This is a genomic window from Marinobacter confluentis (genome assembly GCF_004785685.1).
GTDB classification, from domain to species: domain Bacteria; phylum Pseudomonadota; class Gammaproteobacteria; order Pseudomonadales; family Oleiphilaceae; genus Marinobacter; species Marinobacter confluentis.
In genome coordinates, this window is the sequence record NZ_SRPF01000001.1 from 855,952 (window position 1) to 971,294 (window position 115,343).

The 115,343-nt window shown below is 56.6% G+C and carries 100 protein-coding genes and 5 tRNA genes (2 of these 105 only partly in view); 38 read left to right on the forward strand and 67 right to left on the reverse strand.

The features are described from left to right. On the forward strand, positions 1-362 hold the 3' portion of the coding sequence (locus E5Q11_RS04005) for a Spy/CpxP family protein refolding chaperone (protein ID WP_135802083.1). The gene continues 178 nt to the left of window position 1, outside the view; 362 of the gene's 540 nt are visible here — the last part of the coding sequence; the start codon falls outside the window, past its left edge; it ends in the stop codon at positions 360-362. A 62-nt stretch (positions 363-424) separates the two neighbouring features. On the opposite strand, the gene E5Q11_RS04010 is transcribed toward E5Q11_RS04005, so the two are convergent. From E5Q11_RS04010 to E5Q11_RS04030, 6 genes are all read right to left on the reverse strand, one after another. Beyond that, entirely contained in the window at positions 425-832 is a 408-nt protein-coding gene (locus tag E5Q11_RS04010; RefSeq protein ID WP_135802084.1) for an ACT domain-containing protein, read from the reverse strand. Positions 833-954: 122 nt separating this feature from the next. Beyond that, positions 955-3,504, reverse strand: a complete 2,550-nt coding sequence (locus E5Q11_RS04015; RefSeq protein WP_135802085.1) for an EAL domain-containing protein — start codon at positions 3,502-3,504, stop codon at positions 955-957. Between the two features lie 20 nt (positions 3,505-3,524). Beyond that, a complete protein-coding gene (locus tag E5Q11_RS04020) occupies positions 3,525-4,853 on the reverse strand; it encodes a PilZ domain-containing protein (RefSeq protein WP_135802086.1) in 1,329 nt (442 codons plus the stop codon). A 94-nt stretch (positions 4,854-4,947) separates the two neighbouring features. Beyond that, complete coding sequence (locus E5Q11_RS04025) at positions 4,948-6,873, reverse strand: methyl-accepting chemotaxis protein (RefSeq protein WP_135802087.1); 1,926 nt, start codon at positions 6,871-6,873, stop codon at positions 4,948-4,950. Between the two features lie 119 nt (positions 6,874-6,992). Then, entirely contained in the window at positions 6,993-7,112 is a 120-nt protein-coding gene (locus E5Q11_RS17930) for a nitronate monooxygenase (RefSeq protein WP_225314947.1), read from the reverse strand. 4 nt (positions 7,113-7,116) lie between these two features. Beyond that, positions 7,117-7,626 (reverse strand): NAD(P)H-dependent flavin oxidoreductase, encoded by a 510-nt coding sequence (locus E5Q11_RS04030; RefSeq protein WP_135802088.1) that lies wholly within the window; start codon positions 7,624-7,626, stop codon positions 7,117-7,119. Between the two features lie 96 nt (positions 7,627-7,722). Between E5Q11_RS04030 and E5Q11_RS04035 the strand changes: the two genes are divergently transcribed. After that, the gene (locus E5Q11_RS04035; protein WP_135802089.1) at positions 7,723-8,106 is read left to right on the forward strand and encodes a hypothetical protein; all 384 of its coding nucleotides are present in this window, start codon (positions 7,723-7,725) and stop codon (positions 8,104-8,106) included. A gap of 67 nt (positions 8,107-8,173) precedes the next feature. Here E5Q11_RS04035 and E5Q11_RS04040 read toward each other — a convergent pair whose 3' ends face one another. The 3 genes from E5Q11_RS04040 to E5Q11_RS04050 form a co-directional block, all read right to left on the reverse strand. Continuing rightward, complete coding sequence (locus E5Q11_RS04040; protein WP_135802090.1) at positions 8,174-9,637, reverse strand: malate:quinone oxidoreductase; 1,464 nt, start codon at positions 9,635-9,637, stop codon at positions 8,174-8,176. Positions 9,638-9,705: 68 nt separating this feature from the next. Further along, complete coding sequence (locus E5Q11_RS04045) at positions 9,706-11,271, reverse strand: DUF4139 domain-containing protein (RefSeq protein ID WP_135802091.1); 1,566 nt, start codon at positions 11,269-11,271, stop codon at positions 9,706-9,708. Between the two features lie 25 nt (positions 11,272-11,296). Then, positions 11,297-12,406 (reverse strand): ABC transporter substrate-binding protein, encoded by a 1,110-nt coding sequence (locus E5Q11_RS04050; RefSeq protein ID WP_168215603.1) that lies wholly within the window; start codon positions 12,404-12,406, stop codon positions 11,297-11,299. Between the two features lie 250 nt (positions 12,407-12,656). Between E5Q11_RS04050 and E5Q11_RS04055 the strand changes: the two genes are divergently transcribed. After that, positions 12,657-13,574 (forward strand): peptidoglycan-binding domain-containing protein, encoded by a 918-nt coding sequence (locus E5Q11_RS04055; RefSeq protein ID WP_168215604.1) that lies wholly within the window; start codon positions 12,657-12,659, stop codon positions 13,572-13,574. A gap of 23 nt (positions 13,575-13,597) precedes the next feature. Here E5Q11_RS04055 and E5Q11_RS17755 read toward each other — a convergent pair whose 3' ends face one another. After that, positions 13,598-13,753 carry a hypothetical protein gene (locus E5Q11_RS17755; RefSeq protein WP_168215605.1) on the reverse strand — a complete coding sequence of 52 codons (156 nt, stop codon included), beginning with the start codon at positions 13,751-13,753 and terminating at the stop codon, positions 13,598-13,600. A gap of 260 nt (positions 13,754-14,013) precedes the next feature. Between E5Q11_RS17755 and E5Q11_RS04060 the strand changes: the two genes are divergently transcribed. Beyond that, positions 14,014-14,982, forward strand: a complete 969-nt coding sequence (locus E5Q11_RS04060) for a beta-ketoacyl-ACP synthase III (RefSeq protein WP_135802094.1) — start codon at positions 14,014-14,016, stop codon at positions 14,980-14,982. Between the two features lie 3 nt (positions 14,983-14,985). Here E5Q11_RS04060 and E5Q11_RS04065 read toward each other — a convergent pair whose 3' ends face one another. Beyond that, positions 14,986-17,442 carry a YbcC family protein gene (locus E5Q11_RS04065; RefSeq protein ID WP_135802095.1) on the reverse strand — a complete coding sequence of 819 codons (2,457 nt, stop codon included), beginning with the start codon at positions 17,440-17,442 and terminating at the stop codon, positions 14,986-14,988. After that, entirely contained in the window at positions 17,439-19,058 is a 1,620-nt protein-coding gene (locus E5Q11_RS04070) for an NADH-quinone oxidoreductase subunit L (RefSeq protein ID WP_135802096.1), read from the reverse strand. Before E5Q11_RS04070 ends, E5Q11_RS04065 begins: the two co-directional genes overlap by 4 nt. A 118-nt stretch (positions 19,059-19,176) precedes the next feature. On the opposite strand from E5Q11_RS04070, the gene E5Q11_RS04075 reads away from it, so the two are divergent. The 3 genes from E5Q11_RS04075 to E5Q11_RS04085 all read left to right on the forward strand — a co-directional run bounded on the left by E5Q11_RS04075 (position 19,177) and on the right by E5Q11_RS04085 (position 22,676). Beyond that, the gene (locus E5Q11_RS04075) at positions 19,177-20,088 is read left to right on the forward strand and encodes a LysR family transcriptional regulator (protein ID WP_135802097.1); all 912 of its coding nucleotides are present in this window, start codon (positions 19,177-19,179) and stop codon (positions 20,086-20,088) included. Positions 20,089-20,169: 81 nt separating this feature from the next. Then, entirely contained in the window at positions 20,170-21,657 is a 1,488-nt protein-coding gene (locus tag E5Q11_RS04080) for a flavin-containing monooxygenase (protein ID WP_135802098.1), read from the forward strand. A gap of 5 nt (positions 21,658-21,662) precedes the next feature. Beyond that, positions 21,663-22,676, forward strand: a complete 1,014-nt coding sequence (locus E5Q11_RS04085; protein WP_135802099.1) for a bile acid:sodium symporter family protein — start codon at positions 21,663-21,665, stop codon at positions 22,674-22,676. On the opposite strand, the gene E5Q11_RS04090 is transcribed toward E5Q11_RS04085, so the two are convergent. Beyond that, positions 22,641-23,312, reverse strand: coding sequence for a J domain-containing protein (locus tag E5Q11_RS04090; RefSeq protein ID WP_135802100.1), 672 nt, complete (start codon positions 23,310-23,312; stop codon positions 22,641-22,643). The genes E5Q11_RS04085 and E5Q11_RS04090 overlap by 36 nt on opposite strands. Before the next feature lie 217 nt (positions 23,313-23,529). On the opposite strand from E5Q11_RS04090, the gene E5Q11_RS04095 reads away from it, so the two are divergent. The 3 genes from E5Q11_RS04095 to E5Q11_RS04105 are packed head-to-tail and all read left to right on the forward strand — an operon-like array spanning position 23,530 to position 28,617. After that, entirely contained in the window at positions 23,530-25,647 is a 2,118-nt protein-coding gene (locus E5Q11_RS04095; RefSeq protein WP_225314946.1) for a TonB-dependent receptor plug domain-containing protein, read from the forward strand. Between the two features lie 35 nt (positions 25,648-25,682). Beyond that, positions 25,683-26,681 (forward strand): ABC transporter substrate-binding protein, encoded by a 999-nt coding sequence (locus E5Q11_RS04100; RefSeq protein WP_135802102.1) that lies wholly within the window; start codon positions 25,683-25,685, stop codon positions 26,679-26,681. After that, on the forward strand, positions 26,674-28,617 hold the full coding sequence (locus E5Q11_RS04105; RefSeq protein WP_135802103.1) for an ATP-binding protein: 1,944 nt from the start codon (positions 26,674-26,676) through the stop codon (positions 28,615-28,617). The genes E5Q11_RS04100 and E5Q11_RS04105 overlap by 8 nt, the downstream gene beginning before the upstream one ends. A gap of 26 nt (positions 28,618-28,643) precedes the next feature. On the opposite strand, the gene gorA is transcribed toward E5Q11_RS04105, so the two are convergent. The 11 genes from gorA to gspE all read right to left on the reverse strand — a co-directional run bounded on the left by gorA (position 28,644) and on the right by gspE (position 38,431). Further along, positions 28,644-30,008 (reverse strand): glutathione-disulfide reductase, encoded by a 1,365-nt coding sequence (gene gorA / locus E5Q11_RS04110; protein ID WP_135802104.1) that lies wholly within the window; start codon positions 30,006-30,008, stop codon positions 28,644-28,646. A gap of 8 nt (positions 30,009-30,016) precedes the next feature. Further along, a complete protein-coding gene (locus E5Q11_RS04115; protein WP_135802105.1) occupies positions 30,017-30,688 on the reverse strand; it encodes a GNAT family N-acetyltransferase in 672 nt (223 codons plus the stop codon). Positions 30,689-30,705: 17 nt separating this feature from the next. Further along, complete coding sequence (gene gspM, locus E5Q11_RS04120; protein WP_135802106.1) at positions 30,706-31,236, reverse strand: type II secretion system protein GspM; 531 nt, start codon at positions 31,234-31,236, stop codon at positions 30,706-30,708. Positions 31,237-31,238: 2 nt separating this feature from the next. Further along, positions 31,239-32,543, reverse strand: coding sequence for a type II secretion system protein GspL (gene gspL, locus E5Q11_RS04125; protein WP_135802107.1), 1,305 nt, complete (start codon positions 32,541-32,543; stop codon positions 31,239-31,241). Positions 32,544-32,564: 21 nt separating this feature from the next. Continuing rightward, on the reverse strand, positions 32,565-33,644 hold the full coding sequence (gene gspK / locus E5Q11_RS04130; protein ID WP_168215606.1) for a type II secretion system minor pseudopilin GspK: 1,080 nt from the start codon (positions 33,642-33,644) through the stop codon (positions 32,565-32,567). Next, positions 33,592-34,320, reverse strand: a complete 729-nt coding sequence (gene gspJ / locus E5Q11_RS04135; protein ID WP_135802108.1) for a type II secretion system minor pseudopilin GspJ — start codon at positions 34,318-34,320, stop codon at positions 33,592-33,594. The genes gspK and gspJ overlap by 53 nt, the downstream gene beginning before the upstream one ends. Then, positions 34,320-34,694, reverse strand: coding sequence for a type II secretion system minor pseudopilin GspI (gene gspI, locus E5Q11_RS04140; RefSeq protein ID WP_135802109.1), 375 nt, complete (start codon positions 34,692-34,694; stop codon positions 34,320-34,322). Before gspI ends, gspJ begins: the two co-directional genes overlap by 1 nt. Then, positions 34,691-35,239, reverse strand: a complete 549-nt coding sequence (gspH, locus tag E5Q11_RS04145; protein WP_135802431.1) for a type II secretion system minor pseudopilin GspH — start codon at positions 35,237-35,239, stop codon at positions 34,691-34,693. Before gspH ends, gspI begins: the two co-directional genes overlap by 4 nt. A 9-nt stretch (positions 35,240-35,248) precedes the next feature. Next, on the reverse strand, positions 35,249-35,686 hold the full coding sequence (gspG, locus tag E5Q11_RS04150) for a type II secretion system major pseudopilin GspG (RefSeq protein ID WP_135802110.1): 438 nt from the start codon (positions 35,684-35,686) through the stop codon (positions 35,249-35,251). A 77-nt stretch (positions 35,687-35,763) separates the two neighbouring features. Beyond that, on the reverse strand, positions 35,764-36,975 hold the full coding sequence (gene gspF, locus E5Q11_RS04155; RefSeq protein ID WP_135802111.1) for a type II secretion system inner membrane protein GspF: 1,212 nt from the start codon (positions 36,973-36,975) through the stop codon (positions 35,764-35,766). 4 nt (positions 36,976-36,979) lie between these two features. Then, positions 36,980-38,431, reverse strand: a complete 1,452-nt coding sequence (gene gspE / locus E5Q11_RS04160; protein WP_404802770.1) for a type II secretion system ATPase GspE — start codon at positions 38,429-38,431, stop codon at positions 36,980-36,982. A gap of 210 nt (positions 38,432-38,641) precedes the next feature. On the opposite strand from gspE, the gene E5Q11_RS04165 reads away from it, so the two are divergent. From E5Q11_RS04165 to E5Q11_RS04185, 5 genes are all read left to right on the forward strand, one after another. Further along, positions 38,642-39,304: a type II secretion system protein N gene (locus tag E5Q11_RS04165; RefSeq protein ID WP_135802113.1), complete on the forward strand. Its 663-nt coding sequence runs from the start codon at positions 38,642-38,644 to the stop codon at positions 39,302-39,304. 13 nt (positions 39,305-39,317) lie between these two features. Further along, complete coding sequence (locus E5Q11_RS04170) at positions 39,318-40,160, forward strand: cytochrome c oxidase assembly protein (protein ID WP_135802114.1); 843 nt, start codon at positions 39,318-39,320, stop codon at positions 40,158-40,160. Then, positions 40,160-40,777 (forward strand): SCO family protein, encoded by a 618-nt coding sequence (locus E5Q11_RS04175; RefSeq protein WP_135802115.1) that lies wholly within the window; start codon positions 40,160-40,162, stop codon positions 40,775-40,777. The genes E5Q11_RS04170 and E5Q11_RS04175 overlap by 1 nt, the downstream gene beginning before the upstream one ends. Positions 40,778-40,906: 129 nt before the next feature. Beyond that, positions 40,907-41,602 carry a recombinase family protein gene (locus E5Q11_RS04180; protein ID WP_135802116.1) on the forward strand — a complete coding sequence of 232 codons (696 nt, stop codon included), beginning with the start codon at positions 40,907-40,909 and terminating at the stop codon, positions 41,600-41,602. 13 nt (positions 41,603-41,615) lie between these two features. Continuing rightward, positions 41,616-43,385, forward strand: coding sequence for a putative bifunctional diguanylate cyclase/phosphodiesterase (locus tag E5Q11_RS04185; protein ID WP_135802117.1), 1,770 nt, complete (start codon positions 41,616-41,618; stop codon positions 43,383-43,385). A 217-nt stretch (positions 43,386-43,602) separates the two neighbouring features. On the opposite strand, the gene E5Q11_RS04190 is transcribed toward E5Q11_RS04185, so the two are convergent. After that, a tRNA-Cys gene (locus tag E5Q11_RS04190) sits at positions 43,603-43,676 on the reverse strand. 75 nt (positions 43,677-43,751) lie between these two features. Next, positions 43,752-43,827: transfer RNA gene (locus E5Q11_RS04195), tRNA-Gly, on the reverse strand. Positions 43,828-43,912: 85 nt separating this feature from the next. Here E5Q11_RS04195 and E5Q11_RS04200 point away from each other — a divergent pair. Genes E5Q11_RS04200 through E5Q11_RS04215 form a run of 4 tightly spaced genes read left to right on the forward strand, consistent with a single transcriptional unit; the run spans position 43,913 to position 47,401 of the window. Continuing rightward, on the forward strand, positions 43,913-45,037 hold the full coding sequence (locus E5Q11_RS04200; RefSeq protein ID WP_135802118.1) for an ABC transporter permease: 1,125 nt from the start codon (positions 43,913-43,915) through the stop codon (positions 45,035-45,037). Further along, a complete protein-coding gene (locus E5Q11_RS04205) occupies positions 45,031-45,834 on the forward strand; it encodes an ABC transporter ATP-binding protein (RefSeq protein WP_135802119.1) in 804 nt (267 codons plus the stop codon). Before E5Q11_RS04200 ends, E5Q11_RS04205 begins: the two co-directional genes overlap by 7 nt. A 2-nt stretch (positions 45,835-45,836) precedes the next feature. Next, positions 45,837-46,775: an MlaD family protein gene (locus E5Q11_RS04210; protein WP_135802120.1), complete on the forward strand. Its 939-nt coding sequence runs from the start codon at positions 45,837-45,839 to the stop codon at positions 46,773-46,775. Further along, positions 46,772-47,401 (forward strand): ABC-type transport auxiliary lipoprotein family protein, encoded by a 630-nt coding sequence (locus E5Q11_RS04215; RefSeq protein ID WP_135802121.1) that lies wholly within the window; start codon positions 46,772-46,774, stop codon positions 47,399-47,401. The genes E5Q11_RS04210 and E5Q11_RS04215 overlap by 4 nt, the downstream gene beginning before the upstream one ends. A gap of 15 nt (positions 47,402-47,416) precedes the next feature. Here E5Q11_RS04215 and pgsA read toward each other — a convergent pair whose 3' ends face one another. The 4 genes from pgsA to E5Q11_RS04235 all read right to left on the reverse strand — a co-directional run bounded on the left by pgsA (position 47,417) and on the right by E5Q11_RS04235 (position 50,854). Next, a complete protein-coding gene (gene pgsA, locus E5Q11_RS04220) occupies positions 47,417-47,965 on the reverse strand; it encodes a CDP-diacylglycerol--glycerol-3-phosphate 3-phosphatidyltransferase (protein ID WP_135802122.1) in 549 nt (182 codons plus the stop codon). 7 nt (positions 47,966-47,972) lie between these two features. Then, positions 47,973-49,856, reverse strand: coding sequence for an excinuclease ABC subunit UvrC (gene uvrC / locus E5Q11_RS04225; RefSeq protein ID WP_135802123.1), 1,884 nt, complete (start codon positions 49,854-49,856; stop codon positions 47,973-47,975). Continuing rightward, positions 49,840-50,502: a UvrY/SirA/GacA family response regulator transcription factor gene (gene uvrY, locus E5Q11_RS04230; RefSeq protein ID WP_135802124.1), complete on the reverse strand. Its 663-nt coding sequence runs from the start codon at positions 50,500-50,502 to the stop codon at positions 49,840-49,842. Before uvrY ends, uvrC begins: the two co-directional genes overlap by 17 nt. Positions 50,503-50,602: 100 nt before the next feature. Further along, positions 50,603-50,854 carry a YheU family protein gene (locus tag E5Q11_RS04235; RefSeq protein ID WP_135802125.1) on the reverse strand — a complete coding sequence of 84 codons (252 nt, stop codon included), beginning with the start codon at positions 50,852-50,854 and terminating at the stop codon, positions 50,603-50,605. A 59-nt stretch (positions 50,855-50,913) separates the two neighbouring features. Between E5Q11_RS04235 and E5Q11_RS04240 the strand changes: the two genes are divergently transcribed. Beyond that, the gene (locus E5Q11_RS04240; RefSeq protein ID WP_135802126.1) at positions 50,914-51,861 is read left to right on the forward strand and encodes an AEC family transporter; all 948 of its coding nucleotides are present in this window, start codon (positions 50,914-50,916) and stop codon (positions 51,859-51,861) included. Between the two features lie 12 nt (positions 51,862-51,873). Here E5Q11_RS04240 and E5Q11_RS04245 read toward each other — a convergent pair whose 3' ends face one another. Together E5Q11_RS04245 and E5Q11_RS04250 are read right to left on the reverse strand one after the other, a co-directional pair. Beyond that, the gene (locus tag E5Q11_RS04245) at positions 51,874-52,464 is read right to left on the reverse strand and encodes a GNAT family N-acetyltransferase (RefSeq protein WP_135802127.1); all 591 of its coding nucleotides are present in this window, start codon (positions 52,462-52,464) and stop codon (positions 51,874-51,876) included. Between the two features lie 148 nt (positions 52,465-52,612). Beyond that, positions 52,613-52,703: transfer RNA gene (locus E5Q11_RS04250), tRNA-Ser, on the reverse strand. A gap of 179 nt (positions 52,704-52,882) precedes the next feature. Here E5Q11_RS04250 and E5Q11_RS04255 point away from each other — a divergent pair. Beyond that, positions 52,883-53,533: a cupin domain-containing protein gene (locus E5Q11_RS04255; RefSeq protein WP_135802128.1), complete on the forward strand. Its 651-nt coding sequence runs from the start codon at positions 52,883-52,885 to the stop codon at positions 53,531-53,533. 16 nt (positions 53,534-53,549) lie between these two features. Here E5Q11_RS04255 and E5Q11_RS04260 read toward each other — a convergent pair whose 3' ends face one another. From E5Q11_RS04260 to E5Q11_RS04270, 3 genes are read right to left on the reverse strand one after another with little or no spacing between them, the layout of a single operon-like run. After that, entirely contained in the window at positions 53,550-54,095 is a 546-nt protein-coding gene (locus E5Q11_RS04260) for a lipocalin family protein (RefSeq protein ID WP_135802129.1), read from the reverse strand. Between the two features lie 3 nt (positions 54,096-54,098). After that, positions 54,099-54,926 carry a CheR family methyltransferase gene (locus tag E5Q11_RS04265; protein ID WP_135802130.1) on the reverse strand — a complete coding sequence of 276 codons (828 nt, stop codon included), beginning with the start codon at positions 54,924-54,926 and terminating at the stop codon, positions 54,099-54,101. Between the two features lie 40 nt (positions 54,927-54,966). Further along, entirely contained in the window at positions 54,967-55,899 is a 933-nt protein-coding gene (locus tag E5Q11_RS04270; protein WP_135802131.1) for a chemotaxis protein CheV, read from the reverse strand. Positions 55,900-56,081: 182 nt separating this feature from the next. Here E5Q11_RS04270 and flgA point away from each other — a divergent pair, with 182 nt between their 5' ends. The 3 genes from flgA (at position 56,082) to E5Q11_RS04285 (ending at position 57,770) form a co-directional block, all read left to right on the forward strand. After that, entirely contained in the window at positions 56,082-56,783 is a 702-nt protein-coding gene (gene flgA / locus E5Q11_RS04275; protein WP_135802132.1) for a flagellar basal body P-ring formation chaperone FlgA, read from the forward strand. A gap of 182 nt (positions 56,784-56,965) precedes the next feature. Continuing rightward, complete coding sequence (gene flgM / locus E5Q11_RS04280) at positions 56,966-57,292, forward strand: flagellar biosynthesis anti-sigma factor FlgM (RefSeq protein WP_135802133.1); 327 nt, start codon at positions 56,966-56,968, stop codon at positions 57,290-57,292. 7 nt (positions 57,293-57,299) lie between these two features. Further along, the gene (locus E5Q11_RS04285) at positions 57,300-57,770 is read left to right on the forward strand and encodes a flagella synthesis protein FlgN (protein WP_135802134.1); all 471 of its coding nucleotides are present in this window, start codon (positions 57,300-57,302) and stop codon (positions 57,768-57,770) included. A 14-nt stretch (positions 57,771-57,784) separates the two neighbouring features. On the opposite strand, the gene E5Q11_RS04290 is transcribed toward E5Q11_RS04285, so the two are convergent. After that, positions 57,785-58,516, reverse strand: a complete 732-nt coding sequence (locus E5Q11_RS04290) for a pilus assembly protein PilB (protein ID WP_135802135.1) — start codon at positions 58,514-58,516, stop codon at positions 57,785-57,787. Positions 58,517-58,686: 170 nt separating this feature from the next. On the opposite strand from E5Q11_RS04290, the gene E5Q11_RS04295 reads away from it, so the two are divergent. From E5Q11_RS04295 to E5Q11_RS04305, 3 genes are all read left to right on the forward strand, one after another. Continuing rightward, positions 58,687-59,274, forward strand: coding sequence for a peptidylprolyl isomerase (locus E5Q11_RS04295; RefSeq protein WP_135802136.1), 588 nt, complete (start codon positions 58,687-58,689; stop codon positions 59,272-59,274). A 23-nt stretch (positions 59,275-59,297) separates the two neighbouring features. Beyond that, on the forward strand, positions 59,298-60,743 hold the full coding sequence (gene mnmC / locus E5Q11_RS04300; protein ID WP_168215607.1) for an FAD-dependent 5-carboxymethylaminomethyl-2-thiouridine(34) oxidoreductase MnmC: 1,446 nt from the start codon (positions 59,298-59,300) through the stop codon (positions 60,741-60,743). An 80-nt stretch (positions 60,744-60,823) separates the two neighbouring features. Beyond that, entirely contained in the window at positions 60,824-61,456 is a 633-nt protein-coding gene (locus E5Q11_RS04305; RefSeq protein WP_135802138.1) for a CBS domain-containing protein, read from the forward strand. On the opposite strand, the gene E5Q11_RS04310 is transcribed toward E5Q11_RS04305, so the two are convergent. From E5Q11_RS04310 to E5Q11_RS04330, 5 genes are all read right to left on the reverse strand, one after another. Further along, positions 61,457-64,288: a hypothetical protein gene (locus E5Q11_RS04310; protein WP_135802139.1), complete on the reverse strand. Its 2,832-nt coding sequence runs from the start codon at positions 64,286-64,288 to the stop codon at positions 61,457-61,459. It lies immediately after the preceding gene. Positions 64,289-64,421: 133 nt separating this feature from the next. Beyond that, complete coding sequence (gene ligA, locus E5Q11_RS04315) at positions 64,422-66,455, reverse strand: NAD-dependent DNA ligase LigA (RefSeq protein WP_135802140.1); 2,034 nt, start codon at positions 66,453-66,455, stop codon at positions 64,422-64,424. Then, on the reverse strand, positions 66,452-67,519 hold the full coding sequence (gene zipA, locus E5Q11_RS04320; protein ID WP_135802141.1) for a cell division protein ZipA: 1,068 nt from the start codon (positions 67,517-67,519) through the stop codon (positions 66,452-66,454). Before zipA ends, ligA begins: the two co-directional genes overlap by 4 nt. A gap of 120 nt (positions 67,520-67,639) precedes the next feature. After that, positions 67,640-71,137 (reverse strand): chromosome segregation protein SMC, encoded by a 3,498-nt coding sequence (smc, locus tag E5Q11_RS04325; RefSeq protein ID WP_135802142.1) that lies wholly within the window; start codon positions 71,135-71,137, stop codon positions 67,640-67,642. Position 71,138: 1 nt separating this feature from the next. After that, positions 71,139-71,822 carry a GntR family transcriptional regulator gene (locus E5Q11_RS04330; RefSeq protein WP_135802143.1) on the reverse strand — a complete coding sequence of 228 codons (684 nt, stop codon included), beginning with the start codon at positions 71,820-71,822 and terminating at the stop codon, positions 71,139-71,141. 271 nt (positions 71,823-72,093) lie between these two features. Between E5Q11_RS04330 and E5Q11_RS04335 the strand changes: the two genes are divergently transcribed. After that, the gene (locus E5Q11_RS04335; RefSeq protein WP_135802144.1) at positions 72,094-73,026 is read left to right on the forward strand and encodes a GGDEF domain-containing protein; all 933 of its coding nucleotides are present in this window, start codon (positions 72,094-72,096) and stop codon (positions 73,024-73,026) included. Between the two features lie 8 nt (positions 73,027-73,034). Here E5Q11_RS04335 and rluB read toward each other — a convergent pair whose 3' ends face one another. From rluB to sdhC, 13 genes are all read right to left on the reverse strand, one after another. Next, positions 73,035-74,000, reverse strand: coding sequence for a 23S rRNA pseudouridine(2605) synthase RluB (gene rluB / locus E5Q11_RS04340; RefSeq protein ID WP_135802145.1), 966 nt, complete (start codon positions 73,998-74,000; stop codon positions 73,035-73,037). Between the two features lie 39 nt (positions 74,001-74,039). Beyond that, the gene (gene scpB, locus E5Q11_RS04345; protein WP_135802146.1) at positions 74,040-74,702 is read right to left on the reverse strand and encodes an SMC-Scp complex subunit ScpB; all 663 of its coding nucleotides are present in this window, start codon (positions 74,700-74,702) and stop codon (positions 74,040-74,042) included. 34 nt (positions 74,703-74,736) lie between these two features. Next, entirely contained in the window at positions 74,737-75,573 is an 837-nt protein-coding gene (locus tag E5Q11_RS04350) for a segregation and condensation protein A (RefSeq protein ID WP_135802147.1), read from the reverse strand. A 16-nt stretch (positions 75,574-75,589) separates the two neighbouring features. Next, positions 75,590-76,804: a tryptophan--tRNA ligase gene (locus tag E5Q11_RS04355; protein WP_191964448.1), complete on the reverse strand. Its 1,215-nt coding sequence runs from the start codon at positions 76,802-76,804 to the stop codon at positions 75,590-75,592. Between the two features lie 142 nt (positions 76,805-76,946). After that, complete coding sequence (sucD, locus tag E5Q11_RS04360; protein ID WP_135802148.1) at positions 76,947-77,819, reverse strand: succinate--CoA ligase subunit alpha; 873 nt, start codon at positions 77,817-77,819, stop codon at positions 76,947-76,949. Beyond that, the gene (sucC, locus tag E5Q11_RS04365) at positions 77,819-78,985 is read right to left on the reverse strand and encodes an ADP-forming succinate--CoA ligase subunit beta (protein WP_135802149.1); all 1,167 of its coding nucleotides are present in this window, start codon (positions 78,983-78,985) and stop codon (positions 77,819-77,821) included. Before sucC ends, sucD begins: the two co-directional genes overlap by 1 nt. A 75-nt stretch (positions 78,986-79,060) precedes the next feature. Further along, on the reverse strand, positions 79,061-80,503 hold the full coding sequence (gene lpdA / locus E5Q11_RS04370) for a dihydrolipoyl dehydrogenase (RefSeq protein WP_135802150.1): 1,443 nt from the start codon (positions 80,501-80,503) through the stop codon (positions 79,061-79,063). A gap of 35 nt (positions 80,504-80,538) precedes the next feature. Then, positions 80,539-81,795 (reverse strand): 2-oxoglutarate dehydrogenase complex dihydrolipoyllysine-residue succinyltransferase, encoded by a 1,257-nt coding sequence (gene odhB, locus E5Q11_RS04375; protein ID WP_135802151.1) that lies wholly within the window; start codon positions 81,793-81,795, stop codon positions 80,539-80,541. Positions 81,796-81,820: 25 nt separating this feature from the next. Next, a complete protein-coding gene (locus tag E5Q11_RS04380) occupies positions 81,821-84,658 on the reverse strand; it encodes a 2-oxoglutarate dehydrogenase E1 component (protein ID WP_135802152.1) in 2,838 nt (945 codons plus the stop codon). A gap of 307 nt (positions 84,659-84,965) precedes the next feature. Next, positions 84,966-85,670, reverse strand: coding sequence for a succinate dehydrogenase iron-sulfur subunit (locus E5Q11_RS04385; protein WP_135802153.1), 705 nt, complete (start codon positions 85,668-85,670; stop codon positions 84,966-84,968). A 14-nt stretch (positions 85,671-85,684) separates the two neighbouring features. Next, a complete protein-coding gene (gene sdhA, locus E5Q11_RS04390) occupies positions 85,685-87,457 on the reverse strand; it encodes a succinate dehydrogenase flavoprotein subunit (RefSeq protein WP_135802154.1) in 1,773 nt (590 codons plus the stop codon). A 3-nt stretch (positions 87,458-87,460) separates the two neighbouring features. Beyond that, positions 87,461-87,805: a succinate dehydrogenase, hydrophobic membrane anchor protein gene (gene sdhD, locus E5Q11_RS04395; RefSeq protein WP_135802155.1), complete on the reverse strand. Its 345-nt coding sequence runs from the start codon at positions 87,803-87,805 to the stop codon at positions 87,461-87,463. After that, positions 87,799-88,173, reverse strand: coding sequence for a succinate dehydrogenase, cytochrome b556 subunit (sdhC, locus tag E5Q11_RS04400; RefSeq protein WP_135802156.1), 375 nt, complete (start codon positions 88,171-88,173; stop codon positions 87,799-87,801). Before sdhC ends, sdhD begins: the two co-directional genes overlap by 7 nt. A gap of 422 nt (positions 88,174-88,595) precedes the next feature. Between sdhC and gltA the strand changes: the two genes are divergently transcribed. Together gltA and E5Q11_RS04410 are read left to right on the forward strand one after the other, a co-directional pair. Continuing rightward, positions 88,596-89,870 (forward strand): citrate synthase, encoded by a 1,275-nt coding sequence (gltA, locus tag E5Q11_RS04405; protein WP_135802157.1) that lies wholly within the window; start codon positions 88,596-88,598, stop codon positions 89,868-89,870. A gap of 112 nt (positions 89,871-89,982) precedes the next feature. After that, complete coding sequence (locus E5Q11_RS04410) at positions 89,983-90,855, forward strand: NAD(P)-dependent oxidoreductase (protein ID WP_135802158.1); 873 nt, start codon at positions 89,983-89,985, stop codon at positions 90,853-90,855. Positions 90,856-90,892: 37 nt separating this feature from the next. Here E5Q11_RS04410 and topA read toward each other — a convergent pair whose 3' ends face one another. The 3 genes from topA to fadB all read right to left on the reverse strand — a co-directional run bounded on the left by topA (position 90,893) and on the right by fadB (position 97,160). After that, positions 90,893-93,544 carry a type I DNA topoisomerase gene (topA, locus tag E5Q11_RS04415; RefSeq protein WP_135802159.1) on the reverse strand — a complete coding sequence of 884 codons (2,652 nt, stop codon included), beginning with the start codon at positions 93,542-93,544 and terminating at the stop codon, positions 90,893-90,895. Between the two features lie 259 nt (positions 93,545-93,803). Further along, complete coding sequence (gene fadA / locus E5Q11_RS04420; protein ID WP_135802160.1) at positions 93,804-94,979, reverse strand: acetyl-CoA C-acyltransferase FadA; 1,176 nt, start codon at positions 94,977-94,979, stop codon at positions 93,804-93,806. Between the two features lie 33 nt (positions 94,980-95,012). After that, entirely contained in the window at positions 95,013-97,160 is a 2,148-nt protein-coding gene (fadB, locus tag E5Q11_RS04425; protein WP_135802161.1) for a fatty acid oxidation complex subunit alpha FadB, read from the reverse strand. 434 nt (positions 97,161-97,594) lie between these two features. Here fadB and E5Q11_RS04430 point away from each other — a divergent pair, with 434 nt between their 5' ends. Then, positions 97,595-98,416: a hypothetical protein gene (locus E5Q11_RS04430; RefSeq protein ID WP_135802162.1), complete on the forward strand. Its 822-nt coding sequence runs from the start codon at positions 97,595-97,597 to the stop codon at positions 98,414-98,416. A 113-nt stretch (positions 98,417-98,529) separates the two neighbouring features. After that, positions 98,530-98,964, forward strand: a complete 435-nt coding sequence (locus E5Q11_RS04435; RefSeq protein WP_135802163.1) for a universal stress protein — start codon at positions 98,530-98,532, stop codon at positions 98,962-98,964. Between the two features lie 24 nt (positions 98,965-98,988). On the opposite strand, the gene E5Q11_RS04440 is transcribed toward E5Q11_RS04435, so the two are convergent. The 5 genes from E5Q11_RS04440 to E5Q11_RS04460 all read right to left on the reverse strand — a co-directional run bounded on the left by E5Q11_RS04440 (position 98,989) and on the right by E5Q11_RS04460 (position 103,184). Continuing rightward, positions 98,989-99,663, reverse strand: coding sequence for a DUF6901 family protein (locus tag E5Q11_RS04440; RefSeq protein WP_135802164.1), 675 nt, complete (start codon positions 99,661-99,663; stop codon positions 98,989-98,991). Next, positions 99,660-101,567: an ATP-binding cassette domain-containing protein gene (locus tag E5Q11_RS04445; RefSeq protein ID WP_135802165.1), complete on the reverse strand. Its 1,908-nt coding sequence runs from the start codon at positions 101,565-101,567 to the stop codon at positions 99,660-99,662. Before E5Q11_RS04445 ends, E5Q11_RS04440 begins: the two co-directional genes overlap by 4 nt. 16 nt (positions 101,568-101,583) lie before the next feature. Then, positions 101,584-102,369 carry an MOSC domain-containing protein gene (locus tag E5Q11_RS04450; protein WP_135802166.1) on the reverse strand — a complete coding sequence of 262 codons (786 nt, stop codon included), beginning with the start codon at positions 102,367-102,369 and terminating at the stop codon, positions 101,584-101,586. An 86-nt stretch (positions 102,370-102,455) separates the two neighbouring features. Beyond that, a tRNA-Gly gene (locus E5Q11_RS04455) sits at positions 102,456-102,531 on the reverse strand. A gap of 50 nt (positions 102,532-102,581) precedes the next feature. Continuing rightward, positions 102,582-103,184, reverse strand: a complete 603-nt coding sequence (locus E5Q11_RS04460; protein ID WP_135802167.1) for a DUF924 family protein — start codon at positions 103,182-103,184, stop codon at positions 102,582-102,584. 43 nt (positions 103,185-103,227) lie between these two features. Here E5Q11_RS04460 and E5Q11_RS04465 point away from each other — a divergent pair, with 43 nt between their 5' ends. The 6 genes from E5Q11_RS04465 to pta all read left to right on the forward strand — a co-directional run bounded on the left by E5Q11_RS04465 (position 103,228) and on the right by pta (position 110,699). Beyond that, positions 103,228-103,602 carry a sirohydrochlorin chelatase gene (locus E5Q11_RS04465; RefSeq protein WP_135802168.1) on the forward strand — a complete coding sequence of 125 codons (375 nt, stop codon included), beginning with the start codon at positions 103,228-103,230 and terminating at the stop codon, positions 103,600-103,602. 38 nt (positions 103,603-103,640) lie between these two features. Further along, the gene (locus tag E5Q11_RS04470; protein WP_135802169.1) at positions 103,641-104,546 is read left to right on the forward strand and encodes a TIGR01777 family oxidoreductase; all 906 of its coding nucleotides are present in this window, start codon (positions 103,641-103,643) and stop codon (positions 104,544-104,546) included. Between the two features lie 97 nt (positions 104,547-104,643). Further along, positions 104,644-104,719, forward strand: a tRNA-Glu gene (locus E5Q11_RS04475). A 158-nt stretch (positions 104,720-104,877) separates the two neighbouring features. Next, on the forward strand, positions 104,878-107,289 hold the full coding sequence (locus tag E5Q11_RS04480) for a bifunctional diguanylate cyclase/phosphodiesterase (RefSeq protein WP_135802170.1): 2,412 nt from the start codon (positions 104,878-104,880) through the stop codon (positions 107,287-107,289). Positions 107,290-107,316: 27 nt separating this feature from the next. Then, positions 107,317-108,504, forward strand: a complete 1,188-nt coding sequence (locus E5Q11_RS04485; RefSeq protein WP_135802171.1) for an acetate/propionate family kinase — start codon at positions 107,317-107,319, stop codon at positions 108,502-108,504. 35 nt (positions 108,505-108,539) lie between these two features. Next, positions 108,540-110,699, forward strand: coding sequence for a phosphate acetyltransferase (gene pta, locus E5Q11_RS04490; RefSeq protein ID WP_135802172.1), 2,160 nt, complete (start codon positions 108,540-108,542; stop codon positions 110,697-110,699). Here the strand turns inward: pta and der are convergent. From der to ispG, 5 genes are all read right to left on the reverse strand, one after another. After that, entirely contained in the window at positions 110,689-112,110 is a 1,422-nt protein-coding gene (der, locus tag E5Q11_RS04495; protein WP_135802173.1) for a ribosome biogenesis GTPase Der, read from the reverse strand. The two genes, pta and der, sit on opposite strands and share 11 nt — an antisense overlap. After that, a complete protein-coding gene (gene bamB, locus E5Q11_RS04500; RefSeq protein WP_135802174.1) occupies positions 112,107-113,264 on the reverse strand; it encodes an outer membrane protein assembly factor BamB in 1,158 nt (385 codons plus the stop codon). The genes der and bamB overlap by 4 nt, the downstream gene beginning before the upstream one ends. 26 nt (positions 113,265-113,290) lie before the next feature. Next, positions 113,291-113,947, reverse strand: a complete 657-nt coding sequence (locus E5Q11_RS04505; protein ID WP_135802175.1) for a YfgM family protein — start codon at positions 113,945-113,947, stop codon at positions 113,291-113,293. 67 nt (positions 113,948-114,014) lie between these two features. Beyond that, positions 114,015-115,292 (reverse strand): histidine--tRNA ligase, encoded by a 1,278-nt coding sequence (hisS, locus tag E5Q11_RS04510; RefSeq protein WP_135802176.1) that lies wholly within the window; start codon positions 115,290-115,292, stop codon positions 114,015-114,017. A gap of 39 nt (positions 115,293-115,331) precedes the next feature. After that, positions 115,332-115,343, reverse strand: the final stretch of a protein-coding gene (ispG, locus tag E5Q11_RS04515) for a flavodoxin-dependent (E)-4-hydroxy-3-methylbut-2-enyl-diphosphate synthase (RefSeq protein WP_135802177.1). Its footprint extends 1,107 nt past the window's final position; only the last 12 of its 1,119 coding nucleotides appear in the window; its start codon lies beyond the right edge, outside the window — the gene reads right to left on this strand; it ends in the stop codon at positions 115,332-115,334.

Below are 115,343 nucleotides of genomic sequence, written 5' to 3' on the forward strand. Positions count from 1 at the left end.
AGGGCCATCATTCCGGTCATCATGGCATGGGCGGCAAGGGAACCATGCATCAGAGGGTCATGATCGAGCTCGATCTGGATGAAAGCCAGCTTGAAGACATTGCCGCGATTCAGAAAGAGCTTCGTTCGGAGCTTACCGAGCTGAAGGCTGAGCGTTACGAGCAATCACTCAAATTACAGGAACTCTATGCCGCCGAGGAACTTGATGCGGGGGACATTACCGAACAGCAGCAGAGGGTTTTTGATGCCATCAAGGAAATCACTGAATTACAGGTTGAAGCCCAACAGGACATGCGGGATCTGTTAACCGATGACCAGAGAAGTAAGTTACTGCGTTCCGGTGACTGGATGATGCCGAATTAAAGAGACCGGGGCAGCTTTCACTGCGTTTAGTGGCTGCCCCTTTTTTCGAGCGCTCTGCATTTTTATTCCGGATGCTTCGCCAGCTCTTTCAGCGCCTCCATGGCCTCGTCAATCCGGTCGCTGGGAACAAACATGTGATCGTGATAAAACCCCGCAATGACGTTCGTGGTAATACCCCGCTCTGCCAACAGGCTCGTTACCACAGAGGTAAGCCCCAGCGCCTCGAGGCTTGAATGCCCTTCCAGGGTGATTCGCCGGAACACTCTGTAGTAATCAAGGCCCTCGGATTTAGCCTGCTCCAGGGGAATGACCAGGGTCAGGCCCTCCAGCTCGGCAATGCTGACAATGGGCTTCAGCTTTTCCAGTTCACCGTACTTTGCGTGCGCCACGGTGCAGTAGACATAGGTTGTTGGGTCAACCTTTGGGGAAAGTTGCTTGATCAGATCCTGGAGGAACTGCGTTCGGTTCATCTCTTTCTCTCCTTTGGCCAGTTTCCTGAGTATATCGGGTTACTGAGAGCTCTGCCCGACACAAGTCCCCGGCCGGAAAGTGTCAGTTTGAGAATGGATGACGGGGCTTGGATACCGAGTGATTATCGGCTCAGCGCCCATTCACAGAATTCGCCAATCGGCATGGGCCTGGCGAAATGATAGCCCTGAACTCGATGGCAGCCCAGTTTATGCAGCATTTCCAGTGTTTCGGCGTCCTCAACCCCTTCAGCTACGGTTTCCAGATTCAGGGTCTTGGCCAGTTTGAGGGTGTTTTCAACGATAGACAGATTATGTTTGCTGGTGCACATCTGGCTGACAAAGCAGCGGTCGATTTTTAGCTCGTTGATGGGGAGTCGGCTCAGATACGCCAGTGATGAATACCCGGTTCCAAAGTCGTCCAGAGCCACCTTACAGCCGGCATCCGCAATCAGCAGCAAAGAGCCGACCACGGCGTCTATGTTGTGCATCATGGAGGTTTCGGTCACCTCAAAAATCAGGCGGTCCATGGGCATCGCGTTCTGTTTGGCATCGGCCAGCACATGGGACGTAAAGCTGCTGTTGGTCAGGTTCTGCACCGACAGGTTGATGCTGCAGGTGATGTTCAGGTTTTTTTCCTGCAGGGTCTTGATGGTCTTCCAGGCCTGGCGGATAACAAAGCGGGATAGCAAATCCATCAGCCCACCGTTTTCGGCAATTTCAACGATCTCTCCGGCAGGAACCGACCCGAACCGAGCGCTGTTCCAGCGGATCAGAACTTCCACCCCGACAAGTGTCTGCCCGGTGCCGTTCATCTGTGGCTGCAGGTAAAGTTCCAGCTCCTCTGCTTCGATGGCCTGCGGCAAAGCGCCCATCAATGCCAGTCGGCGGCGGGCAAAGGCTGAAATCTCCTCGCTGTAGACCTGCACCGTCACTTTGTCCCTGGCGCTGCTATCCCTCGCGGCGGACGCATTCTGGAAAAGCACTTCGGCGGTGTCGCCATGCTCCGGATAGATCGCCACACCACAATGGAGATTCATGAACAGCGGCAGGCGGATGGAGTTAACCGTGACATCGTGATTGCCCACCACCTGTTCGATAAAAGGTTCCAGCCTTCCGTCCCACTCTTCGAGATCCATCATGAATGCGATAGAGCCGAAGTCGGGGATGGCCAGATAGGACGGCCCCTTGGTTTCCAGGCAAATGATTGAGTCGGGGCCTGCCAGCGCGTGATTGAAGTTGTTCACGAGCTGGCGAAACATCTCCTCTGCCAGGTTGTAGCCCATGCTGGACGCAATCTCCTTGACCTGCGGGTAATGAACCAGAACCAGTGCCACCCGGCCATCCTGCTGGGTGGTCTCCTTCAGACGATGGTTAAGGAGCGAGGTATTCGGCATTCGGGTCACCGAATCGTGCATGGCCTGTTCCAGGGATTTCAGATGCAGTTCCCTGACCTGCCGTTCGGCATCCTGCTGAAGCTGCAGCGCCGAGATCTTGTGTGCCCGCTCCTCCTTGATGCGGTGGGCCAGGGCAAAGGAAAGCAGCAGCACCTCGGCGGCGGAGCCCACGGCAAGGGCATTGTTGGTGATGGCGTTAACCGGCAGAAAGCCGAATACGTTGAGAAGATATACCGACGCCCCCAGGGCAAACGCTGTCCAGGCAAGCACGAAGTAACGGGCGATGGCGATACCTGCCAGCAAGCCCCCTGCACCTGCGGCTATCAACAGCGTGACTACCAGTATGCCCAGTAATCCGGCCAGCTGCGCGCCGCTGAACGGGTCAAACAGGGTATAGACGATTAGCGCCGTCGCAAGGCCTGCGGCCAGCTTCATACTTCGGTTCAGGCGAGGCGAAAATCCGGGCCACCGCAAGAACTCACGGGCAAACAGCAGCGCCCACAGCGACAGAAAACCGGTGCCAATCGGCAGTGCGTAAAGAGTCAGAGTTGGCGACTGCGGCCAGATGAAGGTGTTGCCCACCCCCGAAATGCTGAGCATGGCAAAGCTCAGTGAGGCCAGGTAAAGAACATAGTAACCATAGGCCCCGTCACGAATAGACAGAAACAGGAACAGGTTGTAGATGATCAGAGCAGAAAGCAGCCCAAAATAAGCGCCCCAGGAAAGACTCTGCGTTATGTAGCGATCAAGGAGATGGTCTTCACGCCAGAGTTCAACCGGAACCTGCAGCGAAGTGGACGAATCTGCCCGAAGCAGAAGGTCCAGGTTGCCAGTAAGCCCTCTTGGGATGGGCAGGCTGATAGAGTAGCCGTTCGAATGCCTGCGGCTCTGGCGAACCTGTTCACTTGTGACCCGATGAACAGACGGCAGGCCACCGTCACGCAGAATATGCAGTTCGGCCTCTTCCAGTAACGGATAAGGCACCACGACATACCATTGCTCGCTGCTGGTTTCCGGGATCTGTACTGACGTTCTTACCCAGACGGGCGAATCTGTGAAGCCAAGGTTCAACACACGCCCGGACTTATCGAGCCACTCCCCTTTCGCCACAACACCCGCCAGTGTCATCTGGCCCGTGGGATCCAGGGTGTAGGTCAACTCGTCATTCAGGGAATAATGCTCGCTTTCACCCTGTATGACCACATTCGCTGAAAGCGCTGGAGAGAAGACCATGGCAAACGCCAGGATCAGCAAAACCATCCAATTCTTTTCCGTCATTATTCATTCCTGTCTTCCCCTCACTCGGCCAGGGGCTTGATCAGTCGGCCAGCAAATCCCATCTCCTTTGCCTGTGAACAGAACGAGAGAAATTCACCACCCTCAAGGTCCGGGCGCCGAAGCAGGACCAGCGCCTCCACCAGGCAGCCCGGGATGTCACGCCGGTTCCAGGAGGGCATCCGTGGAAACATTACGAAATCCGAGTGGGAAAGTACCACTTTCTCCACGGTTATCCCTTTTTCCAGCAACTTCTCGCGTGCATGCAGGCTGATGCAAGGGTGGGTGTCGTCGGCGATCATGGCGCCAGCGGGCATGTGCTGAAACAGATCCAGCACCAGATCACCCTGGGACATCAGGCCGATGTATAGCTTGCGGTCATGGAGCCGGGCCACGTTTGATGTGCGCAGAACAGCGCCCTGCTCGGTTCTGACCTCCTCGTCTTTTTCATAGCGGGGGTCAAAGGCAACTACGGTTTCGTAGAGGCCGGTCAGGTCCTCACAAACCGCGTTGCCGATCCGCCCTGCACCACCGAGAACCACAATGCTGGATTCCTCGGAATACTCCGCACGGGCCTTCATCTGCTGGGCAATATCCCGAATCATGTATCGGGTGCCAAGGCTGCCCTCGACCAGCGGGTCGGCAATCTCTATGCCGGCCTTCTTGGCAAAGGTAGGCAGGCGGCCTACCAGCGCAAAGCGTTTCGCCTGAGGGAAATCAAGTTGTAATTGGCTGATGTAGGTCCGAACCTTGTCAGAATTCGCCTGCAGTTCCTGCTCAGGCGTTTGTGACGCCACCAACAGACCCCGGGCATTCTGGTTCCGGATGAAGCCCAGTATCAGATTCGCTGGCATATGCTTCGCCATTTTCGGCGACCAGTAGGTGTCGGTATCCCTTCGATTGCCGTAAACCGCAAACACAAAATCCGGATTAACAAGCTTCAGGATAAGTGATCGCAGGAGGGTATTCGCGGCCAGTACCGCAAACCGGCGGCTGTCGCGCCAGAGCCTGCGTTTACTGCCAACCATAAAACGCTGCCAGGCGGGTGCCAGATCGTAAAGCGCCCGAAGTTCGTCACCGGAAAAACGCTTTCCGTCGAACTGTAAGCCGATGTGGCTTTTGCCCAGATGCGTTATCTGGGCCGCCAGTGGAGGCTGATCGGTGCCTTTGAATGAAACATCAATGGTTTCGCCGGGCGGGATATACAGCCGGCCGGGTCGCTTCAGCCGAAGACCGCAAGCGGACATATTCAGTGTACTGGTTTCAATCGTTGCATCTGCATAACTGAGGTTGACGGGAATTCGTATCCCGGAGCGGCGATTGCGGCGCCGCTCCTTTTGCATCCTGGTCATCGGCCAAACATCCTGTGGCTGTCGTCTGTTGTTTCTGAAAGGAAATCCAGATCCCAATGTAGACGATTCGGTACGTCAATTGTGTGACCTGTTATCAGATTCTGTATTCGTTGAGCCTGGCCTGGAGCGATTCAGCAACAGCCCGTAATTTTTCCGCCGCCTGGTTGGTGGATGATGCGTTCTTATCGCTGATGCTTGCGGTCTGGCGGAGGCTCTCAAGTCGTTCGTTGATATCCTCTGACACCTGACTTTGCTGCTCAGCCGCACTGGCCATCTCGATATTCGTATCGCGAATGGCTCGCACGCCTGCCCGTAGCTTCTCGATGGCCTGGCCGGTCTGTTCGATAGTGCTGGTGGCTTCTTCAGCCAGTCGGCTACCGTCAGTGATTACTTCAGCGACGGTGTCCACGCCTTCCTGCAGGAACTTGATCTGATCCTGGATTTCCTTCACCGAACCCTGGGTACGCTGCGCCAGGTTACGGACTTCGTCTGACACGACCGCAAAGCCCCGCCCATGCTCACCGGCCCTGGCGGCCTCAATGGCCGCGTTAAGCGCCAGCAGGTTGGTCTGTTCTGAAATATTCTCGATAACGGAGAGTATGCTACCGATGGCCTGGGAGGCATTCTTCAACGAAGCGCTGGATTCTACGGAACGCTGGCCGTTACTAAGCTGCCTAGCGATGGTCTGGGTGGTGGTCTCGATCAGCGCCTGTCCATCTTCGGCGAATTCATCGGCTTCCCTGGCCAGCCCCTCTGCGCGGGTAGCACTGTCGGCAACCGCTTGCGCTGTGGCGCTCATTTCATTCATGGCGGTCGCGACCTGCTCGGTCTGCTGGGTCTGCTGATAGACCACGGATTCAGATTCCGATGCGATGGTCTTGAGACTTTCAGACGAAGCCAGGAGGCTCTGAGCGGATGTCTTGGTCTCAGAAATGGTCGCCTGCAGGCGGTTCAGTAGCTTGTCGAAGCCATTGGCCATCATGCCGAGTTCGTTATTGCTTCGGGAGTTGAAGCGTACCGTCAGATCGCCTTCACCTTCGGCAATGTTATTGATCGCATCAATCATCTTCTGCAGGGGCCTGGCGATAACGAATTGAATCAGGAAACCCAGACAGACGATGATGATCAGGCCACCGACGCTGATCATTAATACCGCGCGGGTGGCTTGCGCCCAGACCATTCCGGATACTTCGTCTTTGGCATAACCGGTCACCACGCTGTAGCCCCAGGGCTCAAAAGCTGTGCGTTCCAGTTCCCATTCGTCGGAGGAAGTCTCCAGAATCTGGCTAAGCTGGTCCGCGTCGATTACGTTGGAGTGCATCCGGATCTTGTTCTTGTCGTCGATCAGCGCAACGAAACCCTGATCGAGGAGACGGGACGACTCGATGGCCCGGTTCAGCTCGGAAAGATCGGCGGAATAGCCCACGTACCAGATGCCAACGATCTCATTGAATTGACCGCGCATGGGCGTGTAAGCCGTCAGGTAGGGGTTGCTAAGGATTTCGACCTGGCCAAAGAAGGGTTCGCCCCGCGCTATGGCCTGACCGGCACCGCCGCTCATATTCAGCGTGGTACCGGTGGCCCGGGAACCATCCTGTTTCTTGACGTTGGTGGACACACGAATGAAGTTGTCGCCGTCACGAACAAACAGTGTGGCGGTACCGCCCATGATATCTGTGACGCCGTCTACCAGGTCGTAGTTGTTGTTGATCAGGGTGTCACCCAGATAAAGCCCCGGTGCATCCGTACCGCCCACCGCCTCAGAACCTTCGATACGGGGGTTGCCGAGACTTTCACCACGCACTGTCAGGAGGTTCAGGGAACTCTCAACCCGTTTGGACATGAGTTCGTCGGTAATCGAGAGGGCTCTGAGCACATCGTCCCGAAGAACGTTGCGCTGATCGACAACGTTAGTCTTGATGGTTGACTGAGTCTGCCAGGCAATGAGCGCGCTGGCGACGGTCATGATCGCAATGATGAGGATTGAAACCGCAACAATGAAAAGATTCCGGATTGTCACATGGGCCCCCTGGTCTGAGGATTTGGAGCTGGTTGAAATAAGGGCTAGAAGGCAGGCCCGGTCTGGACTATGGCTATGATAGATTTATCGGCAAGCGGCGGTAGAACATGAGCGCTATTTTAATGGCGGCAGTGATCTGGGTCTCCCCCATTTGCGCCGTGCTCAAGCATGACGCTGATGTCTCCGCCGTCCATCACCTCGCCTGCGGCAACCACTGGCAACTGAGTGTTGGCTTTCAATGCTCTAACCAGGTCCAGCGTCTATCTGCTGGCCTTCTTCCACGGTTGTGGCCGTTGCCATCAGGTAAATGCCCGCGTTTTTCAGGGCAGCAACGAACTCGGCTGGAGGCAGCCCGAAATGAAAGCTGACCACCGCCGGGCGGGTTTCAACCAGCATTCTAAGCATCTCGGGATCACTGCCGAACGCTTTGTAAATCTCTTTCAGAGCAGACGGCGGACTTGAATTGAACTCTGAAAAGTATGGTGCAAGATATTGATTCCATTGATTTTCTACTTGAGGATCGGGCGATGCCGGGCGATGGCAGAACACATTAACGTTGAAGGCCCTGTCCGTCAGTGACCGGGTCTCTTCGATCATCTTCCGCGCCACTATCGGGTTACTTGCCCCCACACTGATTGAGCCCAGGGCGCCCGCATTGGACACCGCCGAAGCCAGCAGGGGCGTTGATACTCCTGCCATAGGCGCCTGAATGATCGGATAATCCAGGCCAGGCACTGCTTTCAATAAGTCCATTTGCACTATTCCCCGGGTGTATTGATCCCTGCCTGTCTATAGCTCGTAACCATTAGCTCCCGAACAATTCTCGACAAAATGAAAGGGATCAGACTGATGCTTACGCTCAACGCAAAGAAGTCCGTTTATCTCACATTGGCGGCCGCCGTCACTTCAGCTGCACTGCTGGTGTCGGGCGCTGCGAATGCCAACAGCGCTCCGAGCGCCCAGGAAATTTCCGATGCGGTCAGCGATCATTCCTATCAGGGCAGCATGAGCGAGCCCAACTCCGGCTTCAATGAATACTATGCCCCAGACGGCACGATTCACGGCAAGGGTTACACCGGAGAATGGACAACCAGAGCGGGTGAAATGTGCTTCGCCTATGGTGAGGGCCCAACCTGCTACGGTGTCAGCCTGGACGGGCCATCAATGGTGCTTCGCATGGATGGTGAGATCAAAGGCAGCGGCATGTTGATTCCAGGCAACACTGTTAAATAAGCCTCGTGAGAAAAACACCGTCAGCCCCAAGCTGCCCGGATGGGCAGCTTGGGCCTTCCCTCTTCCCCTACTCCACGGCTGGTTTTTTGATACCCAGCTTCGCATTAACAGCGTCACGAATCTCGCGATAGCGTTCCGGGTTGTTCGCGAGCGTGTCGAGATCGTCTTCCGGGAAAATTTTCTGCTTCTTCTTCTGGGCCTCCTCCTTGCCGACCACATTCGGCAGCAGTTGTTCCAGGCATCGCAGCATCACCTCTGGCGACACTGAGGCACCGGGTGACGCGCCTAGCAGGGTTGCGTAGGTTTTGTCCTTGGAGACCAGAATCTCAGTGCCCATCTGCAGGTCGCCATCCTTGATGATCTGCACTCGCTGGCCGGCCTCAATGGGCTTCCAGTCGAACTTCTTGCTGAGACCGGGCGCGAAGTTTTCCAGCTCCGCGATCATGCTTTTCTCACCTTTGAAGGTTTCAGACACCAGGTACTTGACCAGCGGGAAGTGTTCCAGCGCCACGTTGAGCAGGCCCGGAATATCATGCAACCGCATTGAACGCAGGTAATCAAAGAAGCTGCGGCCTCTCTCCAGCACCGGTTTGAACGACGCAAAGGGTCCAAACAGCAGATAGTGCTTGCCATCCACTACCCGTAAATCCAGGTGCGGCACCGACATTGGCGGTGCACCGACCTTGGCTTTGCCATAGGTTTTGGCCCGGTAATAATCGGCCTGTTCAGCGCTGATGGGGGCCTGCAGAAAACGCCCGCCCACAGGGAAGCCAGCGAACCGGTTTCGGAAGGGTAGATGGCTCTTTTTCAGCAGCGGGAAGGCTCCCCCACCGGCGCCGACAAACAGCACATCGGCTCGATACTGAACAGCCTGGCCCTGGCGTTGGGTTTCGATCAGCCAGCGTCCTGTCGGGCTCTTGTGCACTCGTTTAACGTGGGTACCGTATTCGATTTTAACACCCAGTTCCCGGACAGCGTAGGACGCCAACTGCTGGGTCAGAGCGCCAAAGTTCACGTCGGTGCCGGTTTCGATAACAGTCGCTGCCATCTTTTCATGGCGGGGCCGCTCGTCCATGGTGTACGGAATCCAGCTTCGGATCTCATCAAAATCCTCCGAGTAACGCATGTGCTCGAAAAAGTGATGAGCTGACATTTCCTTGAACCGAAGCCGCAATTCTTCAATGGCCGACTCGGAAACGATGGTGCAGTGCCGGGTCTGGTTGATGAACGATTTCGGGTTTTCAATGGCGCCTTTGTCGACCAGGTAGGCCCAGAACTGTTTGGCCACATTGAACTGGGCGTGGATTTTCAGGGCCTTTTCAACCGAAATGACCTCCTCATCCACCGGGGTATAGTTCAGTTCGCAGTTGGCCTCATGCCCGGTCCCTGCGTTCCAGAACGCCGATGAATTACCCGCGCCGGCGCTGTCCAGCCTCTCCAGGATGGTGATATCCAGATCCGGGGCGAATTCTTTTGCCAGCGTGGCAAATGTGGTTCCCATGATCCCTGCGCCGATGATGATGACATTCATATAGCTTCCCGTAAGTCTGAGTGTCCTGATTGGTTTGGTGTACTTTGTTCCAGCGCCGTATTTGCGAACTAGCGGAATTCCGGTGGCAGCTCTGCGTCATCCGGCACCCGCAATTCGAAACCGGATGTCAGGTTGATGGCTTCCCCGGGCTGAAGCTGCCTTTCCCAGGATAATACACCCTTGATATCCAGGGCATCCCGCTGGACCGGCTCGGAGATGTCCAGCTCTTCCACTGTCAACTGGTCCTGGCGGGAGACCGGAATCCGGTCGAAAACACGCACGGCGACTGCTCTGGGATGATTGTTGGTGATTTCATAGCGGTTTATCTGGCGGACATACTTTTCACCCTTGAATACGCCCTGCTCACCCGTCTGGTTCTGCTCATTGATGACCTCAGCTATAACCCGGTCGTTAACACCAAAACCCATGGCCAACTCACTGCCAGTCGACAGGCTTTCAAGGTAGGTTCGCCCAACCGACTGGCCGTCCCGGTAAAGCGTTGCCGGGCCCCCGGGTAGTGACGCTTCGGCTTCAAACAGACCAGTGGCATGAATAAAACCGTTCAGATCCATCGCCGGGTAGAACCGGGTTTCGATGGACACCGGAACATTGTGGTTTGCAATCGTGACGAACTGATCCGAATTCCCGCTGGCCAGGGATACCGGTGCCTGAATGCGATAGCTCTGGGTGAACGCCCCCTGATCCTCAATGGTGGCCGGTTGCGGGGAACTGGCGACCTCGGACTGAACCATGTCCATGGACGAGCTCAGCGCCTTCTGCGAACGGTACTCGGGCTGACCGCCCGGGGCTACCAGCCATGGCTGTAACGGCGGAATGTCGGTGCCAGATCTTGTGTTGGCCGTTGACAGGCTTACCTGTACCCCATCCCAGTCCAGGCCTGTGGTCTGGCGAATCAGGGCGAGATGCTCAAGCACCAGTGTGCCCTCGGTTCCGCTATCGGCGGCTTGAAGGCGAGCATTGTACTGGCTCCGCCAGCCCGCCTCATGGGTTTGGTACTGCAGTCTGACGGAGCCCTGGCCAGCGGTTTCTGCCTGGTAGGCGATTGTCACGGTTTTGGTGGCTTTGGCGTTCTGCTGGGTGGCGGCAAGCTCCCGTTCTATGCGGTCTCGTTCCGCAAGATCATCAGCCATCGCGTTGCGGATGTCTCTGATCCGGGTCAGCGCCTGCTGGGTGCGTTCCTGAACGGTGGCGCCCAGCTGTGCCAGTTCTGACGCGGTGATTTCCTTGGGCGTGCCGGCGGCTTCCGCCATCAGCCGCACCTGCTGGTTCCAGGACTGGATTTCGTCCTCCCGCGCGCCAATGCGGTACTCCAGTTGCTGCAGGGCCTCTTGCAGTTCCCGCGTTGCTTTGGCCGCCACCTCGGTCTGCTCTACCTGGCGAATCTGAACACGTTGGGTCAGCACACCTGGCAGGCCCCTGATTTCAGCCATCAGTGTGTCATCCTGCAGTGACACCGGAAGCCCCTCCAGAGAGATTTCACCCGAACCCTGTTCCACAGACACCGGTTGCTGCCATACCAGTTGAGCATGGGAAGGATACAGGGTTGCCGAGGTGATTTTGGCCTGGGCGACCAGTGGTAACCCCAGCATCAACAGAGCGTAATGCCATTTCATGAATGACTCCTTAGTGTCAGCGAATCTACCGTTGAAAACCGGGGCTCAAAGCGCCCATGAAATCGTCCAGAAGCTCGGACGCCGTGGCGGTGTCGCCCCGAAGCGCCTCGGTATAATGTTTGCTGAATTGCCTGAAATCGGTTTCATCCCAGTTGGCCGGGTCCATCACCTCACGGACACCGCCAAGATTATCCCTGTCCGCAATGGCGAGGCTGTAATTCATCGAAACGCCGCCCTGCCCGGCAAAATCATAACCGGTGTGATAGTCGTGAATCAGCAGTAAAGCCAGTCCGCCACCCATGAAATGCCTGCCGAGGCTGAGTGCCATCCGGCCTTCACCTATTTCATCCAGCGCGCGCTGCTCCCAGTCCAGGCCGCCCACCATCAGGTCTTCGCCCGGCTTCCGACCCGTGGCCCGGGCTGCGTCGATTGCACCCAGCGCCATGCCGTCACTGGCGTTCCAGATGAGGTCCAGAGCCGGGTATCGAGCGATCAGTCGTTCGACTTTCAGGCGGGCTTCTTCCTGATCCCAGTCTGCAAAAAGCAGTTGATGGTCAATCGAGCCCTGGCCTTCAAGCATGTTTCTGAGGCCCTCATTACGATGGATTGCAGCGGAGGAATCCCGACTACCGGACAGCCCGACCAGCATATTCGCCTGGTTTCCGGTTTTCTGCTGATAGCGTTTAAACAGTTCGGTGGCAAGAGTGGCACCGGCGGCGCGGTTGTCTGGAGACAGGTGGCCAATCCAGTGTGGCAGTTTCTCTCTGGGCTGGCCGGTTTTGGCCAGCTCTTCTTCAGGAACGGAAGTGTTAAAGGTGAACACCTTTATTCCCGCTTCGCCAACCCGGGTGAGCATATCGTGGGTGACTTTTTCCTTGCACATAAAGACGATGTAATCGGGTCGGTCGGGCTGCTCAAGCACTTTGTTCAACAGATCGCGGTAACTGAAGCGGTTGCGGTCCTGATCGGTGTAGATCGTAAGATCGATTTCAAGATCGTCGGCTACTGCCTGCATGAAACCGCCAACCATATGCCAGAAACGGGAGGTGTCCGGGGACAGGAAGACAACCTTCACGCCGGCTGAAGGCGCTGCGTGAGTCGGTAACGCAAACCCCAGGACCTGGCAGATGATCAAAAAGAATAATGCCCTGTGCTGCACAACAAACCCTCTACAGGTTTTTCCATGTTGATGATAACGCGCCATTATCAGGCCAAACCACCAGGAATACACTAGCACTGGGGTGGAACCTGCCAAAAGTTACCTTTCGATACACATCATTACTTTTCTGCAATTGTTAACTGCGTCATGGGTTGAGCCGGGATTTGCTGATACTTTGCAAACTCAACAAAAACCGCACCGCAAGTATTCCATGGAGGAACACCTCATGAGCCGTCGACTGGTTTCTGCCCCTTTCCCAACAAGCGTATGTCTTGCCACGGCTCTGTTGGCCTGTCCGCTTTCAGCCCAGGCAGCGTCGGTACAGACGGTATTTTCGGCGGAGAACGCCCTCTATGGCGCGGGATACAGCATCGGAAAGGCAGACGGCTGGATTGATGGCAATCTACGGAAGGCTGTCAGACAGTATCAGGCTGACAGACCGGGGCTGAGTGAAACCGGCGAACTGGATTCTGAAACCCTTGCCTCTCTTGGTGTATCTAACACTGGGTCCCAGTTGATGGGCAGTAATATGGTTGCCAGCCGGGAAGCCGCTCGAAAAGAACTGGGGCTGGAAACACTTGCCAGCAATCCGGAACCCGTCAGAGTCAAAGCACCAGAGCCCGTTGTCCAGCCCCAACCCGAACCTGAGCCCGTTGCAGCGGCTGAGCCGGTTGTTGCATCCGAACCTGCGCCGGCACTGGAGCCGGCACCAAAGCCAGATCCTGTAAAGACACCCGAAACGGTAAAAGCATCCGAACCGGTAAAGGTGGCACAATCCGAACCAGAACCTGCGCCTGCCGCTGTCCAGAGCAGGCCGGAGCCAGCACCGGAACCGCAACCTCAATCCGACACTGAACCGACCTCTGAACCGACCTCTGAACCTATCATTATCGCGACTGCTGTGCGGGCGAGCACCGGCCAGGCGCCGTCGTCAGACGCGGCCGTGGCAGATGTTTCTCGGGCAGACAACGCCCAAGTAGAAACTGCTCAGGCAGAGCCGGAAGAGCTACCCGCCCCGCAAGCTGAAGCGCCTGCCACTAAAGCCGCAGACAAGGAAGACCTGGGCGATTCAGACACAAACGAGGCGAGCGAGGGTAACGTGATTACCAGAATGTTCGATTTTCTGTTTGGCTGGATGGTCTGAGCCTGGCGCTCAGACCCGGCAGGTCAGACGAATTTCCAGAATGGCGTTTTCAGGCGCTGTTCAATGATTTCCGGCGGATAGCCCACATCCTTGAGCAACCTGGCTTCCTTGGTTAGCACCAGGTGAATAAAGTCCCGTTTTTTGCGCCAACCCTTGTAAACGGACACTGCTTTTTTCATGACTTTCTTTCCTGTGAACCCTGAGATTCCGGCGAGGCCGGGAACTGTTTATGTAGCTACCTATTGTATGGAATAGGACCTGCCGCCCCCATACTTGGATACACCTACGAAGAACTACTAAGCTGCAGATATCACCATCCCGGGCCCTGCCACGCCTTATGCCGCCTTTGACAAACCGCTAATAGAAGATGCCCGTTCCATGGGTATAGGATGGCCGGACCATGAAGACAAAATGATCCGCCAATCTGAAGGAATATTGCATGACCTATGCGCGAATTGCCGGGACAGGCTCCTACCTTCCTGACAATGTCATGACCAACCAGCAGCTGGAAACGCTTGTTGATACCAGCGATGAGTGGATACGTGAGCGCACAGGCATTGAACAGCGGCATATTGCCGTGGAAGGCCAGACCACAGTAGATCTCGCCGAGCAGGCGTCACTGCGCGCCCTTGAAGCGGCCGGAATAGCGGCAACCGACATTGATCTGATCGTCTTTGCCACCTCCACCCCCGATAAGATTTTCCCCAGTTCTGCCTGCATTCTGCAGGCCCGGCTCGGCATTCACGGCTGCCCGGCTTTTGATATCCAGGCCGTGTGCAGTGGTTTCGTCTATGCCCTTTCCGTGGCGGACAAGTTCATTAAAACTGGCTCCAGCAAGAAGGTACTGGTGGTAGGTGCGGAGCTGTTTTCACGGATTCTGGACTGGGAGGACCGAGGTACCTGCGTGCTTTTCGGAGACGGCGCCGGCGCGGTGGTACTGGAATCCAGTGAAGAAACCGGCATTCTGTCCACCCACATTCATGCGGATGGCCAGTACGAGCATCTTCTGCACGTTCCCTGCGGTATTGGTGACGGGTTTGATCAGGTCCGCGCTGGCAAAGGCCATGTGCATATGAAGGGCAATGAGGTTTTCAAGATTGCGGTCAGCACCCTTGGCAAGATTGTTGACGAGACTCTGGAAGCCAACCAGATGGAAAAATCCGACATCGATTGGCTGGTTCCCCACCAGGCTAACCTGCGGATTATTTCAGCCACCGCGCGAAAACTGAAAATGTCCATGGACCGGGTAGTCGTCACCGTTAACAAACACGGCAATACCTCCGCCGCATCCATTCCCCTTGCGCTGGATGTGGCCGTACGTGACGGCCGTATCCAGCGCAATGAAGTTCTGTTGCTGGAAGCCTTTGGTGGCGGCTTTACCTGGGGCTCTGCCCTGATCCGGTTCTGACGGTCAGGCCACAGGCTCCCAACTGCCACAGTTATAACGCTCCACCCCGGCGCCTGCGAAACGGTGCAGCAGAACCCAGTGATTGTCGATCAGTGCAGCAACGTCGGGCTGGCGGCGGATGACTGACTCTATTCGATCCGCCGGCGCATCGACCAGAACCGTGAGACGGACCGGCTCATGGCGCCAGTAGGTGCCATCGTGCACAGACTGTATCGGTAATCCGATCCGGAGCCTGCTGTCATTGCCCTCGACCACGCCGATGTTGCCGCCAATCACCGAGTGCAGAAGTTTGTTCCCCGCGCCGTATACCTCCGGCGCCGTGACCGACGCGAAGTACTGCAGGTTGATCCAGTTGGCGACAACCATCGGCGCGCTGAGCAGGCTCTCGAGCAGCGCCCCTTCGGTGTCAGGTTCAGGATCATAGTCGTGCAGGAAAACCCGGCCGCCAAGGTTACAGCCTCGAGTTCTTGCTCGTTTCGCAAAAATAATGGCCGCGTTGTTGGCCAGGCCCCATTCAGGCCGGACCTCGGACCAGTCACGGGTCCTGGTTTCCATCGCCTGCTCTAACCGGGCGTCGGTCAGCCCGTTCAGCTTCAGCGGTGTTGCCCTCTCCCGGCGGACCAGGCGCCCGGCTTTTTCAAAACCGGCCTCAAGGTCCACCAGTTTCTGCAAGTGAGAATCGGGCACCTTTTCCCGGTCGGCGATGGTGACGCTGTCGGTTGCCGTGCAATGCTCGGCCGCCACGGCCCAGGTGTAATCCGGAATGCGAATACCCCTGCGGGCAAGGCCTGCCCTCACCTGAGGATCGTTCACCAGAGCCGCGGCCACCCGGGCGTTGGTGCCGCCACTCTGACCACCACAGGCCCCGCAATCCAGCCCTGCCTGATTCGGGTTATTGTCGGTGTGGCTACCATGACCAACAAACACCAGCAGCGGGGCAAATCCACTGGTCAGCGACATGCCCTTCAGCAGGTTTTCGGCCAGGCCAGTTCTTTCCGAATCGTTCAGTGGGTCGCCGCCGTAGCGGTGAACCAACCTGCCCTCAAGCTGGTTCCCGTCGACCTTTTTCTGGCCCGATTTCAGAGTGTCCTTCAGGAGCTTCCAGGCCCAGGCCATGCCTGTGGTTTCCACGAGGGTAAAGGTTGAAAGGCTGCTGTATTTTGCCTCACGGATGGAAGCGCGGGTAATTTCCTTCTGGTCCCGGCTGTGGTGCTCGGCAAGGTCTTCGCGCACGCTGCCTTTGGTGTCAACCAGCCGATAGGAGGTCGGAAGTAACCCCGGCAGGCGGCGCACCGGTGCAAAAGACCCATGGCGGTGATGTTCAATGGGCATGCCAAAGAAGCCTGCAAAACCCAGAGTCTGCATGCCCGGATGAACCTGCTCAAGATGACGGCGCATAACCTCAGAACGGACATCGATACAGAAAACCGCCTGCACCTCGGGCAAGCCGTCAGGCCCTGTGGCAGGCCCGGACTGATTCGAGGCAGAGCCTGAACCGGTCAGGCCACATGCCTGCCAGAGCGCACGTTGATAGGCTAGCTCATAGGCCCGTTGCCAGACCCAGAGCCTGTCAGGCTCGCCGTGGCGATCGGCCCGTCTTGCCCTGGCCCGCTGCTTCTGCCAATCCGCTTTCTGATCCAGCGACGAAAACTCGATCGCGAGACGTTCCCACACCAGCATGATGGCCAGTATTTCCATACAACGGTCAGAGACCTGCCCGTCCAGGCCTGCCCGCCAGTCCTCGCCCCGACACCAGGACGCCCAGCCGTTCACCTGCAGCAGCAGGCTATGACAGATGGCCTCAAGTTCCGCCCCGGAGGCGGAAATGGCTCTGATGGAGTCGGCAGTGACCTGCTCCAGGGTGTTGGGCAGGTCCCGAAAAAACCGGCGGGCGCCAGGTACGCCAGTTTTCGTGTCCAGGGAACGATCCTCCCGCACGGATTCCAGCCAGAATGCAAACAGACTATGAGTCTGCAGGTCTTCCTGATTCGGATTTTCCTCGCCTTGGGACCAACGGCGTTGATGCTGGTCAAAAAATGCACCGCAGGTTGCAGAAACCTGATCGCAGGCCGCTTCCGCCAGTGAACCTTGCAACATGGCAAACTGTGTGACTCCCTTTCGATGCTCCGCCTTTTCCAGCCGGCGGATATCATCTATGGGGTCACCGCCCTCGCCTCTTTCCGCCATGCTTGCCTCGAGGTCCTGTTGCTGAATCCGGCCACCTTCCCAGGCTTCCCGATAAAATGCAGCAGGCATCAGCATGTTGATGCCGCCCCGGTCCTGAAGCAGTTGGTCAGCCCGGGCAGCCGGCAGGTGCCTCAACCCCCAAAAAGGGTTTACCGCAATCCACTGGTCCAGTGGCCAGACCGGCGCGATTGAATCACAGGCCTTGCGACAGGAATCGCGCCAGGCCTCGTTGGTTAACTGTAACTCCGGCACAGACACGGACAGACTGCTCATGACTTCTCCTCAAGCCTGAAAGGGTGATGGGGAACCCGGCGGAACATGGACGGCACTTTCAAGGCTTCGGCCGCCAGCGCTCGGGTCAACCGGTCAAATGGCAGATCAAGATAGAGGCCCTGACGGAAATGGGTGCAAAGCATTCGGGTAACCCGATAGCGGGCGCCAATCAGGATCAGCAGTGAAAGAACCGCCAGTGCCGCCACAATGGTTCCTCCCAGAACATAGGCGACTGGCGGCAGCTCAAACCCGGCATGAACCGGTACCGCCGGCCCCACGAGCATGTGCAGAAGCGAATAAACCGGCACCAGACCAACGGCGAGCCCGGCAAGGCGCAACCTGAGCCGGTTTGTGGCACCGGCCGGTATGCCCATGGCCGCAGCAGATACCGCAAGTACCAGCAAGGCTGCAAACACCGGATTACCCTCGACGATCCAGGGCGCGAAGAACAGAATTAGTGCAGCACAGGCGCCACTGCCGCCGGCCCAGGCCAGGCGCCTGACCAGTGAGGCCCGTGGAAAGCTGCCACCGCCCGAAACCACAACCGTGCGACCGGAGGCCAGGAAGGAGTGCGCCTTGTACAGCGAATGCGCCAGCAGGTGCAGCAGCGCGAGAGTGTAAGCGCCCATACCGATCTCAAACAGCATGAAACCCATCTGCCCGCAGGTGGACCAGGCCAGCGCGTGTTTGACTGAATGCTGGGTCATCATGGTCAGAATCGCGACCACTGCGGTAAAGCCGCCAACGGTAAGCAGAATCAGGTGGCCTGCAGTGAAGCCATCGAATACCGGGAACAGACGCAACCAGAGGAAGCCTCCCAGATTGATCACACCGGCATGCAACAGCGCCGAAACGGGCGTAGGCGCTTCCATGACCCGTATCAGCCAGCCGTGGAAGGGAATCTGGGCACATTTTAGGACCGCCGCCAGGGCCAGGGCTATGGAAGCCCAGTGCAGCTCAACCGAGCCTTCTGCACGGGCAGCTTCATCAGCCACCATTTCTGGTAGATGGAAAGTGCCGTACTGGAGATAGAGCAGAACCACACCGGAGACAATCAGGGTGTCCCCCAGACGGCTGACGATAAACTTCTGAACCGCCGCCATCCTGGCCTGCGGCCGATCCTGATAGAGTGTCAGCAGATGATGAAGGGACAGGCTTACGCCGATCCAGGCGCCGGCCAGAATCAGCAGGTGGTTGGTAAACACCAGTACCAGTACTGACGCCACAGTCACCAGAAACCAGGGAAAGAAGCGATCTCGGCCTGGATCCTGCCGCAGGTAAGTGTCTGCATAACGCAGGATGACCCACCCCACAAACGCCACCATCAGCGACATCCAGACCGCAACGCCATCCGGATAGAGGCCGAGGCGATTGCCTACCGCGGTCACTGTTGAATCAACCACAGCAGTGTGTGCCTGAATCACCAGCATGGCACCAACGGCAACGGATGCCGCCATCGCCCCAAGGAACAGGCGGTCCGCGATGTGCCAGCAGCGGTTCTGCTTAAATGGATTCTGCAGCCAGCTGTGCAGGCCAGCCAGTCCAAAAAGGGCGACTGGCACCATAAGCCAGATTGCCAGAACCAGTAACGAGCCTATCTCAGCGATTGTATTCATCTGGGCAAACTTCCCGTTTGGCGTGTATTTGACTGATGCGAATACTTTGCCCATGTTCGACCGATATAAAAAATGGTTTATACTGATCACTTCATTCTGTTTTGAAGAACGGTTTGCGATGAAGCTGAACTATCACCATCTGTTTTATTTCTGGAAGGTTGCTCGTACGGGCCATCTGACAAAGGCTGCAGAGGCACTGCACATATCCCAGTCCGCGCTATCCGGGCAGATCCGGAAACTGGAAGAAAGCCTGGGGCATGACCTGTTCATTCGCGAAGGCCGTCGTCTCAAGCTGTCCGAAGCCGGGCGTATGGCGTTCTCTTACGCCGAGGAAATTTTCCGCCAGGGTGAGGAGCTGTCAGCTCTCTTTGCCGCGGGTGCCCAGCCAAACCGGGAAATTCTGCGAATTGGCGCGGTAGCCACCCTGTCGCGAAATTTTCAGGAGGGTTTTCTGCAACCGCTGTTGAATCGGGAAGATCTGGAATTGAGCCTGCAGAGCAGTCACATTGATGATTTGCTCAGACGGCTGTCTGCCCATCGCCTGGACCTGATTCTTTCCAACCAGCTGGTTCGTGGGGATGAGCAGAATCCCTGGCGCTCCCGCCTGATCGCAAGACAGCCCGTGAGCATCATCGGCCCGTCGGGGGCGGCCGTTCGGGGTGAGTTCCAGGACGTATTGCAGGGACGCAGCCTGATTGTGCCGGGGCCGGATAACAACATACGCCAGGCCTTCGACCAGTTATGTGAATACCATAGCCTGCGCCCAAATATTGCGGCAGAGGTGGACGATATGGCCATGATGCGACTGCTGACCCGGGACACCGGCCATTTTGCGATTCTGCCACCGGTTGTTGTGCGGGATGAACTGAAAAACGGAACCCTGGCGGATTACGGCGCCCTGCCCGGCGTTTATGAGGAGTTCTATGCCATCAGCATCCGGCGTCAATTCGAAACTCCGGCCTTAAAAGAGCTGCTTTCCCAGCCGCCGGATAATTTCCTGACCCAACGATCGGTTGATCATTCTGACTAACCAGTCTGTTGTGAAAAGCTATCAGACAAATGCATCTCTACCTTTATACTGTGGGCGGGTTTTTCCGAGGACAGCCTTGCGATGAGTATTCCGAGTAATCCAGAAGATCCTTCAGTTGTGATCGTCGGCGCCGGTTTTGGCGGGCTCTGCATGGCTATTCAGCTCAAAGAGGCCGGCTTCAACCGGATCACCCTGCTGGAAAAGGGCCCGGATGTCGGTGGTACCTGGCGCGACAATACCTACCCCGGGGCTGCCTGTGATGTGCAATCGCACTTCTATTCCTATTCGTTCGAGCCCAAGCATGACTGGTCACGAAAGTTCGGCATGCAGCCCGAGATTCTGGACTACATGCGTTTCTGCGCAAAAAAATACGATCTGCTAAAACACATTCGCTTCAATCAGGAAGTGCGCTCAGCAAGCTTTGATGAAAACCGAAACCAATGGCAGGTCGAAACCGGGTCAGGTGAACAGCTTCAGTGCGACATACTGGTGACGGCCACAGGCCAGCTGAACCAGCCTGCCTGGCCACGTATCCCCGGGCTGAGTTCGTTTGAAGGTACTCTTTTTCATTCTGCCCGTTGGGACCACGATCACTCCCTTGAAGGGAAAAACGTAGCTGTTGTTGGCACCGGGGCCAGTGCCATCCAGTTTGTTCCCGAAATCGTCCCACAGGTACAGTCCCTGACCCTGTTCCAGCGCTCTGCTGCGTGGGTATTGCCCAAACCCGACCGCCCTTTCAAAAAATGGGAACAGACCCTGTTTGAGAAGTTCCCGCTCTGGGACCGGGTTTACCGGACCCTGATCTACTGGAAAAACGAAAGCCGCGGCCTGGCGTTCACCCGCTTCAATAGCCTGTTGAGCCTTTTTGCCTGGCAGGCAAAGCGCTTCGCCAGAAACCAGGTGCGTAACCCCCAGAAACGCAGGGATCTGATACCCGATTACCAGATTGGCTGCAAACGCATACTGATTTCCAATGACTGGTACCGGGCCATCGATCAGCAGCATGTAAACCTGGTAACTACCGGTATCGAACGCGTGGTGAGTAATGGCGTGGTCACAACAGATGGCGCCCTGCACAAAGCGGACACCCTGATTCTCGGCACTGGTTTTGCCGCATCAGAATTCCTGTCACCGATGACCATTACCGGGCTTGGCGGGCAAACCCTCAACCAGGCCTGGGCCGACGGCGCGGAGGCCTTCAAGGGCATAACCGTGTCCGGTTTTCCGAACTTTTTCATGCTGTATGGTCCCAATACCAATCTTGCCCATAACAGCATTGTCTTCATGCTGGAATCCCAGGTTCGGTATGTGATGAGCTGCGTGCGGGCTCTTTCGAAAAACCCTGGTGCTGCCATGGATGTGAAGCCCGACCGGCTCCGCGCATTTTCCATCAACATACAGCAGCGGCTTACTAACAGCGTCTGGGAATCCGGTTGCCATTCCTGGTACCTCGACAAAAACGGCAAGAACACCATAAATTGGCCCGGCTTTACCTTCACCTATCGACGTGAAACCCAGGAGCACAACCCGCTCGATTTCCGTTATCTGCCCTCAAATCCAGAGTCGTAAGCCTGATGAAGTTCAGTATCGATCGATTTACCCTTTTGCTGCTTGGTGCGGTGGTGCTGGCAACCTATTTGCCAGTGCGCGGCGGTCTAGCAGATGCCCTGGCGACCATGGTTACGCTGGCCGTTGCGCTTCTGTTTTTTCTCCACGGCGTGGCTCTTTCCCGAAATCAGATTATCGCCGGGGCAACCCACTGGCGGCTGCACATCATCATCACCGCTTTTACATTCGTGTTTTTTCCGCTGATGGTTCTGCCTATCCACCAGATCAGCGTCGTATTGCCGGCCTGGATGCCGGCGGATCTGGGGCTGGGTTTCCTGTATCTGGGGGTGCTGCCATCAGCGGTGTCATCATCCATTGCGTACACCGCCATGGCCCGGGGCAACGTACCGGCTGCTATCTGCAGCGCGGCGGCCTCGAATGTGTTTGGCATGATGCTGACGCCGTTTCTGCTGCTGATGCTGGTGAGCAGCTCCGGAGCCGGAGAACTGTCAGTGGCCGAGGCCCTGAAAGACATTGTGCTGCAGCTGCTTCTGCCCTTTGCCGTGGGCCACGGCCTGCGCCCCTGGCTGGGCGGTTTCATGGCACGGCAAGAGAGACTCTCGACGCGCTATGACCAGTGTGTGATCTGGCTGGTGGTCTATTCGGCCTTTTCACATTCCGTTGCCAGCGGGCTCTGGGAAAAGCTGCCACTGTCGGCGATATTCCTGACTATCGTGCTTTGCGTTCTGCTGCTGGTGTTTTTTATGGCGCTGGCAACACTGGTGGTGCGGCGCCTGGGCCTGCCTCTGGAAGATGAAGCCGCGGTTGTGTTCTGCGGTTCCAAGAAGAGCCTGGCATCCGGGCTGCCAATGGCCAAGGTTCTGTTCTCCGGCCACCCTGGTTTTGGCATGATTGTGCTGCCGATCATGTGCTACAACCAGATACAGGTCATCGTGGGTGCCATGCTGGCGCAGCACTATCGGAAGAAAATCGCCGACGCGGGATCAGCCACCGAAAATGCTGTCAAAAAAGGTAGCTAGTACCACCAATGCCACGACCCAGCCAATAACAGCAGGCCAGAAATTGGTTACCGGCGGCTGGGAATCGTCTTCGAAACTGCTTTCCCGGGATTCATGTTCCCGGTCGAAAGTCTGATCCGCCGGCTCCGGCTGCCGACCGCTCTCCAGTTCCCGCCAGCCAAACCAGTCTGCCAGGAACGCCACCACGGCCGGCGGGAAACTGCCATTATCGGCCATTGGCCGAACCTGCTGCTCCAGCGAACGGGCAATCGCGTCCCGCAGATGGTCCTGATCGGCCGGCGGCTCCGTCAGAATCGCCCGCCAGATACCTTCATCCGCGGCCCGGCGGGAGTCGTTAAGAAGTGCTTTGACCTGAATCACCACTTCCCTGACGATCTGTTGCTCTTCAGCGTTAAGCTCTGCTCCTGGCGCCGCCTTGGGCTCGCGTTGGTGCTGCGGCTCAGGGCTGGCTTGCCCTTCGCTCACGGGCTCGGACCCAGCCATTTCTTCAGGTGCTTCACCGCTGGCCTCGCGGTAAGCCTGATGAAGGCGATCCAGCTCCTCGCCGTCGGCAAATTTTTTCTGCTGTTCATAGGCCCGATCAATCGCAGCGCGATCCCGGGTTGGATCAATGCCCAGAACTTCCCAACAATTCATGATTAGATTATCCAACTGTAGGATTAGTGTGCATTTCAGCGAGACAAATAAGGTTCTCTCCCATAGGATAGCGTCAAGAACTTAATAAAAAAGTCTCCACTACTCGGCAAAGTATAAATCGACAACCATGCCCGTTACGAACCGGAATTCCGCTGTTTGCCCGATTTCATGGCGTTTAAGCCATGGACTACCTTCATTTGCCCGATGTTCCCTGTCCGTGGCCCTTTTGTGCATTTCCCCCGGGGTGGCGCAGGCACAGGCAAACCCGGTTGGGCAAACGGAATTGCAGGATGATGCGCTACTGGCAGACGCCAGCGCCTTGCCCGATGCCTACGGCGTGCAGTCTGCCATTCCGGAGGTTCTGACCACCACTCGCCTTCGCCAACCTAAATCCCGGGTGCCAGGCACTACCTCTATCATATCCGGGGATATGATCCGCAAGCTGGGCATCATGAACCTGGTTGAAGTGTTTCGGCTGGTTCCCGGCATGACCGTCAACTACGTCGGCAGTAACGTACCGGTCACCAGCTACCATGGCACGGTGCACTACGAGCAGCGCCGGATGCAGGTTCAGGTCGACGGCCGAACGTCGTATCGCGCTAATCTGTCGCAAGTCGAATGGAACACCATGCCGGTGCCGCTTGAACTGATCGAACGCATCGAAATCAGTCGCGGACCCAACAGTGCTGCCTACGGCATCAACGCGTTCCTCGGCACCATCAACATTATTACCCGCGCACCGGAGGATTCTGCCGGCATCGAGCTGCGGGCCATTTCCGGCTCCCGGGGTTATCGTCGCGCTTTCGGTTCTTACGGCGGCGGTGATAATGACTATACTTGGCGACTGGCCTACGAGAAACGCATGTCAGACGGATTCGATGAGCAGTTCGATACTGGCGCCGACGACCCGGTAAAACCATTCATCAATGGCTATGACATCAATACCTTTTCCTACGATGGCTCTCTGGCTCTGAGCCCTGACTACGAACTTGAACTGCGAGCCGGCGTGGTAGAGGGTGTCGATGAAGAAGACAGTCTCAAGGAAGGTAAACTCGGCTCAGCCGACGACGCCAACATTCTGGTAGACGACTACTATCTTCAGTCCAAGCTGAACGTAACCACATCTGACCGGCATTTCTTCCACATTCAGGCAAGCTTCCAGAACTACAAGCGCCGGCAGCGCTGGACAACCTGTATTTCGGGTAATTCACTGTTCGCTGGCGACCCGGAAATCTGTGATTTGTCAGACCCAAACGACGCCCCCGTGATCGCCATTCTGAACGAGGACATTGAAGAAAACCGGCTGGAGCTTGAGCTTCAGGACACCTTGCTGTTCAGCCCGAACCTGAAGCTGGTATCCGGCCTGGGTTACCGCAAGGACTCCTATGAGTCTGAAACCTACTTCAATGGCCGGGGAAACAACTATCAGTCCAGAGCCTTTGGTAACCTGGAGTATTCACCTCTGCGCTGGTTAACCCTCAACGCCGGCGGGAACTGGGAAAAAACCAGCACGACCGATGACAGCTATTTTTCTCCCCGGATTGCATCCAATTTCATTCTTGATGATAACCACACCCTACGTTTCGTGTTTTCCAAGGCAGTTCGTACACCCGATGCCTTTGAGCAAGATCCGGACTGGTCCTATCGCCCTGCCAACGTAGCGCCACCCTTCGAATTTCTGGAAGGTCAGCGCTTCCTGGTGTCGGACCTGGTAAGCCAGGGCTCATCGACTTATGGTAATCGACTTGAAGAAGAACGAATAACATCAAGAGAAATAAGTTATTTTGGTCAATATTATCTGGACGAAGGGACCTTCACACTTGAAGCCCGTTACTTTCACGATGAATTGACAGACATGATCAGCGGCATCATCAGTACATCCCGCTGGACCATTGATAATAATATCGACATGGATCAGGAAGGGTTTGAGCTTGAAGGCATGCTTGAGTACCCCGGCACCCGGATAAGAGCCACCTACGCCTACCTGGACCAGGACACAGAATACGTTGGCAAGCCAATCAGCGATTATGATCGTGATCAGGCCATTGAACTGGTGGGCAGGTTGTCAGTTCGACATTCCGGAAGCGTAGCACTGATAAAGGATCTACCCTATAACGTTAAGGCAGCCACTGCGTTTTACTGGGCAGACGAGTTCAGGCTAAGCCAGTTTGAACGGGCGGATTTCCGCCTTGCAAAGCAGGTCTATGAGAGGAATTTCAGCTACGAGCTGGCCTTGACCATGCAGCATTACGTGACAGCAAAGCCGACACTGAGCCCGGACAACAAGATTAATGACCAGAACCAGTTTTTCGTTGAAGCTGGCATCCGGTTCTAGACCCATCGCAAGGAAGAAGCACGACCCTGGACGGTATGAGAGACACACAGAGTTTCGGCCATCATCAAGAGCCACCAACCCCGGCTACCAGGTTAAACAGCCTTGCCCTGGTGCTGGTTCTGGTGATGGTCTGCCTGGCGTTTTCTTCAATCACTCGTGCACAGGCCACGTTCATCAGCCCGGCGACCACGCTGGTATACATCGCTGATTCAGAAAACCAGCGGTTGAATCAGCGTCTCAGGGAATTGCTTTCCGACGCCTTTGGCGAATCGGTCATGATGCGTTCCTTTGTAAGCGGCCAGACTTCCCAGGACAGTGAATCCCCGGTTATTGCCATTGGCCCGACGGCTTTTACCCGAGTGCGGGAGGAAAACGCCCAGGTGCCGGTGCTTGGTCTTCTGGTCGAGGAAGCCTACATCAGGGCGGGTGCAAAGGTCGACGAAGGCAAGGTGTCGGCCATTCTGTCGACCCCCCCACTGATCCGTCAGGTAGCAATTGGCAAAACCATTCTTCCCTACTCAACGCGGGTTGCGATGCTGGCGAGGCCGGATACTGAGCATCTTTACGAGTCGGTACTGGACGAACTGAAAGAACTTGAGATGGAAGGTCGAGTGTTTCTCGTTGCATCGGACGAGCGCCTGATTCCCACCCTGATCAGGGCCCTGAATTACGGGGATTTTGTGCTGGCGGCACCGGACAGCAGCATATATAACCCTCGCACCATAAAACATATTCTGCTGACCGCCTATCGGCGCAATCGTATTGTCATCGGCCCCAGTCAGGCTTATGTCAAAGCAGGCTCCCTGGCCTCATCCTATACGCCGCTGAGCAGTATTGCCGACATGGCAGCTCGCTACATAGCGCATTTCCGGGAACACGACGCCTTTCCGGAACCGGCCTATCCCACGGATTTTGGTATTGAGATCAATCGCCAGGTGGGGCGGTCACTGAATATTCCGTTGCCGGAACGGCAAACCCTGATTGATGCCGTCATAGAGCGCCTTGAAAGCGTGGAGGCGAACGCGAATGACTAGACAACCCCTGCGCCAGGCATCGCTGACTCGAAAGTTACTATTGCTGGGGGCCGCCCCGGCCATCGTTATGTTTGTTGTATTGATGGTATTTTTCACCTCGGCTCGTCTGGACGATGCCCGTAAAGAGATAGCAGCCAGCAGCCAGATGCTGGCTGACAGCATGGCACCAGCCGTGGAGTATGCGGTGGTATCCGGCAACGAAGCGGCGCTGGAACAGACTCTTCAACAGTCACTACAACAAAGTCGGGCAGACTGGATCCGGGTGTCAGACGTGGTGGGTAATCAGGTGGGCTTTGCCGCCACTGACGGACGCCCGGTCGTCAACAATCCGGACCGCTATACGGTGTTCGAGTCCGAGATATTGCAACAGCCCCTGGAACTGGATGATAACCGCGAATCCGAGTGGTTTGAGCCCCAGTACGGTTTCGGCGCCGGCTCCATGAGAGTGGGTTCGGTAGAAGTCGGCGTGGATAACGAACGCTTTGCGGCCAGGCGGGCGGACATCATATGGACATCCCTGGCAGTCGGACTCTTCCTGCTGCTGTTCACCATGGTGATCGTCAATCATATCCTCAGCGGAATCATTGCCCCGATGCGAGGCCTGTCAAAGCGTGTTGAGCGGCTGACTGACCGCCAGTATGACCAGGTTCCTCTGAGTCAGAAGGGGTCTTCCCGGGAAATCATGGAACTTGAGCAACGATTCAATGCCCTCGCCTCGCATCTCAATGACCTGCAGGCCGCCCGGGACGATACCCTGGCGTCTTCCGAGCGCGCCAGAGAGCGGGCAGAAGCAGCCAACCGGACTAAAACCGAGTTTCTGGCCACCATGAGCCATGAACTGCGAACTCCGCTTAACGGCGTGCTGGGTATGATTGATCTGGTCGCCGAGGACCCGCTGACCCCACGCCAGCAGGACTATCTGCTGACCGCCAAGCAGTCCACTGAAGACCTGCTGATGGTTATCAGCGATATTCTCGATTATTCCCACATTGACCGGGGCACCCTGCGTCTGGAAAACCGCCAGTTTGACCTGCGCCAGGTTATCGCCAACTGTGCAGCCAGCTTCCGGCACTTCGCCGAGCGCCGGGGCCTCTCGTTGATCACTGAGTTTTCGGGCGACTGGCCCGAATCAGCCATGGTCATGGGTGACGCGGCGCGACTTCGCCAGATACTGTCTGGCCTGATTGATAACGCGATCAAGTTCACCGGTGATGGTTCGATTGAAATCAGGGCCAGTTGGCAGACGATTGAAGACAACTGCGTTTTGCTGAATTGCTCGGTGATCGATACCGGTTGTGGCATCCCGGTCGACCGCATAGAAGACGTGTTCAATTCATTCGAGCAGGTGGACGCCTCAGATGCCCGTCAGTTCGGCGGGACCGGCATGGGGTTATCTCTGGTCCAGCGATTGGTAGAACTGATGGGGGGCCACGTGAAAGTGGAGACAGACATCGGCAAAGGCTCGGTTTTCCGTTTCGAGCTGCCCTTCGAGCTGGACGTTCATCAGACTGTCGCTGCTTTCGCTGAGTCCCCGATGCCCGAGATAACCGGGCAACGTTCCAGGGCGCTGGTCGTCGAGGACAATCTGGTCAACCAGCGGGTAGCGACGGCACTGCTAAAGAGGCTGGGGTTTGAAACCGACGCCGCCAACAACGGCCAGCAAGCCATCGATTTTGTTCGAACTAACCACCAGGGCTACGACGTCATTCTGATGGACTGCCAGATGCCGGTGATGGACGGTTACGAAACCACCCGATCGATCAGGGAGTGGGAGAAAAGCAACGGCCAGGGCGGTACGCCCATCATTGCACTGACCGCCGATGCTTTGCCTGGTACCGAAACCCAATGTCGGGAAGCGGGCATGAACGACTACCTTTCAAAACCGGTGAGGAAAGAAAGCCTGCGTCAGGTTTTGAGTCGCTGGATACAGGTTTAGGGTGCCCCAACCGCACTCACCAGAACCTATCCGGACACAGGCTCCCGCATGGTAACGAATTCTTCTGCAGAGGTTGGGTGAATCCCCAGGGTACTGTCGAACTGGGCCTTTGTGGCACCAGCCTTGATAGCCACGGCGAGGCCCTGAGTGATTTCACCGGCATCCGGACCAACCATATGGGCACCCAGCACTCGATCAGTCTGATCATCGACCACCAGTTTCATCAAGGCGCGTTCATCCCGGCCGCTGAGCGTGTGTTTCATGGGCTTGAACTCTGAGCGATAGATTCGCAGCCTGTAGCCTGCTTCCTGGGCTTCTTCTTCGGTCAGCCCGACAGTGCCGATGTTCGGCTGGCAGAACACGGCGGTTGGAATGCTCGAATAATCCATTTCACCCTGGCCATCCCCGAACAGTCTTCGGGACAACACCATGCCCTGCCCAAGTGCCACCGGGGTCAGTTGCGGTGTGCCGATGACGTCCCCCAGGGCTGTAATTGAAGGTACTGCGGTACGGAAATGTTCATCCACTGAAATATGACCGGATGCCGTCATGCGGACGCCCAGTTCTTCCAGCCCAAGACCATCCACCAGTGCTCTGCGCCCGGTTGCTGCCATCACCAGACCGGTCACCAGGCGACTGCCATCAGACAGACGCACATGATAGGCCGTGTCGACATTCTCAACAGATTCAATGGTGACACCGAAGCGAAGGTCAACGCCTTTCTTTTTTATTTCCTGGGCCATGAACTGCCGGATATCGCCGTCAAACCCTCTCAGGAAAAGTTCGCCCCGGTAAAGCAGCGTGGTTTCGACACCCAGGCCGGCCAGAATACCCGCAAACTCGACGGCAATGTAACCACCGCCCCAGACAACCGCCTGCCGGGGCAATTGCGGAAGGTAGAACATTTCGTTCGATGACAGTATGCATTCCTTTCCGGGGATATCGGGAATGGCCGGCCAGCTTCCGGTAGCGATGGTGATATGTTTTGCCCGATAGCTTTGATCGCCAACCACAACGGTATTGGCGTCCGACAGACTGGCGGTGCCTTCGATAATGGTCACCCCGGCGTTTTCCAGCATTCGCCCGTAAATGCCGTTCAGCCTCTCGATTTCTGCGTTCTTATTGGCAACCAGCCGGGCCCAGTCAAAACGGACCTGGTCATGGGGCAGGCTCCATCCATAGCCCTGGGCGTCTTCAATGTCCTCACCGGCATGGGCACCATAAACAAACAGTTTCTTGGGAACACAGCCGACATTGACGCAGGTGCCTCCCAGATAACGGGATTCAACCACTGCCACCCTCGCGCCCTTGGCCGCAGACATCCTAGCCAATCTGACACCACCGGAGCCTGCGCCAATTACGATCAGATCAAAATCCTGCTGGTCAGTCACGTTGTCTCCTATGATTGCTGCGGTGCGGCAGCTTCGGTTGATCGCACTTCGCGGAACAGAATATGGTCTTCAAAATCCCCCAGGCGAACGGTGCCGATGCTGCGGAACCCTTCAGATTCATAAAACGGGAGATACTGGCTGCTGCCCGTATCCAGAACCAGCCCGCTACCTCTGGGGTTTTCAGCACACAATGCCTCCACGGTCTTGAGTAGCTGACGGCCGTAGCCTTTGTTCTGATAGGCCGGATTGACCCCCATCAGCGGCAGTTGATGGGCCTGTGGCTGGGGCAGCAATGCCTTGATCCGCTCATGGTAATCAATATAACGACGGGTGCTGGCGAAACCTGCGGTCAATATCATCCGGATGCGCCAGCTTATCTGGTCGCCCAGATTAAGCCGAAGCTCAGGCTCGCCAATAAACGCGACCGCCACCAGTGTGTCGTTAACCAGGATGCCGATGGCTTCCTGATTCAGCTCAAAGTAAAGGTCAATCAGTTCGCGGACGGTCGCCCTGACCCGTTGTTGATAGCCAGGCTTGCGGTGGTTAAAGAGGTACCGGAAGGTTGGTTCGTCACGATAGGCGTGTACCAGGATGGAAATTGCTTCATTGCGGGCGCTAACATCCAGCCGAACGATGGTTGGTTCCGCTGATTCCCGCCGGGTTTCGGTGACCGCATTCATGTGTCTGGCCGTCCTTTTCAAATCGTCAGTGTTAATCGGACAGACACCAGACCGGGCTCATTCTGCCGATCCATGGAAGCCTGTTCAATTTCAACGCCGTTGTTGACGTTCAGGGTCTCCAGCCAGCCTGCAACCTGGCCGAAAGGGACCTTGTCAAGCCAGACCCGGATCGCGTCATCGCCACTGGGCTCAAAACGCTGCAATGCCAGCCCCGACTCACCGGCTGACCGGGTAACCAGTGCCATCAGCGCCCGACCGTCTACCGGCCTGTCAACATTAGTCGATGCCTGACTGCCTGCACCACCGGCCAGCCGCTGCAGCGACGCCCGGTTCGCTTCCAGCCAGGCCATCAGTTCTTCGGCGTTTTCGCGGCTGCTGACAGCGTTGTCGTGGAATGTGACCGCGGGCCGCCATATCGCGAAATAGAGAATGCCCAGAAATACGGCGATGAACAGAACCATCAACGCCTGCTGGTCGCGGCGTGGCAGCTGATCGTATTGAGCGGTCAACTTGCCAATCATGGGGTGCTCTCTCAGACGGCTGATCATCCTTATCCTCCTGATACCGTCAGCCGGCCGCGAGCGCCGTCCGATTCGTTAACCACAGAACCGATCTGCGCCTCCAGCCCTTGACTGGAGAGCCCGTTCCGCAGGGCGCTGAGCTTGCCGTAGCTGTCTGCACGTACATCGACCACAAGCTCCCCCCGGTTCTGGCTGTAATTGATCGAGTTGAATACGATCGAATCCGCACCCGACAGCTTGGTGTATTCGCTGCCGGTGTACTTCATCAGGGTAATAAATCCGGCGTCTGTTCCGCCGGCCTGGAGCTGGTTAAGCTGGCCCTGAACGACCCGACGAACGTTGCCAGCTGTGGTGCGGGTGTCATTGGGAAAGGCGCTGCGATAGATTTGCATGGCCTGCGCCTGTACCTGCTCTGCCTGTTGATTATGGTAAACCCCAAAACCGATCTCTACCGCCACCTGAACCACAAACCATACACTGGCAACGGCCACCAGCGGCTTCCAGGCACCGAACAGGCCTGACTTTTCATTCCTGATCGCGTACTGACCCTGACACAGGTTGATTGGCTGGCACAGATGGTGGTGGTGGGCATGGGCCAGTAGCTCGAGCGGAAGCAGTTCCAGGGCCTGCTGCTTCACCGCCAGGCGCGACGAGTCTTTCAGCGCCGATATATCAGACTGTAAATGCTCGAATTCCGCTTCTGTTCCGAACAGGGTAACGGCAACCTCGGCCACCACTTCCTCAGAAGGCGGGACCGCAAGGGTCTGCCCGAACATGGCGAGGTTACGAGACTGAACAGACAGCCATTCGCCCTGTTCACTGGCCAGCATGACCGTCTCGCCGTCGAGACAGATAGACCAGCCCCCCTCGGTGACCGGCAGCAGGGAGGCGTCCGGGTAGATGGCCTCCAGCCGGGCATGTTCCCAGTCGCTGAACAGTTCAACCCAGTGCGCCATCTGCCGGTGATCAATGGCAGCAACCCGATAACCACGGTCTGAATGGGCGCCAATCGCTAGGTGCACGGATTCAATGTCCTGGGCAATCTGTTCTTCGACCGCAAACGGCAACGCCTGCTGAATAAAGCGGCTTTGTCTGGCGGGAATGTCCGCAACGCAGAAAAGCGCATCCTCGCCGGGAATCAGGCCGACCAGGCGAACGCCTTCAAGGTCATTCTGGGCCAGAGTGTGTTCCACGGTTTCCCGGGTGTCTGCGCCGCCATGGGCCTGAATATCACCGCTGGCATCGAGCAGCGCCCAACTGAACAGCTGGGCTGCAGACTCTGATTCCCCGGCGGCAAAGGGCGGTGTCGGCCTGACATAAAGGCGGTATGACATACTGAAACTGTGTCCTTGATGCTATTCCGGAACGCTGACCGGTTCCTTGGTTATTCTGTTCTTCTGACCGGTATCCCGGTGGACCGTCTGGATCTCACCTTCCGGATTTCGATAGACCGTGCTGATCAGGTTCGCAACCCGGTTATCGTAGGTAATTCTTGAGACAACCTCAAAAAACTGGGTATTCACCCGCAACCCGGATGGCTTCAGACCCAGACCTGCAAATTCGGGGAGCTGCAAAAACTCCTGAACCGTTTCAAACGGCTCTTCCGAACGTTTTGCGATAACGGCGGCGCCCTGCTCCACCGTCAATTCATTATGCAATGACGCAATCACTTCTGCTGTTGCGGTATTCACATTAATACCCGCACCGGAGACCGGCAAGGTCGTAAGGTGGGGCAACAGAGCGCGATAGGCTTCTTCAGTCATACCCTCGATCAGTCTGAGTTCGGAAACACTGGTGAACAGCTGGTTGGCCGCGCGATAGGGAGGCTCCGCCACCAGATACTGGCCGTCTTCCGCGCCGTAGGCGCTGACAGTCTGATCGTTTGAATCTATCCAGTCTATCAGTGCGTCAACCCGGAAGCTGGTAATCTGCAAAACTTCCAGCAGTGCCGTCACGCGCTCCCGGGTTATCGGATCCACCGCTTCACCGCCCCGAACCAGGTCATTCAGGTTTATGCGCCCACCCAGGCCATCAATCTGGACTTCGGCCACCGCGATAACACGGGCTTCGCCGCCGTCTGCGCTCTCTACCGGCAGAATGGCCGAGTTTGACGCCCAAATTTCATCCAGGCTATCTACCAATGCGCCGTTTTCTTTGTCCTCTTCGAAATCACGGACAAGAATGCGTTTTGCAAACGCCTCGGCACCCAGGGCAATACTGTACCCCTGCTGCTGGGCCAGATAATGACCCGCGCTGAAAATCCGTAACTCCTGTTTTGGTGCCATGCCCGCAGCCACAAGTGTCACCAGGGCCATAGCCAGCAGCACCATCAGCAGTGCGACACCGGACTCGCGTTTGCGAATTGCAAGAGATTCCGTGCGGTCAGCCACCCTGCCCTCCGGCCGGTTCTGGCTCGGCGTCTTCCTGGGGTTCATTCTCGCTTTCCGCAGCGACCGAACTGGCATTGATCTGGCTCTGGGCGGCTTCAATATCAAACCGGGGCAGTGGGAAGGTGCGGGTCAGTGTACCGAACCGCTCGTGTTCGATCACCACTTCAAGCCCCAGCGGCAAGGCTACTGATGGGATGGCGCCCTGGGTCTGATTTGCCATGCTTTCATCATCGGGCCAGTCGTCGCGCCAGTTGCGCTGCTCATCCAGAAAGCGGACACGAAAATCCGTCACGTCTTCCAGCATCAACACTTCACGGCTTTCATCTTCCTGGCCCTGATCCACTGAAACCCAGTAGCGTCGGCGGACAGCATCTCCGGTATACTCCCAGCCAACCCGCTGTAGACTACTGCGGCGGATACCCAGGGGGTTGCGCCAGCCCTGTCTCGTCAGCAAGAGTGCAAAATCGTTCTCCCGGCTGGTGATCGCCAGGTCATAATCCCCATAAATATCACGGGCGGGCCGATTGACCACCTGGGTAATGTCGCGCTCCAGAAACAGCATGGTTCGCTGAATCGCCTCAAACTGGACCGCCAGTTCGTCCACCCTGTCACGGGACTGGACAATACCCGACAGCACCTGCCAGACACCCAGGCCTATGACGGCCGTAATGCCGATGGCAATGAGCACTTCCAGCAACGTAAAACCCCTTGCCACGCGCATCAGTCTGCCCCTATGAACGCAGCCAGTGAATGCAGCTGGGCTGGCTCGGAGCCATCTCCGCGGTATTTACTCACTGATACTTCAACGCGGCGTATCGAAGGGTCCTGGCTATTGATGACGCGGGTTTCCACGCGCCAGCGAAACGGGCCAAAGTCCAGATCTTCACTGTTGACCGCAACCGGTGGCAGTTGTTCGCCCAAACGCAGTTCGTTGATCCGGTTATCCGCGACCCAGCCGGCCAGGGTTTTATCACGAACCCGCTCATAGGTGCTGATGTACTGGCTGCTCATCTGGGCGGCGACCGTCGCAATGATGCTGAACACCAGCAACGCGACCAGTACCTCGATCAGCGTAAAGCCTCCGAACCGTCTCACTCTGCTTCCACCTCGGGGTCGCCAGGATGCTGCCACTCAATGGGCGAGACACCATCCGAGAAAACGCTGTGAACGTAGTCCTCGGCGGCCAGACCATCACGGGAGATGGTAAATTCCAGTTCGAATGGAGTGGTTTCGCCGCTTGAAAAAAGCACCACATCCGGCCGGGGCGTGTCTTCGTCATCGCCACTGGCCAGCCGGGGGGCATCGTTCTCGATATACTCGGTGACGAGCATCCATTCCGGGATTTCCCGACTGCGGTAGAGCCTTTCAGCCGATGGCTTCCAAGTGCCCGCCCGCTGATCAAAGGCCAGGAACCGGTATTGGTCTTCCTCGACGATCAGGCCGAACTCGGTGTTGTTCAGCACGGCCTGTTCAGACACTGTCTGCATCAGCAGAAACATTTTCTCGACTTCGTTATCCAGATCCCGCCGCACCGAATTGCCGCCCATGGTGAATGTCGCCAGTGCCACCAGCATACCCACCACAACCAACACCACCAGGATTTCGATCAGAGTAAAACCGGAGACCCGCTGGCGCGACATCAGAATCACTTAATCACGCACCTGCCAGACGCTGATATCGGCGGCATCACCGTCGCCGCCTTCCTGGCCATCGGATCCGAAGGAGTAAAGGTCATAGGGGCCTTCAGTGCCCGGGCTGACATATTGGTAGTCAGAACCCCAGGGGTCCGCCGGTACCGATTTCATGTAGCCGTCAGGGTTCCAGTTTCTGGGCTCCGGGCTACCGCTGGGCTTGGACACCAGTGCCTCCAGTCCCTGCTGGGTGGACGGATAATGGCTGTTATCCAGGCGATAGAGGTCAAGGGCATTGGAAATGCTGCGCATCTGTGCCTCAGCCGCCGTTACCCGGGCCTCGTCTCCGCGGCCAATAATGTTGGGTGCCACGATGGCAATCAGCAGGCCGAGGATAACCAGCACAACCATGATTTCGATCAGGGTGAAACCGCGCTGAGATGGGTTCTTTTTCATGAATCCGCCTTTCATTGGTTACTGTTCCTTTCTTACGAAACGCTTGAAGAATTCGGGTCGCCCCCCCGCCGTGACAGTCAGGCGATCAGGTTACTCATGTTCAGTATGGGCAACATGATACCTAGTACGATGATCAACACCACGGCGCCCATGAAAAGAAGCATCAGCGGCTCGAACAGGCCGACCATGGTGGCAATTTTCGCCTGCAGGTCTTTTTCCTGCATGCTGGCGGTTCTTTCCAGCATGCTGTCAAGTTCGCCACTGGCCTCGCCGCTGGCAATCATGTGCAGCATCATGGGTGGAAAGTAGCCGGTCTGATCCAGCGCCCGATGCAGCGAACCACCCTCACTGACTTTTCGGGCGGCGTCCTTGAGCACCAGCCGCAGGTGGTCATTGGCCAGCACCTCGCCGGCGATTCTCATGGCATCGACCAGAGGGACGCCGCTGGTCGTCAGAATACTCAATGTGCTGGCGTATTGCGCGGTACTGACGCCCCTGATCATGTTGGCAAACAAAGGGACGTTCAGCAGGCTCTGATGGAAACGTAACCTGAAAGCGGGCCTTTTCAGAGCCAGCCGGAACCCGATTATGCCCGCAGTCAGCAGTACCACCACATAAAGCCCGTAGTCCACGATAAACCCGGATACCGAAAGAAGCGCGTTGGTAAGCGCCGGAAGATCCTGGCCCTGGTTTACAAAAACTTCAATGATGTCCGGCACCACATAGGTGAGCAGGAAGATCACGATGCCGATTGCGACCACGCTCAGGATGATAGGGTAGATGGCGGCCAACTGGATCTTCTGGCGGGACTCCTGCCGTGTCTGGGTGTAATCGGCCAACCGGTTCAACACCAGATCCAGATGCCCGGCGTGCTCTCCTGCTGCCACCGTTGAGCGATAAAGCCTTGGAAATGCCCGGGGGAATTCGCCCAAGCTGTCAGCAAGACTGTAGCCTTCCATGACCTTGGCCCGGATGGCGATCAGCATGCTGCGGATACGGGGCTTGTCTGACTGGCGTGAGGTGGCCGACAGCGCCTGCTCGATGGGAATGCCAGACTGGATCAGGGTCGCGAGCTGTCGGGTAATAAGCGCAAGATCGGGAACGCTGATTCCACCCCGGCTGACCAGGGCACTACCCTGCTTCTGTTTTTCCGTGGCGTGCTCGACTTCCAGGGGTGTCATGCCCCGCTCTCGCAGCAGTTGCCTGACTGCTCGCGGCGCGTCTGCCTCCATCACACCCTTTTTCTGCTTGCCTCGGCTATCAAGCGCCTTGTATTCAAATGCGGGCATGAGGTTATCGGCTCCGGTGGGTTACGCGGAGTACTTCTTCAACCGTCGTTAACCCTTGAATAATCTTGTTCACACCGTCTGCGTGAATGCTGGGGCCGTGGCGCCTGGCCTCGTGTTCCAGGTCCAGCTCGCCGGCGCGCTTGTGAATTAGCGCACTGATTTCCTCGTTGACTTCAACCACCTCGTAAATGCCAATACGCCCCTTGTAACCCAGCTGGTTACAGGCCTCGCAGCCCTTGGCGCGATACAGGGTTGGTGGGTCGACGGGATCTTTCTGGATAAACTCGCAATGCTCTTCACTCGGGGTGTAAGGCTCACGGCATTCCTGACACAGCACCCGCACCAGCCGCTGGGCCACTAGCCCGACCAGGCTCGATGAGATCAGAAACGGCTCAATTCCCATATCCATCAGACGGGTGATCGCGCCCACGGCCGTGTTGGTGTGCAGGGTTGAAAAAACCAGGTGGCCGGTCAGGCTTGCCTGCACAGCAATTTCAGCGGTTTCTATGTCCCGGATTTCACCGATCATGACCACGTCCGGGTCCTGACGCAGAATCGCCCTCAGGCCCCGGGCAAAGGTCATATCCACCTTGGTGTTGACCTGGGTCTGGCCGATGCCGGGCAGGTTGTACTCAATGGGGTCTTCCACGGTCAGGATGTTGCGGCTGCGATCATTGATTTCCTGGAGCGCCGCATACAGCGATGTCGATTTACCCGAGCCGGTCGGGCCGGTCACCAACAGAATGCCGTAGGGCCGCTGGATAAGACGGCGCAGAACTTTCAGGTCACCCGGCGCCATCCCCAGGGACTCGAGCCGGATGGCTCCCGCCTGTTTATCCAGCAGCCGCAGAACTACCCGTTCGCCGCTGGACGAAGGCATGGTGGATACCCGCAGGTCGATTTCCCGGCCACCGACTCGCAAGGCGATACGGCCGTCCTGGGGCACCCGCTTCTCGGCAATATCCAGTTTCGCCATGACCTTGATCCGCGAAACCAGCAAAGGCGCCAGCGCCCTTTTGGGCTGAACCACTTCCCGCAAAACCCCATCTACCCGGAAGCGAACCACCAGGCGGGTCTCGTAGGTTTCAATGTGAACGTCTGAAGCGCCGGTTTTTACCGCTTCGGTCAGAATGGCGTTAATAAGGCGAATAATGGGAGCATCGTCTTCCTGCTCCAGAAGGTCTTCGGTTTCGGGGACTGAATCTGCGAGAGAGGCCAGATCCATGTCGTCGCCGATACCTTCGACCATCTGCATGGCTTCGGCGGAATCGTTCTGATAGGCGGCGTTCAGGGCTGCATCAAACTGACCCGGGTCGATGGTTGCGAAGCGCGCATGGCCGCCACTCATGCGATTGGCCTCAGCCAGAGCCGAATGCCCTGCCCCCGGCTTAACAAGAATGATGGGCTCGCCGTCGTCGTCCCGGGTTAGAATGACACCATTGCGTTTGGCAAACATAAACGGAAGACGGCCAACGGGCGCGTCCTGCGGTTGTACTTCGGTGTCGGTATCCACAATCGCCGGAATCCTTGTTATTCAATTAATTCTGAAGGCTATCACAGGAATAGAAACCGCTGAATAACCCGGTACACTATACTGCCATTTAAACCTTACAGTCTGATAACCTGTGGGCTTTTTACGTACGCCACCGCACTCTCAGGACTCACGATGCTTTCCATGAGCCCCAGATTACCCCTAATTCTGTCCCTGGTCGCGGCTCTGGGCATGGTATCCGCCACGGCGTGGCAGGCCTATGGCTTCTGGCAGCATGAAACATCGGCCTCAGGGATCGATTCCAAAGCCGCCGTCACGGCGGATCAGCAGCCTCAGCAACAGGAACCGGATATCTCACTGGAAACTCTGGCCATGTTTGGCGACGCCGACCAGCCCCAGGCTGCACCCGAGGAAGACATGGAAAACCTGCCTGAAACCAACCTCAGGCTGGTGCTCAGAGGCGTGATGTCTGCCTCCGGAGACTTCCCGGGCAGCGCTCTGGTGGAAGACAGCAAAAGTCAGACCGAAGCCTACATCGTAGGTGACGAACTGTCCGGCGATGCGATTCTCAGGGCCGTGAGGCCAGACCGCATTATTATTGAGCGTGCCGGCGTCCTGGAAAGCCTGTATTTTCCCGAGGATGAAGACCGATCCGGATTTGCATTTGCAGCGAATGATTCAAGTGATGATAACGGTTCACAACCCGATTATGCTGAGCAACAGGCCCGGTCGGCCAGCTTTCCAGGGCCAGAGGTAAACCGCAGCAGCGACAGCCGGCGCGAGGAGATCCGGCAACGGCTGGAACAGCTTCGAAACCGGCTCAGAAATAATAACTGAAAAGGCAACCCAGATGTCGGCCGCAGAATATCTGCTTCCCTATGATTTCTCCCCACTGACGATCCTGACCTATATTACTGTTCTGGGCCTATACAGTTATGGCCTTTTCAGCATGCCTAACAGTGATCGCCCAGGTGCCGGCCGCATCTTTACTTTTACCCTGGGGGTACTGCTCTGCTATGGGGTAATGCAGACGCTGTTCGACTATTACTCTCAATACATGTTCTTCGTTCACCGTGGCCAGCACCTGATTCTGCACCACCTGGGCCCGATCCTGATTGCGCTTTCCAACCCCCTGCCGGTGATGCAGTACCTTTACCGGCAGATTCCGAAATCTGCCTTACCATTCCTGGCGCCGGTTGGCTGGGTGTATCGCTGTCTGCAACATCCGGTGCTTGCCTCGCTTCTGTTTTTTGGGCTGATCTATCTCTGGCTGTGGCCCCCCATACATTTCGACGCCATGCTCAGCCGCGACCTTTACTGGGTCATGAACTGGAGCATGCTGATCGACGGGCTGCTTTTCTGGTGGCTGATATTTGATCCGAGGTCACCGGCCACAACCAATGCGCTGGGCTACGGCAAACGCATGCTGTGCCTGGCGGTGGTGGCGATTCCCCAGATGGTCCTGGGCGCCTATATCGTGTTTGCACGGGGGATGGTTTATGACGTCTATGAAGTCTGTGGTCGCGCCTGGCCCATGCCCCCTGAAACAGACCAGTTACTGGGTGGCCTGCTGACCTGGATTCCGCCTGCGATGATGAGCATTCTGGGTATTCTGATCATTCTCAGACGGGCCATGCGGGACGACACCACCAGCAACGTTTCCAACAAAGCGGCGAAAGAGGCCACCCAATAATGTTCAGCGCAAAACACATTACCGTACGCTTTCTGGTCTTGGCGGCTTCTCTCGCGGCACTGCTCTCGCTGAGTGGCTGCTCCAGCGATCAGGAAAACTGGAATGCCAAAGATATCAGTGGACTGATGCCGGAACTGGCCTATCAGTTGACCGACACATCCGGCGACATGGTCACCGCCGAAGACAGTGCCGGGAATATACGACTGATGTTTTTCGGTTTCACTTCCTGCCCGGATATCTGTCCTACCACCCTGCAGAAGCTTGCCCAGGCCGTCCAAAAACTACCAGAGGACGCCCAGGAAGATATGCAGATCATCTTTGTGAGCGTTGATCCCAATCGTGACACCCCAGAACGCATAAAGAGCTACGTCGACTTTTTTAGTGATGGCATCATTGGCCTGACCGGAGAAGAAGAAAATCTGAGGGAACTCAGCAAGCGCTACCGCACAACCTTTGGCTATGAAGAGCCCGATGACAAAGGCAACTATGCGGTTTCGCATAGCGGAGCGGTCTATGTGTTTGACCGCAACGGCAAAGCCCGTCTGCTGGTTCGTCCCGAGCAGAGCATGGACGCACTGATAGCGGACCTGACAGCACTCGCCAACGAAGGCGCCTAGCACCTAAAGATCATTCTGAAACCAGCTAAAACGAACCAGTCTTTGACCCCCTGGAAATACACATGTCGCTTGAATAACCTGTCGCCTCAGCTAATATGAAACCATTCATATGAAACTGAGGCATTCCGATTGCTGATTCACGCCTACCTGGACGCCGCTGCATCCAGTAAAGACCTTTCCGACCTGAAAGCCGGCTTCGAAACCTTTGCCCGGCGAAAAGGTCATAGAATCAATACGTACTACAACGACCGGGAAGCGCCTGCGTCCAGAACCAACTTGTTCCGATTGCTCAAAGATAAAGGCCTGGCCATTGCGACTGAAGCCCAGGCACGTGCAGAAGTTGACCAGAACCAATACCAACCCAGAGAAGCGCTTTTCAGACTGCTTGGACAGGCCCGTCCCAACGATGTGTTACTGGTAGCGAGCGCCCGGACCCTTGGGCGACTACCGGAACAGGACTGGTCCCTGTTCCGCCAGAAAATCAGGCAGCGAAAAATCCGTGTTGTAGCGCTGGATGTGGAAGCGTCCTGGGCAATGGTGACCAGTGAAAGTGCCATGGCACCCGTGGCCGAGCAACTCACCGCGATGCTGCTGGATACGCTGGAGGTCGCGCCACCCCAGGCGCAGTCTCAGAGACGGGAGGCGCATCTCAAGGGCGTGGCCCGGGCCCGGGAAAAAGGAAAATACAAAGGTCGCCCGGTGAATCGCAGGAAACATGCCCAGATTCTTGCTTTACTGGAGAAAGGCTACAGTTGGTCAGAAGTATCTGCCGAAACTGGCGCCTCACGCTCAACCATTGCCCGGGCCGTCAAATCGGGCGGGTAAGGAGGTAAGGACGATGCTTGATGATCAGGGCCCCGGAAAACCCTCTTCAGAGTCCGCCAGCGGTCATCCGCGCCCTGGCGCCGAGCAAAGTGAGCAAAAGTTCTTTGAGCTGATTGAGAGCCTGCCGATGGTTGCCGTTCAGGGCTACGACCGGGACCGACGTGTGATTTACTGGAACGAAGCCAGCCGAAGGCTCTACGGTTTCAGCCGGGAGGAAGCTGAGGGCCGCCTGCTGGAGGACCTGATCATTCCCGACGCCATGCGCGACAGCGTAATAGCCGCTCACCGGAACTGGCTGGAAAATAACGTCAGCATCCCCTCTGAGGAAATTGACCTGAAACATCGGGACGGCCATCCGGTACCTGTATTTTCAAGCCACGTAATGATCAAACAGGATACCGGCGACTGTGAAATGTTCTGCATCGACATCAGCCTGCAGGAACAGAAAAAGGCGCGGGAAGCACTCTACCGCATGGCAAGTTTCGATGACCTGACCCAGTTGCCCAACCGGCGCCTGATGGAGGTCGAGTTGGGAAGCCGTCTGGCAGAAGCAGAACGGGCGGAACGCAAGATGGCAGTGGTGTTTATTGATCTGGATAACTTCAAACTGATCAATGACACGCTTGGGCATCATTATGGAGACAAGTTGCTTCAAGCCGTAGCAGAGGCCCTGAAAGCGGAAATTCGAAGCTACGACCTGCTCAGCCGGTTTGGTGGTGACGAATTTGTCCTGCTGTTGTTTGATGTCACCGCCGCCGAGCGAATTCATGAACTTCTCCGACGTTTGATCACCAGGCTGGACCGGGGCTTTATGCTCGATGGCGTCAATTATCAGGTATCAGCGAGTTTTGGCGTCAGCTTGTTTCCCAACGACGGAGCGACGGTCACCGAATTGATGGGGAACGCCGATGCGGCCATGTATCAGGCAAAGGAAAAAGGCAAGAACACTGTCTGTTTTTACACATCCGACATTAACGACCGCCTGGTCCACTACCAGGAGACCACCGCCCTGCTTCGACGCGCCATCAATAATAACGGCCTGAAGCTTCATTTCCAGCCCCAGATTGACCTGAAAAACGGCGGCGTAAGTTCCTGCGAGGCTCTGCTACGCTGTTTTGAAGACGGCGCACTCGCGGTTCCGCCCGCCGTTTTTATTCCAGTTGCCGAGAAATCCGGGCTGATCAACCGAATCGGTGACTGGGTCATCGATGCAGCCTGTAAACAGCTCCGGGACTGGCAGGGCACGCCACTGGCAAACACCCGCATTGACATCAACCTGTCCGGCAAGCAATTGGCCGATCCGCAGATGGCTGACCGCATCCTGCAGACACTCGGCGACTATAGCCTTTTGCCAGCGCAACTCGGGCTGGAGTTGACAGAGAACGAGCTCTTTGGCGGCGATGAAGCACAGATACAGCAACTGGAAAAACTGAAAAACGCCGGGGTTTACATTTCCATTGATGATTTTGGCACCGGTCATTCATCACTGGTCTATCTAAGGAAACTGCCGGTGTGCAGCCTGAAAATAGATCGAACTTTCCTGCATCACGCTATGGAAAATGAAAGTGACATGGCCATCATGCAAGCCATTATTACGGTCGGTCACCGTCTTGGCCTAGGCGTGGTCGTTGAAGGTGTGGAAACCAATGAGCAGGACAAACTCGTCAGGCAGTTAGGGTGCGACAAGGCCCAGGGGTTTCTTTATGCCAGGCCGATGCCCGCCAGTGAGATGCTGGCGGGCATCGGTTCCGGGCATTTTGGAAACAACCCGGCTCAGTCCTGAACCGGGAAGAAGTCGAAACTTGCGTCGATGGTCGCGGTGCTTCTGTACGATCCCGGGACCGTCATCTCGAACCCACCGCAGGTGAGGTCGGAGAAAACGGCGTAGACCGCCGACAGACCAAAGATTAAGTAACATTAGTGAGGTGTCAACTGCAACTTCGCAATTATTCTGGCACGTCGAGCTGGAATTGCAATACATTGAAAAAAAAGAGGAAAATTGGAGGCGCGGGTCGGAATCGAACCGGCGTTAACGGAGTTGCAGTCCGCTGCATGACCACTCTGCCACCGCGCCTGGAAAAGTACGAAGGGGATTCGTAACCTTTTTGCTCTCAGGTGGGCATTGAGAGACTGTGTTCACTGCGTTGATTGGAGCGGGAAACGAGATTCGAACTCGCGACCCCAACCTTGGCAAGGTTGTGCTCTACCAACTGAGCTATTCCCGCTTGATCAACGAGGGCGTATTCTACGGATTCGCTTCATTGCGTCAACCACTTTTTAAAAATTTTGTTTTACTTCAGGTGTTAACGAATGTCGTCTCCCGGCCAGCTGAACATAGTAAACGATCGCATGATGTTGAAGGGAGACTGGACGCTGAGACACTACGCCCACCTCCGGAGTCGAATCCTGAAAGCCGGTTCGATAGATTCCTCATTGGCGTTCACGGTGGATCTGAACCAGATCGGTGCGCTGGATACCGCCGGCGCCTCATTGCTGGCAGAACTACTCGGTACGGAACAGCTTGAACAGTTGCTGTCGCAGACCCCGCAGGTCAATGAAGAGCGCCGCGGCCTAATCAGCATCACGATCAAGTCTCTTGCCCGGACTGATCAGGTCCCGGCCCGTCGCTCTTTTTCCGCAAGCCAGCAGCTTGCCCGGATTGGTCACGGGGTCAGCGAATTCGCCGCGCAGATGCAACTGCTTACGGGCTTTACCGGCCAACTGATTGCGACCTGCCTGGCCATTCTTGCCCAACCAAGGCGCTGGCGTGTTACCTCGTTCGTGACCCATCTGCATCAGACCGGCCTGAATGCACTTCCGATCGTCGCCCTGCTCTCATTCCTGGTGGGCGCTGTTGTCGCCTTTCTGGGCGCCACCATCCTGGAAGATTTTGGAGCCACGATATATACCGTAAACCTGGTCGCCTACTCGTTCCTGCGGGAATTTGGCGTGATGCTGGCAGCCATTCTGGTTGCCGGGCGCACTGCCAGCGCCTTTACCGCCCAGCTTGGCTCGATGAAAGCGAACGAAGAGATTGATGCCATCAGAACCCTGGGGCTCAACCCTATGGAGCTTCTTGTCATTCCACGTGTTCTGGCAATGATGGTGTCTCTTCCAATCCTGACCTTTGTCGGCATTGTCAGCGGCATTGTCGGAGGTTCTCTGGTCTGCATCCTGGCGCTGGATATCGCCCTTCCACAGATACTGCATATTCTGGAAAAGCAGATTCCAGTCATTCATTTCTATGTGGGCATGAGCAAGGCACCGGTGTTTGCCTTCATGATCGCCATCATTGGCTGCCTGGAGGGGTTTAAAACCAGCGGCAGTGCCCAGTCAGTCGGTGAGCACACAACCTCTGCCGTGGTACAGTCCATTTTTATGGTAATCCTGCTGGATTCCATTGCAGCAATCTTTTTCATGGAGATGGGATGGTGACCAGTCCCGCAGGGATCGCCTCGACGGTGATCAACGTCAAAGGATTGACCAACCGGTTTGGTCAACAGGTGGTTCACGATCATCTTGACCTTGAGGTTCGCCAACGGGAGATTCTGGGTGTCGTTGGCGGGTCCGGCACCGGCAAATCGGTGCTACTGCGATCTCTGGTCGGGCTTCACACGCCCAATGAGGGAACAGTTGAGATATTCGGCCAACAGTTGCAAAGCCTGAATCCTTCGCAGCGCTCTGCCCTGGAACGCCGGCTGGGGGTTCTGTTTCAGGGCGGCGCCCTGTTCACTTCGCTGACTCTGCTTGAAAATGTCGCCCTGCCGTTGATCGAACACATCAAGCTCAGCCGTTCGGATGCTGAGCATCTGGCAAGGACCAAGCTTGCGCTGGTTGGTTTGCCGGCTGATTCTGCCGACAAATACCCGGCCATGCTGTCGGGCGGTATGGTAAAGCGGGCAGCATTGGCCCGAGCCCTGGTGCTTGACCCGGAAATCCTTTTTCTCGACGAGCCCACCTCAGGACTGGACCCAATCGGCGCTGCAGCGTTTGACCAGCTTATCGTCACCCTGCGCAACGCCCTCGGTTTTACCGTCTTTCTGGTCACTCACGACCTGGACACACTCTATACCGCCTGTGACCGGGTGGCCGTTCTGGCAGACCGCAAAGTGCTGATCACTGATACCATGGCCAGGGTTGAAGCGGTTAACAACGACTGGATCAAGGCCTATTTCCACGGCCCTCGGGGACGTAAGGCCAGAACGGCCGCCAACAGCGAAAAGGAAGTCTGACTATGGAACCAAGAGCACATCATGTGCTTATCGGCCTGTTTACCCTCCTGGCTGCTGCCAGCGGGCTGTTTTTTGCGCTCTGGCTGAATAATTCGGATAACGACCGGGACTATACCTGGTATGAAATCATCTTTGACCAGGGCGTAAGTGGCCTCAATGAGGGTAGCCCGGTGAAATACAGTGGCATTCGGGTGGGCGATGTTGCGCTGCTCCGGCTTGATCCCGACGACCCTCGCAATGTACGCGCCCTGGTTCGGGTGTTCAGCCACGTGCCGATCCGGGAGAATACCCGGGCTGGGCTTGCCATTACCAATATCACCGGCAGCATGAGTATCGAGCTTGAGGGCGGCACCCCGGACCGTCCGATTCTGGAGGGGTCACGTAGCAACCCGCCGTTGATTCATGCAGAACCTTCAACCCTGACATCGCTGGTCGCGACTGGCGAAACCCTGCTTGGAAAACTGGATCAGTTGCTCACCAACTCCAACCGGGTGATGTCTGACCAGAATATCCAGAACCTCACCCAGAGCCTGAACAACCTCCAGGAGCTGTCAGCCGGGCTGATGGAGCGGCGCGAGGAAGTGAACGCTGTTTTCGAGCGTCTGAAGAAAATCACCATAGAAACACGGTCCACTCTGGATACCTATCAGAGGGTAGGAAACCGGGCTGAATCCCTGCTGGACAATGAAGTGCAGACGTTTCTGGGGTCCGCTTCAAGCGCGACCCAGACATTGGAACAATCCACTGCACGGATCGACCAGCTTCTGGCCCGAAACGAAGAAGCGCTGGCTCGCGGTATGCAGGGCGTTGGTGAACTCGAGCCGGCGCTTCGGGATATGCGGACCACCCTGACCAACCTGAACGGCCTGATTAACCGACTGGAAGAGGATCCTGCCGGCCTTTTACTAGGCAAAGAACCCCTGCAGGAGTTTAATCCATGAAAAACCCCATAACGGGCCTGCTCATCGCGCTGTTTCTCATCACTCTGGTCAGTGGCTGTACCCTGCTGCCTGAACGAACGGCAAGAAACGCCTTCATGTTGCCAGCGCCGCAGGTAGCTAAATCCAGAAACCCAGCGGTACCTGTCACTCTTCGTGTTCTGACGCCCCAGGCAGAGTCCCCGCTCGATGGCACCTATATACTGGTCAGCCCCCGGGAACACATCATTCAGGCCTACGCTGGGGCGCGCTGGAGCAACCCCACACCGGTGATGGTCCGCGACCACTGGATTGAAGGCCTGCGCCAGAATGGCGGCCTGAAGGCGGTGGTAAGCGAAAGCAGCGAAGCCTCCAGCCAACTGACCCTGAGCAGTGACCTTGGCCGGTTCCGGATGCACTACCCCCAGGGACAGGCCATGGTGGAAATACAGCTTGATGCCCAGTTGCTTGAGAGCCAGTCACGACGAGTACTTGCTGTGAAGCGCTTCCAGATTGAGCTAGCGATTGACGACCAGCCGGTTGAATCCGTGATTGCCGGGTTTGGTGAAGCCAGCCAGGCACTGACGGAAGACATGGTTTCCTGGCTGCTTTCCACTAGTGAAGAGATTTATAAGGGTGCGGATCAATAACTCCGCCTGGGCCACCTAGCACCTGGGAAATAAATCAGGCCAGGCCGCTTTCAGATACAGAATCATTGACCACAGGGTCAGGCCAGCGGCGATATAAAGCAGGGCCAGACCAAGCCAGGTCCAGGTTTCACCCACGGGAAACGCCAACAGCAGCGTAATCGACGCCATCTGGGCGGTGGTCTTGATTTTACCGATATAGGACACCGCCACACTGGCGCGGCTGCCGATTTCTGCCATCCACTCGCGCAACGCGGATATCACGATTTCACGGCCGATGATCACCGTGGCCGGGATGGTCAGAACAAAACTCGAGTGCGCTTCAATCAGAACGGTCAGGGCAACGGCGACCATCAGCTTGTCGGCCACCGGGTCCAGAAATGCGCCAAAGGGCGTGGTCTGGTCGAGGCGGCGGGCGAGGTAGCCGTCCAGCCAATCGGTGCCGGCGGCTAATGCGAAAATGGCGGCACTGACAAAATAGCTCCACTGCAGCGGCAGATAGAAAATGATGACGAACACCGGGATCATGGTAATCCGCGACAGCGTGAGAATATTCGGTAGATTCATGACTTCCCTATTCGTCGTGCAGCACTGCGTAAATGGTTTCTGCCAGGTTTCGGCTGATTCCCTGAACCTTGGTCATTTCTTCAACGCTCGCTTTTTTCAGATCCTGAATACCGCCAAAGTACCGGATAAGATCTCGTCGCCTCTTGGGACCGACACCGTCGATACCTTCCAGAGTTGAACTCCGGCGCTTCTTGTCCCGACGTGCCCGGTGGCCGGTAATCGCGAACCGATGGGACTCGTCCCGAATGTGCTGAATCAGGTGCAGCGCCGGTGAGTCCGCCGGCACCCGGAACACGGCATCGGTCATGGCATCAATCAGCTGTTCCATGCCAGCACGTCGGGTTACGCCTTTGGCGACGCCGATCAGCGGAATATCCGAAATCCCCAGTTCGTCAAACACCGCTTTTGCGATGCCCAACTGGCCCTTGCCACCATCGATGAATACCAGGTCAGGACGCTTGCCCTCGCCGGACACCATTCGCTTGTAACGTCGTGTCAGCACCTGTTGCATCGCAGCATAGTCGTCGCCGGCAGTCACACCCTCTATATTGTACAGGCGGTAGTCACTTTTCAGTGGCCCATTCTCGTCGAAAACCACACAGGATGCGACCGTGTTTTCCCCCTGGCTGTGGCTGATATCGAAACATTCCATGCGGGACGGTGTTTCCGGGAGCTCCAGCAGGTCCTTGAGCGCCAGAAGTCGGCGGTACACAGTCTCCTTGCTGGCCAGGTGAGTCAGCAGTGTCTGGCGGGCATTGGTCATCGCCAGCTCAACCCAGCGCCGACGTTCGCCGCGGACATTCCTGCGGATTCTGGTGTCGCGACCGGCGGTCTCAGATAAGGCCTGGGAAAGCAGTTCCTGCCCATCAACATCCACTGGCACCAGGATGTCCGGCGGGATTTCACGACGGGTACTTCCGCCAAAATAATATTGCCCCAGGAAGGCGCTCAGAAGCTCTCCTTCTGACTGTTCAATGCTGTAACGTGGAAAATAGTCCTTGGTTCCCAGAACACGGCCGCCACGTACAATAATTACGACAATGCAGACGACCCCAGCATCCTGGGCGATCGCGACTACGTCCGCATCACCACCCTCGCCGTCCACACTCTGTTGTTCCTGCACATGGCGCAGGTAATTGAGCTGGTCCCGGTAGGCAGCGGCTTTTTCGAATTCAAGGGACTTGGACGCCTCTTCCATGGCGCTCAACAGATCCTGGAGAATCGCCGGGTTTTTGCCTTCCAGAAACATGGTTGCCCGGCGCACGTCCGCCAGGTAATCCTCAGGTGAAATTAACCCCACACAGGGCGCAGTGCACCGGTTGATCTGATACTGCAGGCAAGGTCGGGTTCTGTTCCTGAAATAGCTTTCACTACAGGATCTTATGCGGAATATCTTTTGTAGAATATTAAGACTTTCCTTGACCGCGCCAGAGCTTGGAAATGGCCCGTACCAGGTGCCGCCGCCTTTTTTGCTCCGGCCACGGCGAAACGTCAGTGACGGATAGTCATCATGGGCAGAGCGGTAGATATAAGGGTAGGATTTGTCGTCCCGTAGCAGAATATTATAGGGCGGACGCAGGGACTTGATCAGATTCTGCTCAAGCAACAGGGCTTCGGTCTCGCTGCCAGTAATCGTGACTTCAATCGATTCAATCCGGGAAACCAGGGCTTCGGTTTTTGGCGCCAGGCCGGACTTGCGGAAATAACTGCTGACCCGTTTCTTGAGGTTGCGGGCCTTACCCACATACAGAATGCCACCGGCTGCATCATACATCCGGTAGACGCCTGGCCTTTCGGTCAGCCGCTTGAGGAAGTGCTTTACATCAAACGAATGGCTGTCACCCTCTTTACCCTCTTCGGGCCCGGGAGCCACATCAGACCTGATCGGCATCGAGCAACCCGAGCCTGACTGCCATAAGCGCCAATTCCACATCGCTGGAAATTTCCAGCTTCTCGAAGATTCGGTAACGGTAGCTGTTCACGGTTTTGGGGCTGAGGCAAAGCTTGTCTGAAATGTCCTGCACTTTCTGGCAGTCCACCACCATCATGGCAATCTGCATTTCGCGCTCGGACAGGCGATCAAACAGCTGCAACTGGCCGTCTTCGTCCCGAACGTCTCCACCCAGCTGCTTCAAGGCCATTTTTTGGGCAATTTCCGGGCTAATATACCGCTGGCCAGAATGGGCCATGCGAATGGCGCGGACCATTTCCTTGATGTCGGCGCCTTTGGTGATGTAGGCCGTAGCACCGGCCTGCATGACACGGGTGGGATACGGGTCATCGGCACAGGCGGTCACCACGATCACGCGAATGGAATCATCAATACGAAGGATACGACGGGTTGCTTCCAGACCACCGATTCCTGGCATCCGGATGTCCATCAGCACGATGTCCGGCCGGTCCCGGCGAACGGCATCAATGGCGTCTTCGCCGGAAGACGCCTCACCAATCACCTCGAGATCCGGGTTGTCGGCGAGCATCCGGGTGATCCCGGATCGGACCAAATCATGGTCATCTACAACCAATACCCTGATCAAACTTCACCTCACACGCGGGATATATGAAAACGAACCGGATTGTACCGGTTAGTGACAGTATCCGATAGCTTCATATCGAGTACATAAGCAGTAGAACACACTATTCAGGCGGGCTGAGACCCGCCGTATTCTCCGCCGGATCAAACCACACCACCAGATCTCCCCGGCGAACGGCAGCCAGCACCCGGTTCTTCTCCGCCATCGGATTCTCTGTATCATTCAGCCCGTGATAGCGAGTACAGTATTCGTCCACCAGGCCATCAAGCTGGTCTTCTGTCAGCAGGCCCGTATCGACCTGGAACTTTTCCTGTCTCGGGTCTGGCTGGCCTTCTTTTCCGGTGTCGTCGGTCATCCGTCACTCCCTATCAATTGCTTATGTTAAAGCCTTTGGCCCTGTGGTAGAAGAACACCATGACCATCCTGGACACCTTTTTTCAGACCCTTGAAACCACCCTGCCGGTGTTCGCCATGGTGTTTATCGGCCTTGGCCTCAGACGCCTGGGCTGGATAGATGCGGCGTTTATCAACACCGCGTCAGCACTGGTTTTCCGGGCAACGCTTCCGACCCTGGTGTTTCTGAGTATTGTCCGGGCCGACCTCAGTACTGCACTCAATCCCGCCCTGCTGGGTTTCTTTGCCGCTGCCACCCTGGGCAGCTTTCTGGTCAGCTGGTTGTGGGCAATACGCGCTGTGCCGGCGGCCGATCGCGGCGTCTATGTACAGGGCGCATTCAGAGGAAACTGCGGCATCGTCGGCCTGGCACTGGCCGCCAGTCTCTACGGCGATTACGGCCTGTCGGCCGGCGGGCTGCTGTTGGGCGTGGTCATTGTGTCCTATAACGCCCTGTCTGTGGTGGTACTGACAGCCTATCAACCGGGGCAAACCGCGAGCTGGGGTCGTATTCTGGCGGATATCACCCGCAACCCGCTGATTATTGCCGTCCTGGTTGCCCTGCCATTCGCCTGGTCCGGAGTTGAGCTTCCCGCCTGGCTAATGACCAGCGGAGATTACTTCGCGTCCCTGACCCTCCCGCTGGCATTGATGTGCATTGGCGGTACGCTGTCGCTCAGAGCGATGCGGACTGACCGAAAACTGGCGATCAGCGCGAGCGTGATGAAAATGATCACCCTGCCTTTGCTCTGCACCCTGGCCGCCTGGCTGGCAGGCTTTGAAGGCCCGGAGCTGGGGTTGATGTTCCTGTTTTTTGCCAGCCCCACTGCAGCAGCCAGTTTTGTCATGGTCAAGGCCATGGGTGGAAACGACCGGCTGGCGGCGAACATCGTCGCTCTGACAACTCTAGTGGCCAGCGTGACAGTCACCCTCGGCCTGTTCGCCCTGCGCTCCGCAGGCATCGCCTGAGCCAAGCGCTAGCTAGAGAGTTTTAAGCCAAAAAGTCATGGGTTTGGCGGTTTCTTCCTTCTCGCCAACGTCCTTCCAGCGGTACTCGGTCTTCAGTTCCGGGAGCTTTCTGTAGCCACGATTACCCCAGAAGGCGTCCAGAGGCTGATAGTGTCTGGGCCTCAGCCGGTGGTCAGCCGGGCGCTCAACGGCGCAGAAACAGCAATGACTGAAACCTCCCAGCGCCCGGGCGTAGGATTCACGGTGATCAAAAAAAGCCACGCCAATTCCCTCGCCCCGATAGTCCGGTAAAAGTACGGATTCACCAAAATAGAAAATCCCCTGGGGGCTGTAGCCTTGCTCGATAAACGGTTTTTTGAAAGCTTCGGTTTCGTCCACCATGGGAATGCCGGTCGCCGCGCCCACCAACCGGTCACCGTCGAAGGCCAGCACGAACAGACTGCGGGGCGAGCGTGAATAGGTGGCTATATATCTGGCTTCGTAGGCCATATTGCCGTCGTAGAGATAGGGAAAATCGCGAAATACCGTGATCCGCAAGCGCGCCAGATCGTCGATGTAGGGTTCGATCGCGGAACCGACTCTGGTCTGAAGCGTGATGGTCATCAGTGCCTCAAAAATGCATGAGTGAAGTTTGAAAGATACACTTATATATCAGGTCGACCCGAAAATCAGAAACCGGGTTCAGGAAACCAGATAATTCAAGAGAACGACTGAAACAAAAAACCCCAGCATTTCTGCTGGGGTTTCGTATTGGCGGAGAGAGAGGGATTCGAACCCTCGATACGCTATTAACGTATACACACTTTCCAGGCGTGCGCCTTCAGCCACTCGGCCACCTCTCCTTTAAACTGTTTCAAATCAGCACTCTCGATGCTCATTTGAGGGCGCAGACTTTAATGGTTTTAGGCTCGTTTGGCAACCGTCAATTTTGGATGGCACTGTTTGCGCTCCGGTTTCGTATATTCTGCCTAACGATCTCGAACACAGCCTGACAAGCCAAGATCCAACGGGGAGAGCGCCATTGTTGAACATGGATTTCACGAAAAAGGTGATCATTCGAAGCCAGGAAATGGACTGGACAACCAGCCCCGCCAAAGGCGTACTTCGCAAGCCCCTGGCCCGCGAAGAAGCAGAGCGGGGGCACGCCACCAGCATCGTGCAATATGAACCCGGTGCCAGCTTCAGTCGCCACGAACACCCCCTGGGTGAAGAGATTCTGGTGCTTGAAGGGGTGTTTTCCGACGAATCCGGAGATTATGGCCCTGGCAGTTACCTGCGAAATCCGCCGGGCAGTGGCCATGCTCCGTTCAGCAAGGAAGGCTGTGTGCTGTTTGTGAAGCTGCACCAATTCAACCCGAACGATGCTAACACCGTGCGAATCGACACCAGAAGCGCACCCTGGCTGCCCGGCCACGGTGGGCTGGAAGTCATGCCATTGCATGAATTCGAGCATGAACACGTGGCGTTGGTGAAGTGGCCGGCCAAGGAGCAATTCCAGCCGCATCGGCACTTTGGCGGTGAAGAAATTCTGGTGCTATCCGGTGAATTCTGTGACGAGCACGGGCGTTACCCGGCCGGGACCTGGCTGCGCAGCCCTCACCTGAGCCAGCATCACCCCTATGTCGACGAAGAGACCGTTATCTGGGTCAAAACCGGCTACCTGCCGCTCTGATACCTTGACAGGCTGATCAGTTGCCCTTGCTCGCCGGCAGGTTGCGGCTCTGGTCAACAACAATCAGTTCGCCCAGATCGAAGCCCTGCTCCCGCGCCGTTTTCCTGAAGTCGTCGAGTGTCTTCTCGTCGACCTCGGGACTGCGGGATAACAGCCACAGATAGTCACGGTTATAACCGGTCACGTAGGCGGTGTTGTAATCGCTGTCCAGAATGAAGACAACGTAAGAGGCGTAAAACGGCCCGAAGAACGACACCTTCAGATGGCCGGCCGGGGCACCCTCAACAGGCACGGCATGCCCGTCTGCCTCCTGCCATTTGCCCTCTTCATCCGAATACCCCCGATTGGTGACCGTCACGCTGCCATCTGGATTCAGGGCATAGTCCGCCGTTACGCTTGAAAGCCCTTCCTCGAAAGAATGGTCCAGCCGGGCGATCTCATACCAGGTGCCCTTGTAACGTTCAAGGTCGAGTTCAGACACAGGCTCGATGCCATCTGGCAGGCCGGTGCAACCGGTCAGAATCATCACGACAGACAGCAAGAACAGCCTGGAATGGTTCATGGGTTATTTCTTCCGATAGATGATGCCGGGACTGCAATGCACCATTTCATAAAGATGTGAAAGACCACTAAGGGATTCCGAGGCACCAAGAATCAGATAGCCTCCCGGATTAAGGGTGCCATGAATTCGCGTCAGGATGTCTTTCTTGAGATCTGCGGAAAAGTAGATCAGCACGTTCCGGCACATCACAATGTCAAACTTGCCCAGCATGTAACGCTCCAGCAGGTTCAGTTCCCGGAATTCCACCATGCTTTTGACGTTGGGCTTGATCTGCCAGCTTCCAGTCAGCGATGGCGTGAAAAACTGTTTTTGCCGCTCCGGAGACAAGCCCCGGCCTATGGCAATCATCTCGTATTCGCCACGCCGGGCGACTTCGAGCACGCTTTTGGAGATGTCAGTGGCGGTGATTTTTACATCACGCAGCTTTCCGGGACGCTGGCGCCGGAACTCTTCGATGATCATTGCAACTGAGTAGGGTTCCTGACCGGTAGACGAGGCCGCCGACCAGATGCGTAGCGACTGGGCGGCCTTCTTGTCCGCAAATTCGGGCAGCAACTTTTCCTGAAGAATTCTGAACGGATGATTGTCCCGGAACCACAGGGTTTCGTTTGTGGTCATCGCGTCGATGACCGTTTCCCGCAGATTGCTTCGCCCCGTGCGCTTGATCCGGTCCAGTAGCTCCCCGAGGGTGGACAGCTCATTCTCCTCCATGATCCGGCGAAGACGGCTTTTTACCAGGTACTGTTTATTTTCACCCAGCAAAATCCCGCACGCATCCTGCAGAAATGACTTGAAGGACTCGTATTCCTGTGGCGTTATTTCAGCTTTCATTGAAGTCCGGTTCTGGATGAATCAGCGGCAGAGGACGGCCTTATTGAAGGCCGTCGACAATTTCCATAACCCGCTCGGCGAGTTCGTCCGGGCTGAACTTGGCCATAAAGTCGTCAGCGCCGACCTTCTGAACCATTGCCTTGTTGAACACACCACTCAACGACGTGTGCAACATGATGTACACGCCCTTGATGGCTTCGTCGCTTTTGCATCGGGTGACAAGAGTGTACCCATCCATCTCCGGCATTTCGACATCCGAAATGATCAGACACAAATGATCAGTCGCTTTCGAGCCGTCCGCGGTAATTTCCTTAAGATAATCCAGAGCCTGCTTGCCATCATTTCTACAGATGACTTCCATGCCTATGGTGGTGAGGCAGCGTTCAATCTGCCTGCGGGCAACCGACGAATCGTCGACTACCAACACCGGCTTGAGCCCCGGCGCCCTGCTCTCGCTGCGGCTGCGAAGCTCCTCGGTCACGCTCTCCTCCAGCGGAGAAACTTCAGACAGGATCTTTTCGACGTCAATGATTTCCACCAGCTTGTCATCGATCCGGGTCACCGCCGTCAGGTAAACATCCTTGCCGGCCCCTTTGGGCGGGGGCAGTATGTCCTCCCAGTTCATGTTCACAATCCGATCAACGCCGGCGACCAGGAAGCCCTGTGTCTTACGGTTGTATTCGGTAATGATCACGAAACAGGTTGCCAGGTCTTCCCGCCCGATACCTGGCAGGCGAATTGACATGGCCAGGTCGATTATCGGAATGGTTTCGCCACGAATGTGGGCCACACCTTTCACCATTGGCCTGCTATTTGGGATGGAAGACAGTTTGGGGCACTGCAGAACTTCCTTAACCTTGAACACGTTGATGCCGTAAATCTGCTTCCCTTTCAGCCGGAATAACAGAAGTTCCAGCCGGTTCTGCCCGACCAGTTGAGTGCGCTGATTAACACTGTCCAGTACCCCTGCCATTGCTGCTCTCCTGAGATCGCCTGCCGCCAACGGCACGCATCTTGCTGACACCTGATAGATGAAATTCGGTGCCGGTTATTTGGCTCCGCAAAAGAGTATCGGCCAACCCAGCGGATTATTGAGAAAGACCGCTTATCCGGGGCCTGCACCTACTCAAGACAGCATAGGACAAACTGAAGCGTATGCGCATCTTCATTTTACTGTCAGCACTCTTCGCAACCGGGATGGCGGGTGCCGCCAGCGCCAGCTCCACCGCTGAACAGATTCAACGGGCTGCCGCTGACTTCCTTGCAGATTTTGCGACCGCTCAGGACGCCAGGGGGTATGAGGTTACCTATGACACGGGCGAACTGGACCCACGCCTGTCCCTTGACCTTTGCGAGGATCCGCCCACTGCAGCGTTCAGTGGTGACCCCTGGACCACAACCCAGCCTTCTTTACTGGTATCCTGTAAGGGAGCACGTCCCTGGCGTATTTTTCTGCCGGTCAGTCTTGAAATTCACGGCCAGGGGCTGGTTGCAGCGCGCCCTCTGGCAAGAGGTGAGCGTCTGACCGAGAGCGCCCTGAAAACGCGGTCCATAGCCATAAACGCAACCCGGCGCAGCCCGATGCGTCAGCAAGAACAGCTAATTGGTATGGAAATGCGCCGAGGGATCAACACTGGCACTGTTTTTACCGCCGACCTCCTGACGGCACCAGACGCCGTCAGCCGCGGAGACCATGTTGTTATCACGGCGAAAACCGGCGGTTTTTCCGTGAGATCCCGCGGCAAAGCTCTGGGTAACGGAAGCATTGGCGAACAGGTGATGGTTGAAAACCTCTCTAGTTCTCGAACCATCAGGGCGCAGGTCATCGCTCCCGGAAAGGTTGAAATCCCCATGTAATGGGGTCCTGATGGGCACTTTTTTGCCGCAAGCGGCAATTCTCTGCCCCGAAACACCGCCTCAATCGTACGTTATGTTACATTTTCGCAAGACTGGCTAAAGCTCACTGAGAATCTGCCGTTAAGCAGATACAAACTTATCAGGACTGCCTTGGGCGGTCACACAGCAAAGCAGGTATCGATATGTCAGTTGACTTTAATGGAATCGGCTCAGGCCAGGTCAACAATCAGCGGCCATCAGCGGACAAGGCGTCCGGTTCTGAAGCCTCCAAACAGGCAGGCGCTGAGCAGGCCAGGTCCCAGGCGTCCAACGCCCGTGGTGAAAACGTCAATCTGAGCAGCCAGGCCAAAAACCTGAAACAGCTTGAGCAGAAACTTGGCGAATACCCGGAAATGGACGATGACCGGATCGAACAGATTCGCACTGCCCTGGCAGAAGGTTCGTACAAAATTGACGCTGAGAAGCTGGCCCAGAAAATGCTTGATATGGATAAAAGCATTTTTGGGTGAGTGAGCCATGTCAAAACTTGATGAACTGAAAGATCTGCTGAATCAGGATATCCGTCAGCTGGCAACACTGGCGGAGCTACTCGAAAAAGAAAAAGCCCTTCTCTCCGGCTCGGACGTCAAATCTCTGGCGTCCGTAACCGACCAGAAAAACCAGCATCTCGATCAGATCCGTGAGCGCGCCAAGACCAAAATCCGCGTGCTGGTTGCCATCGGCTTCCGGCCGGATCAGGGCGACCCTTCAAGGTTTCTGCGCAGTGCCGGACTGGAGGATGCCGTAGCTCTATGGGACCAGGCATCACAGCGACTGGCGCAGTGCCAGGCACTCAACCAGGTTAACGGCCGGGTGATGTCCCATCTCCAGAAGCGTCTGTCCCGGCTGACCGAAATATTTCGGGGCGCCACCGGACAGGACAAGCTCTACGGCGCCAAAGGTCAGGAAGAGGCGGTCTCGCACAGCAACGTGCTGGCGAGCGCCTGATTCCGGGACCGCTATCAGCGGGTACGAACCGTCATGCCTGAGCCCGCATGGAAGCGGACATCAGTGATCGTGATGTCGCCCATGGAAGGGCCTGAACCTACCCTGATGTTTTTCATGCGAATCTGTTCAATGCGTTCAGGCAGTGCGAGCTCCATGGCACCGTCATTGGTGATGGTAAACCGGGGCTCGTCCTGGCGGTAATGCACACCGGAGATGGTCAGGTCCGAGTCGAAAAAGCTCAGCGCAGGCAAAAAAACACCGGATGCAAGTTTCAGTGCCTCAATCGCATCCGGATCACTGGCACCGGCATTACCCTGTGCCCCGTCCGGCATCGACCTGACCTCTTCAAACTGTCCGAAAAGCCTGGCATCACCCTGCCCCGACACACCTGCCATGTCCTGTTCGGTCATGGGTATGAACCGGCCTTCGCCGATCATCTGACCAGTTTCGGTAACCAGATCGCCAGTGTTCTGCGCGCTAGCAGCAAAACTGACCATGGGCTGAAACGGGAGCGCGACCACCGTAAAAATAGCAGCGGCATTTCGGTACCGGGACTGATGTTTCAGAACCCGATCAAGCTCCCGTTGCGTTATCCAACCCGCCTGAACAAACACTTCACCCAGGCGTTCCCCGGTTTCACGCTGCACCCGCAGCCCCTGTTCAAGCTGGCTGTCAGAAAGATACCCCCGACTGATCAATAATCGACCGAGTCGAGACTTTTCCTCAAATCCCTGGCGGTTCTTCACGGCTGTTCCCCTTATGACTGTTTTTTTATTCTTACCGTACAACCGGGCCCGGCACAGACTTGATATTGTTGGTATCCTCAGACTATCCGAGGACAGGTTAAACTGCGGCTTGGCCTGACATGCAGTGTTACCTTTTTCGGTCAGCAACCAACCCTTTGGAGCAGTATAGAATGAGAAAGAAGGTCAAACCGTTTAGTTATGTGATTCCGGTCGCGCTGTGTGTAACGATGCTGCTCAGTGCCGTAAAAACAGTCGCTGAAGAGCCTCTGCCCAAAGCAACCGTCGAGACCAGCCTGGGTTCATTCGAGGTAACCCTGCGGCCTGATCTGGCCCCTGAAACGGTTAACAATTTCAAACAGTACCTGGCCGATGATTTCTACAGCGGAACGGTCTTTCATCGTGTCATTCCCGGCTTCATGATTCAGGGCGGCGGATTTGACCGTGAGCTTAATCAGAAGCCCACCAGAAGCCCGGTTGTGAACGAAGCCAAGCCAACCGCCAAGAATCTACGTGGCACCATCGCCATGGCCCGCACGCAGAACCCGGATTCGGCAACCTCACAGTTTTTCATCAATCTGACCGACAACGAATTCCTTGACGCCGGCGTACGAGGCGCAGGCTACGCGGTCTTTGGCAAGGTCACGGATGGCATGGGCGTGATCGATGCCATTGCAGCCATACCAACCGGGCGCCAAAGGGGGATGGCCGACGTACCTGACGAACCGGTGATCATCAAGAAAATCACTTTGCAACCATGATTCCGGAGGCTGGCCATGTCACCATGACTGAGGACAGCTTTGGCTCTGGTGTTCGTTTCCTTGAGGTCTGGCGCGACTGGCAGAACAGCCGTCCCCGACCTGGCACCTGCCTGCATTTCGTGGCAGCGGCCTCCGGGCCACTGCATAGAGAAGAACTGCTGAAGGCCGTTGAAGGGCAGACCGAACTGGAGCCCCTGGCGCAGGAACTGTGTGATCACTACCCCGCCGTTGCAACAGGTACACACCGGCTGGTCCTGGACCGCGGCAGGGTCCGCCTGACCCTCTGTTTTGGCGACCTGACGGATGCCTGTGCCACTGATGACGTTGGCCAGAGGGCGCAGCCTCGTGTCGCCGTTATAGGTGCGGGCATCGCCGGCTGCCTGCTGGCCAATAATCTGGCAGGGCGAGGAATAGAGACGACCCTGATCGACGCGGCGGACACCGTTGCTGCCGGGGCATCTGGCAATCGCCAGGGGGCGCTCTATGTGAAACTCGGCGTGGATTACAACGATCAGACCGAACTGGCGCTGTCTGCCTTGCTGTTCAGCCAGCGTTTCTATCGCCAATTCAAGGGCCAGGGCTGGCACCCAACCGGCCTGGTCCAGCTTGTTTACAACGCATCCGAAGCGGACCGACAGGCACGTTTTCTGGCCAAGAACCAATATCCGCCAGCCGTGTTCCAACCCGTCACCGCCGAACAGGCCAGCCAGCTTGCAGGTATTCCAATACCTCACGGCGGGCTCTGGTTTCCGGAAAGTGGATGGCTTCAGCCCGATATCCTGTGCAATGCGCTCACGGACCAGCCTCTGATCACCCAGCGCATGAACTTCCCGGTGGCACGCCTTGCAGCCGACGCGGCAGGCTGGCGCATTATATCCACCAGTGGTGAAGCACTGTGCTTTGACCGGGTCATTATCTGCGCGGGTCCGAATACACCGGAGCTGATTCCCGTGGCCGGCGAATTCCGGATGAAAGCTATCCGGGGCCAGATCACGGAAGTGCCGGAAACGCTCATCAATCCGCCGTCACTGGTGGTCTGTGGCCCCGGCTATGTGAATCCTGCCCACCGGGGCAGCGCTCTGGTGGGGGCCACCTTCGACCTGCACAATTCGGATCCGGAGGTGGCTCAGGCCAGCGACCGTGAGAACCTGAAGATGCTGGCAGAGTTGCTGCCTTCAGCCCTGGACAAAACCGGTCTGGATGATCTTTCCTCGCAGGTGCGTGGCCGAGTTGCGTTCCGGTGTACCACCCACGATTACCAGCCCATCGCCGGGCCGATGAAAAGTCGTGACGGCGAAGTGATTGAGGGCGTCTACCTTTTTACCGGCCTTGGCAGTAAAGGCCTGACCTACTCGCCCCTGCTGGCTGAGTACCTGGCAGATCTGTTGACCGGACAACCCTGCTGCCTTCCCACCAACCTTGTTCGTCGACTGGAAACCGGGCGTTGCCACAAGCCTGTAAAAGATTAACGATACCAGTCATGGGCTGAAGAAAACCCGGACCCTGCCGACAACCAGACAAGCGCGCCAGTTTATTGGAGAAACGATCAATGTCCATTCATGTCAGTGAACCGGGAAGGCCCGTTGGCACACGATTGCCCGAGATTTTCCGGGGGCGGCGCGTGGGAAATGTAACTGAGCTGGAAGAAACCCAGGGCATCAATATCAGCCACAGTGACGCTACCGATGGTGAGTTCCAGCAGGCAGCCCACGCAGGGCGACACAGAGCCCTTGAAGAATATGGTGCAGCGGCTTCAGGCGAGTACCGGGAGCAACGCCCTTACCTGCCCGTATCAAACATCTGCACGCCGGTTCTGGTGTCAGTTCCGGCAACCGTGTTAGTGGCCGAAGCCCTGGATGTGATGGACGAGCGCGGCGTCAGCCATCTGGTGGTGACCGCTGACGGTAACGTCGCCGGACTGGTAGAGTTGCGCTGGCTGCTGGCCTGGCTGCATGAAAACCAGGCAGATGCGTCTGAAACCAGTCTGGTAAACCTTGAGCTTCCAGCCTTTCTGACTGCTTCACCCGAAACCGACGCGCACCAACTGGCCCGTCTGATGCTTGCCCACCAGTTGAACGCTGCCCTGATTATCGGCGCAGACGGTCAGGCAGCCGGCATAGTGACCAGCACAGATTACCTGCGCCTGTATGCCGATGTAGGGCGCCACGAAGGCAGTGTCTGATCAGGGCGAGGTATTAACCGGATCACCTTCAGCACTGAACAGATTCAGCGTCCAGACAGTTTCACTGCCGGTCTGACGCTTAACCAGCGCAGTGATTTCATCGTCACGGTAATTCACCAGGGCTTCGATAACACCCGTGCCGGGGTCATCAACCGCGATCTGCTGATCCCATTGAAAAGCCGGGTTATCAATTACCGAGTCATCGTCATCACGTTCCGGCTGTCGGTCGCGGCGGAAGATGGCCGGGTCCGCAAGGGTATTTGACTGAACCGCGGCATTGTCGGTCAGCACACCCGTGGTCGAACCGGCAGCAACCAGATCACCATCAAAAATCATGGCAGCCCTTAGCTCCTCCTCCGACTGATCTCCGTCGTCATTAATGAGGTAGGCTTCTGCCGCTGAACCGGCGGACGTGTAGCCAAGCAGGAACCCGGCGGCGCTGGCGGTGGCGTCTCTGCGCAGCACCTTGACACCCTGTTCTGTGGTTACCCGGTAATTGCCATTGCTATTTCCAACGAGCCAGACGTTGCCCACTGAAAAGAAGCCGTCTGCCAGGTTTTCATCCGCACCGGTTCCTGCCTGCTGAACATCAATGTCGCCATCAGCGCGCAAAGCGCTATAGAAAAACGCGTCCCGGCCGCCGAACTGGGATTCGCCTTCAACCGATCCGGACGTATCGCCAATAACAATCGGTGCGCTATTCTGAATTCCGCCGCCGACGACCCGTTCGTCGTGGCTGACAGATTCTACTTTGCGGGTCCAGGCCACTTCCGGCACCAGCGCTGCGCCGTCCTGCTGTGTATCAATGCGCTGAATGAAGCTTCCAAAGCGGCCGTTCAATGTGTCACCGGCTTCCAAAATGCCAAGGGTGACCCCGGAAACCAGCACATTGCCGGAGTTTGGCGCGATCCCTACCCAGCGAGGCAGGTCATCCTGATCAGAGCCGCTGACCAGTTGCCAGTCCTGCGCGTAATCAGCGGGAGCCAGTGCCGTATCGAAGAACCAGCGCTGGCTGATAATGTTAATGTTACCGGGGGTTGGGCTGCCGTCACTGTCTGTTTCTGCGCCAAACGCCACCGCAAACTCATAGCGCTGAACATCCTCACCACCGATTTCAATTTCCCGCTCGCCGGTTGCAATAACGGGCGGTGCGTCCCGGCTGATACCACCGGCAAAAAGGGTTTTTTCCGTCACCAGGTTCCCTTTCTGGTCAAATACCCTGACCACTGGCTCATCACCGGTGGAAGTGTCATAACCCACAAGGAATAGCCGCCCGTTCTGGCCCATAGCCATGTCTGTGGGCACAAAATCTGTTTGAGACCCTACCTGAGGTAAGCCATCTAATTCGTTGATATTAATTCTTAATTCGTTATCCGGCAAAGCCGCCGCATGATTATTCCGGCCAGCCTGATAGTGGGTATCCAGCCCCAGCAGCACAAAGCGGTCATTGGCTTCATCATTGGTATAACTTCCGGCATCTGGCGTCTCCACGCGGAAGCTGACTTCATCGGTACCCACAGGGAAATCAATCAGATCAGCCTCTTCCCAGACGTCCGAACCGGGAGATGTCTCCAGTTTCAGAAAAAAGTCAGTGCCCTGAACCGCATCAGACCCTTCCTGTGCACTGATTTTTGCGTGATAGATTTCTTCCCGATCCCCCTCTATCCGCGCAACGTAGTCAGTGGCTGACCCCAGGTTTATGACGTCCCGCTTGCCTCCGCGCTCTGTCTGCAGACTGACAGTGGGCTCGTTATCCTCAATCCGCAGGGGCTCCCGGACACCCCCGTTGGAGGGGCCTAGGCCGGCAATACCGGAACGCACTTCGGTCAGTGCAAAGCGGAAAGCCTCAAGGCGCTCCGGTTCCAGGTCGTCAATGACTTCCAGGCGTACATAACACTCGGTAATGCCGGGTTCGAGGGTCAGTACACCTTTGGTGTAGAGACCATCCGCATCCTGTTGATACTCCACATACTCGGGGCCCGGCAGCGCTGGAGCACTGCCACTGCCAAGAGCAACGATGTCGCGGCCAATAATGGCCTCGTCGGAATTTGCCAGGCCAGCATCACAGCGTTGATGAGTGGGACTGAAGCCTTTATCGCAACGATTAGGGTCGAAATTGGAGCGCAGTTCAAAAGCCACCTTGATACGAGTCACCGATGGCTGATCCAGATTCACCTGAACCAGCACCGGGCGCGTAACGGAGGTTTTTTCAGACGTCTCGGTGAAGGCGCCCTCATCGTCGTATAAATTGACGGAATAGGTATGTTCTCCAGGTTCGCCTACGTAGGGCCGCTCGCACTGGAAATCCGGTTTTTCTTCTTCCTCGTTTCCATCGCCCTCCCCGTCACCGTCGTTTTCATCCGCTTCGGGCGGCGCTTCGGAGTAGTCCTGGCTGACTACACTTAACTGGTTTTCCTGGACCTCGATGCTGAAAGGCTGAGCGCCCAGAGTATCCCTGTCATTCCCGACCAGATTGATTCGGGTGGTTCTGCCCAGGTCATCCCTGCCGCGCTGACCACCGGTAATGCCAGGAACCCCACGCATGATAATGCCCTGGCGGGCATCATTGTTGAGGCCTTCCAGTGCCAGCCAGGACGGCGCGTTGGTCAGCGAATAATCAAGAATATTGTCCTTGTCGGTGGCACCAAAATTATAGGCGTACTCAACGCCAAGATAGGCATCCTCCGGTGGCACACCAATGATGACGGGATCCTCGGAATCCTGTTCGGTTTTACACCCAGACAGAAGAAACAGCAGCATCAGCAAAGTGGCAGCAGGCGTCATGGAGCTGGAAAGCCGGGAAAACGTGAGGGAACAGGAATCGGCGCGCATATAAAGTCCGTTTCAGAGCTTTGTTTTTATGGGTGCTTTACACACCGTTACAGAACGGACTTATGGTAATCAATTTGAACGAGGGGGGATCTGCGCGAGTTCTCAGATTCAAACCACGGGAGCACCTGCCCCGTCAGGCGATACCGTGACGGGTCAGAAATTCGATAAAGGCCTCATCGCCCAGAACCTTCACGCCAAGCTGCTCTGCTTTGGCAAGCTTGGACCCGGCCGCTTCACCAGCCACGACGCAGGCCGTTTTGGCCGAAACACTGCCTGCCACTTTTGCTCCCAGGCTTTCCAGATGGGCTTTGGCTTCATCGCGGGTCATGGTGGACAGGGTTCCGGTCAGCACCCAGGTCTCGCCTTTCAGTGGTTTCTCAGCAGCAGTGATCTCTTCTTCCTGCCATTGCACGCCGGCTTCTTTCAGCGCCTGAAGGGTCTCGTTATTGTGGGTCTGGTCAAAAAAGCTGCGAATGTGGCCCGCCACAATCGGGCCTACGTCAGGCACCGCCTGGAGGGATTCCTCATCGGCCTGACTGATCGCTTCAAGACTGCCAAAGTGGCTGGCAACGGCTTTCGCGGTTGCTTCACCAACTTCGCGGATACCCAGGGCATACAGGAACTTCCAGAGCACCGGGTTTCGGGACTGGTCGATAGCCTGAATCAGGTTGCTGGCGGACTTGTCACCCATCCTTTCCAGGCCCGTCAGGTCCGATTTTTTCAGCCGGTACAGATCGGCAATCGTGGTCACAAGCCCCCGGTCCACCAGAATATCAATCCATTTGTCGCCAAGGCCCTCAATATCCAGGGCCTTGCGTGAGGCGTAATGGCGGATCGCCTCCTTGCGCTGGGCCGGACAGAACAGACCACCGGAGCAGCGAGCGACCGCTTCGCCTTCAATCTGGACGATATCAGAATGGCAGACCGGGCAATCCGGTGGCAGGGTGACCACCTCCGCACTATCCGGGCGCCGTTCGACAAGTACCTTGACCACTTGCGGAATCACATCCCCTGCCCGCCGGACAAACACAGTGTCGCCGATCCGGACGTCAAGCCGCTGGATCTCATCCATGTTGTGAAGGGTGGCATTGCTCACGGTCACACCACCCACAAACACGGGTTTCAGGCGGGCAACAGGGGTGATCGCACCGGTTCTGCCCACCTGGAATTCAACATCTTCAATAACGGTCAGTTCTTCCTGGGCCGGAAATTTCTGGGCGATGGCCCAGCGGGGGGCTCTGGAAACAAAGCCAAGCTGCTGCTGCAACGCCAGACTGTTCACCTTGAAGACGATGCCGTCTATTTCGTAGGGCAGGTCATTGCGTTTTTCCAGCAGGTCACGGTAGGCACCCAGGCAGGCCTCGACACCCTTGACCAGGCGCATCTCCGGGTTGGTCCTGAAACCCCAGTTCTTGACCCGCTCCAGACCCTCCCAGTGGGTGGGCGGCATGGCGCTTTCATCTTCCAGTGCCACACTGTAGGCGCACATTTCCAGTGGTCGACGGGCGGTTACCGACGGTTTTTTCTGGCGCAGGCTGCCGGCGGCCGCATTGCGGGGGTTCACAAACGTTTTTTCGCCCCTCGCGGTCAGCGACTGATTGAGTTTCTCAAAACCGGATTTCGGCATGTAGACCTCGCCGCGCACCTCTACCAGCCCGGGAACCCTGTTCCCTCTCAGTCGCAGCGGCACCGAAGGTATGGTGCGAATATTTTCGGTGATGTCCTCGCCGGTATATCCGTCGCCCCGTGTCGCCGCGCGCAGCAGCACTCCGTTTTCATAATGCAGGCTGACTGCAAGGCCATCCAGTTTGGGCTCACATACATACTCAACCTCATCATCAGACTTCAGACGGTCCCTGATGCGGCGATCAAAATCCCTGAGCTCATCGTCAGAGAAAGCGTTGTCCAGGGATAGCATGGGAATACGGTGTGTCACCGCTTCAAACGTTGTTTCGGCCGACCCGCCTACCCGACGGGTTGGTGAATCCGGTGTCTTTAACGAGGGGTGTGCCTGTTCCAGCGCCTGCAGCTCGCGAAACAGCCGGTCATACTCTGCATCCGGAATCTGGGGATCATCCAGCACGTAGTAACGGTAATTATGATCGGTCAGGCGTTGACGAAGGTCTTCCGCGCGCTGGATATCATTGGGAGTCGGCTGGTCTGTCATTTTCCCGGGGATCGTTTTTTGCGCTCGAATTCGCGAATTCGCTGACGACAGTGTTCAATGGTTTGCGCAGTCATCACGCTGCGGCGTTCGTCTTTCAGTTCGCCCCCAAGGTTGCGCACGACACACTGGGCCGTTTCCAGCATGAACTCGAAGGCCTGCAGGGAATTGGTCGGCCCCGGCAGGCTCATGAAAAAGCTGATGCCCGGCGTGGAAAGTGCCGCCATATCTTCCGGGCGGAAGGTCCCGGGTTCAACAGCACTGGCAACACTGAACTGAACCGGGCTGTGGGTATCGGTCTGTTCATGACGGTGATAGATATCCAGGTCACCGTGCTGCAGCCCACAGGCCTCGAACAGGTCTTTCAGTTTGGTGCCGCTGAAGTTCTGTCCAGCCTTGGCAAGCACATTAATCACCACCACTTCCCTTGCTTCCGGGCGATTGGCACCGGCAAGCGGTTGGTCAGATTTTGCCTGCGCGGGTCTGCGTCGGGCCGTATCTTCCTCTACCTCGGTGGTAATAACCGGCGGTTCCGGCCTGGGTTCAGAGGCTTTCCCGGGCGCTGGTTCCTGCTTGCGGACCACTCGGGGCTCGCCGACTATGCCGTCGTCTTCAAAGGGCGCATCAGCCTCTTCAGGTGCTGAATTCCAACCCGCTTCAACGTCCAGATCGCTTTCGTCGCGGCTGGCAGAAAAGCTTTCGCTGTAATCGTTTTCAACATCGCTACTACGGGGTTCAGGCTCCGGCTCCGGCTCCGGTTCCGCTTTTGTTCTGCTATCAGTCACCGGGCGGGTCGGTTTTTGTGGCGGGTTTCCGAAACGGGGTTTGTGGGGCTTCACATAGCCGCGGTCTTCCAAAGTATCCCGGGAAATGGTTCTGGCACCGCCGTTTGGCAATTCCGGATTGAAATCCTTGTCCAATGGGGATGGATCAAGATCGTCCGCGCCCATTCCGGAGGAGATCGCGACGGATTCCTTACGTGCCCGGCGCATGCGGCGGAGCCCATCAATGACGACCCCGATGATCACGAGGGAGCCGATGGCAATTAACCATTCCCTAAGAGACATAATCCGACTGTCCTGTTTGCGATACCTATAACGCGCTACTCTATGAAAACGCTCATTTGAATACAACGCTTGCTGGCCCTACATGGCCGTTTTGTCATGCGTCCCAGGGTCATTCATTGCTCAGGCCTGGGCCAGCGCCGCTGCCTCATCGACATCAACGGATACCAACCGCGAGCACCCCGGTTCATGCATGGTTACCCCCATTAACTGGTCCGCCATTTCCATGGCGATCTTGTTGTGGGTGATGTAGATAAACTGCACCTGACTGGACATTTCCTTGACCATTTTTGCATAACGCCCAACGTTAGCATCGTCCAGCGGGGCATCTACCTCGTCCAGCATACAGAAAGGCGCGGGATTGAGCTGGAAAATAGAGAAAACCAGTGCAATGGCGGTCAGAGCCTTTTCACCGCCAGACAGCAGATGAATGGTACTGTTCTTCTTGCCCGGTGGCCTCGCCATGATGGTAACACCGGTTTCCAGCAGGTCTTCTCCGGTCAGTTCCAGGTAGGCATTGCCGCCGCCGAACACTTTGGGAAACAGGGCCTGAAGCCCGCCATTCACTTTGTCGAAGGTTTCCTTGAAGCGCTGTCGGGTTTCGCGGTCAATTTTACGCATGGCATTGTCCAGGGTTTCCAGCGCCTCCCGAAGGTCTTCATCCTGGCTGTCGAGGTATTGCTTGCGCTCGCTCTGCACCTGATATTCTTCAATAGCGGCCAGGTTGATGGCGCCCAGGCGCTGAATTCGCGACCCTATCTTTTCCAGTTCTTCAGTCCAGGCCTGCTCTGTTGCGTCTTCCGGTAGTGCATCCACCACCTCCTGCAGATGTACATCCAGCTCTTTCAGCTGATCCAAATGCTGGGCCGCGCGGATATCCGTGGCCTGGGATTCCATTTTCACTTTTTCAAGCTTCGTCCTGACATCCTGAATCTGATGTTCGACCCGGCTTCTGCCCTGCTCACGTTCGCGCACATCGCGATCAATTTCCTCGAGCGCGTCACGGGCTGCCGACAACTTCTGCTCTTCGGCCAGGCGGCGTTCCAGAAGCCCTTCCAGTTGCATCTGAAGGTCTTCAATCGGCTCTTCGGCGGTCTCGCGGCTCTCCCTGAGGAATTCAAGACGCTCTTCCAGGCGCTCTTTCTGTAACTGCATGCGCTCCAGAGTCTGCCTCAGGCCATCCCGCTGGCTGTGCAGAGACTGCAACTGAAGCTGCAACTGATGGGCGCGGTCACGATCGTGACGGGCTGCCTGGCGAAGACGGTCCAGGGTTTCCCGCAGACTGTCACGCTGCTCCAGAAGGCGCTCCTTTTCCTCATCGCCGGTTTCCGTGGCGGCCAGGGCCTGTTGCCACTCTTCACGGGCCTCAAGCAACTGTTCCTGCTGCTCTTCCAGTTGCAGGGCGACATCGCCCATATCTTCTTCAATCCGGTACAGACGGTCTTCAATCTGTTCTGTTCTGGCTCTGATCCCGCTGACCCGGGAAGCCAGCGACGACAGTTCCCGCTCAACTTCCGCCTGCTCGGCCTGGGCCGCCTCCCGGGCGGATTCGGCTTTCTCTGCGGTTTCCTGGTATTGCTCCAGTGTTACCTCCACCGATTCAAGGCGAATCTCTGCCTGATCAAGCTCTTCCGCCAGTTCGGTAACTTTCTTCTGCCGCTCGATGACACCAACGTGAGCGGACTCTGAATCCGGCATAAGTACCCAGTCTTTTGCCAGCCAGGCCCCCTCGGGCGTGATGATGCTTATCCCCGGCTCTAACTGCCCCTGCCGACCAAGGGCCTCATCAAGCGTCTCTGCGGTTTCAACCATGGCCAGCGCAGCCATCATGCCGCCGGCGCCGCTGACCTTCGCAGCCAGGCTGCGCCCGGCTGCCTGAATGCCGGTCCCATGTTCACTGACGATGGCCAGGCCGCGAGGGGCGTTGGCCAGCTCGCTCTGGATGGAATCGAAGCCGGGAACACTCATCCCCTGGCTGAATCGGCCAATGACCTGTTCAACCGCGAATTCCCAACCATTCTCGATCTTAAGGCGCCTTGCCAGACGGTTGTTATCACCAAGATTCCGACCCGACAGCCAGTCTTTCAGGGCTTCATTTTCGCCACCGAGCTGCTCGTCCAATAATGCCTGCTGTGAGTCCAGTGACGCCCGCAGGCTCTGGACAGTCTGCCGCGCCTCGGTTGCTGAGGCTTCGGCTTCCCGCTGCTGGTAGCGCGCTTCCTGCAGTTCATCCTGCAAGGCCGCAATGCGCTCCGCTGATTCATCCCGGCGCAGTTCGAGGGTTTCCTGCTGTTCAACCATCTCGTCCAGCTGTGCCCGGTCCAGCTGTTCGTCCAGCAGCCTCTTTTCATCGCCCATGCGTTGCTGACGGTTGCGAAGCTGTTCTATGGCATTTTCCAGAGACTGAATGCGGGACTGGGACAATTCCGCCTGTCGCCTCGAATCTGACGCGCGGGCGCTGAAATTCTCCCATTGGTGCTGCCACTCGCTCATGGCTTCTTCAGCCTGCTGAAGCTGTTCACCGGATTCTTCAGAGGTCAGGCTCAGGGTTTCCAGTTCAGGCTCAAGTTCGTTGAGCTCTTCCTGAATCGACGCCAGCTTGTGCTCATCCTGTTCCAGCTCGCGGGCCAGCTCCCGCTGGTTCGCCATGGCCTGATCCAGTTCCGCGGCGGTCTGGCGGCTGCGCTCTTTCTGGTGTTCAACGCTCTGTTCTACACGCGCTATATCGGCGCCCGCTTCATAGTATTTTGCCTGGGCTCGATTGAAATGTTCATTGCGCTCCTGGTGGCTTTCCCGAAGATTTTCCAGGGATGTTTCCAGGTTTACCCTTTCAGTAAGGTGCTTTTCCAGTTCCAGCTCGGTGTCACGGATACGGGCCCGGGAGTTCTGGAGTTCCTGGTCCAGTGACTGCCAGCGCAGCACCGTCAGCTCGGCTTTTTTCTGACGCTCTTCCTGCTTGTAATTGCGGTATTTCTCGGCGGCTTCAGCCTGTCTTTGCAGATGCTGTAACTGTCGACCCAGTTCATCGCGCAGGTCGGTCAGGCGTTCCAGGTTTTCCTGGGTGCGCCGAATCCGGCTCTCGGTTTCCTTCCGGCGTTCTTTGTATTTGGATATGCCGGCAGCTTCCTCGATATAGACTCGCAGCTCTTCCGGCTTGGCCTCGATCAGGCGGGAAATCATGCCCTGTTCGATAATGGCATAGCTCCGCGGGCCCAGACCGGTGCCCAGAAACAGATCGGTAATATCACGCCGTCGGCAACGTGAACCGTTCAGGAAATATTCTGATTGCCCTTCCCTGGACACCCGACGACGAACGGAAATCTCATTGAACTGGGCAAATTCACCGGGCGCTGAGCCGTCGCTGTTATCAAAAACCAGTTCAATCGAGGCCTGGCCAACGGGCTTTCGGGCACTCGAGCCGTTGAAGATTACGTCAGTCATCGACTCGCCACGGAGGTACTTGGCCGAGCTTTCGCCCATAACCCAACGAACTGCGTCGATGATGTTTGACTTGCCACAGCCGTTCGGACCAACAACGGAGGTCAGATTGGTGGGAAATGGCACTGTCGTGGGGTCGACAAACGATTTGAAACCGGCCAGCTTGATCGACTTGAGGCGCATATCAGGCAGTTACTCCTGTCCCGAGAATACTGAGCACCTGCTGGCGCTGGTGTTCACCGAAATCACGGATACCCTGTTCCAGTCCTGCCGGGTCATCAGCGGCTGCGGCTTCGGCAAGTTGTTGGAAAAAACGGGCGGTAGAGTCCAACTCTTCACGAAAGTTTTCAAGTGCCACAAAGTAGGTTCGGCTGATAGCAGGCCTGAAATTCTCCAGGGTTTCCTCAAGAAACGGGTTTTCAACCAGCTCATAGGCATATCGCATGACTCCGAAACCCGCCTCGATCACTTTTTCCGCCGCATCTCTGCCGGGTGAGTTGAGTGCATCAATGACCGCCTGCAGTTCACGCACCTGGCCCATCACCCCGGTCAGTTCCCGACCGGACCAGCGCTCGAGCACTTTTCGCCCGAGCATGCACAGCAGGTTGATGTAGATATCGTAGAGACTGTTTACCAGTTCCGGGGTCAACCTGGATACCACGGCACCCCTGCGCGGGAAAATATCCACCAGATGTCTGCGCTGCAGAATCAACAGCGCCTCACGAACTGAACCCCGGCTGACGTTCAGGTCACCGGCCACTTTCAGTTCCTGGATTCTTGCGCCAGGCGCCAGGTCGCCAGTGACAATACGCTGGCCAAGGTGCTGGGCAATCTGCTCGGACAGACTTTCGGGGGCCTGAAACCTCATAATCCTGAATGATCCCTTTCAACGGACGCCGGAACAATAAGCTGGAAAGTTTATCACAGCGATGAGTCAGCCCAATCCTTTTGCGTGGATTTTCCGGGAAGATAAACCAGTGGAAATTCTTTGCCAGTTTTTTGGCGGCACGCCATGAAATTTAGCCGCTAGCTTCCGCTCCAGGTTTAAGTATTTGCTTTATGCCATTGCTTTATATGTTTTTTTAATTTTTGGCAAGCCCTGTGCTTTAACGAAGCAAACACTAAACAGGTCGTGAACCGTGAAGCATATCCCAACGATCCAAAGCGTCGCCGGAAACCCACGTAAACTGGCAACGCTGATGCAGACCCACAAAGACTGGAATGAGTCACCGGACGTGCTGACGCGGCTGACACGCCGCCTGTCGACCACACTCAGTCTTGAGACCCAGATGGGCATTCTCGCCGAAGAAATCAACGACGTGATTCCCTTCGACTGCATGACCTACCGGCACCAGATTGCCGCCCGCGACTTTGTCTATGCCACCGGCATGGGCGGCCCTCATCGTTGCGATTACCGCCTGAATCTGGAGGGTCAGTTTTACGGATCACTGACCTTCACCCGCAATAAACGGTTCGCTGAAAAAGAAATGGAAGGCATTGAGCTGATTCTGAGCGCCGCCATCTGCCCGATTCGCAACGCCTGCATGTACCTCACCGTTGAACAGGCTGCCCTGACGGACGCCCTGACCGGCATCCCCAACAAACGTGCCATGGACGATGCCCTGGCAAGGGCGACCTCTTTGGGCGATCGGCATGGGCAGGAAAATTCGCTGATCCTTTGCGATCTGGACCGGTTCAAGGCCATCAATGACCGTCACGGGCACATTGTTGGCGACCACGTTTTGCAGCTGGCGGCTGCCGAATTACAGAAAGCCATCAGGACATCGGATGAAGTCTACCGCTTTGGCGGTGAAGAGTTCGCCATTCTGCTACCCCAGACTGACGAGGCCGATGCCCGGGTTGTTGCTGATCGTATCCGACAGTTTGTAAACAGTATCCGCGTCAATTGTGGCGAAACAGACATTGAAGTCACCACCAGCTGCGGTGTCGCCATGCGTCTTCAGGATGAAAGCACGGACCAATGGCTGGCACGGACCGATGAAGCTCTCTACCGGGCCAAAGCGGCTGGCCGCAACTGCACCCGGGTGTTCCCTGCCATTAACCCTGCCTGAGCCGGAAATTAGCGCTTCTTTCTGACCGGCTTGCGTTCCGTATCTGTTTTTTCAGAGGGTGAACCCGACACCTGCCACCTTGGTGTGCCCGGTTTGCGCCTTGCCGGAGCTGCCTGTTTCTTGCGCTTGCGGTCGTGAGCCTTCTGTTCTGACGGTGTCTTGGCAGGAATGGCAACCGGTTCAAGCCCTACCGACCGGCTCAGCGTATCCACGGCTTTCTGGTCAAGTTCCTCCCACTTACCCATCACCAGGCGGCTGGGCAGAAAAACAGGGCCGTACCGGACTCTTTTAAGGCGGCTGACCCGCACCCCCTGGGACTCCCAGAGGCGCCTGACCTCCCGGTTCCTGCCCTCCATCAGGGTAACGTGGTACCACTGGTTGATGCCCTTGCCGCCGGCTTCGGAAATATCGGTGAAGCGGGCGGTGCCATCGTCCAGCATGACCCCCTCGGACAGCCTCTTGATCATGGCTTCATCCACTTCCCCGAACACCCGAACTGCGTATTCACGATCAACCTGTCGTGACGGATGCATTAGCCGGTTCGCCAATTCCCCGTCTGTGGTGAACAGCACCAGACCGGTGGTATTGATGTCCAGGCGACCGATGGCAATCCAGCGATGGTCCGGAAGTCTTGGCAGGCGGTCAAAGACCGTCGGCCGTCCCTCGGGGTCGCGCCTTGTGGTCACCTCACCTTCCGGTTTGTTATAGATCAGTACCCGCCGCAGTACCTCGGCGCCCGCAGCAATGTCCAGCCGCTTTCCGTCCAGTTCTATCCGGTCTTTCACTGAGGCTTTCTGGCCCGGCGCAACGGGCTCACCATTGATTTGCAGCCGGCCGGCCTCGATCCAGCTCTCGACCTCCCGTCGGGAACCAACACCGGCCCGCGCCAATAACTTCTGGATACGCTCGGGGCCCTCTACGGATGGGGCTTCAGAGGTTCTGGATACCGGTTTTTGGGGGCGATCAGCCGCCATGAATACATCCTTTCGATTAGAAGTGCCAAAGTGGCAAAATCAGTGAAGTGTCTGGTCCGGATCTGCCGACGGCCCCGACTCGGTGGCGGGAGTTTCGTCATCAGACGACGCAGCCTCAAATTCAATTTCCGCCTGCATGTTCTTTTCAATTTCGCGCCCGATTTCTTCCAGGTCACGGATTTCAGATAAGGGCGGCAGTTGGTCAAGGCCCTGAAGGTTGAAATAATCCAGGAACTGGCGCGTAGTGGCATACATTGCCGGCCGCCCGGGCACGTCCCTATGGCCAACCACCCTCACCCACTCCCGTTCCTGAAGGGTCCGGATGATGTTACTGCTGACGGTTACGCCACGAATGTCTTCAATTTCACCACGGGTAATAGGCTGCCGATACGCAATCAGGGCCAGAGTTTCCAGCAGAGCTCGGGAATAGCGCTGGGGTTTTTCTTCGAACAGTTTTCCTACCCAGGGTGCATAGGCTTCACGAACCTGAAGCCGGTAGCCGCTGGCCACCTTTTTCAGCTCGAAGCCGCGACCAACGCAGGCTGAATCCAGAAGCACCATCACATGCTCCATTACCTGGCGCGCCGGGCGTTCGTGTTCGTCAAACAGTTCCCTCAGCTGGTCAAGAGACATGGGCTTGCCAGCTGCAAGCAGGGCTGCTTCGGTGATTGCCTGGATTTTCCGCAGATTCTCTTCGTTCATAAGTCGGCTCTCAACTCAGCTGACGGCTTTCAATTCAGCTGACGGCTCTTGCCCGCACGTGTATCGGGCCAAGCACCTCAGCCTGCACCACTTCAATTAGCTGTTCCTTGACCAGTTCGAGGGTCGCCAGAAAGCTGACAACCACCCCGAGTTTGCCCTCTTCCGGGGTAAACAGGCTTTCAAAAGTCACAAACCGGTCGTCTTCCAGCATGGCGAGAATGGCGGACATTCGCTCACGGGTGGATAGCCTTTCCCGTTCAACGTGATGGCTTGTAAAAAGGTCCGCCCGGGCCAGAACACCCCGAAGAGCCAACAGCATTTCCCGCAGATCGACGTCCGGATGAGTCTGGCTTGAGGGTAATCTGGGCAAGGCTGCCGAGCCTGAAAAAGTATCCCGCTCCTGCCTGGGCAACTGGTCAATATCTTCAGCCGCCTGCTTGAAACGCTCATACTGTTGCAGACGGCGTATCAGCTCGGCCCTCGGGTCAATCTCCTCGTCGTCCTCGCTTTCCTGGCGAGGCAAAAGCATCCGGGACTTGATCTCTGCAAGCGTGGCCGCCATCACCAGATATTCCGCCGCCAGTTCGAACCGCATTGCCTCAACGGCACCGATGTAATCCATGTACTGACGGGTTATTTCGCTCACATCAATGTCCAGAATGTCCATATTCTGTCGACGAATCAGGTACAGAAGCAGGTCCAGCGGGCCTTCAAACGCTTCCAGAAATACCGCCAGGGCATCCGGCGGTATGTAAAGATCGTTGGGCAGATCGACCACAGGTTTGCCCGACACCCGCGCCAGTGGCGACCGGTGTTCAGTCGACGCTGCTGGCTCCTCGGCGGGTAACTTGCCTGTGGTTTCTTCCGTCATGCACTCTCCTGACCGCTCAGCGGTAACTCAGCCCCATGGCCGACCTGACCTCTTCCAGCGTATCCCGGGCGGCATCGCGAGCGTGCTCATTGCCTTCTTCAATAATGGCCCTGACCAGATCCGGATTACCCTCGTATTCTTCTGCCCGCTCGTGTAATGGCTTCTGCTCTTCCACGATGGCGTCAATCAGCGGCTTTTTGCACTCGAGACAACCAATACCGGCGCTGCGGCAACCGGTCTGCACCCATTCCCGGGTTTTATCATCCGAATAGACTTTGTGCAGGCCCCAGACCGGGCATTTCTCCGGCTCGCCCGGATCCGTGCGGCGAACGCGCTGGGGGTCCGTCTGCATGGTTCGAACCTTCTGGGAAACGGAATCCGGGTCCTCCCGCAGGCCTATGTAATTATTGTAGGACTTGGACATCTTCTGGCCGTCCAGGCCCGGCATTTTCGAGTCTGGCGTCAACAGGGGCTGGGGCTCAGGCAGGATCACCTTGCCGCCGCCCTCGATGTAACCGTAAAGGCGCTCTCGGTCGCCCAGCGAGATATTCTGCTGTTCTTTCAACAGTGCCCTGGCGGTCTCCAGAGCCTCCATATCACCTTCTTCCTGATACCGCTTCTTGAGTGTACGGTACAGTTTGGCGTTCTTTTTACCCATCTTGACGATGGCGCCCTCGGCCTGCTCTTCAAATCCAGGCTCGCGCCCGTAGATGTGATTGAAGCGGCGCGCGATTTCCCGGGTAATTTCAACATGGGAAACCTGATCAGCACCCACCGGCACCCGGCCGGCTCGATACATCAGAATGTCTGCGCTCTGCAGCAGTGGGTACCCCAGAAAGCCATAGGTCGCCAGATCTTTTTCGCGCAGTTTTTCCTGCTGGTCTTTATAAGTGGGAATCCGCTCGAGCCAGCCAAGCGGCGTGATCATCGACAGCAGCAAGTGCAGTTCGGCGTGCTCAGGCACTTTGGACTGGATAAACATGGTTGACGATCCGGGGTTCACTCCGGCAGCCAACCAGTCGATGACCATATCCCAGACACTCTGCTCAATGCCGCTTGGATCGTCGTAATTGGTGGTAAGCGCGTGCCAGTCGGCGACAAAGAAGAAGCACTCGAATTCATGCTGGAGTTTCACCCAGTTCTTCAGAACACCGTGATAATGGCCAAGGTGCAACTTTCCGGTGGGACGCATGCCGGACAGTATCCGTTGCTGGGAATCTACAGAACTCAAAGCAAGAACTCCTTTGTAAGATTTGATCATCCGCCTTTTGGCAGACGACCGGGCATTATAGTCTGATGAAGGTCCTGCGTTAAACAAAAAGCCCCCGGAAGTCCGACATGCAGACCCGGGGGCTTGTTGCAGACAGGCTGGTTTACCAGCCGGTCACTTCTTTCAGAGCCTTGCCGATATCGGCAAGGCTGCGAACGGTTTTGACGCCCGCATCGTTCAGGGCGGCGAATTTTTCATCCGCAGTGCCCTTACCGCCAGAAATAATCGCACCGGCATGACCCATACGTTTGCCCGGGGGCGCAGTAACGCCAGCAATGTAGGCAACTACAGGTTTGGTCACGTTGGCCTTGATGAAGGCTGCCGCTTCCTCTTCCGCAGTACCGCCGATTTCACCGATCATGACGATGGCTTCGGTCTGCGGATCGTCCTGCAACAACTGCAGAATATCGATGAAGTTGGAACCCGGAATCGGGTCGCCACCAATACCAACACAGGTGGACTGGCCAAAACCGAAGTCTGTGGTCTGCTTGACCGCTTCATAGGTCAGCGTGCCTGAACGGGACACGATACCAACCTTACCCGGCTGGTGGATGTGCCCTGGCATAATGCCGATCTTGCACTGGTCCGGCGTAATCACACCCGGGCAGTTCGGCCCGATCATACGGACGCCTTTCCGATCCACGTACTCTTTGGCATAGAGCATGTCGATGGTCGGGATGCCTTCGGTGATACACACAATCAGCTCGATACCGGCATCCGCCGCTTCGATGATGGCATCCTTACAGAACGGAGCTGGTACATAGATGACCGTTGCCTGGGCACCGGTTTTCTCAACGGCTTCGCGAACCGTGTTGAATACCGGCAGGCCAAGATGCTCAGTGCCGCCTTTGCCGGGGCTTACGCCACCGACCATGTTTGTGCCATAGGCAATGGCCTGCTCGGAGTGAAACGTACCCTGAGCGCCGGTGAAGCCCTGGCAGATAACCTTGGTGTCTTTATTGATCAGGATACTCATTATTTGCCCTCCGCGGCTTTAACGACTTGCTCTGCGGCATTGGCCAGACTGGTTGCGGCAATGATGTTCAGGCCGCTGTCTTTCAGTACCTGAGTACCCTTTTCAGCATTATTGCCTTCCAGACGCACAACAACCGGCACTTTAACGCCCACTTCCTTGACCGCACCGATAATGCCCTCGGCGATCATGTCGCAGCGCACTATGCCGCCGAATATGTTGACCAGAACGGCCTTGACGTTATCGTCAGACAGAATGATCTTGAATGCTTCGGAAACCCGCTCTTTGGTTGCGCCGCCCCCCACGTCGAGGAAGTTAGCCGGCTGGCCGCCAGAGAGTTTGATGATATCCATGGTGCCCATGGCCAGACCCGCACCGTTGACCATGCAACCGATATTACCTTCCAGGGCAACATAGTTCAGTTCCCATTTTGCAGCTTCCGCTTCACGGGAATCTTCCTGGGAAGGATCGTGCATTTCCTGGATTTTCTTCTGACGGTATAGCGCGTTGCCATCTACCCCAATCTTGGCGTCCAGACAGTGCAGGTCACCGGCCGGCGTGATAACCAGCGGGTTGATTTCCAGCAGTGCCAGGTCACGCTCTTCAAAGAGCTTTGCCAGACCCAGGAAAATCTTGGTGAACTGGCCAATCTGCTTGCCTTCCAGGCCAAGTTTGAACGCCAGTTCGCGGCCCTGATAGGGCTGCGCGCCAACCAGAGGATCAACCTCCGCCCGGAGGATTTTTTCTGGCGTCTCTTCGGCGACCTTTTCAATTTCAACGCCGCCCTCGGTGGACGCCATGAAAACAATCCGACGACTGCCACGGTCAACAACCGCGCCCAGATAAAGCTCCTGGTCAATGTCGGTCAACGATTCAACAAGGATTTTGCTGACCGGCTGACCATGCTCGTCGGTCTGGTAGGTCACCAGATTCTTGCCCAGCCACTGCTCGGCGAAAGCGCGAATCTCGTCCTTGCTTTTGACCAGCTTTACGCCACCGGCCTTACCACGGCCACCGGCATGGACCTGAGCCTTGACAACCCATGCATCACCGCCGATCTCGTCAGCAGCCGCGACGGCGTCCTTTGGCGTATCACAGGCAATGCCCTTGGATACTGGCAGGCCATATTCAGCAAATAGCTGCTTGCCCTGATATTCATGCAAATTCATAGTCTATGTCCCGCTATTTGATGGAGGATAGCAGTGGGGCGCCTTCGTTGGCGCCCCCTGGTTTCCCGTTTCGCGTTACTTCTTTTTACGACGGTTGGCGACGTGAATAGCGCCGCCGTCAACGGCCAGTGCTGCTTCGTGTACCGATTCGGAGAGAGTCGGATGGGCGAAACAGGTCAGGGCCAGATCTTCAGCACTGGAGCCGAACTCCATCGCAATCACGCCCTGCGCCACGATTTCTGAGGCCTGCGGGCCTACGACGTGGAAGCCGAGAATACGGTCGGTTTTTTCATCCGCAATGATCTTGACCATACCGGACGCCGAGTTTGCCGCCATGGCGCGGCCATTCGCAGCAAACGGGAAAACGCCGGTTTTGTAAGCTTCGCCTGCGGACTTCAACTCTTCTTCTGTCTTGCCAACCCAGGCAACTTCCGGGAAGGTGTAGATGACGTTGGGGATGCAGTCATAGTTCACCTGCGGCTTATGCCCGGCGATACGCTCAGCAACCATCACGCCCTCTTCTGACGCCTTGTGCGCCAGCATTGGCCCACGAACCACGTCACCAACGGCCCAGACGCCCGGCGCTTCGGTCTTGCAGGTATCATCAACGAAAATGAAGCCGCGCTCGTCCATCTGCACGCCGGCATCTTCTGACAGCAGGTTGTCGGTGTAAGGCCGACGGCCAACAGCCACAATCAGCTTGTCAAACTTCTGCTCCTGCTTGCCATTGGAGTCCTCATAGGTGACGTTGACCAGCTTGCGCTTCACCTCAGCGCCGGTCATACGGGCGCCCATGATGATGTTCAGCCCCTGCTTCTGGAACTGTTTCAGTGTGTCTTTGGCAATCTGCTGATCCACCGCGGGCAGGAAGGTGTCCACCGCTTCAAGGACGGTTACTTCGGCGCCGAGTCTTGCCCAGACGCTGCCCAGCTCAAGACCGATAACACCGGCGCCAATAACACCAAGACGCTTGGGAACCTCGTCAAATTCCAGCGCGCCTTCGGAATCAACAATGTATTCACCGTCGAACGGTGCCGGCGGGATCTGGATCGGCTTCGAACCACTGGCCAGGATCACGTTATCCGCTTCATACTTGGTGACTTTGCCGTCTTTATCGGTAACCTCAACCACACGGTTAGCCAGCAGTTTGCCGTGACCGTGGATTGAGGTAACGCCGTTGGCCTTGAACAGGCCGCCAATACCACCGGTCAGTTGCTTCACAATACCGCTTTTGCGTTCCATCATCTTGCCGATGTCAATTTTGACATCCTTGGCAATAATGCCCTGCATCTCAAAGCCATGATTGGCTTCTTCAAACTTATGAGAAATCTCGAGCAGAGCCTTGGACGGAATGCAGCCCACGTTCAGGCAGGTGCCACCCAGAACCTGGCTTTTACCGTCCTCGGAGGTCCAGGATTCCACACAGGCAGTTTTCAGCCCCAACTGGGCCGCCTTGATAGCAGCAACGTAACCGCCGGGACCGGCACCAATAACAATGACGTCATATTTGTCAGACATAGTTAACCCTGTTTCCTGATTCGTTAAGTGAACGCTTAGACATCCAGCAGAATGCGCGCCGGGTCTTCGAGCATTTCCTTGATCGCTACGAGGAACTGAACCGCTTCTTTGCCGTCAATCATGCGGTGATCATAAGACAGCGCCAGATACATCATTGGCTGAACCACCACCTGGCCGTTCACTGCCATCGGCCGCTCCTGGATCTTGTGCATGCCAAGGATGGCCGTCTGGGGCGGGTTGAGAATCGGTGTTGAAATCAACGACCCGAAAATACCACCGTTGGTAATGGTGAAGGTACCGCCGGTCATGTCTTCAATGCCCAGCTTGCCGTCTTTGGCCTTGGTGCCGTATTCGACAATTTTCTTCTCGATGTCGGCCAGGCCAAGCCCGTCAACGTCACGCACAACCGGCACAACCAGGCCGCGCTCGGTGGAGACCGCAACACCGATATCCTGATAGCCGTGATACACCATGTCGTTGCCATCGATGGATGCGTTTACCGCTGGGAAACGCTTCAGGGCCTCAGTGGCAGCTTTGGCGAAGAACGACATAAAGCCGAGCTTGATACCATGGCGCTTTTCAAAGCTTTCCTTGTACTGCTTGCGCAGTTCCATCACCGGGCCCATGTTGACCTCGTTGAAGGTGGTCAGCATCGCGGCGGTCTGCTGGGCGTTCACCAGGCGCTTGGCGATGCTGGCGCGCAGGCGGGTCATGGGAACACGCTTTTCAGGGCGTTCGCCCTGCTGAACGTTCACCTCAGGCATGTCGCCAACCGGCGCCGCCGCTTTGGATGACCCACTGGAGCTCTTGGCCGCATCCACATGATTCTGAACGTCTTCTTTGGTTACGCGACCGTCTTTTCCGGTGCCTTTGATGCTGGCCGGGTCAACATTGTTTTCCTCAGCAAGTTTTCTGGCCGCAGGGCTCAGAATTGCTTCACCGGACTGGGTGTTGGCGCTGCTTTCGGCACCGCCTGTTGCGCCCGACTCTTTTCCGGCACCACTGGCTTCACTGCCGCCACTGGATTTTTCCGCAGGCTTTGACTCGCCCGCTGCGCCTTCCTTGAACTTACCGATGACCTCGCCGCTTTCGACGGTGTCACCCTCGCCCTTGATCGCCTCTTCGATCACACCGTCGGCCGGCGCGACAACTTCGAGAACCACTTTGTCGGTCTCGATATCGACAATCAGCTCGTCGCGTGAGCAGGCTTCGCCCGGCTGTTTGTGCCAGGTCGCGATCGTTCCTTCCGCGACTGACTCTGGAAAAACGGGGGCTTTTATTTCAGTTGACATCTCGGATCCTTAGTTCGGTAGCTCGTCAGATTTCAAAAGCGTCGTTTACGAGTTTTTTCTGCTCTTTCAGGTGCACAGACATGTGTCCACAGGCTGGAGCAGCTGAGGCATCGCGCCCAGCATACTGCAGGTAGAGCTTGGGATTAAGCCGGTAAAGCGCGTTGCGCATGTGGTGCTGGCTACAGTACCAGGCGCCCTGGTTCATTGGTTCTTCCTGGCACCAGACCACATGCTTGAGCTTGGTGTACTGGCTGAGCAACTCGTCAAGATCATCCCCGGGGAACGGATAAAGCTGCTCAATGCGGACAATTGCCACGTCATCCCGCTCGTCGTTTTTCTTGCGCTCAAGCAGGTCGAAATAAACCTTGCCGCTGCACAGGATCAAACGCGTGACTTTCTTTGGATCCGATGGTTCTTTTTCCGGCAACACCGTTTTGAAGGTGCCCGATGTCAGATCTTCAAGATCGGATGTTGCTTCCTTGTGACGCAAAAGACTCTTCGGCGTGATCGCCACCAGCGGCTTGCGCAGCGGGCGCTTTACCTGTCGGCGCAGCATATGGAAAACCTGCGACGGCGTGGTCGGTACACACACCTGGATGTTGTGCTCTGCCGACAGCTGCAGGAACCGCTCGAGCCTTGCAGAACTGTGCTCCGGCCCCTGCCCTTCGTAGCCGTGGGGCAACAGCAGGGTCAGACCACACAGCCGGCCCCATTTGTGTTCACCGCTGGTCAGGAACTGGTCGATCACCACCTGAGCGCCGTTGGAAAAGTCACCAAACTGCGCTTCCCATACCACCAGACCGCTGGGCGACGTAGTGGAGTATCCATACTCGAACGCCATGACCGCTTCTTCAGACAGCAGCGAGTCGTAGATTTCGAATTTCGGCTGGTCTTCAGCAATGTGCTCCAGGGAAATGTGGGTCGATCCATCTTTCTGGTTGTGCAGAACGGCGTGGCGATGCGAGAAAGTACCACGACCAACGTCCTGACCGGTGATACGGATCGGGTGGCCTTCATCCAGAAGCGTTGCGTAGGCCATGACCTCGCCGTAGCCCCAGTTGATTGGCAAAGCGCCCGCGGTCATTTTCTCGCGATCACTGACAATCTTTGATACCTGGCGCTGAACACTGAAACCTTCCGGCAGTGCCGTCAGTTTCTTGCCAAGTTTCTGAATGGTTCTCAGGGACACGCTGGACTTGCACTTGGCTGTCCACTCGTGACCCAGATAGGGCGTCCAGTCGACGTAGAGGTCTTTGTTCGGCTCTTTCACGAGCGACTTGACCACATGATCCCCCTTGTCCAGGGCATCGCGGTACTCCAGCTCCGTCTGCTTGGATTCTTCCTCGGTAATCACGCCATCAGCAATCAGCTTCTCAGCGTAGATTGCCCGAGTGGTCTTGAGCCCACGGATTTTCTCATACATCAGCGGCTGGGTTGCAGCCGGCTCGTCTGCCTCGTTATGGCCACGACGACGATAACAGACCAGATCGATTACCACGTCTTCCTTGAATTCGTGGCGGTAGTCCATGGCCATCTGGGTGACAAAATACACGGCTTCAGGGTCGTCTGCGTTTACGTGCAGGATCGGCGCCTGAATCATCTTTGCCACATCGGTGCAGTATTCTGTCGAGCGGGCGTCTTCCTGCTTGCTGGTGGTGAAGCCTACCTGGTTGTTGATAACCACATGAATGGTGCCACCGATGCCGTAACCGCGGGTCTGGGACATCTGCAGGGTTTCCATTACCACACCCTGACCGGCGAATGACGCGTCACCGTGCATGACAATCGGAACACACTGGGCACCGTCTTTGTCGTCACGACGGGTCTGGCGAGCCCTCACCGAACCCACAACCACCGGAGAAACGATTTCCAGGTGTGACGGGTTGAAAGCCAGAGCCAGATGAATCTCGCCGCCGTCCGTCATGACGTTCGATGAAAAGCCCTGGTGATACTTCACGTCGCCGGAACCGGAATCTGCGAGCTTCTTGCCTTCAAACTCGTCAAACAGCTCCTTGGGGTTCTTGCCGAGGGTATTCACCAGCACGTTCAGCCGGCCGCGGTGGGCCATACCAACCACAACCTCCTTCGCGCCGTAACTGCCGGCTCGCTGGATGAGCTCGTCCAGACAGGGAATCAGGCTTTCACCCCCTTCCAGGCCGAAACGCTTCACGCCGGGATAACGGGAGCCCAGATACTTCTCGAGACCTTCTGCCGCGGTAAGCCGCTCAAGCAGATGTTTACGGGTACGGGCCTCAAAATTCGGACGGGATTTCACAGGCTCCATCCGCTGCTGGAACCAGCGTTTTCTGCGGGTATCAACGATGTGCATGTACTCTGCACCAATGCTGCCGCAGTAAGTTTCCCTCAGACCGTCAACAATGTCTCTGAGCCGCATGGTTTCGGCGCCAAAGCACAGGGAACCAGTCTGGAACTCCAGATCATGGTCGGCTTCGGTCAGCTCATGGAATGCAGGGTCAAGATCTTCTACCGGTGGCCGGTTCCAGACACCAAGTGGATCAAGCTTGGCCTCCTGGTGACCACGGAAGCGGAATGCGTTAATCAGCTGAAGAACACGGATCTGCTTCTTATCGGCATCGGCCGTTGCACTGGCGGGAACGCCGCCGGTGGCCAGAAAACGCTGATTTTTTGATATATGTTCGAATTGCTGGCGTATTGAGGCATGACTGACGTCACGTCCTTTGTAGCCATCAACACTGGGGAGTCGGTCAAAATAACTTCGCCATTCCTCGGGAACGGCATTGGGGTCAGTCAGGTAGGTCTCGAAAAGCTGCTCGACGTAGGCCAGATTTCCACCTTGTAAGTGGGAAGTCTGCCACAACTGCTCCATTATGCTTTCGTGCATGTTGAATAGCTCACCTTGGGCTGGTGCGGGGAGTTAGCTATGGTCTGCCAGGGGTTGTTCTCAGTCAATACGGGTTATTACGGGATCGACTTTGGCAGCCATATCCAACACGGGTGTTTTCCATGCCCCGTTAGTTTAACTCTGCAAAAGCCGCGGAAGAACCTTTTGGGCCCTATCCACGGCTTGCGTAGTCTGCATCCCTCCACTGGCCATGGCTATAAGCCATTGGTTGAAGGGCCCGCTTCATTGCGAGCCCCTCCGGATGCCTTGATTTAAAGCACAGTATAGCGTCTGTTCAGGATTCTGCTCAGGTTGCCCTCTGAAGCAGCAGGTCCCGAATATGACCGATAGCCCTTGTGGGGTTCAGACCTTTCGGGCAAACACTGACACAGTTCATGATGCCACGGCAGCGAAAAACACTGAAGGGATCATCAAGGTTGGCCAGACGCTCTTCCTGGGCGTCATCCCGGCTATCTGCCAGGAAGCGGTAGGCCTGAAGCAGGCCCGCAGGGCCAATGAACTTGTCCGGGTTCCACCAGAAAGACGGGCAGGAAGTGGAACAGCAGGCACAGAGTATGCACTCATAGAGACCGTCCAGTTTTTCCCGCTCTTCCGGAGACTGATAACGCTCAATGGCCGGCGCCGGCGAGTCATTGACGAGATAAGGCATTACTTTTTCGTATTGCTTGTAGAACAGGCTCATATCGACCACCAGATCCCGGATGACCGGCAGGCCTGGCAGCGGACGCAGGACCAGCTTGTTCTTCTTGACCACATCAGACAGCGGCGTTATGCAGGCAAGACCGTTCTTGCCGTTCATGTTCATGCCATCCGAGCCACAAACGCCCTCGCGGCATGAGCGGCGGTACGCCATGGAGGTATCCCGCTCCTTGATCAGGTTCAGGACGTCCAGAACCATCAGGTCTTTGCCTTCCGGAATCTCGACTTCCACGTCCTGCATATAGGGCGCGTTGTCTGTCTCCGGGTTGTAACGATAGACACTTACCAACATTGTTACATCCCCCTTTAATAGGTCCGGATCTTCGGTTCGAAGGTCGGAACAGTCTTCGGCGTGAAGTTGACGTCCCTCTTGCCCAGCCGCTTTTCAAGCGGAAAGTACAGGGAGTGCTTCAGCCAGTTATCGTCATCACGCTCGGTGAAGTCATTACGTGCATGGGCACCGCGGCTTTCCTTGCGCTCGAACGCCGATACGGCGGTAGCCAGCGCCACCTCGTAAAGGTTGTCCAGCTCCAGCGCTTCAATGCGCGCGGTGTTGAAGGCGTTACTGGTATCAGACAACTTGGTCTTCTTGCACCGCTCACCAATGGCTTCCAGCTTTTTCAGGCCTTCTTCCATTGCCGCTCCATCGCGGAAAACGCCAAAGTACAGCTGCATGCAGCTCTGCAGATCCTTGCGTACGTCAGCAACGCTCTCGCCTTCTGACGCTGAATTCAGGCGGTCCAGGCGGGCCATGGCTGCCTTGATGTCTTCTTCGCTGGCGCCGTCGACTTCAAAGCCACCGCGAAGCTGCTCTTCGATGTGCAGGCCGGCTGAACGGCCGAAGACCACCAGATCAAGCAATGAGTTACCGCCAAGACGGTTTGCACCGTGAACCGATACACAGGCTGCTTCACCGCAGGCAAACAGGCCGGGAATCGGTTGGTCTTTGCCGTCTTTATCCTGGGTCAGCGCCTGACCACCAACGTTGGTCGGAATACCGCCCATCATGTAGTGACAGGTTGGCACCACCGGAACCGGCTCTTTCACCGGATCAACGTGGGCAAACGTGCGTGAAAGCTCGCAGATACCCGGCAAACGGAGATTCAGTGTCTCTTCGCCCAGGTGATCAAGCTTCAGAAGAACATGGTCTTTCTCCGGGCCGCAACCCCGACCCTCAAGAATCTCGATGACCATGGCACGGGCTACAACGTCACGGCCAGCGAGGTCTTTGGCGTTGGGGGCGTAACGCTCCATGAATCGCTCGCCTTCGGAGTTGATCAGATAACCACCTTCACCCCGGCAGCCTTCCGTTACCAGTGTGCCAGCACCATAGATGCCGGTGGGGTGGAACTGCCACATCTCCATATCCTGCATCGGGAAGCCGGCGCGCAGCGCCATACCGATGCCGTCGCCGGTATTGATCAGGGCGTTGGTGGTTGACGCGTAAATGCGTCCCGCACCGCCGGTCGCCAGTACTGTCGCCTTTGCCTTGATGTAAGCAACTTCGCCGGACTCAATTTCTATGGCGACAACGCCAACCACTTCGTTTTTGCTGTTCTTGACCAGATCTACCGCATACCATTCGTTCAGGAAGGTTGTACCGCCCTTGAGGTTTGCCTGATAGAGAGTGTGCAGAAGCGCGTGACCGGTACGGTCAGCCGCGGCACAGGTCCTTGCGGCCTGGGTCGGGTTATCCGGCCCCTTGGACTGTCCGCCGAACGGACGCTGATAAATCCGGCCCTGCTCGGTGCGAGAGAATGGCAACCCCATGTGCTCGAGCTCGAACACCGCCTGGGGACCGACCGAACACATGTACTCGACAGCGTCCTGGTCGGCGATGTAGTCAGACCCTTTGACGGTGTCATACATGTGCCAGCGCCAGTCATCATTGGGATCCGCACTGGCAATCGCACAGGTGATACCACCCTGAGCCGACACTGTGTGTGACCGGGTCGGAAACACCTTGGTGATGCAGGCCGTGTTGACGCCGGACTCGGTCAGCTGAAGCGCAGCGCGCATGCCGGAACCGCCGCCGCCAATCACAATTGCATCATAAGACATGGTCTTGATGTTAGACATTAATTAAAGCCCCCACAGAATCTGAATGCCCCAAACCAAATACACGAACATCGCAAGTCCACAGACCGCCTGGAACAGGAATCTCGGGGCTGCAGCCTTGATATAGTCCGTTGATACTGTCCAGAGGCCGACCCACGCATGGGCCCCAATGGAAATCAGGGCCAACAGCGTGAATATGCGGAACCAGGTCTGACTGAAAAGCCCTGACCAGGTCTGATAGTCAATGTCTGTCGTGAGTGTGAAACCCAGTAAAAAAATTGTATATAGAGCAAGTACGTAAGCGGTGACCCGCTGGACCATCCAGTCAAAGACGCCACTTCTGCCAAGGTTCGTTACGCTATTTACCATACCCAGACTCCTGCCAGAATGATGAGGATAACTGACACCACTACCGTGGCCTTCGCGGCGAGACGACCGCTTTCCAGTTCTTCGCCGATACCCATATCCATCAGCAGGTGCTTGATGCCGGCAACCAGGTGGTACAGCAGGGCGGACAGAATGCCCCAGGTGATCAGCTTCGCCAGGAAGCTGTCCAGCAAGTCAGTTACTCGACTGAAGCCGGCCTCTCCACTCAGGGAAAGTTCAAGTCCATACAGCATGAAGGCAACACCAACAAAGATGATGATGCCACTGATGCGATGCAAAATGGACGTTATGGCTGGCAGTGGGAAATGAAACTTGCCGAGATCGAGATTTACTGGTCGTTTGCTATTCACAGCGCTCTCACACTCTCTTTTTTAATTCCACTAACCGGATTGAATCCGACTGCGGAGGGGTTGGTATGTACAGATCGGTATGCGGCTACGATGCCGACACACGATTGGCTCAGGATGGGGTCCGGGCGTGCGCTCTTCTGAATCCGGCGCTGTACTCAGGAAGTCCCCGATTACGGGCTAGGGATTATAAGGAGTGAGCCCTGTAATTACAAACGCGCAAGGTTGCCAGAGCCCGTGAAATCAAGGCTTCCCCTCGCGCCAGCAAAGCCGCCACACGGTGCCGGATCATGACATTTGTGGTCTGCTTCATTGACAAAAAAAGCCAACGCCCTATATTTTGCCGCCAGTTTTGCGATAATACGCGCCATCTGAAGCTTCCAAACGCTTGAAAGCATCCCAATGTTGATAAATAGGAGAGCACCATGACCGATAAGAAAGCCACGCTTTCGGTGGGTGACAAGTCCATAGAACTGCCGATGTATTCCGGCACCGTCGGCCCCGACGTGATCGATGTACGCAGTCTGGTTCAGGAAGGGATTTTCACTTACGATCCGGGGTTTGTCTCGACGGCGGCCTGCGAATCCGAAATTACCTACATCGATGGCGCGAACGGCGTTCTCCTGCATCGCGGCTACCCTATTGAGGAGCTGGCAGAGAACTCAGACTATCTCGAAGTCTGTTACCTGCTGCTGAACGGCGAACTTCCGAGCCCCGAAGAAAACCAGAAGTTCCATCAGACGATCAAGAACCACACCATGCTTCATGATCAGATGCGCAACTTCTATCAGGGCTTCCGCCGCGACGCTCATCCCATGGCCATCATGTGTGGCGTGGTTGGTGCGCTCTCCGCTTTTTACCATGACCAGATGGACGTGACCGACGAGCACGAGCGGGAGATCACGGCGCACCGTTTGATCGCCAAAATGCCCACTATTGCGGCCTGGTGTTACAAATACAGTATCGGCCAGCCGTTCATGTACCCGCGCAACGATCTGTCCTACGCTGAAAACTTCCTGCAGATGATGTTTGGCGTGCCCTGTGAAGAGTACGTTCCGAATCCAATCCTGGCCAAGGCCATGGACAAGATCTTCATTCTGCATGCAGATCACGAGCAGAACGCGTCTACCTCGACGGTGCGCCTGGCGGGCTCAACCGGCGCCAACCCCTATGCCTGCATCGCATCTGGCATTGCAGCGCTCTGGGGCCCGGCCCATGGCGGCGCCAATGAAGCAGTGCTGGATATGCTGGCCGAAATTGGCGATGAATCGAACATTGAGAAATACATCGCCAAAGCCAAGGACAAGGACGATCCGTTCCGTCTGATGGGCTTTGGCCACCGGGTTTACAAGAATTTCGATCCACGCGCCAAAGTCATGGCCGAAACGGCCCATGAAGTCCTGTCCGAACTGGGCCTGGAAAATGACCCGCTTCTTAAAATCGCTCAGCGTCTCGAGAAGATCGCGCTGGAAGATGACTATTTCGTGCAGCGCAAACTCTACCCCAACGTGGACTTCTACTCCGGCCTGATCCTCAAGGCTATCGGCATCCCAACGTCCATGTTTACCGTTATTTTTGCGCTGTCACGCACCATCGGCTGGTTCTCTCACTGGAATGAGATGGTCAGCGGCAACTACCGCATTGGCCGCCCACGCCAGCTGTATACTGGCTCCGACGTGCGCAAATATCCGAAAAAGTAAGGCTCAGAACTGCGCTTCAAGAAAGGCCGCGACTAAAGCGGCCTTTTTTGTGCCCGGACATTCTGTAATGATTCAACAATATCAATAACAACATCACACCGGAGAGCAATCAATGAGCAAAAAAGCGGCATTTCTCGGACTTGGCGTTATGGGCTATCCCATGGCCGGGCACCTGGCCAATGCAGGCATTGACGTTTCTGTCTGGAACCGGACATCCGCAAAAGCAGAAAAGTGGGCCGGCGAATACAGTGGCAAGGCCTGCAGGACCATTGCGGAAGCCGTATCTGACGCTGACCTGGTTTTCGCCTGCGTCGGTGCCGACAAAGACCTCAAAGAAGTTTTCGAAGGCCCAGACGGCGTCATTTCAAATGCCAGAGCCGGCGCAGTTCTGGTCGACCACACCACGGCATCTGCCGGTGTTGCTGAGCATCTGGCAAAACTCGCCGCCGGGAAACAGCTGGAGTTCATCGACGCCCCTGTCTCCGGCGGTCAACAGGGCGCCGAGAAAGGCCAACTGACGATCATGTGTGGCGGTAACGAACCGGCCTTTGAAAAAGCCCGCCCGCTAATGGAGCACTACGCCAAGGCGCTAAACCTGATGGGCCCGGTTGGCAGTGGCCAGAGAACCAAAATGGTCAACCAGATTGCCATTGCCGGACTGGTTCAGGGACTGTCAGAAGCGCTCCACTTTGCCGAGCAGGCCGAGCTGGATGTTCAGAAGGTGGTGGACGTCATTTCCAAAGGCGCAGCCCAGTCCTGGCAGATGGACAATCGCTCCGCCACCATGATTGCCGACAAGTTCGACCATGGGTTTGCGGTGGACTGGATGCGCAAGGATCTGGCGATCTGCCTGGATGAAGCGCGCAAGAACGGCGCCAGGCTACCGGTGGCAGCACTGGTCGACCAGTTCTATGGCGAAGTGCAGGATCTTGGCGGAAACCGTTGGGACACGTCTTCGCTAATCAAGCGGCTAAGAAAGAAGTGATTGCTAGCCACGGAACCCGTTGGGCTCCGTGGCAAACCTATTTCTTTTTGTCCTGCTTGTCCTGAGGCACCCAACGCCCGTTTTGATACCAGGCAGACCAACCAGTGGCCTTACCGTCCTTTTCGGACATGACGTACTGCTCTTTGGTCTTGCGGCTGTATCGAATCACTGCCGGGTTGCCCTGCGGATCCTTTTCCGGGGCCTCCATCAAGAAGTCATACTTGGGATCAATCTCTTTGCGATGGGGTTTGATTTCCATCACCAACGGAGGTCGCGTCTCCCGGTTTTTCGGGAATTTGCTGGCTGCCAGGAAAAGGCCCGATGCACCATCCCTGAGAACATAGGTGTCATCAACCTTCTGGCAGGTCAGTTCCGGCATGGGTACCGGGTCCATCTTGGGTGGCGCAGGTTCACCGTTTTTCAGCAACTTGCGGGTGTTCTTGCACTCGTCATTGGTACAACCGAAATACTTGCCGAAACGGCCGGTTTTCAGCTGCATTTCCGAGCCGCACTTGTCGCACTCAAGGGTCGGCCCCTCGTAACCCTTTATGCGAAACGTGCCCTTTTCAACTTCAAACCCCGAACAATCCGGATTGTTGCCGCAGACATGAAGCTTTCGCCCTTCATCTACCAGGTAACTGTCCATCGCCGCACTGCATTTAGGGCAGCGCCGCTTTTTGCGCAGCAGCCTGGTTTCGCCCTCACCTTCCACGTCTTCATCGGCGCTGACAACCTCGTCACCGGACACCAGGTTGATGGTGGTTTTGCAACGTTCCTTGGGTGGCAATGAATAGCCGGAACATCCCAGGAACACCCCGGTGCTGGCCACGCGAATCTGCATGGGCCGCTCACAGGTGGGACACGGAATGTCCGTCTCTGTGGGGGTGTTGGCCCGCATTCCGCCTTCATCACCGCTTTCGGCCGTTTCGAGCTGCTTTCTGAAGCGGCTGTAGAAATCATTCAGGACTTTCTTCCACTGCACATCACCGGCAGCAATTTCGTCCAGCTCGTCTTCCATGCGCGCGGTAAAGTCGAAATCCATCAGGTTCGGGAAAGACTCTGACAGCCTCTCGGTGACAATCTCGCCCATTTTCTCGGCGTAAAAACGGCGGTTCTGAAGCCGTACATAGCCTCGATCCTGGATGGTCGAGATGATCGATGCGTAGGTAGACGGACGACCAATACCCTGCTTTTCCAGCTCCTTGACAAGGCTGGCTTCGGTGTAGCGTGGCGATGGCTTGGTAAAATGCTGGGTCGGATCCAGCTTTTCAAGACCGAGGGCCTCGCCTTCTTTTATATCCGGCAACGCAATGTCTTCGTCTTTCTTGGACGTTTGCGGCGCGGCCTTCAGAAAACCCTCAAACTTGATGATGCGCCCGCGGGTGCGCAGCTCGTAATCGCCGTTGGCGACCATGATGGACGTGCTCAGGAACTCGGCATCCGCCATCTGGCAGGCGATGAACTGGCGCCAGATCAGCTCATAGAGCTTCTCAGCGTCCTTCTCCAGGCCCTGAATATCGGTAGGGCGTCGGTCCACGTCTGTGGGTCTGATGGCTTCGTGAGCTTCCTGAGCGCCTTCCTTACTGCCGTAGACTCGTGGTTTCTCGGGAAGAAACTTTTCGCCAAAGACCTTTTTGACGTAATCCCGGCAGCTGGTTACAGCGTCCTGGCTCAGGTTGGTCGAGTCAGTACGCATGTAGGTAATAAAGCCCGCTTCATAAAGACGCTGTGCCAGCATCATGGTTTTCTTGACGCTGAAGCCCATGCGGTTACTGGCAGCCTGCTGCAGCGTAGAGGTAATAAAGGGTGCCGTCGGACGTGATTTTGTGGGCTTGTCTTCCCGCTTGGCCACCTTGAAGCTGCCTGCTTTCAGGCGCTCGACGTGTTCGTTGCTCTGCTCTTCAGTAGACGGCCGATAGGCCTGTCCGTCATGGCGGGTCACTTCGAACCGGATCGGATTGGCCGTGTTGCTTCGGGTCAGATCTGCATGCAACTGCCAGAATTCTTCCGGCACAAACTTGCGGATTTCCCGCTCGCGTTCAACGATCAGCCTTACGGCAACCGACTGAACCCGCCCGGCTGACAGGCCCCGGGCAATTTTTGCCCACAGCAGTGGGGACACCATGTAACCAACTACCCGGTCCAGAAAGCGACGTGCCTGCTGGGCATTGACACGATCATTGTCCAGGTTACCCGGGTCCTTGAAGGCTTCCTGGATCGCGCGCTTGGTAATCTCGTTGAAAACGACCCGACGGTACTTTTCAGGCTCGCCGCCTATGGTCTGCTGCAGATGCCAGGCAATGGCCTCCCCTTCGCGGTCAAGGTCCGTCGCGAGATAGATGTTGTCAGCAGACTTCGCCAAACGCTTGAGTTCGCTGACGACCTTCTCTTTACCGGGCAGAATTTCGTAACGGGCGTCCCAGTCATGATCGGGGTCAACGCCCATGCGGGCCACCAGCTGGTCCCGCGCCTTCTTCTTTTTATGAACGGCCTTTTCTTCCGGACTCATCTTACGGGTAATCGCCGCCTGCCTGGCCCGCTCTTTCGGGTCAGAAGTCGATCCGGAACCGCTAACAGGCAGGTCCCGGATGTGGCCAACACTGGACTTAACGATAAAGTCCGGCCCGAGGTATTTGTTGATGGTCTTCGCTTTAGCTGGCGACTCTACAATAACGAGGCTTTTACCCATATCGGAGTTCTGTATCCTTGGCGATGGTCGGTTAAAAAAACAGCAAACCGTAAACTCGCAGTAAAATCAGTCGGCTAGAAAAGTCTCAATAGCCGCCATAGATGTATAAGTGCATTGTTGTACAGGGTCAAGAAAAGCAAGACAACCCATTCGTGAAAAATGCGGCACGGTTTTTGTCAGGATTCTCACTGGCCACAGACAAGAAGGCCCGGCAATTGCCGGGCCTTCTCTGGGTGCTTCAGGGATTCACATCAGCGAATCACAGACGCTCCCAAACCGTGGCAATGCCCTGCCCCAGGCCGATGCACATGGTGGATACACCAAGCTTACCGCCTTTGGCCTGCATGACGTTCAGCAGTGTGGTGGAGATACGCGCACCGGAACAGCCCAGCGGATGCCCAAGAGCAATCGCACCACCGTTCAGGTTCACTTTCTCTTCCATCACACCCAGCAGTTTCAGGTCCTTGAGCACTGGCAGCGACTGCCCTGCAAAGGCTTCGTTCAGCTCCCAGAAGTCGATGTCTTCAACTTTCAGGCCTGCCCGCTTGAGCGCTTTCTTGGTTGCCGGAACAGGGCCATAGCCCATGATCGCGGGATCACAGCCGGCCACGGCCATGCTGCGGATCTTGGCAATCGGCTTGAGGCCAAGGGCTTCGGCGCGCTCGGCTGACATCAGCACCATCGCAGCCGCACCGTCCGTTAGCTGTGAAGAGGTACCGGCTGTGACCGTGCCATTCTTGGGATCGAACGCTGGTTTAAGCTGGCCAAGCGACTCAACCGTGGTTTCCGGACGGATGGTCTCGTCCTCTTCGATCAGCGTCTTGAAGCCATTTTCGTCGTGACCTTCAATAGGAACGATTTCGTTCTTGAAGCGCCCTTCTTTTGTGGCTTCATGAGCAAGACGGTGCGACCGTGCGCCGAACTCGTCCTGCTGCTGACGGCTAATGCCATGCATCTTGGCCAGCATTTCTGCGGTCAGACCCATCATGTTGGAGGCTTTCGCGGTGTACTTCGAAGCCGCCGGATTGTGGTCAAAGCCGTCCGTCATGGGAATGTGGCCCATGTGCTCAACACCACCGACCACGAACACATCACCGTTACCGGTCTGGATCGCCTGGGCCGCTGTATGGATTGCGCTCATGGCGGAACCACACAGACGGTTGACGGTCTGCGCCGCAGACTCATGGGGGATGCGCGTCAGCAGTGAAATCTGACGGGCCACGTTAAAGCCCTGCTCTTTGGTCTGGTTTACACAGCCCCAGATCACATCTTCAACTTCTTTTGCATCGAGCTTTGGATTGCGCTCAAACAGTGCTTCGATCAGCGCTGCCGACAGGGTTTCCGCTCGTACATTACGGAAACAACCGTTTTTGGCACGCCCCATCGGAGTCCGCACGCAATCGACGACGACAACGTCTCTCGGATTAAGGCTCATAGATCTTTCTCCGTTCGGAAATCTCGTTCAGGGTTAGCCAAAGAACTTTTCGCCAGTCTTGGCCATCTCACGCAGTTTCTCGGTCGGGTGATACAGAGGACCAAGATCTGCAAACTTGTCTGCCAGTTCAACGAACTTGTCCACACCCATGTCATCGATGTAGCGCAGAGCACCACCACGGAACGGCGGGAAGCCGATACCGAAGATCAGGCCCATGTCTGCATCGGCAGGGTCTTCAACAATGCCGTCTTCCAGGCAGCGAACTGTCTCCAGGCACAGGGGCAGCATCATACGGGCAATGATGTCCTCGTCACTGAAGTCGTTCTTACCCTGAACAACCGGCTCAAGCAGTTTGTAGGTCTCTTCATCAACAACCTTCTTCTGCTTGCCCTTGCGGTCCAGTTCGTACTTATAGAAGCCCTTGTCGTTCTTCTGTCCGTAACGGTTGTTATCGAACATCACGTCAATGGCGGTTGTTCCTTCGTGCTTCATGCGATCCGGGAAGCCCTCGGCCATGACTTCACCAGCATGCTTGCCGGTGTCCATGCCTACAACGTCCAGCAGATAGGCCGGGCCCATGGGCCAGCCAAACTTTTCCATAACCCGGTCAACGTGCTGGAAGTCAGCGCCGTCACGCACCAGGTTCACAAAGCCGCCGAAATACGGGAACAGAACACGGTTGACCAGGAAGCCGGGGCAATCGTTGACAACAATTGGTGTCTTGCCCATGGCCTTGGCGTAGGCAACCGTGGTTGCGATAGCACGATCACTGGTCTTCTTGCCACGGATAACCTCAACCAGCGGCATCATGTGTACCGGGTTGAAGAAGTGCATGCCACAGAAGTTTTCCGGACGCTTCAGGTTTTTCGCCAGAAGGTCGATGGAAATGGTGGAAGTGTTGGACGTCAGGATCGCATCTTCGCGAACGTTGTCTTCAGTCTCGCGCAGAACCGCGTCTTTGACCTTCGGGTTTTCAACAACGGCTTCGACCACCAGGTCAACGCTCTTGAAGTCACCGTAGTTCAGAGTCGGCGTGATGCTGTTCAGCACGTCGGCCATCTTGCCGGCGTCCATCTTGCCCTTGTCGACGCGCTTGGTGAGCAGCTTCTTGGCTTCTTTCAGACCCAGCGCGATACCTTCCTGGGCAATGTCCTTCATGATGATGGGCGTGCCTTTCAGCGCAGACTGATAGGCTACACCGCCACCCATGATGCCAGCGCCCAGAACGGCGGCCAGCTTCACTTCATTGGCCTCTTTTTCCCACGCCTTGGCCTTTTTCTTGAGCTCCTGATCGTTCAGGAACAGACCAACCAGGCAGGCTGCCACGTTGGTTTTGGCCATCTTGGCGAAGCCTTTTGCTTCTACTTCGATCGCCTTGTCACGGGTCAGGCCGGCGTGCTTCTGCATCACCTTGATGGCTTCAACCGGTGCCGGGTAGTTCTTGCCAGCCTGGGCCGCAACGAAACCCTTGGAGATTTCAAACGCCATCATGCTTTCCATGGCGTTCAGCTTGATCTTGCCCTTCTTCTCTTCACGACGGGCCTGGTAGTCAAACTTGCCTTCGTTGCACTGCTTGATAATCGCAATGGCGCTTTCAACCAGCTTTTCGCTTTCAACAACGGCGTCTACCGCACCAACCTTCAATGCCTTGTCTGCACGGTTTTCGGTGCCGCCACAGATCCACTCAACGGCGTAGTCAACACCGACCAGGCGCGACAGGCGAACCGTGCCACCAAACCCCGGGAAGATGCCCAGCTTGACTTCGGGCAGGCCGACCTTCGCCTTCGGGTCCATTACCCGATAATCGGTTGCCAGGCACATTTCGAAACCGCCGCCCAGTGCCATGCCATTGATGGCCGTCACCGTGGGAAAAGGCAGATCTTCAATGGCGCTGAATACTTCGTTCGCCTTCAGGTTGTTGGCAACCAGATCTTCCTCCGAGCCGGCAAACAGCTCGGTGAATTCTGTAATGTCTGCACCAACGATAAAGCTGTCCTTGGAGCTGGTCACGACCAGGCCTTTCAGGCCTTTCTTCGCTTCCAGCTTGTCAGTCGCGGCGCGGAGCTCTTCAATCGTCAGACGGTTGAACTTGTTCACTGACTCGCCCTGCAAGTCAAAGTTCAACTGAGCGATCCCGCCTTCGATCTCTTTAACCGTGATGGCTTTACCTTCGTAAATCATCAACTGATCTCCAGTCTGTGTTTGGAACTGCTGAAACAGCCACACAAGCGCTTCGCGAGGCGACCGCCAATGCAGCGAGATTTCGTTCACTACCCGATCAACCGATTCAGGAATTCATACAGTCGTTTGAATCGTGGGGTGACACGATGAAAAAAAACAGGCCGTTTGTCAATTTGTTTCTGGCTGAATCGCCAATCATCGGGCTCTTGTGCCGCCCCCAACCAGGACGCTCAAAAGGTGGACTTGTTGTATTTCAAACAGCTATGACGCACTATTCAGAAAGCAAAGCAGCTTATAACAATCATTTTAAGATCGTTGACATTTGCGCGTCCCAGACCGGTCAAAAACGCTTGATTGGTCGGGGCAGTTACTTTACCTTCGCGTTCAGACTTTAGTCTACAATAATAACATGGCCTCTAACGGAGACTCATCCGATGAAAGACGCTCAGTTGCGTGCCCGCTCCCTGGTTACCGCACTCTTCCTTTTGTTAATAACCTCGCTCACGGCAACGGCACAGGAAAACAGCAGTGATGCTTTCCTGTCGAATCTTCACCAGTTCCGTGTCAGCAACTACATGTCACTGGATGCCTACTATCGTTTCAGCGCCGTGGGGGATACAGAAACCCTGAACGAAATCGTCGCCAACATTAATGAAGCCAACGACGCAATGAACTCAGTCGCAGACAGCACCACCGGCATTCTTTCCGAAGAACAGGTAGAAAACCTGAACCTGGCCTTTGATGAATTCAAAGACCTGATGCGCAGCAACATCAATGACGTGCGTAACACTGGCTTCCCTGACCTGCGCCTGGTATCCGACATGGCAAACCAGGCTATTACCCTGAACGAAGCGGCCACTGAACTGTATGAAGTGGCCCAGGAAAGCCGGGAGACAAAAACCGATTCCCGCGTCGAGGCCGCACGCTCGGCAGCCGTTACCATGGCGCAGATGATGGCCAAGTACTCTGCCCGCACCAATTCCCAGGCCGCCCAGACGTTTCAGGGTTCATCCAGCGATGTGCCTCTGGACGAGCAGGCCAGACAATTCGATGCGCTGCTTGCAGACATCAAAAAGGGTGAGGTCAGCGGCGAGCTCAAGTCCACACTCGACAGCCTGAGCTCAAAATGGCAGTTCATCCGCGGCTCGTACATTAATTTCAACGATAACAATGTGGCGTTCGTCATCGATCGCTACTCGAAAAGAATTCTCGACGGCCTTGAAACCACAATCACACTTCTGAACGGCAGCGCCTGATCGTCCAGCTCCTTTCTACTTTTGATCCTTTCCAGTATTGAATTACACTTGAAACAGAGCCCTGGGGCACCACGTCCCGGGCCGTCTGAACCCCGGTTTCAAGGAGTGATGAAATGGCCATCTATAACAAAATGCTTGTTGCGATAGACCTGACCGAGGAGGCGCCGCACGTCCTCGATAAGGCCATGGACCTCAGTAAAACTTACGGCGCAGAAGTCGTGCTGGTGCATGTGGTTGAGCCGGTAGGTTATGCCTACGGCGGGGATATCCCCATGGACCTGACAGAACTGCAGGATCAGCTGGACAAGGCCGCCAGGGAGCAGCTCCAGGCATACGGAGACAAGCACGGCATAAAACCGGAGAACCAGCTGGTGCTTATTGGGCGGCCAGAATCGGAAATACACCGGCTATCGGAGGAAGTGGGGGCGGATCTTATCGTGGTGGGCAGCCACGGACGCAAGGGCTTTCAGTTACTGCTGGGATCAACAGCCAACGGTGTGCTTCATGGCGCCGTCTGTGACGTGCTCGCGGTCCGTATCCAGAGTTAGGAACGCAAAGCACCGGGGGTTCTTCTACAGAACCCCATCCCCTTTCATCTTCGCTTCAAGCTTGCGCAGCTGACTTTCCAGGGAAAAGCTGACGCTTGAAGCCATCGAAAAGAAATTCAGCAGCGCTTTGAGGTTACTGTCCCCTTTACACACCGAGTGTATGCGTTGCCACAGAGCCTGATTAACCAGTTGCAGCCGTTGATTGCGGGCCACCAGTCCCTTGAGATCCCAGTCTGGTGCTTCGTCGTTACGCTTTGCAAGATACTGCTGTAAGAGGTAATGGGAAACGCTGCGCATGATGAATTCATCGTTGCTGGCGAAAGGAAGGTGGTGGATAGCCATGGGCTTGAGCTCGGAAAGAACCGGACAGCCACTGGTGGCCATTTTGAGACCAAGCAGAGAACGTAGCGCCTCTTCCAGAGTCGTTGACTTGGAATAGGTGCGGCGTTCGTCCTGAACCACAACGGAGACCTTCTGGTAGGCATCCTCGGCCTGAAACGCGGTCACAACCGGCAGAATTTCAACGGCAGCGGGGCATCGGGCGACCTCAGATGCTTTAAGCGGACAGTTTGAGCACTGGCAATGCTCAAGCCTTGTCCAGGCGGGCAGGTTTGCCTGTCTCGTATCTGCGGGCTGCTCGGTCACCCGGAATTCAACGGGGGCCCTGCCTTCCAGTTCAAAACGATAGTTAACGTTCATTCGTTAGCCTGTTCTTCAAGTTCCATCCAGCGCTCCATCAATGAATCAAGCTGGCGTTGGGTTTCCGACATCTCTTCGAGGGTTGCGGTCACCTCTTCCGGTGCCCTTGAATAGAACTCGGCAGCGCCTACGGTTGTTTGCAGCTGCTCAAGCTTTGCCTCCAGAGACTCTATATTTTTTGGTAGCTCTTCCAGTTCCAGCTTGAGCTTGTAGCTGAGTTTTGCCGGCCTCGTCGTAGGCGGTTTTTCTGCAGGTGGCGCTGGTTTAGCGGGCGTTTTGCTGCTTTTCTGGGTGCGTTGTCCCGCCTCGGCAGGAAAACGTCCGCCCTGCCGACGCCAGTCGGAGTAGCCGCCCACGAACTCACGCACCTTACCGGAACCATCCAGAAAGACCGTGTCTGTTACCACATTATCCAGAAACTCCCGGTCGTGACTGATCACGATCACCGTACCTGCAAACTCGACCAGCCTGGCTTCCAGCAGTTCCAGGGTTTCTACGTCGAGATCATTGGTCGGCTCATCCAGAACCAGGATGTTTGCGGGTTTGCTGAACAGCTTTGCCAGCAACAGTCTCGCCCTTTCACCTCCAGAAAACACACGCACCGGTGAGCGCGCACGTTCCGGACTGAACAGAAATTCCTGCAAATAACCCAGCACGTGTTTGCTCTGGCCATTGATTTCTATGAACTCGCGACCTTCCGAGAGGTTGTCCAGGGCATTTCTGTCGAGGTCCAGGGCGCCACGAAGCTGATCGAAATAGGCGACCTGAAGATTGGTTCCGAGTCTTATCTGGCCCTCCGTGGGCTTGAGATTTCCCAGCATCAGTCGAACCAGCGTCGTTTTCCCGGTGCCGTTCTCACCTACCAACCCGATCTTGTCACCGCGCAGAACGGTCATATTCATCCCGGTGATGATGGGCTGGCTACCCTCGTAGGCGAAGCCTGCGTCACGTGCCTCTACCACCAGCTTGCCGGAACGGGCGGCATCTTCGACCGCAAAAGTCGCCGTGCCACCGCGCTCTCGCCGTTGAAGCCGCTCCTCACGCATGGCCTTGAGGGCCCGAACCCGCCCCATGTTGCGGGTTCGGCGGGCCTTGATGCCCTGGCGAATCCAGGCCTCCTCCTGCTTCAGGCGCTTATCGAACAGCGCGTTCTGGCGTTCTTCTTCCTCCAGGGCCTTTTCTTTGAGCTCCAGATACCGGTCATAGCTCGCTGCAAAGCTCACCAGTTGACCCCGGTCCAGCTCCACCACACGGGTAGCCATACGGCGGATAAACGCGCGATCGTGACTGACAAACAGAATTGCGCCCCGGAACTGCGCGAGGGCTTCTTCCAGCCAGGCAATGGCAGGCACATCCAGGTGGTTGGTTGGCTCATCCAGCAACAGTATGTTGGGGTCGGTAACCAGTGCCCTGGCCAGCAGCACTCTTCGCTGCCAACCACCTGAAAGAGTGTTCAGGGTCTGATCGGGATCAATCGAGTACTGTGCAAGGATATCGCTGACTTTCTGGTCGAGGCGCCAGCCATCCAGTGCTTCCAGGCGGTCCTGCACCTTCATCAGGCGGTCCATGCTGTTTTCATCGGCGGACTGGGCCAGGTGGTGGAATTCGGTCAGCAGCTTGCCGGTTTCGGGAAACGCACTGGCAACTGCCTCATAAGCGGTGCGCTGGTCGTCAACCGGTAGATTCTGGGGCAACACCGAAAGCACCGAGCCGGCGTCCAGCCTCACTACACCGCCATCAGGCTGAATCTCACCGCTGACAATGCGCAACAGTGTCGATTTGCCCTCGCCATTGCGACCCAGCAGACAGATGCGCTCGCCCGGCTCCACAGTCATCGTGGCCCCGTCAAGCAGGGGCTGCATGCCGAATGACAGCGAAACGGCATCAAGGGTAAGCAATGGCACTGTGTTATAACTCCTGTTAGACGATTGAAACCCTGTCACCCACTGAGAGCAGGCCCCGGGTATTGTGAACCCCGTTTACGCCGAACATGACCCCGTCAGGGGTCTTGCGGTAACTGGCCAGCATTCTGAGCGGCTGGCCGTCGGGCGAACGCACTCCGGTGTCCGGGTTCACTGTGGTCAGAATGCAGCGCGAGCAGGGTTTGACCAGGCTGATGGAAACATCGCCGATCATCATTTCTGTCCAGCCATCTTCAGCCCAGGCGTCAGCGCCGCTGATCACCAGATTCGGCCTGAAACGCCGCATATCAACCGGCTGGTCCAGCCTGGTGTTCAACTCGTCCAGGGATGCGGTATTGGTGACCAGAAACGGGAAGCCATCTGCAAAACTGACACGACGATACGCGGGAACCCAGTCTGGATCAACGCGCCGGAATGTGGCCTCATTCATGTACACAAAGTATACGCGTTTGCCGCAAAATCTCGACAGTGCCTCTGAAGCCTCAGGAGCGCCGAGAACTGCATTGACCTGATCACGCCACACCTCCACATCGCAGGGATCTGCCTGGGGTACCAGGCGGAATTCTCCTTCTCCGGGAATACTGACGACCACGTCGGCGCCATCGAAGCGGGTACTGACCATCGCAAGTTCAGGGCTGGCACGTTGAGTCACGAATTTCTGGCGGCCATCGACAATCATCCAGCGCCGATCCCCCTGCGGGCCAAATTCGTCCAGGGACATGGAGTCAACTGCGATGCCTGCAAGGGACTTTACCGGGTAAACAGCCAGGGAATGAATGTGCATTGTGACCTCAGTCTTCCAGCGGGATACAGCAATTGAGGAAGTATAAAACGAAAAAACCCGGCATGGCTGCCGGGTTTCTGAAAATCTGGAGCGGGAAACGAGATTCGAACTCGCGACCCCAACCTTGGCAAGGTTGTGCTCTACCAACTGAGCTATTCCCGCCTGATCAACGAAAACGCATTCTACGGATTCGCCCCCCGCCGTCAATAGTTTTATTGGCCAAAACGCTTGCCGGTTTCAAGATAGGCCAGCTCGTCAGGCCGGGATTGGCGTTTCAGTGCCGCGTTCCTGTGAGGGAAGCGGCCGAATTGCTCAATGATATCCCGGTGGTCCCGGGCAGACTGCAGAAAGCTCTGCATAAAGTCGCCTGCGATACCCTCCGTCGAAGCAGCTAGCTGTTCATAGCACTCCACAGACAGAGCCTGGTCATCACTTTTCTCGGAATGCTGCAGGGGCATATACAGAAAACCCCGCTGTACCGGCGGCAGCGCCATATCCTGGCCCCGGCGCAGAGCTTCCTTGCAGAGTTTTACCGCCAGCCGGTCATTCTGGAATGCCAGGGCACCGCCCCGGTGAATCTGACGGGTGAACTGGTCTAGCAGAAGTATTTCAGCCAGCGCACCCCCCGGCTCGGCACGCCAGTGGCTCAAGCCGTCTTCAGAGGCAAACAGAACCATCGACATAAAGCGACGGCGGATTTCCTGATCAAACGCCCGACTGGCACGGAACCAGCGGTTGCGGTGGAAGCTGTCGGGCAGACCATGCTCGTCGAGCTCACCGAACCAGAAATCCAGAATCTCCTTCCAATCGAACATATACGTTATCCTACCCTTAACTCAAAAACGTAAAGGAGCACACATGAGCGGCGATCCGGCCATAATTCTTCTTGCCCATGGTAGCAGCGACCCGCGCTGGTGCGAGACTTTTGAAAAACTGGCCGGTCCGACGCTGCAGTCGGTCCCCGGTTCCCGTATCGCCTATATGGAACTGGCCGAACCATCCATCGACACGGTGGTGTCCGAGGGTGTTACGTCTGGAACCCGGGCGTTCAAGATAGTCCCTCTGTTTCTGGCCGCTGGTCGTCATTTACGTAAAGACGTCCCGGGAATGATCACCGAACTGGAAAAAAGCCATGGTGTCACGATTACACTGGCGGCACCGATCGGTGAAAACCCGCAACTCGGCGACGCCATCTGCGACGTTGTCAGGCAGGAGCTCGCAAGGCACTCCTGAACCACCAAACACTTACAGGCCAAATGGAGACGGAGCACATGGACAAACGCATTCTGATCACTGGAGGCACCGGCTTTATTGGCCAGGCACTGTGCCCGGCCCTGTTACAGAAAGGCTATTCCCTGACCGTTCTGAGCCGCCAACCTGACCGGGTTGTCCAGGCTCTGTGCGGCCGCGTTGAGGCAGTGGGCGACCTGAAAAGTCTGAACGCGCACCCCGGGTTTAACGCGGTGATCAACCTGGCCGGTGAAGGCATTGCCGACAAGCGATGGACAGAGTCACGCAAACAGGCTCTGCGAGACAGCAGGATTGCACTGACCAACGCCCTCGCAGAGGTTATCAGCAGCTGGGAGCAACCGCCCGAGGTGCTGGTGTCGGGATCGGCGGTTGGATTTTATGGCGACCAGGGCAAAAAACCTGTCAACGAGGCATCAGCACCGGTCGATGAATTTACCCACCGAATGTGTCGCGACTGGGAAAAGGCCGCGTTAGCCGTCAGTAGCGACCGCACCCGGGTCTGCCTGGCGCGCACCGGCATTGTGGTCGGCCCCGACGGTGGCTTTCTCCAGCGAATGCTGTTGCCGTTCAAGCTTGGTCTGGGAGGACGCATCAGCGATGGCCACCAGTTCATGCCCTGGGTTCACCGGGACGACGTGGTGGCGGCACTGATCTGGATGCTGGAAACCCCGGAAGCCCAGGGGCCCTACAATCTGGTGAGCCCCAACCCGGTCAGCAATCGCGAGTTCACATCGACGCTCGCCGGTGTTCTTCATCGGCCGGCCATTTTCCCGGTACCCGCGCCAGTGCTGAAACTCGGTCTGGGCGAAATGGCACGCCTACTTCTGACCGGCCAGAAAGCCCACCCCGAGAAACTGTTACACGAGGGGTTCGAGTTCCGCTATGAGGAACTCAAGACGGCCCTGGAAGACGCCACCGGCTGCTGAACAGGCGATGGGGGGTTTTGGCAAAAACTGTTTGACAGAGCCCATCGCCTTTCTTAATATACGCGCCACCTCGACGAGGCAAGGCAAGAAGCGATGCGTCCCCTTCGTCTAGTGGCCTAGGACTCCGCCCTTTCACGGCGGCAACAGGGGTTCGAACCCCCTAGGGGACGCCATTTTCGCTTCGCTTTGCAGCAAAACATCTCCTCCTGTTTCCCCTACGATTTCACTAATAATTTGCAGAATAATCCGGCATTTGCGAGACAACATTTCGTAACTACTGCTATAGTCGGTTGGGTCCCCACAAATCCGATCTGGTTTCGAAAGTTAGATCATGCCGAAACTTCTGAGTCGCCTGCAGCGTTTTAAATCCGGGTCTCCCCTGTCTTTCAGGCTGCTCGCTTACATCCTGTTATTCAGTTCGGCCTTCACCCTGGTCAGCTCGGCCATTCAGATCTACTCCGACTTCCGCAAAGACGTTTCCCAGATTGATCGCAGAATGCAGGTTGTCGAAACAGGTTACGCGTCCAGCCTCGCCCGAAGCCTTTGGGCACTTGACCAGAAGCTTCTGCAGACGCAGCTTGAAGGCATACTCAGCCTGCCAGACATCGTGCACCTGAGGCTGAAAATCGAACCGGATTCAGAACTTGTACTGGGCAGTATTCCGACCAACACCACAACCAACAGCCACAGCTTTGACCTGGTTCATCAGGGTGATGACATGTTTACTCTGGGGCACCTGACGGTGACCGCAGATCTGCAGCGGGTGTACGCCGATCTGGAAGAGAAAGTCCTGGTCATTCTGGCCACCCAGTTTCTGAAAACCTTTTTCATTTCCATTCTCATAGTCTGGATATTCCAGTATTTTGTCGCGCGCCATCTAACGGCTATGGCTGACTACGCCCGAGGCTTCTCCCTGAATAGCCTTCGCGAACCCCTGAAGCTTGACCGGCCAGACACGCCGCTGAACAACAGCGACGAACTGGCACAGGTCACCGACGCTATCAACCACATGCGCGAACGACTGTCCGAGGATCTGGAGCGGCAGAAGCGGGACGCCCAGGAAATCCGGAAATTTTCCAAAGCGATCGAACAGAGCCCTTCATCGGTTCTGATCTGTGATCGAAAATGGCAGATTGAATACGCCAACCAGAAATTTACTCAGCTGACAGGCTATGATCTGGACGCCATTGCCGGTAAACACCCCGGCACCCTGAGCGAGGACATCAATGCCCACCGTGAAAGCCGGCAGCTTTGGCAATCCATCCGCCTACAGGTCCAGCGAGTTGGTGTCTGGCAGGGCGAAGTCAATAGTGCACGCAAAAACGGAGAACGCTTCTGGGAACAGCTCATCGTAACGCCGATCAAAGCCAGTGACGGTGAGGTGACCGGCTACCTGATCCTCGGAGAAGACATCAGTATCCGCAAGCGTTATGAACAGCAGTTACTGCGCCAGGCCAACTATGACATCCTGACCGGCCTGCCCAACCGCATGCTGGCGCTGGACCGGTTAAAGCTGGCGCTGGCGCAGGCGCGCCGGGAAAACACCCTGGTCGGCGTGATGTTCCTGGACCTGGATAACTTCAAGCACATCAACGACACCCTCGGGCACGATGCCGGCGACAACCTGCTCATCGAGGCCGCAAGAAGGATTTCCAGCTGTCTTCGGGGAACCAGTACCGTTGCCCGACTGGGTGGCGATGAGTTTCTTGTCGTGCTGCCCGGGCTGTCGGACCCGCAAGCTACCACACAGGTCGCACAGCGGATTCTGACCACTTTCGAGCCACCCTACATCCTCAATGGTCAGGAAGTCTTCGTGACCACCAGTATCGGCATCTCGATCTTCCCCCATGATTCCGACAACAGCGGTATGCTGCTACAACACGCCGATGCGGCCATGTACCAGGCCAAGAACAAGGGCAAGAGCGCGTTTGCGGTATTCGCGCCGGAAATGACCGAAGTCTCCCACGAACGCCTGCAGATGGAATCTCTGATGCGCCGGGCGTTGGAGCAGCAGGAGTTCGAGCTGTATTTCCAGCCCATCGTTCGGACGGAGACCGGGCAAATGGCGTTCGCCGAGGCGCTCCTGCGCTGGAACAACCCAAGCCTGGGCATGGTCATGCCAGATCGATTCATACCGCTGGCAGAAGAAACCGGACTGATCATGCCCATTGGTGAGTGGGTCCTGAAAGAAAGCTGCAAGGCTGCAATGCGCTGGCGCACCGAGACTGGTCACCGGATCGGTATTTCGGTTAACGTGTCGCCCCGGCAGTTTCGGGACCCTGACTTTGTGCAGACCGTGATGCAGGCTCTGGAACAGAGCGGGCTCGAGCCGGACCAGCTGGAGCTGGAGATTACCGAACGGCTGATTCTCGACAACACCATCGAGACCGCAGACATACTGCGTGAGCTGGACCAATCCGGTATCCGGCTCTCGGTCGACGATTTCGGTACCGGCTACTCGGCGCTCAGCTATCTCAAGAGTTATCCGTTTGACACCCTGAAGATCGATAAATCCTTCGTTCAGGACGTGATGACGGAGCATGACGATGCCTCGCTGGTTCGCGCCATCATCAATATGGCCCACAGCCTGGGTTTGCGTGTCATTGCGGAAGGCGTGGAAGAAGAAGCACAGACCCACTTCCTGAAAACCGAAGGCTGTGATTACTCACAGGGCTATTTCTACAGTCGGCCGCTGCCAGCCGCCGACTTTGATACCTGGCTATCCAGCAATCACCGGGTATAGATTAAATACACACGGACGAGTACCACCATGGAAGAGACACTGCTAGTCGTAAACTGCGGCAGTTCATCCCTCAAACTTGCCCTGTTTGACGGCGAACATCGAAAACTCGCGTCAGCCCTCGCCGAACGCATCAACCAGAAGGACGCGTTTGCCCGCATAAGCGGTGATCAGGAAACCATCACCCTGCCCCATCACGCATCGCACGAACAGGCACTTCGGGTTCTGGTCAGCGCATTTCGTGAACGTCAGCTGATGACATCCTCACTTTCCGCCATCGGCCATCGGGTGGTCCATGGTGGCGAAAACTTTCGCCAGAGCGTGCGGATTGATGATGGGGTCATCAGCGCCATTGAAAAATGTTCTGAGCTTGCGCCGCTTCATAATCCGGTCAACCTGTCCGGCATACACGCCACCTGTAAACTGTTCCCGCACACACCACAGATTGCGGTTTTTGATACCGCCTTTCACCAGACCCTGCCCAGGCATGCCTTCATGTATGCCGTACCGAGCGTCTGGTACCAGGACTGGAGCGTGCGTCGGTACGGCTTCCACGGCATCAGCCACGGATTCATCGCGTGCGAGGCCGCCCGTGTTCTGGAAAAGCCGCTGGAAGCGACATCGGTCATATCGGCCCATCTGGGCAACGGTTGCAGCATCACTGCCATTCGCGACGGTGCCAGCGCGGATACCAGCATGGGCATGACTCCGATGGAAGGCCTGGTGATGGGTACCCGCAGTGGCGATATAGATCCGGGGCTGTTTGATTACCTACAGGGCAAAGGAGTCAACGCCGAAGAGCTTCATCAGGCTCTGAACCGGAAAAGCGGTCTTCTGGGCCTGTCCGGCGAGACCAATGACATGCGTTCACTGTGCAAACTTGCCGAAAGTGGCCACGACTCGTCGCGGATTGCGATCGATGTATTCTGCTTTCGTCTGGCCCGCTACATCGGCGCCATGATGGCCTCGCTGAAGGAGTTGGATGCACTGGTATTCACCGGCGGTATCGGTGAAAACAGCGACCTGGTGCGTGAGACAACCCTCAGCCACCTGAGCCTGCTGGGATTTGAAGTAAGCACCGAACGCAATCGAACGCACGGCCGATCCAGCCAGCACCGGATTAACAGTGACGGTTCCCGGTTCCCGGTTCTGGTCATTCCCACAAACGAGGAACTGGTGATCGCGCGGGAAGCTTCACGGCTTGCCAGCCCAGCCTGACCCGACACACAGATTCAGACTCAGGAAACTGCATCATGGCAAAAAGCCTCTATTTCTCTCCCACTTCTCTGGATTCCGGCCTTACTTCCGTCTGTCTGGGTATGCTACGCGCTCTGGAGCGGGTAGGTGTCAGCGTTGGTTTTTATAAGCCGTTCTCCCAATCCGTTCATCGCGCCGAGTCCCGGCATAACAATGGCGAGGATTCCTCTGTTGCTTTCGTACGGGCGAGTAGCCATATGAATCCGCCTGATCCCATCCCCCTGAAGGAAGCTCAGCAACTGCTTAACCAGGGCAAATCCGATTATCTGCTGGAACGGGTCGTTGGCGAATACCGCAAGGTCGCCAACGAAGTCGACGTGGTCATCATTGAAGGCCTGGTTCCTGATCAGAGCGAAGCCTATATCGCCAGGCTGAATGTCGAAGTAGCACGCAATCTCAGCTCCGAGGTCATCCTCGTCAGCACGCCGAAAAGCCTCGACGCGACACAGATCGATGAAGAGCTGGATTTTTCATCACGGCTGTTTGCGGGCCCGGCTGACCCCGACGTGATAGGCGTCATCCTGAACAAGGTGGGCGAACCCTATAATGCCGGAAGTGAGCTTGCCGGCCCGACCCCACAGAAGCCGGCGGAGACCATTGATTATCGATCAGATTGCCAGGTTTTCAGTAAGGGCCGGTTCCGGTTGATTGCCGAAATACCCTGGCAACCCGGACTGCTCGCGCCAAGGGTATCCGATATTGCCCGGGAACTGGGGCTGTCCGTACTGAACGAGGGTCATATGCACTCCAGGCGGGTTCAGCGTGTGTCTGTCTGCGCCAGAAGCATCCGCAATATGACGGAAACCCTCAGGCCCGGCACACTGATGGTCACCCCGGGAGATCGTGAAGATATTGTGGTCACCATGGCGGTCGCCGCACTCAACGGTGTCCCTCTGGCCGGCCTGATGCTCACTGGTGGACTGATGCCCGATCAGCGGGTGATCAACCTCTGTCATCGGGCCCTGGACACCGGCCTGCCGGTACTGGCGTCCGAGACCAATACCTACGAAACCGCCCATATGCTGGCGAACCTGTCGACCGCAATCCCCATTGATGACCCTGAGCGCATCGAGAAGGCCATGGAGGCGGTCGCCACCCGGATTGACACTGACTGGCTGCAGCAGCACCTGAAGGTGGAGCGCCTGAGCCGATTGTCACCCCCGGCCTTTCGATACCAGCTTTCAGAACGGGCCCGGGCGGCCAACAAGCGCATTGTTCTTCCCGAAGGCAGCGAACCGCGCACGGTGCAGGCAGCCATCATCAGTCACAACCGAAAGCTTGCCCGTTGCGCACTGATTGGCAGCGCTGCAGAGATCAGTCGAATTGCGGATTCCCAGGATCTGGAACTGCCGGAAGACATTGAGATTATTGACCCGGCGGAGGTGCGTGAGCACTACATCGCGCCCATGGTGGAACTGCGCAAGAACAAAGGGCTGACACCGGATATGGCCGAGGCCATGCTGGAAGATAATGTGGTGCTGGGCACCATGATGGTCGCGCTGGATGAGGCAGACGGACTGGTGTCGGGTGCCATCCATACCACCGCTAACACCGTTCGCCCTGCCCTTCAGCTAATCAAGACCCACGACCACGCCAAAGTCGTGTCGTCGGTGTTCTTCATGCTGCTGCCACAGCAGGTGGTGGTTTACGGGGACTGTGCAATCAATCCCGACCCGAACGCCGAAGAACTGGCGGACATAGCGATTCAGAGCGCCGAGTCAGCCGAAGCGTTTGGTATCGAGCCGGTTGTGGCCATGATCAGCTATAGCACCGGTGAGTCCGGCAGCGGGCAGGATGTCGACAAGGTCAGGGAAGCAACCCGGATCGCCCGGGAGCGCAGGCCGGACCTGCTGATCGACGGGCCCCTGCAGTATGATGCCGCCGCTATCGAGAGTGTCGCCAGAAGCAAAGCGCCGGACAGTAAGGTGGCCGGGAAAGCCACTGTCTTCGTATTTCCGGACCTGAATACCGGGAACACCACCTACAAAGCGGTTCAACGCAGCGCCAACGTTGTCAGCATTGGCCCCATGCTTCAGGGCCTTCGTAAACCGGTGAACGACCTTTCACGGGGAGCGCTGGTGGAAGACATTGTTTTCACCATTGCCCTCACCGCGGTGCAGGCAAAACAGGTGGAGAATGCGGGAATCAGCGCTTGAGGCTTTTCTGGCGCTTTTTCTTCGGCGCCGGCCCCTGCTTCCTGTCGTTGTCTTTTTTCACCTTCTGACGCGGGGTCAGCCGGTCCACCTTTGTGGCATAGGGGTTCTCACCGGATTTGAACTCGAACCGGATGGGTGACCCTGTGACCTTCAGCACCTTGCGGAAGGTATTTTCCAGATAGCGCTTGTAGGCTCCGGGCAAGGAATCCACCTGATTCCCGTGCACCACAATCACCGGAGGATTTGAACCACCCTGGTGAGCATACCGCAGCTTGATGCGCCGGCCCTGCACCAGCGGGGGCTGATGCTGGGCAGTGGCGTCCTGCAGGATGGCGGTCAGGCGATTGGTTGGCCACTTGGCCATGGCCGATTCGTAGCAGGCCTCCACTGAATCATACATAACACCCACGCCAGAGCCGTGCAGCGCTGAGATGTAGTGTTTGTCTGCATAGTCCAGGAAATCCAGGCGGCGGGCCACCTGCTCTTTCACTTTTGCCCGATCATCAGGGTCCATGCCATCCCATTTATTGACGGCAATCACCAGCGAACGTCCGGCATCAAGCACAAAGCCAATCAGGTGCAGATCCTGGTCAACCAGACCCTGGCGCGCATCAATGACCAGAATGACCACATGGGCATCCTCGATAGCCTTGAGCGTCTTGATGATAGAGAACTTCTCCACGGTTTCGCTGACATTCTTGCGCCTGCGAACCCCGGCCGTATCGATCAGGGTGTACTGTTTGTCATGCCTTTCGTAAGGCACGTAAATACTGTCCCGTGTGGTGCCGGGCATATCGAATACGATAACCCGGTCTTCTCCCAGCATCCGGTTAACCAGTGTGGATTTCCCCACATTGGGGCGCCCCACAATGCCAATACGGATACCGGGGTAGCGATCGGCCCTGTCCTGCTCTGCGCCTTCTTCAAGCGCTGGCAACAGGATTTCAAGCATCGAGCGAATACCGCGGTTATGGGAAGCGGCAATCAGAAAGGTGGACTCGAATCCAAGCCCATGAAAGTCGGACGCGGCAATATCCGGATCCTGACCGTCGGTCTTGTTGACCACAAGATGAGCCCGTTTCCCGGTTTTCCTGAGATGGCTGGCGATCACTTCATCGCCACCATTCAGCCCCGACTTACCGTCAACCAGAAACAGAACAATGTCCGCTTCGTCGACGGCCTGCATGGACTGCCGCGCCATCTCGGCATCCAGGCCCTTTTCGTCGCCGGTCAGACCACCAGTATCGATGGCAATAAAGCGCTGACCTTCGTAATTACCCTCGCCGTACTTTCGATCCCGGGTCAGGCCCGGAAAATCGGCAACTAGCGCGTCCCGTGTCCGGGTCATCTGATTGAAAAGCGTCGACTTACCGACATTAGGCCTACCGACCAGAGCAATTACAGGGGTCATTTATCGTCGCCGAGTGTTTCAAGCGTGAATACGCTCATTTCACCGCTGTTGCCGTAAACCAGCAGGCGGCCGCCAGAAATCAGTTTGAAGGGCACCCGCAGGCCGTCGCCATCATATTCAAGCTGCCCTTCCAGGGCGCCGTCTTCCAGAGACAGAACGTGGATGTAGCCTTCGAAATCACCCACTAACAGGTAGTCGTTCAGTACGATCGGTTGTGTCGGCTGGCGCCAGGCCAGCTGGTCCTGCCGCCAGAGTTCCCGACGATCCTGGCCGCGCAGTGCCACAATATCGCCGTTCGCTGACGCCAGAAATATATTGCCGTTACCGATCATGGGCGAATGTAGGCTGGATGCCGGGCGGCTCCAGATTTCGCGGCCGCTTTCAATGTCCACCAGAGCCAGCTTGCCCTGGTAGCCGACAACCATGGCCGCGCTCTCAAGGATCAGCGGCACACCAGACACATCCACCAGCCGCTCCAGTTCGGTACGGCCGGCCGGTTCACCAACCTGGTACTGCCATACCGGCTGTCCGTTCTCATTGCTGAGCGCCATCAACCGGCCGTTGGCCAAGGACGCCAGAACCAGGTCAGCGCCCACCAGCGGGGATGCAGCAGCCCTTAGTGACAGAGCCGGCACCGCGCTGTCGTACTGCCAGAGTTTTTCACCGTCGGCGACATTGAACGCATGCACCTTGCCGTCGATACTCTGCGCCACCACCATGGAATTATTGGAACGGGGCGCGGCCAGTGCCTCGTTAGGCAGGGTGGCACTCCAGACCTGTTCGCCGTCTTCACGGGATAACGCCAGCAACTGTGCATCCCGTGTTACCAGATAGATGAACGCCTGGTCACCACCGACGCCCGCCATGATCTCCCGGTCGAGATCGCGCTCCCAGAGGACCTCGCCGTCTTCGGGTTCGATCGAATAGACCTCGCCATCCGCAGACGCAGCGAAAATTCTGTCACCAGTGTAGAGCGGCTCCAGGTAAAGAAAATTACCGTCGTGGCCATCACCAATGTCCAGATCCCACTGTTCCTTCAACTCAACGGACGAAACCACCTCAGGCACCGGTGCAGGCTGCTCAAAAGTGTCGGTAGAGCTGCAGCCTGCAATGCCGATAATCATTGCCAGCATCAGGGCTGATTGCTTATACATATGTGCTCCCAGGCTCGGAACCGGCATCAGGCGCCTTCCCCGACGCCCAGATCAGCCAGTTTGAGTTCAAGAAGACCACTGCGCCGTTCAGCGCTCTGTTCGCGGGCCTTCATGTAGGCTTCCTTGGCTTCCTCGGTGTTACCCTGGGCAAGCAGCACATCGCCCCGCAACTCCGAGAAAATTGCGTCAAAACTCCCGGTATCCGTGGCACTGTCGATGGTGGTCAGTGCCGCGTCGTATTGCTCAAGGTCGAACTGGGCACGGGCAAGACGGCTGCGAATAATGAGTGACAGCGGGCCAGCCTCATCGGCCTGGCTGTTCGCCCACTCCAGAGTTGCAATCGCGGCCTCGGCATCGCCCTGATCCATCAACTGCTGTTTGGCGAGTACCAGCGCGCCATAAATGGCGTAGGCGCTGTCGGCGTAGTCCTCGCGCAGGGTCTGGGCTACAAACTCAACGGTTTCAGCACGATTTTCATCGGCCCCATCGGTATAGGCGTTGATAAGGTTGGCAAACTGCGACGCAGCCTCCGTGCGATGCTGCATCTGCTGGTTCTGCCAGGCCTGCCAGCCGAATACAATGGCCAGAGCAGCGCCGACTCCCAGCAACAGTGAGGTGCCGTTCTTTTTCCACCAATCCTTGATGGCTTCAACCGTCTCTTCGTCTGTGCGCATTTCTGCCATGGTGACTTCCTTTAGATACCTGATTTTGTTTTGAACGTATTTGTGATCGTTAACGACTGCAGGGCGATCAGGCCAGCAGGCCCCTGAGCACTGACGACAGCTCTGTCGTGATGACTTCCTGCTGATCATCGCTGGAACGAAGCGGCTTCAGTCCGACCGTTCCGGACGCCAGTTCATTCTCGCCCAGAATGACAGCGTAGGACGCGCCACTGCGGTCCGCTTTTTTCATCTGGCTTTTAAAGCTTCCACCACCGCAATGGCCGACAATCGTAACATCGGGAAGGTCGTTCCTGAGCTTTTCGGCAAGCTCCAGAGCGGGGCCTGTTGCCTTCTCACCCATCGCTGTCACGTATACGTCAGCATCACCGTTGACCGATAGCGGAATCAGTTCCAGAGTTTCAAGCAGCAGAATCAAACGCTCAAGCCCCATGGCAAATCCTACCGCCACGGTCGGCTTTCCGCCCAACTGCTCGACCAGCCCGTCGTAGCGGCCACCGGCACACACCGTACCCTGGGCACCGAGACTGTCGGTAATCCACTCGAACACAGTCTTGCCGTAGTAATCCAGCCCCCTGACCAATCTGGGGTTTATGGAATAGCGGATGCCGGCTGCGTCCAGCAACCCGGTGAGAGACTGAAAGTGCTCCCTGGATTCATCGTCCAGGTAATCGTCCAGTTTTGGTGCCTGCTGGAGAATTTCCTGGGTCCGGGCATTCTTGCTGTCGAGGATCCGTAACGGGTTGGAGTCAAGGCGACGCTTACTGTCCTCGTCCAGCTCATCGACAAAATCTGAAAGATAAGCGACAAGTGCCGCGCGGAAGTTCCTGCGGGACTCAGCCGAACCTATGGAGTTGATCTCGAGCCGGGTATGGTCGGCCAGGCCCAGCTCGCGCCACAGGCGCGCTGTTAAAATAAGCAGTTCCGCGTCAATATCGGGTCCGGCCATGCCGAAACACTCAACACCGATCTGATGAAACTGGCGATAACGGCCTTTCTGGGGGCGTTCGTGCCGGAACATGGGGCCGGTGTACCAGAGCCGTCGGGTCTGATTGAACAGCAACCCGTGCTGCTCCGCCGCACGGACACAACCTGCGGTGCCTTCCGGGCGCAGAGTCAGGCTGTCGCCGTTGCGGTCCTCGAAGGTATACATTTCCTTCTCGACAATATCTGTCACTTCGCCAATGGAGCGTTTGAACAGCTCGGTCTGCTCGACCACCGGCATACGGATTTCCTGATAGCCGTACTGGGCAAGCACCCGCCTGACGGTGCTCTCGACGTACTGCCAGACTGGCGACTGCTCCGGCAGGATGTCATTCATCCCGCGAATTGCCTGAATCTTAGCCAATGTTAAACCTTTTCCTTGAATAGAAAGCCCGGCGGCCTGTTAATCAACCGA

What these genes read in the sequence shown, in the direction of transcription:
- E5Q11_RS04310 (WP_135802139.1), bottom strand. Translation starts at nt 64,288, where the DNA reads ATGCGCGCCGATTCCTGTTCCCTCACGTTTTCCCGGCTTTCCAGCTCC.
- E5Q11_RS04015 (WP_135802085.1), bottom strand. Translation starts at nt 3,504, where the DNA reads ATGACGGAAAAGAATTGGATGGTTTTGCTGATCCTGGCGTTTGCCATG.
- rluB (WP_135802145.1), bottom strand. Translation starts at nt 74,000, where the DNA reads ATGGCGGCTGATCGCCCCCAAAAACCGGTATCCAGAACCTCTGAAGCC.
- E5Q11_RS04040 (WP_135802090.1), bottom strand. Translation starts at nt 9,637, where the DNA reads ATGAATGTCATCATCATCGGCGCAGGGATCATGGGAACCACATTTGCC.
- E5Q11_RS04235 (WP_135802125.1), bottom strand. Translation starts at nt 50,854, where the DNA reads ATGACCGACGACACCGGAAAAGAAGGCCAGCCAGACCCGAGACAGGAA.
- E5Q11_RS04035 (WP_135802089.1), top strand. Translation starts at nt 7,723, where the DNA reads ATGCTTACGCTCAACGCAAAGAAGTCCGTTTATCTCACATTGGCGGCC.
- E5Q11_RS04215 (WP_135802121.1), top strand. Translation starts at nt 46,772, where the DNA reads ATGAAAAACCCCATAACGGGCCTGCTCATCGCGCTGTTTCTCATCACT.
- E5Q11_RS04055 (WP_168215604.1), top strand. Translation starts at nt 12,657, where the DNA reads ATGAGCCGTCGACTGGTTTCTGCCCCTTTCCCAACAAGCGTATGTCTT.
- E5Q11_RS04030 (WP_135802088.1), bottom strand. Translation starts at nt 7,626, where the DNA reads ATGGACTTATTGAAAGCAGTGCCTGGCCTGGATTATCCGATCATTCAG.
- E5Q11_RS04085 (WP_135802099.1), top strand. Translation starts at nt 21,663, where the DNA reads ATGAAGTTCAGTATCGATCGATTTACCCTTTTGCTGCTTGGTGCGGTG.
- E5Q11_RS04075 (WP_135802097.1), top strand. Translation starts at nt 19,177, where the DNA reads ATGAAGCTGAACTATCACCATCTGTTTTATTTCTGGAAGGTTGCTCGT.
- E5Q11_RS04440 (WP_135802164.1), bottom strand. Translation starts at nt 99,663, where the DNA reads ATGAACGTTAACTATCGTTTTGAACTGGAAGGCAGGGCCCCCGTTGAA.
- bamB (WP_135802174.1), bottom strand. Translation starts at nt 113,264, where the DNA reads ATGTATAAGCAATCAGCCCTGATGCTGGCAATGATTATCGGCATTGCA.
- topA (WP_135802159.1), bottom strand. Translation starts at nt 93,544, where the DNA reads ATGGGTAAAAGCCTCGTTATTGTAGAGTCGCCAGCTAAAGCGAAGACC.
- uvrC (WP_135802123.1), bottom strand. Translation starts at nt 49,856, where the DNA reads ATGCCGATCAGGTCTGATGTGGCTCCCGGGCCCGAAGAGGGTAAAGAG.
- E5Q11_RS04385 (WP_135802153.1), bottom strand. Translation starts at nt 85,670, where the DNA reads ATGTTGGTAAGTGTCTATCGTTACAACCCGGAGACAGACAACGCGCCC.
- flgA (WP_135802132.1), top strand. Translation starts at nt 56,082, where the DNA reads ATGCGCATCTTCATTTTACTGTCAGCACTCTTCGCAACCGGGATGGCG.
- flgM (WP_135802133.1), top strand. Translation starts at nt 56,966, where the DNA reads ATGTCAGTTGACTTTAATGGAATCGGCTCAGGCCAGGTCAACAATCAG.
- mnmC (WP_168215607.1), top strand. Translation starts at nt 59,298, where the DNA reads ATGACTGAGGACAGCTTTGGCTCTGGTGTTCGTTTCCTTGAGGTCTGG.
- sucC (WP_135802149.1), bottom strand. Translation starts at nt 78,985, where the DNA reads ATGAATTTGCATGAATATCAGGGCAAGCAGCTATTTGCTGAATATGGC.
- E5Q11_RS04295 (WP_135802136.1), top strand. Translation starts at nt 58,687, where the DNA reads ATGAGAAAGAAGGTCAAACCGTTTAGTTATGTGATTCCGGTCGCGCTG.
- E5Q11_RS04450 (WP_135802166.1), bottom strand. Translation starts at nt 102,369, where the DNA reads ATGCACATTCATTCCCTGGCTGTTTACCCGGTAAAGTCCCTTGCAGGC.
- E5Q11_RS04165 (WP_135802113.1), top strand. Translation starts at nt 38,642, where the DNA reads ATGCTTTCCATGAGCCCCAGATTACCCCTAATTCTGTCCCTGGTCGCG.
- scpB (WP_135802146.1), bottom strand. Translation starts at nt 74,702, where the DNA reads ATGAACGAAGAGAATCTGCGGAAAATCCAGGCAATCACCGAAGCAGCC.
- E5Q11_RS04240 (WP_135802126.1), top strand. Translation starts at nt 50,914, where the DNA reads ATGACCATCCTGGACACCTTTTTTCAGACCCTTGAAACCACCCTGCCG.
- ligA (WP_135802140.1), bottom strand. Translation starts at nt 66,455, where the DNA reads ATGACAGACCAGCCGACTCCCAATGATATCCAGCGCGCGGAAGACCTT.
- E5Q11_RS04285 (WP_135802134.1), top strand. Translation starts at nt 57,300, where the DNA reads ATGTCAAAACTTGATGAACTGAAAGATCTGCTGAATCAGGATATCCGT.
- E5Q11_RS04010 (WP_135802084.1), bottom strand. Translation starts at nt 832, where the DNA reads ATGAACCGAACGCAGTTCCTCCAGGATCTGATCAAGCAACTTTCCCCA.
- E5Q11_RS04020 (WP_135802086.1), bottom strand. Translation starts at nt 4,853, where the DNA reads ATGACCAGGATGCAAAAGGAGCGGCGCCGCAATCGCCGCTCCGGGATA.
- E5Q11_RS04200 (WP_135802118.1), top strand. Translation starts at nt 43,913, where the DNA reads ATGTCGTCTCCCGGCCAGCTGAACATAGTAAACGATCGCATGATGTTG.
- E5Q11_RS04115 (WP_135802105.1), bottom strand. Translation starts at nt 30,688, where the DNA reads ATGAATGCGGTCACCGAAACCCGGCGGGAATCAGCGGAACCAACCATC.
- E5Q11_RS04380 (WP_135802152.1), bottom strand. Translation starts at nt 84,658, where the DNA reads ATGCACGAAAGCATAATGGAGCAGTTGTGGCAGACTTCCCACTTACAA.
- E5Q11_RS04060 (WP_135802094.1), top strand. Translation starts at nt 14,014, where the DNA reads ATGACCTATGCGCGAATTGCCGGGACAGGCTCCTACCTTCCTGACAAT.
- gspE (WP_404802770.1), bottom strand. Translation starts at nt 38,431, where the DNA reads ATGTTTGCCAAACGCAATGGTGTCATTCTAACCCGGGACGACGACGGC.
- E5Q11_RS04480 (WP_135802170.1), top strand. Translation starts at nt 104,878, where the DNA reads ATGCCGAAACTTCTGAGTCGCCTGCAGCGTTTTAAATCCGGGTCTCCC.
- E5Q11_RS04350 (WP_135802147.1), bottom strand. Translation starts at nt 75,573, where the DNA reads ATGACGGAAGAAACCACAGGCAAGTTACCCGCCGAGGAGCCAGCAGCG.
- E5Q11_RS04245 (WP_135802127.1), bottom strand. Translation starts at nt 52,464, where the DNA reads ATGACCATCACGCTTCAGACCAGAGTCGGTTCCGCGATCGAACCCTAC.
- E5Q11_RS04065 (WP_135802095.1), bottom strand. Translation starts at nt 17,442, where the DNA reads ATGAGCAGTCTGTCCGTGTCTGTGCCGGAGTTACAGTTAACCAACGAG.
- odhB (WP_135802151.1), bottom strand. Translation starts at nt 81,795, where the DNA reads ATGTCAACTGAAATAAAAGCCCCCGTTTTTCCAGAGTCAGTCGCGGAA.
- E5Q11_RS04435 (WP_135802163.1), top strand. Translation starts at nt 98,530, where the DNA reads ATGGCCATCTATAACAAAATGCTTGTTGCGATAGACCTGACCGAGGAG.
- pgsA (WP_135802122.1), bottom strand. Translation starts at nt 47,965, where the DNA reads ATGAATCTACCGAATATTCTCACGCTGTCGCGGATTACCATGATCCCG.
- fadA (WP_135802160.1), bottom strand. Translation starts at nt 94,979, where the DNA reads ATGAGCCTTAATCCGAGAGACGTTGTCGTCGTCGATTGCGTGCGGACT.
- E5Q11_RS04185 (WP_135802117.1), top strand. Translation starts at nt 41,616, where the DNA reads ATGCTTGATGATCAGGGCCCCGGAAAACCCTCTTCAGAGTCCGCCAGC.
- E5Q11_RS04305 (WP_135802138.1), top strand. Translation starts at nt 60,824, where the DNA reads ATGTCCATTCATGTCAGTGAACCGGGAAGGCCCGTTGGCACACGATTG.
- gspG (WP_135802110.1), bottom strand. Translation starts at nt 35,686, where the DNA reads ATGAAAAAGAACCCATCTCAGCGCGGTTTCACCCTGATCGAAATCATG.
- pta (WP_135802172.1), top strand. Translation starts at nt 108,540, where the DNA reads ATGGCAAAAAGCCTCTATTTCTCTCCCACTTCTCTGGATTCCGGCCTT.
- E5Q11_RS04175 (WP_135802115.1), top strand. Translation starts at nt 40,160, where the DNA reads ATGTTCAGCGCAAAACACATTACCGTACGCTTTCTGGTCTTGGCGGCT.
- E5Q11_RS04080 (WP_135802098.1), top strand. Translation starts at nt 20,170, where the DNA reads ATGAGTATTCCGAGTAATCCAGAAGATCCTTCAGTTGTGATCGTCGGC.
- zipA (WP_135802141.1), bottom strand. Translation starts at nt 67,519, where the DNA reads ATGTCTCTTAGGGAATGGTTAATTGCCATCGGCTCCCTCGTGATCATC.
- E5Q11_RS04100 (WP_135802102.1), top strand. Translation starts at nt 25,683, where the DNA reads ATGAGAGACACACAGAGTTTCGGCCATCATCAAGAGCCACCAACCCCG.
- gspF (WP_135802111.1), bottom strand. Translation starts at nt 36,975, where the DNA reads ATGCCCGCATTTGAATACAAGGCGCTTGATAGCCGAGGCAAGCAGAAA.
- E5Q11_RS04485 (WP_135802171.1), top strand. Translation starts at nt 107,317, where the DNA reads ATGGAAGAGACACTGCTAGTCGTAAACTGCGGCAGTTCATCCCTCAAA.
- E5Q11_RS04170 (WP_135802114.1), top strand. Translation starts at nt 39,318, where the DNA reads ATGTCGGCCGCAGAATATCTGCTTCCCTATGATTTCTCCCCACTGACG.
- smc (WP_135802142.1), bottom strand. Translation starts at nt 71,137, where the DNA reads ATGCGCCTCAAGTCGATCAAGCTGGCCGGTTTCAAATCGTTTGTCGAC.
- gspH (WP_135802431.1), bottom strand. Translation starts at nt 35,239, where the DNA reads ATGTCGCGCCAGCGGGTCTCCGGTTTTACTCTGATCGAAATCCTGGTG.
- gspL (WP_135802107.1), bottom strand. Translation starts at nt 32,543, where the DNA reads ATGTCATACCGCCTTTATGTCAGGCCGACACCGCCCTTTGCCGCCGGG.
- E5Q11_RS04260 (WP_135802129.1), bottom strand. Translation starts at nt 54,095, where the DNA reads ATGAACCATTCCAGGCTGTTCTTGCTGTCTGTCGTGATGATTCTGACC.
- E5Q11_RS04205 (WP_135802119.1), top strand. Translation starts at nt 45,031, where the DNA reads ATGGTGACCAGTCCCGCAGGGATCGCCTCGACGGTGATCAACGTCAAA.
- E5Q11_RS17755 (WP_168215605.1), bottom strand. Translation starts at nt 13,753, where the DNA reads ATGAAAAAAGCAGTGTCCGTTTACAAGGGTTGGCGCAAAAAACGGGAC.
- E5Q11_RS04270 (WP_135802131.1), bottom strand. Translation starts at nt 55,899, where the DNA reads ATGGCAGGGGTACTGGACAGTGTTAATCAGCGCACTCAACTGGTCGGG.
- lpdA (WP_135802150.1), bottom strand. Translation starts at nt 80,503, where the DNA reads ATGTCTGACAAATATGACGTCATTGTTATTGGTGCCGGTCCCGGCGGT.
- gspK (WP_168215606.1), bottom strand. Translation starts at nt 33,644, where the DNA reads ATGAACCCCAGGAAGACGCCGAGCCAGAACCGGCCGGAGGGCAGGGTG.
- E5Q11_RS04070 (WP_135802096.1), bottom strand. Translation starts at nt 19,058, where the DNA reads ATGAATACAATCGCTGAGATAGGCTCGTTACTGGTTCTGGCAATCTGG.
- E5Q11_RS04410 (WP_135802158.1), top strand. Translation starts at nt 89,983, where the DNA reads ATGAGCAAAAAAGCGGCATTTCTCGGACTTGGCGTTATGGGCTATCCC.
- der (WP_135802173.1), bottom strand. Translation starts at nt 112,110, where the DNA reads ATGACCCCTGTAATTGCTCTGGTCGGTAGGCCTAATGTCGGTAAGTCG.
- E5Q11_RS04330 (WP_135802143.1), bottom strand. Translation starts at nt 71,822, where the DNA reads ATGAGGTTTCAGGCCCCCGAAAGTCTGTCCGAGCAGATTGCCCAGCAC.
- gspM (WP_135802106.1), bottom strand. Translation starts at nt 31,236, where the DNA reads ATGATCAGCCGTCTGAGAGAGCACCCCATGATTGGCAAGTTGACCGCT.
- E5Q11_RS04090 (WP_135802100.1), bottom strand. Translation starts at nt 23,312, where the DNA reads ATGAATTGTTGGGAAGTTCTGGGCATTGATCCAACCCGGGATCGCGCT.
- E5Q11_RS04460 (WP_135802167.1), bottom strand. Translation starts at nt 103,184, where the DNA reads ATGTTCGATTGGAAGGAGATTCTGGATTTCTGGTTCGGTGAGCTCGAC.
- E5Q11_RS04505 (WP_135802175.1), bottom strand. Translation starts at nt 113,947, where the DNA reads ATGGCAGAAATGCGCACAGACGAAGAGACGGTTGAAGCCATCAAGGAT.
- E5Q11_RS04465 (WP_135802168.1), top strand. Translation starts at nt 103,228, where the DNA reads ATGAGCGGCGATCCGGCCATAATTCTTCTTGCCCATGGTAGCAGCGAC.
- E5Q11_RS04265 (WP_135802130.1), bottom strand. Translation starts at nt 54,926, where the DNA reads ATGAAAGCTGAAATAACGCCACAGGAATACGAGTCCTTCAAGTCATTT.
- fadB (WP_135802161.1), bottom strand. Translation starts at nt 97,160, where the DNA reads ATGATTTACGAAGGTAAAGCCATCACGGTTAAAGAGATCGAAGGCGGG.
- E5Q11_RS04210 (WP_135802120.1), top strand. Translation starts at nt 45,837, where the DNA reads ATGGAACCAAGAGCACATCATGTGCTTATCGGCCTGTTTACCCTCCTG.
- E5Q11_RS04430 (WP_135802162.1), top strand. Translation starts at nt 97,595, where the DNA reads ATGAAAGACGCTCAGTTGCGTGCCCGCTCCCTGGTTACCGCACTCTTC.
- E5Q11_RS04470 (WP_135802169.1), top strand. Translation starts at nt 103,641, where the DNA reads ATGGACAAACGCATTCTGATCACTGGAGGCACCGGCTTTATTGGCCAG.
- sdhA (WP_135802154.1), bottom strand. Translation starts at nt 87,457, where the DNA reads ATGTCTAACATCAAGACCATGTCTTATGATGCAATTGTGATTGGCGGC.
- sucD (WP_135802148.1), bottom strand. Translation starts at nt 77,819, where the DNA reads ATGAGTATCCTGATCAATAAAGACACCAAGGTTATCTGCCAGGGCTTC.
- sdhD (WP_135802155.1), bottom strand. Translation starts at nt 87,805, where the DNA reads ATGGTAAATAGCGTAACGAACCTTGGCAGAAGTGGCGTCTTTGACTGG.
- gltA (WP_135802157.1), top strand. Translation starts at nt 88,596, where the DNA reads ATGACCGATAAGAAAGCCACGCTTTCGGTGGGTGACAAGTCCATAGAA.
- E5Q11_RS04105 (WP_135802103.1), top strand. Translation starts at nt 26,674, where the DNA reads ATGACTAGACAACCCCTGCGCCAGGCATCGCTGACTCGAAAGTTACTA.
- E5Q11_RS04045 (WP_135802091.1), bottom strand. Translation starts at nt 11,271, where the DNA reads ATGAAATGGCATTACGCTCTGTTGATGCTGGGGTTACCACTGGTCGCC.
- gspJ (WP_135802108.1), bottom strand. Translation starts at nt 34,320, where the DNA reads ATGCGCGTGGCAAGGGGTTTTACGTTGCTGGAAGTGCTCATTGCCATC.